Genomic DNA, 100,403 nt, shown 5'->3' with positions numbered 1-100,403 from the left:
TGATGTCGTCATGCCCACCGATGATGATACTGCCGTAATCGTGCTGCTGTTGTTTCACCATGACAACCTCTCCATGCTACAGGGTCTGTCCCCGGATGTTGCGTGCCGGGAACTCTTCAAGTCTATCTATACACGCGAAAACTCTGTTTAAATATTTACCGCGTCCCCGTCTTCAACATAAGACCCGGCCACTTCCAGCGAATCTTCTTCCTGAAAGATCACTCCATACCTGTCAAGAACCAGTTCCGGATCGATCACAGGATACTCTTTCTCGCCAATATGCAGCGACTGCCTTGTGATCGATGGCCAGGCTCCCTCTACGAGCTGTTCCACAATTCCTTCTGTTTTATGCCACGGCCCGGAGGTAATGATCCCTATTCTTTCTTCGGCCAGACCGATAATCACGATCTTGTCCCCTTCAGACGAATTTTTCATCTCTTCGACCGCCAGTTCATCAAGGCGGCATACAGGGACTGATTTTCCTGAGACGATCACATATCTTCTGTTACTTCCCTCATCATTTTTAATATCCTTTATATCTACGGCTCCCTCGATAGATCGGGATGGAACGGCAAAACTGTTCCCTGAACCGGAAAGGAGATGATAATCGGTCATAACGGTCGTCCGCGGGAAGGTGAACCTGAATCTCCCCGCCTGGCCGCTTTCCGGCTCTACCCACAAAAGACCATCCCATTTTCTGATGATGCTTCTTACTTCAAGAAGCCCCTTGTAATAAGCTACGGCGTCATCCCTGTCGACCTGCGAGTCGGAAAGAAAATCCGTTCCGTTATCAGACACCGTGGCAACGACATATGATCCTTCGCTTTTAATATCGACCTTGATCGAAAGATCCAGGTCTTCTCTGTCGTCATACATCCTGTTTATGTCGAAAATGCAGCTCTCAAGAATACTCGCCAATCCTGAAGCTGCTTTACGCTCAAGAGAAAAGGAATCTGTCGACAATTCGACATTCGAAGACCATCCGTGCATACGGTTGTTAAGATCAGTAAAATCCCTGACTCCATCGAGGACAGTCTGGCTTGATACCTTGGCTCGGAATTTTGTGTTTCTACCGCCCAGCTGCCTGAGGATATTCTCGATCAGCCCTAGAAAAAATTCGCTTTCTCCGAAAGCCAGCTCAAGATCTCTGATCCCCGCTTCGCCTCTCGGTTCGGCAAGGTACTGGTTGAGTTTATCATCGACTTTTTCAAGAGCCGAAATCAGTCTCGTCATCGTATTGAATTCGTCCCTTACGACCTTGTCAGAATCGTTTTTTGCCGGGGATCGCGGCAGGGTGACCCAAGATTCAGAAATACTTTCATCACCTTTGACCGGCTCCAGGCCGGGCATTACAGCGTCGTTCCGATCCGCGCCGAAGATCAACGTTTCAATCCGGACCGATTCTTCGACAACAGGAGCCCCTTCATCCTGATACGCCTCGTCGATCAATACCTCTATCTCCTGCCGGACTCCGGAAAATCCGCCGTCAGGATCCGGATCTTCCGATTCTCCCCCTGTCATTTCCTCGATGACCTGCTCCTCTGTCTCAAGGATCTCTGAAACGATCTGTGAAAGCGTTTCATCCCAACATCCGGTACTTGCCGCTGCCTTATCGAGGAGGTTGCCGAACGATGTGAGTGTCCGGCTCCATTCAGCCAGACCAAGCATCTTAAGACTTCCCGCCAGCAGGCTATTGGCAAATCTGTTCTTTCGCAGTACAGCCGTTTTTAACCCTTCACCTGAGCCATGAGTCATCAGATCGTTCAATTTGGCAATATGATCGAGGACCTGCTCGCAAAAGAGTCTTTTGTTTTCTTCATTCAGAATGATCAATGCTCACACCTCTTTTTAAGATCAGGTTTTCTCCACATATTCAACAGCGCCAAGTTCAAAAAGGTCGTAGACCTCTTCTTCTTTCAGACCAGCAACTTGTCCGGCGGGAACGTTTTCCACTTTGCCGGAAATATTCTGACCGGTTGCCAGGCGGATAGCATCGGTGACTCTTTCCAATGAATCAGCTGGTGAATCCTGGCCCTCGCCGATCATATTTTTTTGTTCTGGCTTAAAGTATTCCGCTGATCCCGTCGGGGATGATCCTTCGCTGCCGGCTTCCTCCGAACCTATCTTCACCCATTGATGCCCCGGCATCTCCATCCAGTCCCCACCCTCATGAGGACCTGATGATTCTTTTATCTCGGCACTTTCAGGGATCTCGTATATATCATCGTCCTCAACCGATCCGTCAGGAAGATCGACGGCGTTGCTGCTCTCAAGAGAAATCTCCTGCAGGCTCTCTTCAACTTCTTCAACCGCTGGTTCGTCGCCAATACCGGCCTGTTCTCCCACATGGGCGTAATTATCCATGATCGATATCTTCTCAAGCTCTTCCTGCTCGCCGATCCGCGCCGATTCGTGATCGAACATATCAGCCTCATACTGGCCGACTGGATCTATCGCCTCATCCTGTTCACCTTCCCATATCTTTCCATGATCAATGACCAGACCTGTATCTTCAGAGGAAGGTTTCTTATCCTCGCCGAATGTCACAAAATCCTTGTCCCCTGAAGCGAGATATTCTATTTCTTCCTCACAGGCTTCTTCATCTGCCTGCCGCGTCGTTTCAGTATTCTTATCCTCAATGATCGCGTGCAGGTTCCTGTCGAGCGCTTCGAGTTCATTTCCAAGATTGATGACCCTGTCCTGAAGAGAATGGCTTGCCTTCTCAATATTCGACGAAATATCCGAAATACAGGCACTGATGCCGCCCGTGTCTATCCCAACAACCGCTGAACTGTCTCGGTTCTTCGCGCTGGCATTGATATTTCTCTTCAGTATTCCCACGGCATCGGCGGATTCTCTCGACAACCTGTTGAATCTCTCCGCCGTGCCCCTCAGTTTTTCGGCAAACTGGGCGAGACTATGCTCGGAGATCTCACCTCTTGCCGCCATAAGGGCGATATTAAGCGCCAGCCCGTTATTCTCCTCCGCGAAGGAATCAAGGACCCTGCTGTATTCGCAAATCCTTTCAAGGGCCTCTTCGATCTCCCGCGTACCGGTAATAGCTCCGCCCGTGGCATTTTGCCCGCTTACCGCAAGGTTGCCCGTTGTATTATCAGCGAGCTGTTTCGCGGCGCTGTTCAGCCCACCCAGGGATCTTACGATCTCAAGAATATCCCCATTGGAGCCCTCGGCATATTCAAGTATCCTTCCAATAGACAGCGAGGTCTGTCCATTTATCTTCCGATTATTCTCAATCTGCCTTCTGATCGATTCAAGTTCCTCATTATGATCCGCGATATGCGAGCTTATCTTTCGCACAAGCGACGCCCACCATCGTCCCTCTATGATAGTCTCCTGGATATCGTTTCCGCTGAGGATCGAATCTATCTCCATCTCCAGATCTACCGATTTTTCTTCCTCTCCCATCCTGGTCATCTCTTCAGAGATATCCTTGATCTGGTCGCCATAATTTCTCAGGATGCTCTGCAACTCGGGAAAATCGGAGAGTTTTGCGATCTGAGCGGGATTTGTAAGATCGTCAATGCTGTCTGCAAGCGAGATCATTTTCCTGTAATCCTGACCTGACGCAAGATAATATTTGTACCTTCTTACCGATGAAGCGATTAAAAAATATGAGAAAAGTGAGATCAGGACTACTCCCGCGGCGAGTGGATAGAGTTCCTTGAAAAACTTGTATGAATCAATGATCCACTTCGAATCGCCGTTCTTCAGCCAGGTCAGGTCAATGTTGTAGACATGGGTAATGTAGTATCCTACGGCAAAACTGGTCACCATCAGCATCATGGCGACAAAGACACCGATCTTCCATGGCGACGTAAGTACAGGCTTTTTATTAGAGTCTCGCACGATGAACTCCTTAACGTATAAAGCATAAAAATCGACCTTCTGGCCCTTATTTTGATTTCATTTGACCAACTGCAATAATATTCTCGGGTGGGAAATCCGCAAAGATTATGCCAAGGCGACAATTAAGCCAAATCTACGTATTAACAGGAAGTTATAGGAAATTCCAAAGAACGGTGAGATAATTCAGGAACGAATATGCTAACTCTCAATGCTTTTTGCAAAGACCGGATTGAGGCATATTTAACGCTATTCCATCTGTTTCAGCTCTTGGCCGGGTACAGGGCCCATATTGCCATTGCGTCACTTTTTGCTTCTGGCGCTTTTGATGATCGGCGCGTACAGAGCGGGCTTCCTGTCCCTGAAGAGATGATTGCCTGACGTTATGTTCTTATCGTCAGCTTCGATGACTTCAATATCCTTGACCTTGAGCGATTCGCTCCGGTCGCCCGCGGAAACAAGGACTTCTCCGCGTGGTCCGAGAATCTGGCTTCCCCCCGTAAAGGTAAGGCTCATCGTGCCGCGTTTCTCTGTCCCGATCCTGTTGGCGGTAACGGAAAAGACACCGTTTTCAATCGACCTGATCTTCATTCCCTCCTGCCCCCACGGAAGGACCAGGTTGGCCGGATGAACAAGGATCTGGGCCCCTTTTAGGGCGAGGACCCTGCTGACTTCCGGGTATATCCAGTCGAAACAGATCATCATCCCGAGCTTCGCTTCGTCTGTATTGACTGTCTTGAAAGATGACCCCGAATCGAAAAACAGGTTTTCCCTGTCGAAAAGATGCACCTTCCGGTAAGTCTCCATCTTGCCTTTTGGAGAAATATAAACGGCTGAATTGAATAAATTTCTCCCCGATTTCTCTGCCATTCCGAAGACAAGATGAAGGTTCTTCTTTTTGGCGACCTTTTTCAGCTCCGTAGTGGTATATCCGCCTTTTACCTTCTCGGCGAGCTTCCCCAGTTCAGCTTTGTTCTTGAATAGATATCCCGTATTAAACAGTTCGGGCAGGACGATTGTGGCATCACTGACCTTGCTCAGCAAAGTCGAAGCCTTTTTTACATTGAATTTGACTTCCCCGAACTTGCAACGCATCTGGAGGAATCCTAATTTCATTATCCCCCTCATCTTTCTGTTAATAATAGGACGAGCGACCCGAATAATCGGGGCTGATTATACCAGAAAACAGGAAATTATAAACAATTAATTTAAATATTACGTTTTTTCAAGTACCAGTCGGTGGCACATTCTTTGCTATTTGTGGTTCTGACAGACAACAGGAAAAACATCTTTGCGATACAACGGAGATTCGATATGGATTCGATCACTACCTATACGCTTATCGGCGATAATGATCCAGAACCGGCATCGATATCTTTTTTCATGATGAATAATCTGCTCTATAGCCGTATAGACAGCGGATATCCATCGAACAGCGATCAGTTCGATGAGGATGTCAATGTCTACCTGGCATATCTGCTCGAATCGATGATGAGTCCTGAATACCACGAGGCCGTTAAACAGTTTGTCGTGCCGTACGATCTGCCCCTTTTCGAATCTATCAGGAACGAACCGGATCCAAGGGTCAAATACATGACTTATCGCATGAACGCGGACTTCCTGCTCATGTCGATCGGCATTTTTAACAATGCCAGAGGCAAAAGGCCTGACTCCACCTCGTTTATGAATCTCTCGATCAATACTTACATCGGAAGAGGAAAGGCATATTACGACCTGGCGCAGTCATATCTTCGAAAAACCACGCTCAGGAAAAGTACGATGACCGAGATCCTCGGCAAACTCTCGCTTAATTTCGAGAAATATATCAATGTAATATCGATGTTGAGAAGCGAGTACTTCAATATCTACGACAGGATATCCCAGGGGGAACTCTACCACCTCGGGAAAAGTATAGAACAGGAAAGCCTTAAAGCGCGGATCAGCAAAAAATACGATGAATTCCTCGATGCCTACTCAAGATTCCGCGATCAAAGAACAGATGAGGCGAAAAGCGCGCTTGTGCAAATGACCCTGGAATTGAAAAAACTCGATCAATCGTTTGATTTCGATCCTGATCTTCTTTCTGATTCAGAGATCCCTGATGAAATCGCAGCAGATATCTGATACTTCTCGCGCCTTTTCACCCTGTACAAGCTGATGCCCTCCATCTCTGAGCCAGATGAATTTAGAACGGGGATTTCTACTGTGCCGTTTTAGAAAATTCAACCCCCTGGAACTTACCACTTTGTCATCGACAGCCTGGATCACAAGAACAGGTCCTTCTATCGGTTTGAAATCGGATCGGGTCCTGTCGATCAACTCCATGACTGTTGATTTTACGGGAAAGACCTCTTTCGCGATCGTCGGGAACACTTTTTGAAAGAGCCTCATTGTCAGATAGCGTTTGCTTTTCACTGGAAAAAGGGCGGGTGCTATAAGGACCGTTCCTTTTACCGGGTATTTGTTCATCAGGTTCAGAGCGATCGTCCCTCCAAGGCTCAAACCGACGAGATAGGCACTGCGTGTGTAGCTCAGGACCGTCTCCAGGGCGACCCTCGATTCGGAAAGGCAGACAGACCACGAGGACCCCGTATTTCCATTCTTACCATCGCTGATCCGCGGTTTTCTACCACTGAACCTGTTTGTGAAAAATTCTCTTAATCCACTATCGACAGATTTTGGATCAAGCGAAAGGTGTATCGAATACACGCTGTATCCCCTGGAAAACAGGTCCCCCGCGATAACGCGCATCTCATCCGGAGAACCGCCGGCCCCATGGATCAGGACGCAACAGGAAGCTTCATTTTCCTGCAGCATGAGAAATGACCTGTCTTTTTCAGGAACACCGGCATTACGCTCTATAAACATTCTGCTTTCATGAAAGAACTTTAAAAGATTCTTCCGCAGATCGAAATTGTCAGGCGCATCCTGAAGTCTCTGCTGTAATTCCCATATAGATTGATTTATTCTTTCAAGTGTCCTTGGCAATTGCCACCTGCCTTTGATCGAATTAAATGATCGCCTTTACTTTTCCGTTCCGCCGCAGACCCTTAGACATAATCCGCAGATAAGGCTGTTTATCTTCTCGCTTTTTGAAAATCTTCTCAGCTGGGCGGCGCATTTGTCCAGATCAAAGTCATTCGGGTCCTCTTTGATAGCCCCGACCGGGCAGACATCGATGCACCTTTTGCAGGAACCGCAACTTCCAGCATCGATACCCGCTCCCTGATCGGGCAAAGGCATATCTGTCAATATCGTCGCGTATCTCACCTGCGAACCATATTCAGCGCTGACAAGAAGATTGTTTCTTCCCATCCATCCTATACCGGCGAACCCCCCCACCTCTCTATGCGAAAGATGACCGAGCAACCGGTCCCAATCGAGGATCTGTGAAGCTGGAACAGGAATAGCCCTGTATCCCATATTCTGGCATTGCCTCGAAATGGCGAGAGCCGCTTGATCGAGAGCGAAATTCACCGTCCTGTAATGATAATAATAAGTCCACGTGGGAGCTGTCAGGACTGTGTCAAGGACGGGCGCGGAAAGTCTTATCCCGATTGAAACGGCGTATTTAAGGGATGAGGCTGTCTCGCGGATCGATTCATCGATAAGCAGGCCCTTATCATCGATCCTCGCGCTTGCCAGAATGTCGACCGACCCTGCTCCAGACCCTTTTTTCAATGCTGCCAGATTATCTTCAGCTTTATGTGAATTCATTTCTTTATCAACGGCAGATCAAAATACTGCTAGCTCGTCCTGTAATTCGGCGCTTCCTTGGTAATCATTATATCATGAGGATGGCTTTCGCGCAGCCCTGCCTGCGTTATCCTCACAAAACGTCCTTTATCCTTCAATTCGGCGATCTTCGCCACGCCGCAGTACCCCATCCCAGCCCTAAGACCTCCCATCAGCTGAAATACGTTACTTGCCAGGTTGCCTTTGTAAGAGACCCGGCCCTCTATCCCTTCCGCCACAAACTTGTTTTCCTCTGCCACATTCTCCTGAAAATATCTGTCGCTGCTTCCCTTTTTCATCGCTCCGATCGATCCCATCCCCCGATATACTTTGAAGCTTTTACCCTGGTGATATATGATCTCTCCAGGCGATTCTTCAGTCCCGGCAAACATGCTGCCTATCATTACGCTGTCGGCTCCCGCTGCCAGAGCTTTCGTTATATCACCGGAATATTTTATTCCTCCATCAGCGATCAGGGGTATACCGGCGCTCTTCGCCACGGCGGCACAATCCATTATCGCGGTGATCTGCGGGACTCCAATACCCGCTACTACCCTTGTAGTACATATCGCCCCGGGGCCGATTCCGACTTTTATCGCGTCGACGCCAAGTCTGACAAGGTCCCTCGCGGCTGCGGCCGTCGCGATATTTCCGGCGACAAGCTGGATCGATTTGAATTTTTTCCTAATCTTCGATACCGTATCAAGGACAGTCTTGGAATGACCGTGTGCCGTATCGACTACGATGACGTCCACGCATACGTCAACAAGAGCCTTGACCCTGGACATCGTATCGGCGCCCGTTCCTACAGCGGCTCCGACTCTCAGTCTTCCCTCACGGTCCTTGCAGGCATTCGGATAATCGATCTTTTTCTGCATATCCTTGACCGTGATCAGCCCCTTAAGACAATTCTTCCTGTCAACGACGGGAAGCTTTTCGATCCTGTTTTCGTGGAGGATCTTCATCGCCTCGTCCATCGTGATCCCTTCCGAGGCGGTTATCAGTTTCTTCGTCATGACCTTGCTTATCTCGACATCCTGACGGCCTATGAACCTCAGATCCCTGTTTGTCAGGATACCAACGAGGACATTCCTGCTGTTGACGACAGGCAACCCCGATATTTTATATTTATCCATCAGTTCTATCGCCTCACTGACAAGATGTTCCGGCGATATCGTCACTGGATCGGTGATCATCCCGCTTTCGCTTCTCTTTACCCGTTCTACATGCTCCGCCTGCATCTCTATTGGGAAATTTTTATGGATGATACCTATCCCTCCCTCCCTCGCGAGCGCTATGGCGAGAGCTGATTCAGTCACGGTATCCATCGCCGCAGAGACCACGGGGATATTCATCTTTATCTTGCGCGTGAGATCAGTCTTCAGATCGACTTTCTGCGGATGGACCTTCGATTTCGCAGGGATCAGGAGGACGTCATCGAAGGTAAGGCCTTCCTTTATTATTTTTCCTTCTTTCACCTGTTGCGAAAGAGCTTCAGGCTCCTTCTCCCCCCTTTCATTATCGATAATCCAGATTTCAGTTACTGCAACATACCCTCTGTAAATAAAACTGTCAAGATTGAACGCCTCTTATCGACCCTGTTCTTTACGCCTGTTTTTCCGGCCAGCCTTTTCTATCTATCGGGCGCATCGTCATTCGGCGATTCTTCCATACGGCAAGGGAATTGACTCCCGCCTCGGCAAGAAGTTCAAAGGCAAGGTCGAAATCGCGACCGACATCCGAAGGTCTATGGGCGTCCGATCCAAGTGTCACCGGAACATCGGCTTCGACGCATTTCCTGAGAAATTCAAAATCCGGGTATATCTTTCCCGCTCCGCGCCGAAGCCCGGCTGTATTGACTTCTATCGACATTCCCGCCCGCGCGAGCATCTCAGCGATAGATGAATAAAAGGGGGTCATCTCTGCGACCGGTCTGAAATCCTCTTTGATGATCGCGTCAGGATGAGCGAGGATATCGAAAAGTCCGCTATTGATCAATCGTCCCACGAGACCAAAATAGGCCGGGATGACCGCTTCGGGATCCATTTCAGCATATTTTCCCCGCCCTGACATGCTTGTAAAATGCCAATCCCCGAGAAAATGCACCGATCCAAGAACATAGTCGAAAGGTGCGCTTTGAAGGAGTCTCCCTGTCTTATCCTCCAGACCGGGGAAGTAGTCGGCTTCGATCCCCAGCCGGATCGTCATAATTCCACTGTATTTGCGGGAAAGGTCTCTGACAATCCTGACGTAGTCGGGTAGTCTTTCTTCCACCATGGCATGGTATGGATCGGGAGCTGTAACGAGTGGAAGATGCGCGCTGAATCCTATCTCGAAGATATTCCTTTCTATGGCAGCAAGCACATAATCCTCAAGAGGCCCCTCGGCATGTCCACAGAATTCTCCATGCATATGATAATCGAACATACCGGCAGGATACACGATATCCCTGGCGCCGGCAAGAATATCGTGGACCGTAGAAATCCCCACCCGAAGATGAGATCTTTTGCTAAAGAAACCTCCACTCTGTCCGAATAAATGTCACAGGACAGGGAGTTGAGAATGCGTGATGAGAAAATTCTGATATACAGCCATAACAGAGCTATGGTCGACCTGATCGGGAAGCGGCTTGGAGCAGGCGAGAATCAGCCCTATACCGCCCAGACTCCCGGTGAAGCAGGACAGCTGCTCGAAAGCGAGATATTCGATGTCTTCATTCTCGCCGGGGAGCTCGACCTCGACAATGTCCTTGAACTCCTCGATCTTGCCAATAGGCTCGAACATGTGCCGTCTACGATCATCATCGAGATAGACGCCAGTCGATCGACGCTTCGCCAGGCTCTGAATTCGGGGTGTTCCTATTTCGTCGACAGCATAGATGAGATCGAGCGGATAGATGAGATAACTTCTTTTCTTCTAAGAGAGAACCGGGAATTGATAAAACGGAATTCGCCATTGAAAGTCAAACGGCTTTCTTCCCCTCGTGAAGGGATTCCCGCCGGGAAAGACCTTTCCAGAAGGGAAAACGAGATCCTTCATACGATGCTGCGGGGATTCAACAACAGGGAGATAGCGGAAGAACTGGAGATCAGCGAAAAGACGGTCAAAAATCACCTGTGGAAGATATACAGAAAATTCGGGGTCGATAACAGGACTCAACTTTTTCACAACCTGCTGAAATCCTGCCCGTGCATGAACCTCACCGCTGGTTCCGGGAAAGAAAAGACTCAGCCTGCCATTATGATCACTTCCGGGTGAATCACCGCGACCTTTCCGCTCCTTTCTTATATACAGGTCTTTCAGCAGATTCTCGGAAGCAGGTCACCGTAGGGAATATCGACGACCCTTTCTCCCCCCAGTAAAGTCTTCATGATGACATGCCCTCCGGGAGACATCCTGACAGATCCGATTACCGCCGCATCCTTCCCAAGCGGGTGCCTCCTCATCCTGTCGAGTACTTCACCGGCATGACCGGGATCGACGATTGTGACGAACTTGCCCTCGTTCGCGATGTGCAGAGGCTCGTATCCCATAAGTTCGCAGCCCTTTCGGACGGCATCCCTCAGAGGAATCGACGCTTCTTCGATCTCTATACATACATCTGAATCTTCGGCAATCTCGTTGAGCACTGCCGCAAGACCTCCCCTCGTCGCGTCGCGCATCACCCTTATCCCATCTGTCTCTTTCAGAAGAGGGACTATCAAAGTCGACAGTGGAGCAGTGTCACTTTCAAGGGCGCTACCGAAATCGAGGTTTTCGCGCATGCTCAGGATGGCAAGTCCGTGATCGCCGATAGTCCCGTTGATTATCACTACATCCCCCGGTCTGGCTGAAGCCGATGAGAGTCCGATCCCGTCCGGGATATTGCCGATGCCGGCAGTATTGATGAATATCCCGTCAACTTTGCCTTTTTCAACGACTTTTGTATCTCCAGTTATGACCGATATCCCGGCTTCTTCAGACGTCATTCTTATAGAATCGACTATTCTGCCGAGATCAGCCATCGCGAACCCCTCCTCTATTATGAAAGAGAGTGATATAGCCAGGGGAACGGCTCCACAGACAGCCAGGTCGTTCACCGTCCCGCAGACGGCGAGGTGACCGATATCTCCCCCGGGGAAAAATACCGGATCGATCACGAAAGAATCGGTGGTAAACGCTATCTTTCCTGGAAAAGACTCTATTATCGCGCTGTCTTGGAGAGGCAGATCGTTTTTCACCCCAAGCCTCTCGAGGATGAAACGTACCAGTTCCTTCATGAGGATCCCTCCGCCGCCATGAGCCAGAAGGATCTTTTCGCCATTACTGCCTGTCATTGCCTTGCCAACTCCCTTCATGATACCGGGAACGGACCGGTTCCGCCACATCCCGGGGTCAGATCATTCCCTTTATTATTTTTGCAACGCCGGCCTGTACCTGCCCTAGGGATATTCCCCCGTCGTTCGGAGGAACGATCCTGTGCTGATAGAAGACCGGGGGTATTCCGTCCGCCAGTCTTGATATTCTCTCGCACAGATATCTATTCTGGAATACTCCCCCCGACAGGACGACCTTTCCGCATTGAGTTTTCTTACAGAGATTGTATGAAAGATCGACCACGAGACGCGCCACAGAATTATGAAACACCGCGGCGATCTCCTGGCGGCTTTTTCCTCCCCTGAGATCCTCGATGATTCCTTTTATCACCGGGGATGGATCTATCCTGACCGGATCGCCCGATGTAGTATCGAAAGTATAATGCCGCTCGGTCGTACCAGCGTTGAGAGCAAGTTCCTCCAGTCTTACAGCCGCTTCAGCCTCATAGCTGACCCTGTGTCCACAATTGAGCAGCGACGCCACGGCGTCGAAAAGACGGCCGATGCTGGAAGTTTCGATCGAATTGATCCCGCGTTCGGCCATCTGAAGGATCTCCCGGGCCGGTAGCCTTTCAAGAGGCAGAAATTCACCGGCTCGATCGAGAAGATCACAACCATAAAGACATCGTAGATACATGAGGGCCATTCTCCATGGTTCTCGCACGGCCGCGGCCCCTCCGGGAAGGGGAATATATCCCAGGTGCGCGAGCCTGGTAAAATCGTGGTGCCGGGCGAGGATGAATTCTCCCCCCCAGAGCTTTCCATCAGTCCCATATCCGGTTCCGTCGAAAGAGACCCCGATAACCGGTTCGTCAATACCATGTTCGACCATCACGCTCACGGCGTGCGCGTGGTGATGTTGCACCTTTATCACAGTTGGATAACCCAGTTCCGAGGCAAATCTCGTCGTAAAATAATCGGGATGCATGTCGCAGACCGCGATCTCCGGTTTGATTCCGAGGATCCTGGTGAAAGATTCGAACTCTGCCCTGTAGTTAAGCTGCCCCCTGAGGTCGCCCAGGTCTCCGAGATGAGATGAAACGAAAGCCATTTCAGCCCGAGTCAGGGTAAATGTCCCCTTTTCCTGCCCCCCCGTACCGAGGATCGATCTCGATACCAGTTGCGGAAGTCTTATCGGCTCCGGAACATACCCCCGCGCTCTTCGTATCGGGACAGCGGCCCCCGAAGGAACGAAAAAGATCGAATCGTCGCATTTATGGGCTATCTTTCTGTCATTTATCAGCGCAGCGTCGGCGATCGACCCAAGTATATCTTCAAGTTCGTCTTCCGTCGAGATGAGCGGTTCATCTGAAAAGTTGGCAGAGGTCATTATCAGCAGGTCGAGACCATCGATCAGAAGATGATGGACCGGAGTGTAGGGCAGAAAAGCACCCAGATATCCGTTGCCGGGAGCTATATTTTCGGGAAGCCCTCCTCCGGATTTTCTCAGGATCACGATCGGAGCTTCTGATGAAACAAGAAGTCGAGCCTCCCGCTCCCCCACAACGCAGAATTCCCTTACTGTTTCCAGATCCCTGAACATAAGCGCGAATGGCTTTACCGGCCTTCTTTTTCGTTGCCGCAGCAGATCGACAGCTTTACCGTCGGTCGCGAGACAGGCAAGGTGATACCCCCCGAGCCCCTTTACCGCCAGAATGCCTCCCGCGGCAATTATCTTTCTCGCTCCGTCTATCGGATCGTCATCTATTGCTTCGCCCCTGTCATCTATCAACAAGAGCTTCGGTCCGCATCCGGGGCACGATACAGGCTCTGCATGGAATCTCCTGTCGGAAGGATCTGTATACTCCCCCCTGCAGTGGGCGTCCATCTCAAAATCGCTCATAGTTGTAAGAGGTCTGTCATAAGGCAATCCCTCGATGATCGTAAATCTCGGTCCGCAATTCGTGCAGTTGATGAATGGATACCTGTAACGCCTGTCCCTTGGATCTCTCATCTCGGCGAGGCAGTCTCCGCAGACCGCCGCGTCGACGGGAAAGATCGTATCGGAATCGCCCGATTCCTCGCTCTCAAGGATAACGAATTCCCTGTCCCCCACCGGTTCAACAATTTCGATATCGACAGAATCGAGCCTGGCCAGAGGCGGCGGATGTTCCGTGAGAGAAGTACCGAAATGGTCTATAGCTCCCGGTTCCCCCTCTATCTCTATGATGACTCCACTATTCGTATTCCTTACTGTTCCAGTCACCCCGGCCTCGGCGGCAAAACGGAAGACCGACGGACGGAATCCCACTCCCTGCACGCGCCCCCTTACAGTCAGTCTTAATCTTTCTATTGCGGTTCTCACCCTGATACTTTTATTGATTTCTTTCCATCTCATGTCAACAGGCTCCAAACCATTGTGTAATCAGGCCTTACATAACAGCAAATCTCAAGGTGAAAATCTGCTCCATCCAGCGGCCATCATCATAATAGCCGCCCGTAACCCGGACGGCTATTAATATTTGATCCTTCTTTCTTCAACCACGTCTGATCTGATATCTACCACTGACCGGTCTCAAGATATTCATTGATAGCCATAGCGGCGAGCCTGCCCTGGCCCATCGCGAGAATCACCGTCGCAGCCCCCAGCACAATATCTCCTCCGGCAAATACTCCTTTTTTACTCGTCTTCATCGTGACTTCATCCGCGATTATGTTCCCCCACCTGTTAGTCTCGATATCGGGAGTAGTATCCGGAATAAGAGGGTTTGAGGAATTCCCGATCGATACTATCACCGTATCGACATCGATCGTGAACTCGCTGTTCTCGATCGGTACCGGGCGGCGTCTTCCCGAATCATCCGGTTCGCCCAGTTCCATCTTGATGCATTCGACCTGCCTGATCCATCCCTTGTCATCTCCGATCAACCTGATCGGGTTCTGTAAAAGCAGGAATTGCACGCCTTCCTCTTCGGCATGGTGGACTTCCTCGACCCTGGCTGGCATCTCCGCTTTCGATCTGCGATATACCAGATAGACGTTCTCCGCCCCAAGCCTCAAAGCTGTCCTGGCCGAATCCATCGCCACATTGCCTCCTCCGAAGACAGCGACATTCTTCGACCTGGCAATAGGCGTATCCGTCTCGGGAAAGGAATATGCCTTCATCAGGTTCGCCCTGGTAAGAAATTCATTCGCTGAATAGACTCCGTTCAGATTCTCGCCGTCGAGACGCATGAACATCGGCAGTCCCGCGCCGGTAGCCACGAATACGGCGTCATAATCCCCTTCGAGAAGCTCATCGATTGAAAATATCTTTCCAATGACCATGTTGTATTTCATCTCGACGCCCATAGCCTTAAGGTTCTCGACTTCCCTTTCAACTATCGCCTTGGGCAGACGAAATTCCGGGATACCATAGATAAGGACTCCACCCGGTTTGTGGAGTGCTTCAAACACAGTCACATCATGCCCTTCCCTCCGGACATCGGCAGCCACAGTCAGTCCGGCGGGGCCGGCACCGACGATAGCCACTTTCTTTCCGGTTGAAGGTTTGATCTCCGGTGTCTCCGGCTCGCAGTTTGCCATCTGGTAATCAGCGACAAACCGCTCGAGTTTACCTATCTGAACCGCTTCATTGACCGACTTGCGGCTTTTACCGACCACGCACCCCTTCTGACACTGTTCCTCCTGCGGACAGACACGGCCGCAGATCGCCGGCAGTATATTGGTCTCCTTGATCTTGTTGGCGGCACCCTCGAAATCACCGTCGGAGATCAATTGAATAAAGGCGGGAATATCGATCTCGACGGGGCATCCCGCCACGCAGGGCGCCGTCTTGCACTGAAGACATCTGCTTGCTTCTATTTTTGCCTGTTCCTCGGTAAATCCAAACGGTACCTCCGCGACATTCCTGACCCGGTCCCCAGGAGCCTGCTCGCGCATCGGTTGAGGAGGGATCTGCAATCTTTCTTTCGGTGTCAGTTTTTTATCTTCCATATTTCACGCGGCCCCCGACAAGCCGTTTCCTCCTTTATTCAGACTTGCATCTCTCCATCGATTCTTTTTCCTGCTGGCAGTACATTCGCTGTCTCTGCATCATCTCTTCATAATCTACTTCATGCCCGTCAAATTCCGGGCCGTCGACGCAAACGAACTTCATCTTGCCAGCTACGCTTACGCGGCAAGCTCCGCACATCCCCGTTCCATCCACCATGATCGTATTAAGACTGACAAGTGTCGGTATCGCGTGTTTTTTCGTGAGCAGGGAGACGAATTTCATCATGATCGGAGGTCCAACGGCGACGACAAGGTCGACTTTCAGTCCCTCATCGATCAATTTCTGCAACGCGTCGGTGACAAGACCCTTCATTCCGTAAGATCCGTCGTCGGTCGTTATTATTATCCTGTCGCTGGCCGCGCGCATCTGTTTTTCCATGATGACGAGCTCTTTCGTCCTGCCTCCAAGTATCGCGATCAGCTGATTCCCCGCTTCTTTCATGCTCTGAGCTATCGGATGGGCGGGAGCGATCCCTACTCCGCCTCCTATGACGACGACCGTACCGACCTTTTCAATATGAGTCGGACGTCCCAGCGGGCCGACAAGATCGAGGAGTTCTTCTCCGGGTTCCAGCATTGAAAGTATTTTAGTGGTCTTTCCAACAATCTGGACAACCAGTTCGATCCAACCTTCGCGCGGATCCGCGTCTGCTATCGTCAGGGGGATCCTTTCCCCTTCCTCCGTTACGCGCAGAATAATGAACTGTCCCGCTGAACGTTTTTTCGCGATGTTGGCAGCTTCGACCTTCATGGAGAAGACCTCTGAAGTAATAAACTCTTTTTCAAGGATCCTGTTCATAGACAACCTTTCATGCTTTTTTCAGGTACCGGACAATTCCGGTCATTGGATTCAGACTCGATTATGAATTCGTCTACCAGGGTTGAAGACAACGGCGGTAGATCGGAAACCGGCAAAAAATCAGTTTATACTTCTATCAGATAGAGACCGATAAAACAAGAAGTTTTTACAGGTGTAAAACAACTTCAGTCTTCATATATGACACTGTGAAGCGACTCGCGGCGATTATCAACCACCTTCCGGATAATGGGAAAATCAGATCTCACCGCACTCCGCGGCGCATAAACCGCGCCCCGCTCACTACAAGGCTTTCGACCCCCAGCTCGGTTTCGACCCTCCCGCGGATATGAAACGGTCCCCGTCCCCGGACAAGCTCTTTAGCAGTCCTCCTGTAGACCTCCGGAAAAAAAACAGCCTCAAATCTTCCCCACCTGTCAGAAAATGTCACAAAGATCATCTCCGATCCTTCATCGGCGGTCCTTGTCGCCTTCGCGGTGACTTTCCATCCTACTATATCGACCTCGCGCCCTTCCATCCGCGCCAGGGAAGTCGACTTTACCAGGCGATGCCGCGCGGCAAGCGGCGATATCAAATCATCGAATATGTCCAGAGGATGGCCGCTGACGCACAGGTCAAGGATATCCCTTTCCGCCTCGAGACTCTTTTGAAGGTCATAATCGGGGATCTCGGGGATCCCTGATGCCAGTATCCGCATTACGACCGAGCGCGGGGCGGGGGCAGAGTCCCGCGGCGAAGGCTGCTCCTCGCAGGCATTCAGAAGACGCATCTGCCACATCAGTTCAGGACGCGAAGCCCCGAATGAAATCATCGCTCCGCACCGGATCAGCGATACTGTCTCCGCCCGTGAAGGCCCGACCCTGACGAGAAGATCCTCAAGTGAGACAAAAGAAGATATTTCAGCTTCCTCGACGATCTTCTCCGCCGTACTCCTCCTCAGGCCCTTGATCTGCATCAACCCTATCCTCAGGACACCATCTTTTCCATGATGCCTTATCCCGCTTTCGTTGACGCAGGGAGGAAGCACTTTCAATCCGAGCCTTTTCGCTTCCTCAAGATATTCTTCGTGCGAGTAGTACCCGCCGCCGTTCGATATCACCGCCGCCATGAACTCGGCCGGATAGTGCGCCTTCCACCAGGCGCTTTCAAACGATTCGAGGGCGAACGATGCCGAGTGCGCCTTGCAGAAAGCGTATCCGGCAAAGGCCGCTATCCGCCGGAATATATCATCGGCCACCCCGGGGGGAATGCCGCGCCCGAGCGCTCCCCCGATGAAGGAATCGCGGTACCCGGCAATCGTCTCCTCGTCGAGGTTCTTGAACGACATGCACCTGCGCAGACCGTCGGCCTCCGCGTAACTCATTCCGGCTACATTGACGGCGATCTTTATGACCTGTTCCTGGTAGATCAGGCACCCAAAGGTGTCGGCAAGGACTTCAGCGACCGCCGGATGCATCTCCGGAACCGGCTCGATCCCAAGTTGCCTGTGCAGATAGCTTTTCTTGCCTCCATGGCTCGATACGCCCGGGCGTATGATCGATGAAAGGGCTGTGAGGACCTCGAAATCGTCGCAGCGCGCCTGCCGCAGAAGCTGCATCATTATTGGAGATTCTATATAAAAACATCCCTGCGTCCTGCCCTCCCGAACGATCTTCCTGGCGGCAGGATCATCGAGGTAATCGATCCTTTCCCTGTGAAGAGGCCTCCCCTCGTTCACTGATGCCATCGCGGCCGTCTCGGCGATCACGGCAAGCCCCTTCTGCCCGATGATATCGATTTTGACAAGTCCGGCCGCCTCTATATCGTACATCGACCATTGAGTGATCTCATACCCCTTATCGCCTCTCTGAAGAGGGACGAGGGAGGTGATCGGCTCGGGTGAGATCACGAGACCGCACGGATGAGTCGCCATATGCCTGGGAAAACCTCCGATCCGCCTGGCAATCGGAAGAAGGGTCCGAAGAGGTTCCAACGCGGGGTCGAGACCGGCAGCGGCGGGCGAAGCCGCCGGTAGCAGGTCGAGTTTGTCTATCGCCGCGTAGAACGGGATCCGTCTTATGAAAGGAGCTACTTCCCCTTCCGGAATACCGAGGGCTTTGGCCGTCTCGCGCAGGGCTGCGCGGGCGCGCAGCGTGCTGAAAGTGCCGATCATCGCCACCCTTTCGCTTCCGTATCTGCGGAATATATATTCGAGCACCTTCTCACGGTCCCCAGTGGCAAAATCTATATCGAAATCGGGAAGCTGTTCCCTCTCGGGATTGAGGAATCTCTCGAAAAACATGTTGTGGCGCAACGGGTTGACATCTGTTATGCGAAGGCTGTACGAGACGAGGCTGTTCCCCGCCGACCCGCGGCCGACCGAAGATATCCCCCTGCCGCGGGCAAACCTTACGATATCCCAGCAGATAAGGAAATAGTCGGCAAGCCCCTTCCCTCCAATCACGGAGAGTTCGTGATCGAGAGTCTCTCTGGCCCTTTCTGTCTCCGCCGGCCCTGCCCGTCCGCCGAGCCGTTCGGCGAGCCCCCTCGATGCTATACGCCTGAGATATGAAGAGGCGCTTTCTCCGGGAGGTACCGAAAACCTCGGCAGCCGTCGGCGGCCGAGCCCTGGATCGGCCGTGCAGTCGCGGGCTATTCTCCCCGCTTCATCGAACGATTCCCTGTCATCGGCGAAAGTCCTTCGCACCCTTTCCGCCGCGCGGAAAAAAGCTCCCGGCGGCGCCACTTCGCCGGCATCGAGCCTGCCGACTGTCGTTCCGGTCCTTATCGCGGTAAGCACGCGGTGGATGGAATGATCCCGGGGGCCGACGAAATATATTCCTCCAGCAGCAACCGTTCTGACCCCGGACCTTTGCGCCATACCCCTTAGCCGCCACCTTATCCTGTCGTAATCGATCCCCTCGGCTACGGGAAGGGGCACACGCAGGTTTTCACGGTCTCGCATCGTCGAGACGGTCTTCCCGTCGCCGCAAAGAAGATAAAGATCGTCTGAAAGGGAGCTGATCCGGCCGGTGAAGGAAAAATCGTCATCGAGCCGTCGGGCTGTCACGAGCCTGCATATCTCCGAGTATCCATCGTTGTTGCGCGCCAGAGCAACCGCGTACCTTCCTCCGCTCCCGGTTATCATGGCACCGTATATCGGCCTTATCCCAACCTTCCGGCAGGCCTTTTCAAAGGGTACGACAGCGCACATATTGTCAGTATCGGTCAGAGCGAGCGCTCTCATCCCACAGGCGGCGGCTGCCCCGGCAAGTTCCTCCACGGTCGCTGTTCCCGATAGCAGCGAGAAATTGGAGTGCAGGTGCAGATGAGTAAATTCCTCCTTCATATCGGACGATCCTTTCATTCACGCGGTGAAATCCGCTGCCTTTCCTGTCAGGGATCGATCGCCTGCCTCGATCGCCCTCCCGAATACCGGCGCGACCCCTTCGGGAAAGCTGCCGCGAAGAGTGTCGAGGACGGAGAGTATCTTCCTTCGTTTTTCGGTAACCGTAGATCTTTCATAAAAAAGCCCGATCTGAAGAGGTTCGGGGCCGTACCCTGGAACAGCTATCGAGACCCACCGGAGGCGCACCCTCCTGACAAAAAGGCGGTCAAAGATCGCGCGGGCCGAATCGAAAACGCGAAGATCATCGGATGTCTCGCCCTCCAGCCGCCTGACTCCCGATGCCACGACGGAATCGGCATAGCGGATATCTACCCTGACCGACCGGGCGAGCGACCTTTCCGACCTGAGGCTCTCCCCGAGTCTTTCCGACAGCCGGTAAAGTGCCGCCATAATCGCTCCGGTATCTGTAAGATCGGGCTGCAACAGCTGCTCGGCCCTGAACCTTTCGTCCTCCCTCTTTCCCCTCCTGACCCTGCTGGGATCCTCGCCGGCCGCCCCGCGATAGAGCCTGACACCCCACCGGCCAAAACAGAGGGAAAAAAGCTCTTCGGGAAAACGCAGGATATCTCCCACCCTGAATATCCCGAGTTCGCGCAAAACCGGTATATCTTTCGCCGCGACGATCGGGAACCGTCCGATATCCACCGGCGCGAGGAACCTTCGTTCGCATCCGGGGTATACATCTATCATATTCGCCCGCTTAGCGCTTCGCGACGCTACATGGCTGACAAGCCTGCTCGACGCTATCCCGAGCGATATATCAAGCCCGGTATCGGCGAAGACCTCCCTCCTTATCCTGCTACCCATATCGAGCGCATCGCCGAATACGCGTGCGCACCCCGTATAATCGAGATATCCCTCGTCGAGGGATACGACTTCGACAACGGGGCTGTACCGTTCCAGAACGCCGAATATACCTTTCGACACTTTGCCGAAGAACCTCCAGTCGGGCGGAAGGAACCGCCCCGCAGAACAGAGCCTCTTCGCCTCCGCGACGCTCATCCCCCTTTCGACGCCTTCACCCCTCGCCTCGTACGAAGCAGAGAGGACGATACCGCGCGGCGCGGGACCTGATATGATCACGGGCCTTCCCTTCAGCTGCGGATCGCGCAGCCTCATAGCCGAAGCATAGAAATCATCCGTATTTATATGGAATATCTGCCGCGGCATCGATCAGCCCCCACAGCCGCCTGGCCGCTCCCCTGCCTGCTTCTTCTCCCGCGCTGGCCGCGATCGAGGAGGATCGGGACGCACATGAGGCGGCGATATCAAAGCCTTCGCCTTACGCCTATAACCAGTCCCAGCAGGTCTTCCTCCGCCTGGCCGTCCCACCGGCAGAGGGTCTCCACTCTTCCGCGACGGATCAGCGCCAGCTCTCCTTTTTTCGGCCTGCGTCCCGTTTCCAGAAGGAGACAATCACCCTCGCGCACCTCTTCGCGGCTGTTTGACGAAAGGATCATATCGACCCTCCGGTAGACAAGCGCCATATTCTCTCTTACCGTCTCCCGCGTCGAAAGGCCTTTCATATCAACCCTGCCTGTAATCGCGGATAAGCCCCGTCACCCGTCCCATTATCTCCACTCTCGAGGCGGAAAGGACGATATCATCCATATCAGGATTGGAAGGTCTCAGCGTTACCACGGCGCCGCGCTGATAGAATCTCTTCACGGTCGCCTCGCTTCCATCTATCAGAGCGACGGCAAGCGTTCCGTTGCTGACCCTCTCTACCTTTTCCACGATTATCATATCGCCGTCGAGTATCCCGTCGCCAGTCATCGAAAGCCCCCTGACCCTCAGCGCAAAGGTCTCCGCCCTGCCTGCAAGACCGGGAGGGAGGGCAACTGTCTCGGGAACCTCAAGCGCTTCTATCGGTGAACCGGCGGCGACAGTCCCGGCAAGCATCACTTCGGTCGAAGAACCCTGCCTTTTTTTGCTGACAACCGGCTCTATCGACCTCGCCCTGTTAGATCCGCGCATGAGCATCCCCTTGGCGGAAAGGTTGGAAAGGTGCTCGTGGACCGTACTGACCGCCGAGAGTCCGAAATGAGCCGCTATCTCTTCGAGCGACGGGGCGTAGCCATTTTCTCCCTGGAACGCCTCTATAAAATCGAGTATCTCCTTCTGACGTCTTGTAAGGTAGACCATATTCCCTCCTGTAAAACCCCGCCTGGACATCTTTCCCGGGGATGAAAGCGGCTATGCGCCGCCATCCCCCGGGGAGCTTATTCATATAATACCGAAAAAAAACCGAAAGTAAAGAAGAAAAAGAAAACTCCTGAAAAAACCCATCCCGGCCCACTACCATTTATGCCGGTCGTTACCTTTAATGAGGTTGAGGAATTCCATACGGGTCTTAGGATCGCTGCGAAAGGCGCCGAGCATCGAACTCGTTATTATAAGGGCATCGCGTTTTCTGACGCCTCTCATCGCCATGCAGAGATGCACCGCCTCGATCGTTACGGCGACTCCGTAAGGCTTCAGATGTTCCATCAGCGTCTTCGCGATCTGGTTGGTAAGCCGCTCCTGCACCTGCAGCCTCATCGAAAAGACCTCTACGATCCTCGGAATCTTTGAAAGGCCGATTATCCTGCCTTTCGGAATATAGGCCACGTGGCATTTGCCGAAGAAAGGAAGCATGTGATGTTCACAGAGACTGTACAGACTTATATCCCTGGCGATAATCATCTCGTCATGCTCTTCCTCGAAGACGGAGCTTCCCATGATCTTTCCGATATCCTCATGATAGCCACTCGTCAGAAATTTAAGCGATTCACTTACTCTCTCCGGCGTCCTCTTCAATCCCTCTCTTTCGGGGTCTTCACCTATGGATCTCAGTATTCCGCGAACGTATTCTTCCATCATATTACTCCCGCAAGGTTATTCGTTACTGCCGCGATCGTCCGCATAGTATCACGTTACCGCTGATTTTTCAAAGGTCGCGGGAACCTTTTTAGAATAAAATTCCCGGGAGCGCCCAATCGGCTGATGCTGCAGGAGATATGAAAAGTACCATAACGCTTGATCGGAGAGTCAGCGATCTGCCTGATAAATAAAGAGAGCGCCGCTTCCGGCGCTCTCCAGCATACGTTTTCTGACAAGGGCTTTTCGTTTATCGCCTAAGCGGCATGCCTCTTCGGAGCCTTGAGCAGAAGCCCGATGACGGCAGCCACCAGGCAGGAGATTCCCGCCACAAGGAATGGAGTCATCCACGCGCTTACATCTCCACCCTTCGCGGCATCCTTGAAATACCCGGCGATCTGCGGACCTGCTATTCCCGCCACACCGTACGCGAGGAATACCCATCCATAGTTCGTGCCCACATTCTTGTTTCCGAAGAAATCGGCAGTGGCGGCCGGGAAGAGCGCGAAATTCCCGCCGAAATTGAATCCTATGATACATGCTCCCAGTATCAGGCCGATCCGGGAGTGACCCATCTTGAAGAAAAGGAGCATAATGATCCCCTGGAAGAGGCACATCATGAAAAGAGCGATTTTGCGCCCGATCTTGTCCGATACCGTCCCCCAGACGATCCTTCCCAGGCCATTAAGGATCGCGTACCACGCCATCGCCGTACCGGCTATCATGCCGGCGACCTTGGCATCGGTCGCCGCTCCCGAAGCCTGAAGCGCGTCTACTCCAAAGAGCCTGATGCAGTAGATGACCATAAGTCCCGCGAGGCCCGATCCAACGAACATAAGCCAGATAAAATAGAATTGGGGAGTCTTCAGCATCTCACCGCTGGTTAGTTCGACGGCGCCTGTAGCTTTAGCGGTACTTCCCGCCGCCGGCGGTTCCCACCCCTGCGGCCTGTATCCTTCCGGGGGATTCTTCATGACGATACTCCCGAGAAGCACAAAGATTAAGAAGACTACTCCATATATGAAGAAAACGCTCTGCACGCCCGGAAGCCCGAAAAGACTTGTCGTATTGAGGAGCCCACCGAACCATGATCCGGCAAGCTTGACCCACAGAGTCGCGCCGAACCCGAATCCGGCGACAGCAAGACCCGCGATCATTCCCTTTTTGTCGGGAAACCACTTTACTCCGACAGCGATCGGTACGACATACGCGAGACCTATTCCCGCTCCGCCGATGATCCCGATACAGAGAAGCTGCATTATGAAGCTGCTTCCAAGAAATCCGCCAAGTATATACCCCAGCCCGAGAACGATCCCGCCCGCGACGGCTATCGGCCTTGGGCCAAGCTTCGCCTGGAGCCTGCCCGCTATGACCATGACTACCGCAAAGGTAGCAAGGCCGGCGGAAAATACCCAGGCTGCCTGCTGGGCGCTGAACCGGTAGATACCGTCAGCAGCGGTGATCTGCTTTGTAAAGACGCTCCACGCGTAGATCGCGCCGAGACAGAGCTGAATCAGTACGGCGCCGATGACTACCAGCCATCGGTTCATCACCTTCTCGTCACTCATTCATTCCCTCCTCAAAATAGGTTACGCTTCTCAATATCACCACTGTGGAAATAAGTCAATCTCAATTTACCCGCTCCCTCATACTCACTTACAGCTTTAATGAGACCGGCGAGCGATCGGGACATGATTCATTTTTCCGGCAGATATCGCATCGGGGAGCTTATGGAGAATCCCGGTATGAAAGGAGCTGGTCGATGATCCTTATCAGATCCGCGCTCTCAAAAGGTTTCTGAAGAAGGTTTACTCCCGGGACCAAAAGCGTATCACCTTCCTCCTCTTCCTGAAAATATCCAGAGATGAAAAGTTCCCTGACAGTCTGTCTTGTCTTTTTAAGTTTTTTAACAAGGTCTATTCCATTCATCCCTGGCAGTACGATATCCGTTATCACAATATCTATCGCTTTTTCGTACGACCTGGACCTTTCAAAAGCCGAATCGGCATCAATCGCGGTCAATACCTTGTATCCTTGCCTTGTCAGTATTCTCTGGAGAAACTGGAGAACCGCCGGATCATCCTCAACGACAAGGAGAGTCGCATTCTCTACCTTATCCCGTCTATGGCGGCCAGGCGCATCCTTTTTTTCCGGCATCCCATCGACGGCGGGCAGAAATACGCTGAAGACCGCGCCCTCACCTACCTTGCTGTCGACGGTAACGAACCCCTTCATCTGTTTGACCATTCCGTATACGCTTGAAAGCCCCAGACCGGATCCTTTCTCTTTGGTTTTAGTCGTGAAAAACGGTTCGAATATCTTCTCCCTGCAGTCATCGGTCATTCCCGTCCCGGTATCGCTGATCCTGAGCCGTATGTATTCCCCGGGGCTTATCAGGACCCCGCCGGAGACAAACTGTTCGTCAGCAACGATCCTGTCGAGCAGGAATGTAAGAGTACCGCCCTCAGGCATCGCGTCGCGCGAGTTGATCGCCATATTGAGGATTATCTGTTCAAGAAAGGACGAATCTGCCAGTACGTATCCGCCGGAGACCTTGACCTCCAATGATATGATTATATCCTCCCGCAGGACCCTTTCGAGCATGCTTCTCGACCCATCGAGTAACGTTGCAAAATCAAGGACCTTCATGTGAACTGGTTGTTTTCTGCTGAAGGCGAGAAGCTGCTTCGTCAACTTCGCAGCGCTGAGACTTGCCGAACGGATCTCGTTTATCTCATTGCGCAGGGGATCCCCTTTCCCTATATCCATCAGAAGCAGTTCGACATTTCCATTTATCACTGTAAGCAGGTTGTTGAAATCATGGGCGATCCCCCCGCGAGGAGCCCGACTGCTTCCATCTTCCGGGCCTGCAGAAGATCGGCTTGAAGTTCCTTTCTCTCTGTTATATCTATAACCCCCGCGATCGCTCCGAGATATTCTCCATTATCACCGAGCATCGGATTCGTATCGAGCAATACAAAAAGGGATCCTCCATCCTTCTTCCTGAACCTGAATTCGTGCTGCTCCGGAATACCTTCTTTTCTCCTGTTGAGATTCTCGCTGCATTTTTCGATCTCTGATTCATCCATGAAAGAGAAGAGATGCATCCCTGTCATTTCGGATCTTTCGTACCCGAGCATCGCCGCCATGGCTGGATTGGCGTATGTGGTACGGGCATCGGCGTCGATCACCCATATCCCCTCGTGCAGCCCTTCGATCATCCGCCGGTGCATCTCTTCGCTCGAACGCAGTTCACTGAGAGCCTCCATCTTCTCCTGTTCCGCTCTATTTTTATCGATCGCTGCCCTGATCGCCTGCGGGAGTTTCCTGATATGCCGCGGAGTCTTTATTACATAATCGGCCGCTCCGAGTTTCATCGCCTCCACTGCTATCTCTTCAGACCCGGTCCCGGTGACGATTATGACAGGGATCGATGGATCGGTCTTATGGACGAGGGAAAGCACCTGCAGGCCCTCCCAACCGCTGATATTAAAATCGGTGAGGACAAGGTCGCATCTTCCCCGCGCCCATAACTTCTCGAATTCTGCTTTCGAAGAGGCTTCAAGAAGGGAGAATGAGTCTCCTTCAGATCGGAGCGCGTCCCTTACCAGTTCCCTGTCAAGCTTGTAGTCGTCAACGTAGATTATTCTTAGCTTATCGCTCATTCTACCTGCCCTATCCCAGCTTGATCTCCCCGGCAGAACCCGGGGATCTGTTTATCGTAGGCCCGACATTTAGAGATACCCAGTAATCCCCGACCATCCTGGCGACCTTGATAAAACCCTCGAACGATACAGGTTTGACAAGGTAACTGTTAGCTCCATTATCGTAGCTCATCTCCCTGTCCCCCTCCTCTTTCGAGGACGTAAGGATTATAACGGGGATCTTTTTAAGTTCACGCGTATTCTTGATCGTCTTGAGTACTTCATGCCCGTCTATTCCCGGCATCTTGAGATCGAGCAGTATGATGTCGGGCGTAAAGATCTCCTTGCCGGCATATTGCCCCTCACCATTAAGAAGGTCAAGAGCCTCCCTGCCATTTCTCGCCACTTCTATCCTGTTGATAAGCTTCGCGTCCCTGAAAGCGTTGAGCGTCAGCTCGATGTCCATCTTGTTGTCCTCTACCAGCAGTATATTGGCAGACTTGTGTTCCATCCTCAACCCTCCTCCTGTCCAACAGATTCCGGCAGCAGCGGAAAACGGATGATCACTCTGCTGCCTTCGCCCGGGACAGATTCTATATGGACCTTTCCACCATGCATCTCCACTGTCTTTCTCACTATCGCAAGGCCTATCCCGGTGCCTGGATATTCTTCCTGGTTATGAAGCCTCTGGAATACTTCGAAGACCCTGGCAAGATATTCCTTCTCGATACCTATCCCGTTATCGGCGATTGTCACTACAAGATCTGTTCCTTCCGTCTGATGAGTTATGCCGATTACGGGATCTACTCCCTGCCTGGTATAGGTCAGTGCGTTGACGAGGAGATTGATCAGGACCTGGACGAGGAATGACCTGTCGCCGCTGATCTTCGGAAATCCCTCCATTACTTTCAGTTCGGCTTTTTTTCACTCAGAAGGCTGTCAAGGTTGCCCGCTGCCTCGGCGATTATCTCCCCGAGATCGATATCTCTCATGTTCAGGGAAGTCCTTCCAAGCCTGGAATATCTCAAAAGCTCATCTATCAGCTCTCCCATCTGGACGCTGGCGGTAATGATGTTTTCCAGGTAATGCCTTCCATTCTCTTCGAGCAGGTCGAAATGTTTCTGCCTGAGCAGTTCCGCGAATCCGTTTATCGCCCGCAGAGGCGCCCTGAGATCGTGCGAGACGGAATATGTGAAAGCCTCCAGATCCTCGGTCCTCTCCAGCACGCGCCTTTCAAGAAGCCTGTTGAATTCCCTCAGCTCGATCTCCGCCTTCTTCTTGTCGGTCACATCCTCGTAGACCGCTGCAAGACGGTTCTCCGGCAACAGAAAGAACTTTATACGATATGCCCCGGTCAGTTCCTCTCCCGTGTATCGGAGGTCTTCGGTCGAATATGGTTCTCCAGTCCTGATGACTTCGAGGCAGGAGCCGGTGATTCCGGCGGATCTCGCGCCGGGCCATATCTCGCGGAGTTCCCGGCCTTTCCAGTCCGCCAGGTCTATGCCGGCGATCTTCTCCGCCTCGGCATTAGCCTGCAGCAGAAAGAACCCGTCCGGTTCCCTGAAAAGATAAATAAACATGCCCGATGGTATGAACCGGACAAGATCGTGGGACATCTGCATCGACTGGTTGAGCTGTCGCTCGGTGTTCTTCTGTTTTGTAAGATCGTCGTAAACAGCTACGATACGGCCGTTAGGAAGCTTATATACGTAGTTGTCGACCCAGAGCGAGACATTATCATCATTGTACGCGGCAACAGGGTGATGTTCAGGTTCGCCAGTCCTCCAAACGCGCCGGAAGACATCAAAAAGTCCCAGGGCCTTTACACCCACGAAGGCCTCGCTCACCGGTCTTCCGATTACATCGCTCTTCTTTGTATTGGTGATCCTCAACCCGGAGTCGTTGATATCGCGAATGATGAAGTCCGCCCCATCATCGACAGCATCGTAAATGGCGATACCGCTGTTCATCTTGTCGAACATTTCCCTGAATATTGTCGCGCTGTCTGGCATAAGCAACCTCCACAGCCCGGGTGGCGAAAAACAGAACAGCAGACATCTGTTGGAAAATAATAGGACCGGCACTGCACACAGTATCTTCAGGCGGGAGTATATCAGTAATCGATAAGGGCGCGCAACTTTTATTTGCCGGACACAGACCCAGGTCACTGCCACGGACTGATATCGATTCCATGGCCACCGATGAATATAGTCCTTGAAAGAAGGGGTTCCATACAATTATATTGGAACCCCGTAATCGATTCAGCCCCATCATTATCAGGGTTGAAAAAAGAGGCGATTTGACAGGAGGTCGAACAATCTTTTCCTCAATAACAAAGCTCAAGGCGGAAATCAAAAAACAGGATATCCGGCTTATCGACCTTAAATTCACCGATTTTCTCGGTAAGTGGCATCACCTCACCGTCCCCGCGCGGAGCATGGATGAAAAGCTTTTCGCCGACGGACTGGGATTCGACGGATCGAACTTCGCCGGGTTGAAGACGATCGAGCTCGGAGACCTCTCTCTCGTTCCCGATATCTCCACCGGATTCCTGGATCCCTTCAGTGAAATACCTACTGTCTCATTCATCTGCAGCATCGTAGAAGCCGATTCGAAGAATCCCTTTCCAAGGGATCCCAGATATATAGCCCAGAAGTCGGCGGAATATATGAGGAAGACAGGTATCGCCGATCTTTCGATGTGGGGACCTGAATTTGAATATTATATCTTCGACGAGGTCCTTGTAAGCATGTCGCATATGAATTTTGGATATAAGATAATCCCTGGCGAGGGTGAAGATGCCGGCAAATTCGGATTGAAGACAAAAGGCGGCTATCACGCGATTCCACCCGAGGATGCCGTTGCGGGAATCAGAGACCGTACAATCACGCTGCTTGAAGATTCCGGTATCCCGGTGAATTATCATCACCATGAAGTCGGCGGACACGGCCAGGTCGAGATCGAGCTGAAATTCGCTCCACTGAAAAGGATGGGCGACATAGGGATGATGGTGAAATACTTCTCGAGGATGACTGCCCATTCTGAAGGAAAGATAGCTACTTATATGCCGAAACCACTTTTTAACGAAGCAGGCAATGGACTCCATTTTCATCAGCACCTTTTTAAAAAAGGAAAACCGCTTTTCTACAGCAAAAGCGGATACGCCGGTCTGAGCCAAACAGCGCTTCATTATATCGCCGGACTCCTCTATCACGCTCCCGCTCTCCTGGCCATAACCAATCCAAGCACAAACTCTTATAAACGCCTCGTGCCTGGATTCGAAGCGCCGGTAAACGCTTTCTTCTCCCTTGGAAACCGCAGCGCGGCGATAAGGATCCCGAAGTACGCCAGCACTCCCGAGTCGAAAAGGATCGAGTTCAGGCCGCCCGACGCCACATGCAATATCTACCTCGCAATGGCGGCGCAGCTTATGGCTGGACTCGACGGTATCAGGAAGAAAATGGATCCGGGCAGGCTCGGGTTCGGGCCGTTCGACATGAATGTCTTCGAACTCTCCGCGAAGGAAAGAAAAAAGATAAAACCGCTGCCCGGAAATCTGAGCGGCGCTCTTGACGCCCTCGCCAAGGACCACGATTTCCTTCTCGAGGGAGGAGTGTTCGATAAAACGATGATCGAGGACTGGATAGCGATGAAGATGGAGAAGGATGTCATGCCGGTGCGCAACCGCACGCACCCCCTCGAGGTCCAGCTTTATCTCGATTGTTAACAGGAAGCAAAGAAGGTATCGCATTGGGTGAACTCAGGAAAATGGAAGATCTCTCTCTGGAAGATTATCAGGCTATCGGCCTGAAAAGCGGACTCGAGATCCATCAGCAACTCGACACGGAGAAAAAGCTTTTCTGCCGCTGTCCGATCAAGCCGTACAGTGAAAAATTCGACGCCGAAATACTGCGCCATATGCGCCCCACCCTTTCCGAACTGGGTGAATATGACGGCACCGCCCTGATGGAGTTCAAAACCAAAAAAAACATCATCTACCAGATAAACAAAGAGACGGTATGCACGTACGAGATGGATGACACTCCTCCCTTCGAACTCAACAGGATGGCTCTCGATATCGCGATCGAAGTCACGATGCTTCTCGGCTGCAAGCTGGTGGGCGAGATCCATATAGCCCGCAAACAGTACCTTGACGGGTCAATACCGACAGGTTTTCAACGGACTACCATTCTCGGGATAGACGGATCGATACCATACGGAGACAGGCGGATAGGGATCATCCAGCTCGGGCTCGAGGAGGACGCCTGCAGGGAAGTCAGCGATATCGGCCATATGCGCACATACCGGACTGACAGGCTCGGGATCCCCCTGATCGAGACGGTGACTTATCCGGAGATGAGGACCCCTCGTGAAGTCGCGGACGTCGCCACGATACTGAGATATCTTGCGCGTTCGACGGGCAAGGTGAGGACTGGGATCGGCGCCGCGCGGCAGGATGTCAATGTCTCCGTAGACCGCGGACAGAGAGTCGAGATCAAGGGAGTCCCGAGGATCAAGGATATCCCGCTACTTGTACATAACGAGGCTTTCCGGCAAGTCGCGCTGATAGAGATTATGGATGAGCTCGCCGCCAGGGGAATAACACACTCGACCTTCAAAGCAAGTTCCACTGACGTCACAAAGATCCTCAAAAGTACGAAATATTATCCCGTCGCCGAGGCTGTCAAAAAAGGAATGGGAATACGGGCTGTGACTCTAAGGGGGTACCGGGGGATACTGTCGACCAGAACGCAGCCGGAAACTACCTTCTCGAAGGAGATCTCCGACAGGGTCCGTGTCATCGCCTGCCTCGATATCCTTCCCAATATCGCGCATTCAGACACCGAGGCCGAAACCTTCTCGAGTTCGGAGTGGATAAAGATCAAAAACAACGCGGCGGCAGGTGAAAAGGATGTTGTTATAGTCGTGTGGGGATCTGAGGATGATCTCGATACGGCAGTCAGGGAGATCATTATAAGAGCCCAGCAGGCTCTCGACGGCGTGCTCGATGAGACAAGGCAGGCATTGCCCAATGGGATCTCCGGGTTTGAAAGGGTCCTGCCGGGCCCCAACCGGATGTATCCCGACACTGATCTTCCTCCGATCGCCATAACGGAAGACCGGATCGAAAGGATCAAATCGATCCTCCCTCAGCTCCCATGGGAGCGCAGGGAAAAATATATCAAGTCGGGTTTGACAAAAGAAACAGCAGAAAGGATGAGTATTTCTCCGTTCAGGGATATATTCGACAATATTCAGAAAGGATCGGAATTCAGCGCGCAGGACCTCGCTTCATTCCTGCTCGACGGCATCAACCGGCTGAATAGAAAAAAGAGAATAGACAACCTGACTGATGGGCTTCTTAAGATGACGATATCTCTCGCCGGAAAAAAGGGACTTCGCCCGGAAGCGTTGCCGATCGTTCTTGAAAAGACCTGCGGAAGCGAAAAACTGCCCCCTGAAGAAGCTGTATCCGGATTCATACAGATGAGCGACAAGGTCCTGGCGCAAAAAGCCGGAGATTTTCTGCGTTCGTTTAAAATACCCGAAATAGACAGGACGAAGCTTGTCAATCATCTGATCGGAAGGCTCAAGGAAGAGTTCCCGGGACAGGCATCAGGGAAAAGATTCTTCGAGATTACAGACAGGTTCATCAAATAACGTCACTCCCCGCGGAGATTATCCGTTATCGAACCGGAAGAGAATGATCATTCCGTTTTGCTGACGTTGTTAAGATGCAGTTCCCCCGTGGCACTGAAGGTCAATCCCTTGATCTCTTTTCGAAACGCTCCAAGCTGATTCGTATGCGCTATCATAATCCAGGGATAGTTGGTGAAAAAGAGGTCGTCTGCCGCGTTGTAGAATTCCCATTGCTTTTTAAGGGATATTGTCGTTCGGGCCTGAAGTATGTTCGATTCGAACTCCTCGTCGACCCAGTGCACGTGGAACGGCGATCTCGTGTCGCCGAGCCCGAAAAGCATCGAATAGAAATCATCGGGATTTCTCGTATCGATATTCCACCCCGATATGATGAAATCGTAATCTTCGCTACCCATATATCGCTGGTATTCCTCCATCGATGAAGTAGGAACATAACTGATCTTCAGACCTGCTCCCTTCAAGTAGCCGGCGATCAACCTCGCCTGCGCGCTCGGCGTCGGGCAGTACGGTCTGGCGAAAGGCAGCCCTACCATCTTGAACGTCCTGCTGTCGTCGTCAAGGAATTTCTCTATTATTTCTTTCGCGATCCTGCTGTCATACGCGATCCTCGGAGGCCCCTCGCTTTTCCCTCCGATAACGGGAGGAAGCACCCCCCTGCAGGCGCTGGCCTCATTGAAATGGACATCCCTGATAATCTTGTCGGTGTGTATAAGCATGTTAAGAGCGCGCCTGAATTCTACGTTATCAAGTGGGGGATTATTAAGATTCATGTGAACAAAGCTTATATTGACACCTTCGAGAACGGAAAGTTCGATATCATCGACTCCCCTGAGCGAATCGGCGAGCGATGGCGGAATAATATCTATTACATCTATCTCGTCCTCCGCCATCATATCAAGAGCCTTCCAGGCCGGGGTCGAACAGTGGTATACGACCTCTTCGAGATCAGGCACCGATCCCCAGTACTGGTCGAACTTTTTCAATCTGATCATCGATTCGGGATCCCATGATTCTATCCTGAACGGCCCGGTACCCAACAGAATCCCATTCTCCTGCCTTTTCGTGATCGTATATGTTATCTGAGCGATAGTCTTGAGAAAACCGGCTCTTTTTTCCGTGAAGATGATCCTTACTTTGTACGGACCCGTTTTCTCTATCACTCCTTTGAACTGAGGCACTTCTCTGAAAGAAGCTACTACGTCCTCGGCGTCCATCAGCGAGCCATCGTGGAATTTTACTCCCTTGCGCAGCGTGAATTCCCATTCTTTTCCCCCGTTGTTCACCTGCCAGTCGGTGGCCAGGGCCGGTTCCAGCGTGAGATGATTTCCTCTTCCGCTGCTCACGAGGGCTTCATAGACATTGTCCATGAGGATCGATACAGATACGGATTCGGTTATATTCCGCGGGTCGCGCGATGTCGGGCTGCCCGATATCGCGACGTTGAGCGTCGAAGCTACCACTCCGGCTGTCATAAAGACACTGGAAAATACTGATAGAACAATAAGATAGAGAAATAGCATCAAAATATATCTCGTGTTGAATCTACTCAAAACATCCTCCAGTTAGTTTTAACGCTTCATTACCACTGTCTGCTGCTCCCTTTTCTTCGGGAAAAAGAGCCGTAACCTTTATTTATTTTTCCTTCCTATAACGATTTATTTCACTTATATTAGTCCCCGTAAAGCAGCGGCCCTGGATCAGAGATCCTGTTCTGTGATCTGCGGCGCAGGTTTTTAAGGACTACAATCCCCTAGCGAGGTGATCCTCTACTTGAGTTCGGATAAATACAAGGGGTACAGGGGCATAGCCCTCGAATGCCTCAAGGAACAAGGCGCGGGCGTATGGAGCGATGTCGAGATCGAATCTACCAGGGGCGATTTCAAGGGTATTATTCTCCCCAGGTCTGAGACTGCCGATGAAAATCATATCGTCCTTAAAATGAACACCGGTTATAATGTCGGCCTCGCCGTAGAGACTATCAGGTCGATCACCGAGCATGGCCGCAAGGAAGCTCATTACAAGATCCCCGAGAAGGAATTCCCCTATGATCCCGAGAAACCCAGCGTAAAGCTCCTTGGAACGGGAGGCACGATAGCATCGAGGCTCGACTACAGGACAGGAGCTGTCATCCCCGCTTTCTCTCCCGGAGAGCTGTACGGATCGGTCCCGGAACTGGCCGATATATGCAACCTCGAGACTGAAAAACTCTACGGGGTGTTCAGCGAGAACATGGGTCCTGAGCAATGGAAGGGAACTGCCGAAGCTATCGGAAAAGAGATCGCCAAGGGAACGAGTGGAGTCGTGATCGGGCATGGGACGGATACCATGCATCATACGGCGGCGATCCTCTCATTTATGGTCCAGGATTCCCCGGTACCGATAGTAATGGTCGGCTCCCAGCGCTCAAGCGATCGTCCGTCGAGCGATGCCGCGATAAACCTGATTAACGCCACACGAACGGCCGCTCACAGCGACTTCGCAGAGGTGATGGTCTGCATGTTCGGACCGACAAGCGATCAATACGGGCTTCTGCACCGTGGGACCCGCGTGAGGAAGATGCATTCCTCATACCGTTCCACATTCCGCACGATAGGCGACATCCCCCTCGCGATAGTGGAAAAAGACCGGTTTGTACCGCTCAGGGACGACTACAAGCGCCGCCGCGACGACAGAAACGTAAAGATCAATACGGCATTTGACGAGAGAGTCTCGATCCTCTACTACTATCCGAATATGAAACCCGATGTGCTCGAAGCGTTGATAGACAACGACTACAAGGGGATCATCATAGCGGGGACCGGCCTCGGTCACGTGAACAAACCTCTCTACCCCGCTCTTAAAAAAGCAGCCGACAGGGGAATCCATATCTACATGACGGTTCAGACACTATGGGGTTATGTTCAGATGTACGTCTACGACACCGGACGCGATATCATGGACCTCGGCGTCATCCCCGCCTCCAATATGCTTCCCGAAGTCGCCTACGTGAAACTTGGCTGGGCTCTCGGTCAGAGCCATGATCGTGAAGAGGTCAAAAAGATCATGCTCACGCCTGTCGCCGGTGAGATAACTGAGAGAGAACCCCACAACGGATACCTTATTTATCAGGGGGGTATCCCTGAAGTCGAGGAATTCATCAGCCAGTACAAGAAATAGTATGGTCAACTGATGGACAGCAAAGGCCCCGTAAATCTTTCGACTTCAAAAGTGATCTCCGAAACGTTGATCGTCTCATCGGCGAAGATCGGGATGAACCTTCTAAAACCGGTCCGCGGCATCCTTCTCGGAAGGCTCCTCGGTCCCGCGCTGTACGGGATACTTATTATACCCGTTCCCTACGTCCAGATCCTCACCATGCTTTCCAATATCGGATTCAACACAGCGATCGTCAGATTGATCCCCGGATACAGGCAACAGGGAAGGAGCGATCTTGCCCGAATGATCTATCGATCGAGCGCTTTATTGACCCTCGCGCTGAGTATTCTCTGGAGCGCGATGATGCTGATCTTCTCCAGATGGCTCGCTGTCGATGTGGCCCACCAGCCGGAAGCCCTAGGACCTGTCAGGATCTACTCGCTGATAATCCCCTTTTTTGCCATGAACGCTTTTTACGCCGTCGTTTATCTGGCCGCGCAGAGAGGCAGGCTCAGGGCCGGCATATCGATAATATACGGCATCCTCAATATCCTTATCCCCATCCTTGTCGTCCTGTGGAAGAAGAATGTCACTCTTATTCTCGGGGCCTTTCTCACCGCTGAGATCATCGGAACGATTTTGTTCGCCGTGATCTTCCACAGAAGAGTCCTCATCGAATTCGCCGGCAGGACAGGCGACATTCTGCGCGGAATGAAAGAGGTCTTCGGATTCGGATTCCTCTTTTTCTTCGCCAGCCTCGGCTGGAATATCATCAACTCTACCGACCGGATCATGGTAAAATTCTACCTTCCTTCCGAAGAACTGGCCTTTTACGCCATGGCAGCCCTCATCATCACGTCGCTAAGCGTCATCTCCGCGACGGCAGGGACAGCACTGATTCCCTCCCTCACTGCGGCTCTGACGGAAGGTGACAGATCCCTCTTTCGAAAACAGGTATGGAATACGAACAGATTGGGATTGATGGCTCTGGTACCGATGACGGCGATCATCTACACGCTGGCTGCCGACATCTACAGAATCGTCCTTCCGGGATACGCCCCATCAGCCCCGGTCCTGAGAATCCTCGTATTCATAGGTTTCATCGACATACTCTGCCGCACGGCGTGGGCTTCCCTCGTCGCTTATGGAAGCGGCGGAAGAGCAGCTTCAGCATATATCATCGCGGCGCTCCTTAATATCGTGATGAACCTTTTACTCATTCCACGGTACGGCATAGAGGGTGCCGCTATAGCGACTATTTCCAGTTTCCTGGTTCTGGGCATAATATTACAGAGCATGATGGCCACGGTCGCCGGAATCAGAATGCGTATAAGTGACATCATCCATCCCCTTGTCATAGCGCTTGTATTCCCTCTGATCGGATCGATTTTCACCGGTACAGCAAGTTACTTCAGGGTCCTGATCGTGCTGATACCGGGATCGGTCATATATACCCTCCTAGCCAGCCTGACAGGACTTATTCGGAGAGAAGACCTTGATAAATCGCTGAAATCGGTTTCGGCAAATGGCGATTCAGCCATAATGAGAATCATATCTGGAATTATTACAATACTTTACAAAATAAAAAGAAGACCCTGACAACAACAGGGCTGAACTGACGGAAAAGAGTAAACAGTAAATAATCATTTACGCTTTGGTAATATATTGTTTACATATCCTTTTGTTGTTATTATTGCAGTTACGCTATTATTTGAATAATGTAAATATTTGTTGACGTTCTTTGCTGGTGCAACCACCCTCCCCAGAGATAGATTCAAAATAATTTAAAACTTATCTTATTGTTATAATACAAGTTAGGCCGCTTGAGTAATAATCGGGAAGAACAGGTAATTATGGCACACCACCTGCTATAACAATAGACTGTAAGTAACGATGATAAATAAACGGAATCATCTGGGATCACAAAGAAAGGAGCTGACATGTTATTCTTCTCAAACATCGCGCTGATCGTTGCCCTGATGATCGCTGGCAAGAGTGTCTGGGGCAAGAGTGTTTGGTAGTGATCCGAACGCAGGGGGAAAGCGGGGAGCTGAAAAGTTCCCCGCTTTTTTCATGCCCGCTACCAGTTCTGGGAAAAATGCCTGAGAGTCTCGACCTATCCACTGTTACTGCCAGCATGTCAGGGTAACACTTACCTCACCCTTTGAAATAAAGATTACTCCTTTACAAGACCGTTGCCGGGGAATATATTCTGGAAAATCTTTTCGCGCCACTTGGCGGATGCTGCAATCTGGCCCTTTTACTTCAATAGAGAGACCTGCAATGGCCGCTGTATCTACGATCCTGAAGGAACTGAGGGCGGAATTTCTGACTGCCAGTGTACTCCCCGTAACGCTTGCCGTGGCTGTTTCGAGATACGACACGGGGTCATGGGATCCGGGGCTCTACCTGCTCACCCTTGCCGGAGTAATATTTCTCCACCTCGGGACAAATACCGCGAATGATTACTACGATCACCTTTCCGGGGCGGACGAAGCCAATGTCGAGTATGCCAGGCCCTTCACCGGCGGAAGCAGGCTTATCCAGGAGGAAGCGATCTCTCCCCGGACCGTCCTGACGATCGCGATAATATTTTTTTGCGCCGCATCGGTCGCCGGGATATTTCTGTTTCTGCGGACGGGTCCTGCTGTCATCTATCTCGGCATTACCGGGACAGTCCTTGGATTCTTCTATACAGCTCCACCGGTGAGGCTTGCCTCGCGCGGACTTGGAGAAGCGGCAGTCTTTGCCGGTTATTCCCTTGTCGGTATAGGCGCCTATATCGTTCAGACAGGAGAACTGACGTTTCATTCCGTGATAGCGGCACTTCCCCTCGGCCTCTTGACGACGGCGATAATCATCATCAATGAATTCCAGGATATGAATGCCGACCGCTCTGCCGGAAAAAATACTCTCGTAGTAAAGCTTGGAAGGAAAAAGGCGGTATGGCTCTTTGCCGCGGTCATTCTGACCGGTGTGGCGGGGCCGGTGATATTCGGAACGGCGATCGGCCTGACTCCCACGTTGACCCTGATCAGTCTTCTCGCTCTTCCTATCGCGATCAGGGCAGTGGTGACAGTGGCAGCGAACTACGACTCTCCGAAGGCTCTTACGCCGGCTAACGGATCGACGATAATCTGTCACCTCGCTACGGGAATCCTTCTTATAGCAGCATATATCTTCGCAAGTTAGCGGAATTCTGCCCGTTCGAGGCATCAGATCGCGGTTTCGGCAGCCCCCGGAAACCAGGAGTTCCTATGTCCTCATCTCGACATCACGGATCCTCTTGATCTCCTTGATCACCTCGTCCTTCGAATCGACGACATGGATAATATCAAGGTCCTCGGGGGAGATCATGCCGTCTTCGAGCATCCTGTTCTTGATCCAGTCCAACAGCCCCCCCCAGAAATCTCTGCCGATAAGGAAGAGAGGAAAAGGCGCTATCTTGTGAGTCTGGATGAGGGTCAGGGCCTCGAAAAGCTCATCCATCGTTCCGAAACCGCCTGGAAATATAACGAACGCCATTGCGTATTTTATGAACATCACCTTTCGGACGAAGAAATACCGGAAGGTGATCATCTTGTCAATATACGGGTTAGGTTCCTGCTCGAACGGCAGGTCGATGTTGAGGCCGACCGATTCACCGCTCCCCTCCTGCGCCCCCCTGTTAGCCGCTTCCATTATCCCCGGGCCACCCCCGGTAATGATCGCGAAATCCTCTCCGGCAAGATCCCGGGCAAGTTCGCGGGCCATTATATAATATCTGTCATCTTCCTTCAGCCTGGCCGAACCGAAAAAAGTGACTGCCGGTCCCAGCTCTACCATACTGTCGAAGCCCTCGACGAACTCTGCCAGTATCCTGAAAAGCCTCCACGATTCCTGGATATTGAAATCGTCGATCAGGTATCTTTTTTTCGGATCCATATTCTCCTCCGTTGCTGTCAAACGCGCGTACAGGGCGACCTTCTCACCACTATCCCGTCAAGCGGGTCCGGTTCCATTTACTTCAACTTTTCATTCAAAGACCATACGCTCTGCCGTTGTATTTGACAATTACTAAATATTTCATCGACGCGGGGAAAATATTTTCTTGAAATAAAGGCACGGGGATGTAGATTTACTTTATGTTTCTACCGCTCAAGGATATAAACCCAACTCGCAACAGACCGGTGATCACCGTATCGCTCATCGTCATCAACATCTTAGCCTATTTTTACCAGATATCCCTCGGACACCAGGGACAGGCGCTGATCTCTTCTCTCGGTGCGACTCCATTCGAGATAACGCGGCTGAAGGATCTGACAGGACCGATCGGGTACTATCTTCACGCCGAAGGCCCCAGGCCTATAATCCTGACCCTTTTTACATCGATGTTTCTGCATGGAAGCATAGTTCATCTTGGTGGTAACATGCTTTACCTGTGGATATTCGGGAATAATATCGAAGATATCCTCGGACCGTTGAAATTCCTCCTCTTTTATTTCCTTGGCGGATTGACTGCTCACGCGATGCATATAGCGTCAGATCCTTCCTCTCTAATCCCTACAATCGGCGCGAGCGGCGCGATAGCCGGGATCCTCGGAGCTTATCTGATCACTTATCCGCGTGCTCGCGTGCTTACTCTGATGTTCCTTTTTATCTTCATCAGGCTCATGGTCGTTCCCGCTTATGTAATCATTATATTCTGGTTCGTAATCCAGCTTTTGAGCGGATTCGCGTCGCTGGGCGGCCACAGCGGAGGCGTGGCCTGGTTCGCTCATATAGGCGGATTTCTCGGAGGGATCGCTTTGATATTCCTCATGGCTGGAGATAAGGTCCGGTGGCTCAGGCAGGGCGGATTCACAGATTACTGATCAGGCAGGTGAAGAGACAGGCTTGCGAAAGACGCGGTAGAGGGATGGATATCAATTTTAACCGGATCCTGTTAGACGGGAAATCACGGCAAGATGGCTTGGCCGCAAGGATCATCGGCAATCTTCCCGCCGCCGCGGTTGAAGTCATTGATGACATTCCTTCGCTGATTATTCAAAAACCGGGGAAAGACGATTCTCTGATCCTTACCCGACATGAGGGAGAATTCGTAAAGGATTTTCCTTCCACACCCGGTGCCCCTCCATGCGGCGAAAAATATATCATAACAACGCTCAATTGTCCCTTCGCCTGTACCTACTGCTACCTGCAATCGTATCTCGCTCACGGCAGGATCGTAGTCTTCACGAATATCGACAGGATGAAGAGAGAGATCCGGAAAGCCCTTTCGCCGAGGGCTGTCCAAAGATTCACCACCGGGGAGATGAGCGACAGTCTCGCCATCGATCATATAACCGGACATACTCTCGAGTTACTCCCTCTTTTCAGGGGGACCGGCACGCTCCTTGAAGTAAGGACAAAAAGCGCTAACGTCGGCCACATAATCGATCGAATGGCAAGTGATCCAGGCATCGCGGAAAATCTTCTTATTACCTGGACTATCGCTCCGTCCGGCGCGATCAGGGGAGAGGAATACCTCGCGTCTTCAGTAGAGGAAAGGATCGGAGCGATGTCCCGCGCCTCTGCCGCCGGGATCAGGGTCGCGATCAGGTTCGATCCTGTGATCCCATGGTATTATGATAAAGACGAATACGAAAAGCTTGCCCGGATCATCTTCGGATCCGTCGATCACGCGATGATCCACAGATTCGAGATCGGAGTGATGAGATTCCCACCGGGCCTGTGGGAAAAGGTAAGAAAGAGAGATTCGCGTTCAAACCTGTTCAAGGGAGAATATTTCAGGGACGGCGAAGGAAAAATGAGATTGTACAGACCGGAGAGGATAAGGATCTACCGGGAGATCGATGATATCATCAGGAAATACTTCTCCCCCGCGCGGGTCGATCTCAGCATGGAAGACCGGGAAGTCTGGGAGGATGCGGGGATAAGCGCGCCGCGTCCCGGTTCTGAAGCTGAGCTAGCCGACAGATGAAGGCATCCCGTCAAACCCGAGTGAACCGTCGGTGAGATGGTTAGCGTCGCCCAGGAGCCTCAGCCTCGGCCTGAACTCAAGCATCACTGTGCTGATAGACGCGTTTGGAAGAGAAAACGACCAGAGGCCATCCTGATCCATACCGAGAATATAGGTAAGCCACGTGCAGATCACTCCCCCGTGGGAGATTATAAGGAGATCTCCAGAGGTCGAACCGGTTATTCTTTCGACCTCATCGACGACTCTTCGATGAAAATCGAAAAACTTCTCCGCCCCGTCTATCTCCACCGTTGAAGGCGCCTTGAACCAACGCTCCATGATCCCGGGAGTCTCTGCTTCTATCTCACTGACAAGCCTTCCCTCCCAGGCTCCTAAAGCGATCTCCCTGAGCTCACTGGAAAATCCTATCGGATAGCTTTCTCCCAGGGCGATCCTCGCCGTCTCGGCAGCTCTCTGAACGTCACTGCAGAAAACGTGATCGAAGGGAACAGTCTCAAGCCTTGCCCCCAGAAGCTGCGCCTGACGCCTCCCCCTGTCGCTAAGCGGGACTCCGTCTGTATTCTTCTGGACCCTGCGCTCGCTGTTCCACTTCGATTCTCCATGCCTGACGAGGTGGACCTTTCTTGTCATATCTTTCATCACGACCTCCATCGAAGGTATTCAATCTAGCAGAATCGTTAATAATTCTCAAGATACCTTGCTATCGAGGGAACTTTTATTTAATCTGAATCTACAAATTGTAATGGCATACGGCCGATATCCCGAATGGAGAGAAAATGCGAAGGGCAGTGTCGACGATATTTCTTGTCATGTTTCTTTCAATCGCCAGCGGCGATCTGATCGCCGGAGGAAGATTCGAGCTTCTTTCACGCACTCTTCTCCAGGCTCACACTACCGATGTCATCTTCTTCGACAGGGGGATGATAGTGGCTTCAGGAGCTGCCCTTGCCATAGCATCACCACGCGATTCACTATCGAATCACAGGTTACTGCCTCTTGGGGGCGAGATCAGGGATCTCGATCTCCATGAAAGATACGCATACGCCTCCGTTTGGAATTCCGGGCTTGTCACGATAGATCTCACCGATCCGGCCAATCCCGTCCAGTCAGCCATAACGGCAATAGAGCAACCTTCGAGGATCACCGTAGATTCGGGCCGGTTGACAGTCTCCGTCTCGGGAGAAGAGTTATATCTTTTCAGTCTCTCAGATCCGTCAAAACCCAGGCTTACGGGCAGATTCGGGATCGATAAGGGAGCTCTCTCGCTCGATTCGGCCGGTGATATCATCGCCGTCTTTTACGAGGAAAAAACGATCCTCTTCGATATCGATCATAACCGTCCGATCGCCCTGGCTCCCGATCCGATAAGAATCGAATCTCCATGGAGTAGCGGCAGGGGATATATAAACGACTCGACTCTCTATATTCTGGGAAGTGATGGGGTGACAAGAAGGTACGATATTACCGATTGCCGGTTTCCGGAAAAGATCTCCGATATGCCGATAAAAAAGATCTTGTCGATCGGATTCGGCGATCGTGAAGGGATCGTACTGACCGGAGAGGGAAGGCTGGTTCCCTTTAGCATCTCTGGCGAAAAGATAAAGAAAGGAAAACCGCTCACCGCGGATATCTCCGATGGACCCGACCTGCCGGGAATGAAACCGGATCTTCTGCCCCGCCTTAAAGGGAAAAAAATATCGCATACCGTTCCGGGAAACGACCTGGCAGTCTCTGACGGCGATCTCGCCATTTTCGGGCTGAAAGATGGAGTATATCTGTTCCGCCTCGACGCGGAGGTAATGTATCCTGTGTCGAGGATCCCGAGCGGAGGGTTCGCTTTCGACCTTGTAGCGAGGGATGGATGGCTCTTTCTGGCAAACGGACAGGATGGCCTGCGAACTGGCAAGGTCGACGCGGAAGGACAGATCGAATGGAAAGGGCACCTTGAGAGTCCGCAGTCGAGGGATGTAGCTTTAGCAGGAGATCTGCTTATTCTTGCCAGCGGAAACGAAGGGATGAAAATCATAGACATCACCAATCCGGCTGCTCCTGCTCAGGTCGGGATCCATGCGTCGCCATATTTCCTCTCTGCAGTCGTAACGCAGGGATCTCTCGCAATACTTGCCGGAGGGCTTGGAGGAGCGGAGATCGTCGATTTCAGCGAACCTGAAAGCCCGAAACTTGTCTGGCGCGAAAAATTCTCCGAAGTCAGGGGCGTCTTCGCCGATACCGATTATATTTATATCTCCGACGGATTTGAAGGATTCCATACATACAGGATCGATGGCGGAACAGTCACCTATATCTCCGGGTTCAACACGCCGGGATGGAACGATGACCTTTTCGTGAACGGCGATATGGTCTATCTCGCCGAGGGGGGTAAGGGACTGTATATAGCAGATATATCTGACCGGAGAAAGCCGCGGATGCTCGGTTCGGTCGACATCGGATCGATCGCCAGAGAGATCCACGCCAGAGGCAGGACGGTATTCGTCGCTTCACAGAAAAAAGGGATCACCGCGATAGATATATCCGATCCAGGCAACCCATTCATAGTTGCCAGGCACAGATCGGCTGATGACGCGAGAGGTGTATTTGCCGACGAGAATTTTGTTTATCTGGCGAGCGGGGCCGGAGGCGTTTATATTTTCCGGTATATCGAGCGGTAAGACAGATCTTTTATAATCCCGCAAGCCGGGTGATAGAAGACGATTAATAAATCAGATCGAGCATGAATATTATATATGTTCTTTTCCGGCAATCAGGGCAAAGAAGGAGAAAATGGTGAAATTCATAGGTTTTAACAGGATTACACAGTTTGCTGTATTAATTCCAGCAGTGGCCGCTGCTTTCCTGCTGCCTTTCGGCCCCGCTTCCGCGCAGGGATTCTTCACTGAATCGGGCAATCTGGTCACCGCCGAACCACTGGCGTCGATCTCCCTCTTTCATCCAGGCTCGACGGCATACATCGCCGTCAGGGCTACGATCAGGGATCAATGGCATATAAATTCAGATTCGCCCCTGGACAGGTTTCTTATTCCGACTGTCCTCGAGATGAATCTCCCCGATGGAATCGAATCGGCAGGGATATTTTATCCGGAAGCTGATCTTCAGAAGCTTGAATTCAGCGATTCAAAGATGTCTCTTTTTCACGGGACGATAATCATCGGAACTGCCGTGAAAATCGGAAAGGATGTAGAGCCGGGAGAATATGATATATCGATCGTATTTAGATACCAGGGATGTAACAATATAACCTGTCTTGAACCGGCATCGATCATAGTACCCGCGAAGATCCGGGTCGGTAATATGAACGAGACTTCCGAAGCGCTTCATCCGGAGATCTTCTCCGCGCCTCCTTTCATCGACGACAAAGGGAATCCGGTCGCTGCCGGATCAGATCGAGGGGAAAACGGATCTTTCTCAAATACTTTCAGCGAAAAGGGGCTTTTCCTCGCCTTCATACTGATATTCCTCGGCGGCCTCGCTCTGAACCTGACCCCGTGCATCTATCCTCTAATTCCGATCACGATCAGTTACTTCGGCGGGCAGGCCGGTGGAAAAGCCTCAAGGGCATTTCTTCTGGCTCTGATATATGTGTTCGGGATGTCGATCACGTACAGTATCCTAGGAATGATAGCGGCGATGACGGGAAGCCTCTTCGGTTCTGCTCTTCAGAATCCGGTGATTGTGCTTTTTATCGCGGCAGTCCTTATAGGCCTTTCCACTTCTATGTTCGGACTCTGGGAGTTCAGGCTTCCGATGTTTCTCACGAGAAGGACGGGAACAGCCCGGCAGGGATACTGGGGAGCACTCTTCATGGGACTCACAGTCGGAATAGTAGCGGCACCCTGCATAGGTCCATTCGTCCTTGGACTGTTGACATATGTCGGTGAGATGGGGCGTCCCGTCCTCGGATTCTTCATGTTCTTCACCCTTGCGTGGGGCATGGGGATCCCTTTTATAGCTCTCGGCACCGCTTCGGGAAGCCTTCCCGCTTCGGGGAATTGGATGATCTGGATCAAAAAGGTCTTTGCCTTCATCCTGTTGATCATGGCGGTATATTTCGCAAGGACTCTGCTGGGGAACACTATGACCTACCTTCTGTACGCTATACTGGCAGCAATAGCTGGCTTATTCCTGGGATGGATAGCGCGCGTGCCCGGAATGGGAAAAAGTTTCCTCACTATCAGACGGATCCTGGGCAGTTTATGGCTTCTGGCGGCGATCATAGTGTTGGCCATCCCCGGAGGTCCTTTCAGGGAAGAAACGCTCAGACCGGGAATAGTCTGGCAACCTTTCACCATGGAACTTTTTGAAGATGCCCTGTCGAAAAGAATGCCGGTGATGATCGATTTTTCAGCCGACTGGTGCATTCCCTGCCACGAACTTGAACACAACACATTCAACGCCCCCGGTGTACTGGAAAAATCAAAGAGTTTCGTTCCGCTTAAAGTCGACCTTACAAAGTCGGGAGAGACAGAAGATTCCTTCAAGAAAAAATTCTCGATAAAAGGTGTCCCGACGATCATCTTCTACGACAAAACGGGGAAGGAACCTGAAGGATCGCGTATAACGGGATACGTGTCTCCGGGTATCATGCTTGAGAAGATGTCTGCCGCCCTCGGAGGGCAGGATAAGATGGAAGAGTGAAAAACCCGGACCCTTTTTCATATGCAGCGCGAAAAAGGCGATTTGAAAGGTCTCAAGCGGTTTGAAAAAAAAACTCGAAAAGATACTGGTCCTGTCGATATGGGACGAAATGTGGTCGCTTGGAGAAGGGTGCGGAGTCCCCGACGAACTTCATTTTATCGAGAAGCTTACAAGCCGGGGAATAGAGATCGAGTACCTCATTCCCGAACCTCGGGGGAAGACCGCTCAATATCAGAGGCCGGGCCTTCGGTATCATACCTATCCCAATGTCTTTCGCTCTCTCGACCCCCTGCCTGGACCTTTGAGGAGGATAGTTCTGCCAGGGCTTTTCATGAGCAGGCTGATGCCGGTGCTTCGCCGACTGGTCCGCGAGTACGATCCCGATCTGATCCTCGGTTATTCGTACTATTCCCTCGGTCCGCTGAAAAAAATCGGGATGAAAACGGGGATTCCCACTGCGGTGAAACTTTTCGGTGTCATGTACCTGCGCCATCATCATCTTCCATGGATACAGTACAGGAGATATAACCATGAACAGATTTCGGCTCTGAGACATAAAGTAGATCATTACATCGTCCTCAATGACGGCACCCAGGGCAGGGACGCGCTGGTTGAAAAAGGGATCGATCCGGAAAAAATAACATTCCTTCCAAACGGCATGGATCTTCGGTGGGCGGAACTTGAGATCGACCGGGTCAAAACGAGAAGAGCTCTCCACCTTCCGGAGGGCAAGCGGCTTGCTGTGACCTTTTCAAGGCTTGTAAGGTCGAAGCGCGTCGATCTTTTTCTTAAAGCGATGGCTGCCGTCGACAGCAGACTCCTCGATGAAGCGGCAGTCGTCATCGGTGGTGACGGCCCCGACCTGGAAAGTCTCAAAAAACTGAGCAGAGAACTCGGGATCTTCGAAAAAGTCTATTTTACCGGAGCTGTCAAGTATAATGAGATACCCCTGCTCCTGAAATCGTGCGATTTCTTTGTCGGAACGAATGAACTGACAAATATGTCGATGCCTCCGTGTGAAGCTCTTTTATGCGGCCTGCCCGTAGTAGCATTCGATATAGCCGGAACATCCGAGGTAGTCAGGGATGGCGAGACGGGACTCCTGGTAAGCGCCGGTGATTTAGATGGAATGACGGCGAAAATCGAGACACTGCTTGGCGATCCCGGGATGGTTTCAAAACTGGGCAGGCAGGCAAGTGATTTCGCGAAAAATCATTTCATGTCCTGGGACGAGAGGACGTCAAAAGAGCTCGAGGTCTTTGACCAACTCGTTTCTGAACGCTGAATTCGATCCATTCCAATGATATTTCGCGCTTCTTTAATTTTACGGGAACGGCCCTCACTTTACCCGGGTTATCCTGCTCAAAGATCTTCGGGGAAATAATAAAACCGCCACGGGTTCCCATCCGATATGAGAATCCGTGGCGTCTCAGAAATATGGAAGAATGATGATCGGGCAGCAAGGGCTTAATCTCTCCCGCTTCTGAATGTCGGGATTCAACAACAACTTGACTCCCCGCGTGCCCCTTCATCCTGTATATATCTTAGTCGGTTTTTCAACTCTGTCAAGCCCCCGGAAATGAAAATCTCCTTGCCGAAAAAGAGTCAAGTGTAATTTGAACTCTGTCGATAATATCCCCAGCGATCATTACACCATCGATTAAACCGGAAAAACCATATGTGTGGAATATGCGGCTTTGTTATAAATAATAATACCTTTGGTCGCGAGACACTCGAGAAGATGAACCAGGCGATAAAACACCGCGGTCCTGACGACGGTGGTTGCTATCTTACGATGAAAGACAGGCCGGCAAGTCTTGAAAGCCTCTCTCGCGGTAATGTCGGCCTTGGCCATAGAAGGTTGTCGATAATCGACCTCTCCAGCGCCGGTCATCAGCCGATGAGTAACGAGAATGGCAGGGTCTGGATCGCCTTCAATGGAGAGATCTATAACTTTGCCGCTCTGAGAAAGCAACTTGAACGCGAGCACAGTTTCAGATCGAGAACTGACACCGAGGTTCTTGTCCACGGCTACGAGCAGTGGGGGACCGGTCTTTTTGAGAGGCTTCAAGGGATGTTCGCGATCGCTATCTGGGACGCGGAAGTGCGGCAGATGCTCCTGGCAAGAGACAGGTTGGGGATCAAACCATTATACATGGGACTTCAGAAGGGAGACTTTCTCTTCGCCAGCGAGCTCGGAGCCATTCGGACCTGCCCCGCGTTCGTTCCCGAAATAGACGAGAGATCGATGGAGATGTACTTCACCCTCTCTTACGTCCCTTCCCCCCGATCGATCTTCAAGGGTATAGAGAAACTCCTTCCGGGACATTTCGCCACATTCAGTAATGGCATCCTTTCAAAATACCGGTATTGGGAAACACCGGCCCTTGAGGACGATAAAAATGAGACTCGCCGCCAATTCAGCGGATCTTACACCGACGCCCTGACGGAAGTCGATCGGCTGGTAAAAGACTCTGTCACCGGCAGGATGATGAGTGATGTGCCGATCGGCGCCTTCCTAAGTGGAGGGATCGACTCAAGTCTTGTTGTATCGCATATGAGCCGGGTCGCCGACAGGCCAGTGCGGACATTTTCGATCGGATTCGAGGACGATGATTTCGATGAAAGCCATTACGCCAGAAAAGTTGCGGAATATCTCGGTACAGATCACACCGGCCATATTCTCGATCCAGAAAAAACGAGAGAAATGATCCTCAACGTGGTCGACAACCTTGACGAACCATCAGGCGATCCATCAGTCGTTCCGACCTGGTTTGTATCAGATCTGGCGAAAAAGAACGGGATAACGGTCGCGCTCTCGGGGGACGGGGGAGACGAGATATTCTGTGGATATCAAAGATATGCTACAATGGCAAAACTGCTGAGATTTGATGGCATGCCCCGTCTTGTGAGGAAAGGGATCTTTTCAGCCGCCAGGACGTTGCTGCCTGACAGATTATCGCGAATCGCCGGAGATCTTACATACGATGAATACGCGCAGATCTATTTTTCGAGGATGAGTGGATGGAAACAGGGAGAAGTCGACATATTCAGACACGCCCCCGACAAGGCTCTCTATGACGCTTCATTCTTTCAGGAGATCGCCAGGCGCGCCGCCCATCTTCACCCTCTCGACAGGCTGATGCTCATAGATATGAAGACATATATGGTTGATGACGTACTCTCGAAGGTCGACAGGATGAGTATGGCCGTCTCCCTTGAAGTCCGCGTCCCGCTCCTCGATCACAGGCTCGTCGAGTTCGCTGGAACGCTACCTATTGACTTCAAGCGTCAACACGGAGTCCTTAAATCGATCCTTAAAGACGTCTCATACAGGCACCTCCCGAGAAATCTTCTTGAACGGCCAAAAACAGGTTTCGGAGTACCAGTCGGCAGATGGCTAAGGAAAGAACTTAACGATCTTCTCGGCAGCTGCCTCGGAAGAAGAAATATCGAAAAATTGGGCATCCTCGATCCTGCCAAGGTCGAAAAAGCGGTGCGGGGATTTGAATCGGGCCGATTGAATAATTCGAGGTTCATATGGGGATTATTGATCTTCGCCCTTTGGTGGGAAAAGAGCGGTCTGCCCGACATGGCAAAAAAAGGGAACGAATCAGGCTATTCGCTCCCTCTTTCCCCCTTCAAGGTCCCTGAGGACTTTAAATCGGAGTTGTTACCGCATCAGGCTCAGACCTCGCGATACCTGTAAATCTCGATGGCCATTATAACACAAGTAGAGGCGATTTTCAACAATTTGATCGGTGATGGAGTGTAACTCAATAGCCAACTTACAGATAGATCATACAAAAGGGTCATGTAAAAATGCCATCACCTGCGGATCTCCACCTGAGGCGTTATCGCTTCCTGCCAGCGATTACCATCGCGGATAAGCTTTTTACAAAGGCTCCAGCCAGAAAAGGGGTGATACCCAGGGATACTGCCATGGAAAGAGACAGGCCGGTCAAGATCGAGAGGTAAAGCGTCCCGGCAAGCAATATCAGCGATGTGCCGACAGCCGCAGAGGCTAGGACCGCCACTCTTCCACCTCCGAGCGAACGTGAAAGGGACCCTGCGACAAGAGCAGCAATCGGAAATGCCATAAGATATCCGCCCGTAGGACCGACTATTATAGCCGGACCAAAGCTGAAGCCGGCGAAGACCGGCGCCCCTGCCACTCCGAGGGCTACATACGAGATCATAGCGTAAAAACCATCACGGGGTCCAAGCACTATTCCGGCAAGGACGACAAAGAGCGTCTGCATCGTGACGGGAACCGGAGTATACGGTAATCTCACGGCAAGTTGAGCAGCGATAGCGCTAAATATCACAAAACCGGCAATTCTCGCGAGACGCCTCACCGTATCGACTGTCGACAACGATAGACCGTTTTCACCTGTTACCATCATTACGGAATTCATTCCGAACCCCTTTCAGTATTTCAACCATTTGCCTTTTCTCCGGCCACATCGATGCCGGTAAGCGGATATTGAGAATCTACTCTTTTCGGGTCATTATTTCAAGATGTTACTTCCAGTCTGTTCATCCCCGCCGGAGACCTCGGCTACATCGATATTACCCAGGTAATAATTCGCCGTCATTTCCAGATGGCTCAGGATATGGCGGGGAGCGGCTGAATCGACCCTGTCTATGAAATATTCCTTTCTCACAACCGAGAGAAGATTAAAGAACTCAAAAAGAAGCATCCTCAATGTCGTCAGGTAGATATAGTTGAATGACAGTTTCTCAAGATACTTTTCCTCATCTTCCTCTCTGGAGAGAAGAAGCTCTTCGAATTCCCCAGCCCCTGGACCTTTGAAAATATCCCTGTACCTGCCCGGAGTACTTGCCCTTACCTGTGATTCCATCTCTTCAAGATATTTTTCGATACTCACGTCGATGGGGGATTCATCATTTACCTGGGAGAGAAGCATCTCGAGAAAAGCCTCCCCTTCTACCGCCAGGTCGGTTAGAAAGACGATGTTCTTCTCCAGTGAGACGACATATTCTGAAGCTTCCATCCGTTTTTTCTTCGCTTCGAGAAGACTGTTGATATTACTCCTGAAAACTTCCGGATCAGGATAATTGCCAGCTATATGATCGGCATACGTAGCGAGAAGATCCTCGATATCAGCTTTCTTCTTTTTGATTTCCATCCCGTATCCTTACCCTTGCGGTGACCCCGGTAATTATCGCGTTGATCCCTTGACCGATCCGGGACCTTCCCCGGCGCATATCGTGCCGACCACCGTGGTAAATGTATCATTACCGGGAGATACCGGCCGTGGAAGCATTTGGTCGATCCTCCCTCTAAGCATCAAACCTTCCCCTGTAATCGCTTCAAAAGACCGGCCATCAAGCGTCATCGAAACGAACCGCGATTCCGACCATGCGCTTCGATTGATGATGAACTCAGGGTTGCTTTTCTTTTCAAGATCGATCACGGTTCCTTCCTCAAGCTGCATCAGAATATGATCACCTTCCATGCCAAAAGACTCCGCGCGGCTTCCCAGCGGCATCCTTCCCTTCTCCTCGAGGCGGGACGCGTCGAAAATGACGAGAGTATCGCCTGATTCTCCCTTCCCTCTCTGAATGAACACCACGTCTTCATCGATAATCCCACATATATTCCGGTCTGCATTAGCTAAAGAAACGCTTACCCGGGATCTCGATCTTCCCGTATCGTTTCCCGAAATAAGAACCGCTCCCTTTTTCCCGAGAAGAAGAAAAGTACCGTCGTCAAGAAGATACGCGTCCTGAAAATCATTGGCGAGTTTCCAGTACGAGCTCTTTTTCCCCGTATAATCCTCGAAATAACAGAAAGCATCTTCTGTGATAACGAAAAAACCCTCTTCATAAAGGAATATTCTCTTTGCTTTTCTCTCATAATCACGCACCGCGACGATCTCAGGATTATCACCTGCTTCGCCATTACGGAGGATAAATACCCTGGAGCGGCGTTTGAAATCAACTGCGCAACCGGCGTATTGACCGAAGACCTCGGCGTCGGCTATATCGGCGCTTGTACCGCCGAATTTTTTTATTTCAACAAAATCGCCATCATGGGGCGATTTGAAGTCTCCTTCTCCATAATCAAAATAAACAAGGGATGTTCCTCCCGAACCCGGCCTTATTCCAAAGACCCCGCGTCGGGATTTGCCTGGTAGCACACCGGATAATATCTCCCTGTCACGGCGGCAGAATATACCACTGGATAATTCAAGTGTATCTCGCGTGACGATCTGCTGATACCGTGGAATATCTTCGATTCGGGCTGCCGAAACTTTTACCTTAAGCCTGACATCATGAACTAGCGAGATGTCCAGGTCGCGGAGATACTCCGTTTTTTTTCTGCTCGATCTGACGATCTGGACTGTTTCGGAAGTATAAGGTACCTCAGATGGTAAGAGTGGAAAATAGAGATATCCATTGACCTCCTCACCCGGTTCGAGTCTCAACGGCCTGAATACCCCTCCACGTTCTGCCGGCAGAAGAGAAGCCTTGATAAGAGGACGATACTCCCTGTATTCCTTGAATCCTTTCCACGCGTAAAATGCTCCAAGCGGAAGAATCACGGCTCCGGTGGCTATCTCCTTCCCTCCATATTTACGGTAATCGGCAGGCCGCCGAAGCCCCTTTACCATCGCTATCACCTGTGCCGGATGGACAGGCGCGATCTCTTTTCCGCCTATGAGGAGAGAAAACCCTTCGAACTCGCTTCGCAGATCTAGCGAATTAGCACTGTGTATCCGCAGTGGAACGGTATCGTTGTTTCTTATGCCAACAAGGATCGGTACGATTCCCGAATCAGGAAGAAACGAATGGAAAAGATCTTCTATCTCTTCAGGATCGGAAAGAAACCTCGCGTCGATCTCCACCCCCGCCCCGGGGGCAGGCCCCGTGTCGGAAATATCGATAGAGGAATAGAGAGTCTTTCTGCACGAGTACATCGAAAAGACCAGTACGGCGATTAAAAAGGCTGTGGACAGTCTTCGCTGACTCATACGTTTTTCCTCCAGATCATCAGACGTTATTACCGGAAAGTCTCTCTTCCGATCTTAATCCCTCCAGAGGGACCATCCGTCCAAGCGGGATAACATTACAGTACGAGTCGAAAGTTTTCAAGAAACAGTTATTTTCGCAGAATCCTCCGGAAAGGTATATCACCGGGGGTCTTCCCGCGAAATCGTAAACATTCCGGACCATCCCATGCAGGAACATGGCGACAGCCTCCTCGGCGCCCGTGCCTGTCGAGACATGTTCGAGCACCTTCTCCATGCCGAAGACGCCGCAGGTCACATTTATCCATCGTTCCGATGGATCAAGATCGGTGAAATCGACTTCATAATAGCTGCCAAGAAGTTCTATCGTAGCCCCGGTTGAGGAGCCACAGGCAAGATTCCAGTCGAGTCTCTTTACTTTTCTTTTTTCAAATTCGACAAATTTGACATCCCGGCCACCGACATCGATAATGGAGAAATCATCAGTTTCAACGAGCGAGAGAGCGCCCTGGGCCAGGGATATCAGCTCGTTACGGAAAAGGTCGCATCTTTTTCTGGCGCTGTGTCCTGTCGCAATGTCGAAAAAGATATCCGTTCGCCTGACCATCTCCCTTGTCTGAATAATCTCGTACCTGCCCGTTCCCGTATCGAGCATCTTTGTCCAGGTTGATCCGCAATCTCCTAACAGCATATCAGCTCCATGTGGATATCCATGACCCGTTATCTCAGGAAAGCGCTATAAAGGCTTCTACCTTGGCCAGTATGGAATCGTTGATTTCCCTGTGGCAATCGACCGCTATACCCCCGTATTTCTCCGCGAGATAGTGGGCAAGATCCTGTTTCGCGCAAAAACTCTGCGTGAAAAAGACCGTCGGCACTTGCTTATCGACGAAAGATTCCAGTGCCATGTCTGAGGGTCTCCCTGCCTCGACGCATCTTATCCATCCATATAGATGAGTCGTCGGAGGAAAAAGATCGAGTATCCTGTAATCGTTCGGCGGGACACCCCAGAAACCATGGGTCGGAAGGCATTTCGGCGGCTGGTCTGAAGAAATGGACGGGTCTGTAACCGAAGCCATTATTCTGTCGATCCTGCCGGCCAGAGTTCCCATGCCTGTCGAGAAGACAAGTTCCCTGTCCTCCCACTCTTCCTCGCAGAATCTCGATTCGATCACGCTCAGGCCCATGCCTTTCAGCAGAAAGGAGATATTCCTGCCTCTGTCGCATTTACCTTCTCCAACGGCGGCGATTATGACTTCCAGCCTGTCTTTCAGAAGGATCGCGTTATTCATTATATTCGAAATGATCCTGCACGTGGTGACGGGAAGAAGCCCCGAATCCGGGGCGCCGTGATCGATATCAAGATCGACCAGTTCAAGGTCGGGACCAAGATCTTCCCTAACTCCCGCTATAAGGCATCGGCGGGGAAATCCATAATATCCTATAAGCCTCGAATCACCAATGGGGATCATAAGCAGAGTCCTGAAAAGATGGATTCTTCAAAGAAAGCGGATCGGCAGGGGTTCGCCTAATCATCCCCATCCTCGACCTTGCGAATGGCATCGATGACTTCTTCGCTTTTTGTCGCTTTGAGAAGGCGCTTCCTGAAACTGTCGATCTTTATCATCTTTACGATCTTGGCAATCGCCTGCACGTGAGGACCCGATTCGGAGGTCGGTGCTATCAGCATGAAAAAAAGATGGGCGGGATTGCCATCGAGAGACTGAAAATCGACGCCTTTCTTCGAAACGCCTATTACGATACTGAGTTCTCCAACGGCGTCACACTTCGCGTGTGGTATGGCTACACCCAGTTCCAGCCCAGTGCTTCCATCCCTCTCTCTCGCCATTACCGCCTCGTATATCCTGTCAGTATCGGCATCAGTGTACGATTCCCCCATTATCCCGACAAGTTCCTCGATGATCTCACTCTTGTCTTCTCCATCGAGATCGGTATTGATACATTCAGGTTTGATATAATCTGCAAATCTCATTTCTTACGCCTCCCACGGGGACTTTCCCGATACTTGGAATATCGACGAATAATAACCAACAAGGTGACCCGGCGCAAGGTCTCGTTGCCTCACCCCTTTACGCCTCGTCACAGACCCGCTATATCTGCTCGTAGATCCTGTCTATCTTATCGCTTCCCCTGACTATCATTACGCAGCACTTGGATTTTCTCAGTATCCGCTCACCTTCTTCATAAAATGAATCCCTGAGACTGAGGACTTCGCCAAGTTCGCCCTGAACCAGGAGATCCGCTCCATATTCTTCCACTTCCCTGGCCACTTCCTCATGTACCAGCCCCTTGCGCAGTACTGTTTCGATCTTCAATCCTTTCCTGTCGGCAAGTTTTACGATGTAATTAAGATACCGTTTGCCGTCTTCTTCGAGATCCCGCTCATAATCCATCTTTTCGACCTGGACAAATATCTTCGCTTTGAGCAGTTCGTTCAGAAGATTTTCATTGACCACATATATCACTTTCAGATACGCCTCATACGATTTAGCCATCGCGATAGCCATCTGCGCAGCAGTTATTGACGATTCGCTCCCGTCAATATACAAAAGCATCCTGTTTAACGGTCCGTTCATAGGGCTTCACCTTTTCTCCGGGAGAGCCTGTCCTTCACCAGTTTAAGGACAAAGAAGGCCTCTCTTTCAGATTCTTCGAGTGCCATTTCAATATATTTCAACGTCTCCTGATGATCCGGAATAAAGATCTTTTCCAGAGCGTTCACTCGCCTGATCGTCTTGGAGACTTCGCGCGACAGGCGCATCAGGGATATCCTCGCTTCGGCGAGGGTGCCGAGCAGTTTGAGGATCTCCCTGAATTTCAGGATCGCTTCATCTATCCATATACTGCTTTCAGCGGCGGCGAAATAAGGTGATTTATCATCGAATCTCACCTTGACCCTGGGCAGCGAGACACCCATGACCCTTCTCTGCGCTATCGAGATCTCGGATTCAATGTTCATGCCGAGCGCGATCAGGTTGACCTCTCTGCGCCCCATACGGAGGATCGCCTGGTCCAGAGCCTCGAATGCCTCTTCAATGCGCGATTCGACTTCTTTCTGCGCTTCTACCGCCCGGTCGATAAGCCCCATCAGCTCAACGACAAGGATCTTTCTCTTCTGATCGAGTAGTTCCCAGCCTTCAAGCGCGAATCCAAGATCCCTGCGGATCTTCATCATATTCGTTTTTGTCGGGGCTATCTCATACTGCGCCATTTTATCACCGTCATCCAAACACTATCGCAAGCGCTGATTCCGCCACGGTGGCCGATCAACCGGTTATTTGCCGTAATATTTATTCAGCTCTTCTTCGGATATCCTGTATAGCTCTTCCTTGGGCAGCGACGATATCACTTTCCACCCTGTATCGAGGGTCTCCTCTATGGTCCTGTCCTCATATTCTCCCTGGCTGAGGAACTCCCTCTCGAACCTGTCGCCGAAATCCATGTACACCTTGTCAAGTGGGGTAAGTTCTTCAGCGCCTATTACCGCGGCAAGAGCCCTTACATCCTTGACATGCGAATAGGCGGCAAAAAGCTGGCTTGCCACGTGCGCGTGATCCTCGCGGGTCATCCCCTCGCCGATACCATCCTTCATCAGTCGGGACAGAGACGGCAGCCCGGCGATAGGCGGATATATATTCCTGTGATCCAGTTCCCTTTCCAGGACTATCTGTCCTTCGGTGATATATCCGGAAAGATCCGGCACCGGGTGAGATATATCATCGTTCGGCATCGTAAGGATCGGCATCTGCGTGATCGAACCCTCTATTCCAGAGATCATCCCCGCCCGTTCGTATATTATCGACAGATCGCTGTATAGATAACCGGGATATCCTTTTCTGCTTGGTATTTCCTCGCGGATCGTCGATATCTCTCTCAATGATTCACAGTAATTCGTCATATCGGTAAGTATCACGAGAACATGCATATTCATCGTGAACGCGAGATATTCCGCCGCGGTAAGGGCGGTCCTCGGAGTAACAAGCCTTTCGACCGAAGGGTCGTCGGCCAGGTTGAGGAAAAGAACGACCTTCTCGAGAACTCCCGATTCCTCGAAGTTCCTGATAAAATACTGGGCGACGTCATGCTTGATACCCATCGCGGCGAATACTACCGCGAATGAAGTGTCCTCGCCGATGATCTTCGCCTGGCGGGTGATCTGGGCGACGATCCTGTTGTGGGGAAGTCCGGTCCCGGAAAATATAGGAAGCTTCTGTCCTCGGACCAGCGTGTTCATCCCGTCGATAGCCGATATACCGGTCTGAATGAATTTCCTGGGATATTCACGCGCGGTCGGATTTATCGGGAGTCCGTTGACATCCATCCTCATCTCAGCCCTGGGAGCCGGTCCTCCGTCGACCGGTTCGCCAAGTCCGTTAAAGACCCTCCCGAGGATCTCACTGCTTACTCCGAAACTCAGCGGCTCACCCCTGAACCTAACTTTAGTATCGGGGATCGAAAGGCCTGAAGTCCCCTCGAAGACCTGGATGACCGCGGCGCCTTCGCTGCTTTCCAGGATCATTCCGAGCCTTACTTTTCCGGTCGGATCAACGATCTCGGCAAGTTCGTTATATCCTACGTTATGGATCCCTTTGACAGCTACGAGCGGCCCCGAGACCTGGCTGATCCCGACATATTCCCTTCCCTGCGTCAGATTCTTCTCCATCATACCCTCACCGTTTTTCATTTAGACATTTCAGTTATACGCGTCAATCTATGGTTCCCTATTCAAACATCTCTCCTATACGCTGCATCGAACGGTTCAGCTTGTCCCTTATCCGGTCGATTTTTTCGATCTCGTCGTTAGAGACAGAAAACTTCATTCTCATGATATCAGAGGTGACTTCCATTTTCTTGAGTTGATGGATCGTCGCTCCCTTTTTGATATTATCGACTCCAAGGTCGTAGAATTCCAGGATCACCTGGAGCATCTTTACCTGCTTCTCCGGAACGCAGAACATATCTATCTTGTCAAAACTGTTCTGTTGCAGGAAAGCGTTCTTGAACATCGTACAGGTCTCAAGGACTATCCTCTGCGTATCCGGCAGGACATCGGGCCCGACAAGTTTCACCACCTGCTGCAGTTTCCCTTCCTGCTGAAGCAGATCCATTATCTTGCGGCGCAGTTCGGCCCACTCCCCCCCCGAGTTCTCATCCCACCAGCCGCTTATCTCTTCCACATACTCGCTGTAACTTTCCAGCCACGAGATAGCCGGATAATGCCTTGCGTTGGCCAGTTGCCGATCGAGTGCCCATGTACAACGTACGAAACGTTTCGAGTGCTGGGTCACCGGTTCTGAAAAATCTCCTCCCGGAGGTGAGACCGAACCGATGATACTGATCGATCCATGCGCTCCGCCAAGAGTCTCGACCATCCCCGCTCTTTCGTAGAATTCAGCGAGCCTTGTCGGGAGATAGGCGGGATACCCTTCGTCAGCGGGCATCTCCTCCATTCGCCCCGACAGCTCTCTAAGCGCCTCGGCCCACCGGGAAGTCGAATCGGCCATGATCGCCACGTGATATCCCTGGTCCCTGTAATATTCAGCCATCGTAATACCTGTGTATATCGAAGCTTCCCGCGCGGCGACCGGCATATTCGATGTATTGGCGATCAGTATCGTCCTCTCCATGATCGGCCTCTTCGTCCTAGGATCGATCAGCTTGGGGAATTCGATAAGGACATCGGTCATCTCATTGCCGCGCTCGCCACACCCTATATAGACTATGAGGTCGGCATCGCTCCACTTTGAAAGAGCATGCTGGATCATTGTCTTGCCCGTTCCGAATCCGCCAGGCACTACGACAGTTCCACCCTTGGCAACGGGGAAGAGAGTGTCTATCACACGCTGGCCGGTTATAAGCGGTATGGTAAGGGGCATTCTTCCCCTGACGGGGCGCCCTCTCCTGACAGGCCAGCGCTGGCTCAGCTTGATCTCCAGAGATTTTCCTTCTTTATCTTCGATACGCGCGACAGTCTCGTCTATTGTATATTCACCTTCCTCCGTCACCCACGTCACTTTTCCTGAAAGCCCCGGCGGAACAAGCACCCTGTGCTCGATAAGTACCGTTTCCTGGACTTTCCCGACGACTTCTCCTCCGGAGACATCGATCCCGGGTGTTATGGCGGGACTGAACAGCCACTTCTTCTCCCTGTCGAGAGATGATACGTGGATCCCCTTCTGGATATACTGGTCAGAAGAATCACGGATCACCTCGAGCGGCCTCTGTATCCCGTCATATATCGTCCCTATAAGGCCAGGTCCAAGATCGACTGAAAGGGGAACACCGGCGCTGTAAATATTGGTCCCCGGGGCGAGCCCCGTCGTATCCTCGTAGACCTGGATGACGGCCCTGTCCCTGTCAAGTTTGACTATTTCGCCTACCAGGTGGTCGTCCCCCACTTCGACGAGATCGAGCATCCTCGCCTTATCGATCTCTCTCGCGTGGACCACCGGTCCAATTACCTTATCGACTTTTCCAATGATCTCAAGCACTGTTCGAACCCTCGCTTCCTTCCGGTTCGAAGACTTCTTCGAATATTATGTTTCGTATCTCATCACGCATCCTGTACATGCGCGCTTCAAAAGTGTTGTCGTATATCACCCTTCCTCCCGGCACTCCTACCCTCGCCCCTCCTATCGATCTTTTATCCAGGACCATATCTTCAAGCAGTTCGATCTCTCTGCCTTCCTTTCGGATCTTTTCCTTCACGATATCAAAGACTTCTTTCCTCAGCAGGTCTATATCAGCGCGGTCGACGTAGACCTGGAATCTCCCCCCATCAAGGGCTGTGATCGCCTCGATTATCATAACGGCCAGAAGCCCCGGGTAATCGCTGCCGGATCTGACACCCTCAAGACCATCTCGCACCTTTTTGTTTACGGCAGCGACTATCTCCTCTCTGGCTTTAAGCTTTGTTCTTTTTACCTCGATATTGACGCTCGAGAGAAGCCTTCTGTGGATCGTGTCGCCTTTCTCCTTGGATTCCTTGAGGATCCTGGCGGCGATCTCCTCGCCGGCTTTCTCGGCTTTGGCGGTGATCTCGGATGCGGTTCGCTGAGCCTTATCGATGATCGAAGCGATCTCTTTCTCACCGTCCTCGAATATCTGGCTGACTATCCTTTCGACTGATTCGTTATCAACCAATGACTCCACTCCCTTTTTCTTTTATATCACCCTTCACTCCGGCTTTAACTTCCCCGCGAATCATAGCTCAGACCTTTACTCCTACTGCCGCGTTGACCATCTCCCGGATCGATATCCTTCCCTCAAGCGCCCCTTTCCGGTCAGGGATCTCGATGATAAGAGGGAAAGAGTGACCAAATATGAATTCTTCCATTTCATCGCGGATCGAGGCCGCGATCCTCTCGGTGATTATGATAATCCCTATATCCTCGGACGAAAATGCTTTGGCCAGGGCTTCCCTTGCCTCTTCAGCAGTCTCGACCACTTCCCCTTCAAGCCCTACGAGCCTGAATCCGGTCATGGTGTTCTCGTCTGCGATAACGTAGAAATTCATCAGTCTCTATCTCTCCCCGGTAACCGCTCCTGGTCCCCCAGTTCAGATCTTGGTAAGTATCATGATCGAAATGATCAGCCCGTAAATAGCGATTCCTTCAGCCAGGCCGACATAGATCAACGCTCTCGCGGCAAGCTCCGGTTTTTCACCGATCGCGCCGAGGGCTGCCGATCCCACATAAGCTACCGCTACACCAGCGCCTACGCTCCCTATTGCCGTGGAAAACGCCGCGGCGGCGAATCCCCACATCATGATCTTCGCTCTTTCGGGAGTAAAATCTTTCTGTACTGCCGCGGTCGCCGCGGGATCATGACCCTGGCTGTATACATTCGCTGCGGTGCTGATAAGAGTGATCAGCAGTACTATGATCACTGTCGAAAAAACCGCCGCAGTAGAGAGAGTAATCCATTTCCTCATCTTCTTCCTGCGTTCCTCTTGCTGTGACATTTACCCTGTCTCCTTTCGTTCTTTCCGGCCGGGACTGCCTCCCAGGCCTATCGGTTTATAAGCTACTCCTCCACCCATGAAGAACTTGCCGAAGAATTCGTAGTACTCCAGACGGATGGCCTGAATCGTTACCACCATGCCCTCCAGGGCTATAATGACAGCGTTGCCAAGAACGAGTATAAGGGTCGAATATATCGCGCCCGATACTCCACCCTTCACCATATCGACCAGGCTGAAGACAGCAATGAACAATCCGACATGGGCAAGGGCGAACGCTGCTACACGTATGAACGAGACAGTATTACCGAGATATCCGGTTATTATCTCCATGATCTCGATTACAGTCTCCATGATATAGGTCATAAGACCTTTTTCGAATCTGATCCTGCGCCTTCCTATCAGCGCCAGGAGAGGTTCCCTGAGAAAGATCAGGAGGATTGGGAGCCCGATACCGAACAATATCAGTTTCACGGGAATCGGCTTGTTTGAGAGAAATATCGAGACGGCGCCGATCCCGCACCAGTATATGACGGCGCTGACCAGCCCCGCCTGATCGAAGAATGTCGCCTTGAAATCCTTTGTGCGAATCGCGTTGATCACGTTGAGAAGAATTCCTGTCGATATCAGGGCTATTCCGAAATAGATCGCCACTTTGAAGAAATAAAGCACGTTATGCATCGGTTTCATCCACAGCCCGTGAAACAGGTCTTCAAGGCCGAAGATCGATCCGTAGAGAACCCCGAACACTATGGACGAAAGACCACAGTAAAAAGCCATTTTCCCTACGAGTACGGGTCCTTCCGTACTATTGCGCCTGCTTTTCCTGAATCCCAGCATCCATCCTACCCAGGCGAGGACCGCGCCGTGTCCCACGTCACCGAACATCATCCCGAACATCAGAAGAAAGCTTATCGCCACAAAGAATGTCGGATCAATGAAAGTGTACTCGGGCAGGCCGTAACTGGAAACCAGCATCTCAAAAGGACGGAAAAAACCCGGGTGCTTCAGCATCACCGGGACATTGACCTTGCCACTTTCGGTTCCCGTGATCTGTTCGGGAGGGATGATCTCGATAATAGCCCTGCCCCGAGCCGATCTCATTATCTCACGTTCGACGTCGCGCTTTCGATCGCTCGGGACCCAGCCCGAGAAGATATATGTCTTCTTGGTTTTCTTGAGATAATTCTTTACCGTGACAAGAAGTTCTGCGACCCGTATAGATCTGTGATAGTCCGTTACGGCCCCTGAGTGTTTTCCCCTGATCTCGAGCAACTCCGCGTCAAGTCGATTGATCTGTTCCTTTATTCCGGCTATTTTTTCTTCAAGCCCCTCTATTACAATCGCCCCTTCACCATCATCGCGGCCCTCATCCGGCATCTCGATCTCCTCGAAGGTCGCTTCCCGCAGTATCTTTTTGATTTTGAGTCTGTCCGTCTTCAAGCCTATCAGCAGGATGATCTCGTATCCTTCCCTGTGCGCCAGCGGAAGCACTACTGCCGCGAGGTGCTGGATCTTTTCGTTGATATATTCGAGGTTCTCGCTCTTGACCTGTCCATACCTGATCTCAAGAAAAGTATACGGAGTGCTCTGGTGTGGAAGCCCGACCTCGGCAAGTGGAGAAATCTCGTTGAAGATCCCCTGCATCCTTTCATAATGCACTTCCATCTCTTTCCTGCGCAGCACCAGTTCCTGGACTCTCGCCTCAAGAGAGGACATCTCACGTTCCATCTCGTCGAGATCATTGACAGATATTTCAAGAAGGTTGCTGTCGCGTTCTTCCAGAGGCAATTCCCGGATCCCAAGGTCTTTCATCAACGACGTGACTCTCTGATCGAGACGGCCCAGTTTTTCATTCATCTTGCCGGCGTTGAACGTTCCGAGCTGTTCCACCCATGGCTGAGCGTCATCAAGCTGAACCAGATGGAGGATCCCGAGGCGCACGATCGATTTCGCTACCTCATCGACTTCCGTCTCAAATACCATGACATTGATCTGGTGCATTTTTTCGGGAGTGAACATATGACCACCCTCAGAATGAGACTCTCAGATGACTTTCTATCTCTCCTCGATCCATTTTGTAGATCTTGCCGTTCATAATAGTGATAATATTGCGGATCTCCGTACGTTTCAGTATCAGGTAAGACAGAACAGTACCTATTGTAAAGGGAAATCCACCCAGCGTTTTCTTCGCCCGGGATATAAGGATATTCCAGAGTATGATCTCTAGAAGATAAAGCTTGCTCAGATTCTGTCCCTTGACGAGTATCTCCGACAGGTTGCTCAGCGATTTATCCAGAGCTGCCGCGAGGACCTCCTGAATCGATTCGGCCTTGAATGCCTGTTTCATCCGGTCCTTTGTCATCCTGAAACCGCCCGGGATATTGTAATCGAGCAATTCACCTACAGGCACATCGTAGTAGAATTTCAACCTGATCAGCCATCCGAGGTTCTTCTGGTCTATTTCCAGTCCAACGAGTTTTCGAGAGATCTCCCTGTCTTTTTTTGAGAGTTTTTCGATCTTTTCCTTAAGCCGCTGGTAATAGTCGATCTCAAGGTTTATTTCCACGGGGAAAAGAGTACCTCTTTCCCTGTAGTCATCGATCACCGAGTTGACAGCTTTGAAAAAGGGGGTCCTGGAAATATAGGAAAGGGCATCCTCGATCGTCGCAGCTTCGGAAATAGCCTGGTATGGAAGAGAATGGGGCAGGGTCTGGCGCACAAGGTATTTCATGTCTTCGCCCCCCCGTTTCCCTTCACGTATCCTCAACGCAATCTTGAGGTTCTCGATCTCATATTTTTCGAGAAAATGAGAGACGAGGTCTCTTTCCGGACCTCGAAGATCCTTGAGGAGTTCGGAGTGCCACTCGACTTCCCTTTCAAGAAGGAGTTTCTCTCCTACTCTCGGGTCAAAGGCGATCTCAGGCCTGGAAAATATCTCCTCGTAAATCGTTCCATTCAACGCTGTATAGAATTCCGCCAGATCGCGGGATTCAGCAAGCCGGTTTATCTGCTCGGGATCAAGAAGCGTGCTTAACCGCGCTCTGACCTTGGCGTTGACAAGAGAATATTTGCTGACCGGTCCGAATATCATCCCGGGGTCCTCTGTTATTTCACTGTACTGTCGGTTTATACCATCGTGCCACCATCAGGGCCCTATCGTCTTCTCCTCCTGTCGGCATCGATATCCGCGCGGAAGGAAAACAACTGTTTATTGACGGCACGGCGCGACCAGGCAGTATTTTTACTTTTGTTCTTTGCCGGCTACCATTTCAATTATCTGGCTGACAGCTTTTTCGATTTCCCCGCTGCGCTTTTTAAGCACCTCCGTGCTGCCGCCCTTCACCTTACTGATCTGCTGGCTGCGTTCCTGTTCCGCTTCGGCCGTCAATCTTTCTATCAGGGCCTGGCCTTCTCTTATCGCGTTCTGCCGTCTCGTCTCGATGATGTCCCGGCTGCCGCTCTCTGCCGTCCTGACGATCTTCTGAGCCTCTGAATGAGCCTCTTCGACCTTTCCGCGGACTTCATTCTCCGTCTCCATTATCTTCTTTACGATCTCTTTCAAAACCACTCCTGACGCGGAAACTGCCCCTTGAAAGCGGTAAGGAATAATAGCGCAGTATATCTTCTGACCCTCCGGTTGTCAACGGCGTAGAAGTCAAAATATTACCGGAACAGATTTCTTTCCGCATCTTCCTGCAGCACCATGGTTATTTTCTTGTCTCTCTCCCGCCGCTGACCATATAATCCGGAAGGGATTATTGTTATATATGCTTAAGGGCGCTGAATGTTCTTTTTCGCCGCGCCAGGGCGGAGAGCATATATCTTTGTCAGACCTGAAAAAGGGATATGGCCAGATCATGATTCTCTCATATTATCTTCTTCAATATCCCTTTACGTTCGTCTGGCAGGTGATCAGGTTTTTTCGCCAAAAAGACCGGATAGCGTTCTATTGCGATAATATTATCGATTACGAGATATTCAGAAACATAGATATCGGAGAAGCGACATTCATAGCTCGAGACAGAAAGGTCGCCGCCCAACTTGCCCGGGAAGGCATCAGAGCGAGGGTCTGGCCCTCTTTCCCCGACGCGGTCATTATGGCAAGACACGCTCTGCACAGGTTCCCCTGCAAAAAGATGGTCAGGATCGGGTTAAGACACGGACCGTATCATTTCAAAAAGATGATAGATTCTTCAAGGTACGACGCTTTCGATCTCTTTCTCATGACATCCGATCACGAGGTTGAAAAGGCCAGGGAATGTGGAATAACGAAAGCTGCGAACGGGGGATTCCCCAAACTCGACTCGCTCATCGATCTGTCCAGCCGCGACTCGCTCGGAAGTATCAGAAAGAAGCTTTCAATCGATCCGCGGAAGAAGACGGTCCTTTTCTCGGCGACCTGGAACGGGTCGGGTATGTCGGCAATCGATCTATGGTATGACCGGCTTGATGAACTTGCGGGAGAATTTAATATACTGGCAACGGTCCATCCCTTCACCGGCAGAAAGATCATCGAAAAGATCAGGGATACAAAGGGTGTCAGATTAATAGGAAGCGGATCCCTCTATCCCTGTATGCTAGCCTCGGATATCCTCGTTTCGGACACAAGTTCGATCATCGCTGAATATTGTCTCCTCGACCGCCCGATCATATCTTTCAGCAGACCGGTCCGCGAACGGACAGATCCTGAAGTGACAGATATGATAAACCGGATATCAGAGCAGGTTGACGATTTTGATCAACTCGCCGGAGAGCTGGAATCGGTTTTCGTCCGGGAAGATCAAAGAAAAGAGGCACGGCGCCGCGCGGTCAGTATATTTTTCGGGAATGACACGGGGAAACACGGGAAAAAAGCGACCGGATTGATAAGGAACCTGCTGAAAGACCGAGGTATTCGCGCCTGATAGATTTTCCCGCGAAATGACAATATGGTCCTGTTTCAGGGGGTACACCGGCACTCATGGTTATGTCACCTTCTTTTATCCAGATAGCCCGTATACGCTCCAGCGAGTACAACCTCGAAACTTTCCGTGGATCGATTGAATTTCCATCCACTCGATGCCCTTGAGTAGAATCCCTTCGACTTAATGACGACATTCATTCCGAAATGAAGAGCCTGGAATTCAAAAAAGTAATATTTGCCGTCCTTCTCACAGATATCCAGAGAGAGCAAGGGCGTATCGAACCTGTCGAATATAGACCGTGCGAATTCAAGCAGGTCGTCGGCCGGCGTGAAATCGAAATCATGCAGCTTTGTCCCGCTTGCTCTGAAATCGTTCTTTTTTATGTGCCTTTTCATCACATAGGACCTATCATCCATAACAAGCACCCGATAGTCATATTCGAGCCCGGGAATGAATTCCTGCAAAATAAAAGGCCTGTATTGAGTCATGTATTCCGTGTACTGAATCAGATCGGTCCTGTTTGAATAATCTGGATAATGAAGATAGGTTTTTTCCTTTCGCAGATACTTCCGCCTTAACAGATCTATCTTTACCGGAAGGCCGATATTAATAAAATGTTTTCTTATCAACCGCATCAGATGTTCGCTGTCTTGGGCAAGATAGACCTGGTTTCCGTTCGAGCCTGAAACGGCCTTGAGAACGACCGGGAATCCATAACTACAATTCTCTATCGAGGACGGATCACAGGCATAAAAAGTCCTGATCGTCTTGATACCCAGCTTTGATTTGAGAAGCTCCTGGTATCCCTTGTTCTCATGACATCGCAACAGATCGATCGAAGGAATGACCCGGTTATTTTCTGAAAGATGGGTCACAATGTCGCCAAGATACTGCCGGTAGTCTGATTTCTGGCTGAACGTATATATTATGACCCTGTTTTTTATATTCTCTCTTTTAAAACACGCTTCATCGAAGGTCATAACCTCGGTTTCGAATCCGGCCTCTGCAAGAGACCGGACAAAAAGTCCCGTATCTATGGATACCCACGGTTTCCTTGTCTGGCCGAAGAAGCCATTCTTTCCCGTTATTACAAGAATATTCCTGTTCCGATTCATCTCACTCATAATACTCCATGATCTCTCTGTATACAGCTTCAGGCCTGATCATCCTCATACAGTCATGATGATCCAGGGGACACGCTTTACCCCCATGAGTGCCGCAGGGGCGGCAATCCAGGGCTACCTCCATCATCCTGTCTTTATCCCTGTACGGATAACATCCATATTCCCTTACTGTAGGACCGAAGAAAGCCAGGACAGGAGTATCGACGGCATTCGACATGTGAAGCGGCGCGCTGTCGTTAGATATCATCAGGTCAAGACGATCGATCACCGCCGCCGAAAGGAGAAGCCCCAGTTCTCCCGCGAGATTCACGCAATTGCCGTTTGAGCTTTTCCCGATGATCCGCTCGCAGAGAGTGCGGTCATCGTCGCTTCCAATAAAGAAAACGAAGACATCATCTTCAGCGAGAAGATCCAGCAGGATGGAGAAATATTCCCCAGGCCACTTTTTCGTCTCGCGAACTGATCCGGGAGCAAAGCCGATATTGAACCTCGCCCTGCTCTTCGACAGCAATATTTTCGCTTTTTCAGTATCTTCTTCACCGGGAAAAAGCTCGGTCGCGGAATTATCCGAAAGATATTCGGAGCTCTCGGTCAACAGGTCGACAGCTCTTGTCCTGATATGAGATCCTTTTTTAAACCTGACCCTCCTGGTAAGAAATCTCATCCGCTGCGATCCGATCCTTTCAGGGATGCCTGCCAGCAGCATTATCATTGAAGATGTCATTGATGTGGTCATCGAATAAGCGGCATCATATCTTCGTTTTCTCAATGCGCTCACAATATGCCAGAAACTGAAGAATTTTCTGCTTACCTTTCGTTTATTAAAAAGATGGATCGTGTCGATATTGGGATTGTTCGCTATCATTCCGGCCGTCTCGGGTATTGTCACCAGATCGACCTCGACTCCGGGGAATGCCTTTTTCAATTCCCTGAAGAGAGGCGTAGTCATAACAAGATCCCCTAGAAACGCCGTCTGAATGACAACTACCCTTTTATAGCTCAATCTCTTTCACCGCCAGCATCCATACTGCCATAAACGACTTTCTTTACCATCTCCCAAGCTTATTCCCAATCATCCATCAGTTCCCTGTACAGACTGATATTCTTCTCTACCGTTTTTCCGATATCAAACTCCCTGACCGCCCTCCTGGCGTTCAAACCGAATCTTCTTCTCTTGCTCTCGTCGCCTAGCAGCACGAGTATCCCCCTGGCCAGCAGCCTGTGATCCCGGGGAGGCACAAGTAATCCGGTATTGTCATGCTCGACGATCTCCGGGATCCCTCCAGCCCTTGTGGCCACCACCGGGATGCCGAGGCTTTGCGCGTCGAGGATCGATGTTCCAAGCCCTTCTCTTCTCGAGGCAAGGACGAAGATGTCGAACAACTTCATGAATCTTCCGATCTCGTTCTGATATCCAGCGAATATGAACCTGTCTCCAAGCCCGAGTTCTTCATGCAGTCTTTTGATCTCTTTCCTGCGGGGGCCGTCTCCTACCGCGATAAAGGTGACGTTTCTACGTGAATCAAGCACAAGCTTTGCCGCTCTCAGCAGGTTCGGATAGTCCTTGTGTCCCGCAAGAGCGGCGACGGTTCCGACGATTATATGGTCTTCAGGAATATGATATTCCCTTAAAAGCTGTGTTTCCCTCTCAATGCTTTTAAATTTATCGATATCGATCCCGCTTCTTATCACGTGGAGTTTTTTTTCGTCTACTCCGCATTCTATAAGCACTCTCCTGATCTCGCTGGAAATACAGACGACCCTGTCCACCAGCCTGGTCTTGTATTTGAAACTGCTGAACGGATTTCCGCCTATTCTGAAATCGACCCGCCTCACAGCAACGACCTTCACCGGCGAGTAAAACAACCTGACGGAGATCCCGATCGAATGCGAGTGGGCTGAATGAAGATGGATGATATTTATCGGATGCCTCCTGCAGAATGAAGCTATCTTCCAGGCCGAAACCAGATCTGCTTCTCCGAGCATTCCAACGGTAAAATGGGGAAGACCTCTTTCTTTCAGATAATCATGGAGAGCAGAACCTGTTCTGCACGCGAATACCGTATCATAGCCGTCTTTCAGCATCGCCTCAAAAAGGTAGACCGCCTGCTGCTGGCCTCCCCGCCACGTTTTTTCTGTGTCGATATGCAAAACCCTGAGTTTACTGCCGTTCATTCCCCGATTCTTTCCTGATCACCCTTTACCAGGCCGACCGTTATTCTTATCAAGCTCGCGAAGCTTGAAATATTTCAAAAAGACTCCATACCCTGAATTTAGCGAAAGGATGAGACCGCTAAGACCGTCAAGGATTCCGAGCTGCGTAAAATACATCTTAATAAATTTGAGGAACCCCCTGACTATCGACCCGGTCAGGCTGGAACGCTTGCCTTTCCTGAAAGCGGCCTGTGCTCCCAGCGTAGAATACCTGTTTATCCTGTCTATGTGAGATGCGATGTCGGGATAGGTGTAATGCAGAAGTGGATCGTCGATTCTTCCCTTTTCTCCATCGATCACCACTTTTTCATGGACCTCGCTCTCATTGAAATTGCCGTACCTTCTGTCGAACAGCCTCACGGGATAATCTTTTCTCCAACCGCAGTACCTTATCATCCTGCCGAGATAGAACGAATTCCTTTTTATCCTGTAAGCGTGAAAGCGGCCCGACTCTACACTGGCAGTTATCCTTTCCATTAAGCCTTCGGTCACGACTTCATCGGCATCTATCGAAAGCACCCAGTCGTTGAGAGCTGACTCGACGGCGAATCTTTTTGTTCTTCCGAACCCGAGCCATTCGGTCCTGATGATCCTGCATCCATACCTCTCGCAGATCTCAACAGTCGCGTCAACCGATCCGGAATCGACGACGACGATCTCGTCCGCCCACGACAGCGACTGAAGACACCTTTCAATATTATCTTCCTCATCCTTGACAATCATGCATGCTGAGATCTTTGTCATCTTTTTCCCGCCCTTTTACGAGGCCTCCGGGCATCCTCTCAAAATATTTTTCCGTCTCTTATCCGGACCGACCACGTCTGTTCTGCTCAATGTCACTTTCTACCAGATCGGCGATCTGCTTTCCCCGGCGGCTCCAGAGATATTTTTCGCAGACTGTATATATATCACCGCGCATCCGTTCAAGCAGGCTGCTGTCCCCGATCATGCTGTCGATCGTAACGGCCAGGTCTCCCGGATCGCCGGCCCGGAAAAAACATCCTGTCCTGTCCTCCTCGATCAGTTCCCTCGTGGCGGGAAGATCGGAAGCAATGACCGGGATGCCATAACTGTAATAATCGAACAACTTCAACGGTGAAGACACGAATCGGTTAAAAAAAGTGTCCCTCAGCGGAAGCACGCCCACGGCTGTCTCGGCAAGATATCTACCGATTGATTCCTTGCTTACCCATCCGGTAATCTTTACGCTCCCCGAAGGATAAAACCTCTGCGAGGCTGCCTCAAGCCGGGTTATCTCTTTCTGGCTCTTCCCTCCAATGATCAAAGCATCAGGACGGCTTGATGTCCTGCCGAGAGCTTCCAGGAAAAGGTCAACACCCTTCAGCGGATCGAGCGACCCTATATATGTAATATACTTTCTCTTTCCCCCGGTCCTGACGGCCATGTGAATGCCTGTCCTTGCCACGATCATATTCACGCCAGGGTATATTCTGCGATAAAGCTCCTTCTGGGACTCCTGCAGACAGATCAGGCCGGTAATACGGGGTATGTACTCTCTTTCGATCCTCTGCTGCTTCGTTTTTTTCTTTTTGCCCAGATCATCCCGAATCTCCAGATTTGAAAAAAAATCATGCGTCTCGAAATATACCGGGATCCCAGACGACTCTGCCATCCTGACCATATACGGAAGAAAGGTCAGGCTTCTCGTGATGACGGCATCGAAGCGCTTTACGCCGCGACTTCCTGTAATTTCCCGGGCGACGCGCCGGTAATAGAGATGATTCGATCTGAAAAACGGCTTTCTCATCTGCCTGATAATGAGATTATCAGGCTTGTCCAGACCGAATTCATCGCGCAGGACATGATCAGACGACCGTGATGAATTTTTCTTTATGTAGAAGACGACTTCATCGATGTTTTCAGCCAAACCGATAGCATTATAAGTGGCAAATGTCATGCTGGGTGTCTTTGAGGGCCAGAGCCCGGTATGCACGTATGCTATCCTCATCCTATTTCCTCTTGATCAAACGTTCAGCCCGGCTTTTATCTCCTGTAATAAATCGTTTCATCCTTTTCCTGTACTCCACGGCTTCGGGATGGATATTTTTAATAAATTCATTCATCAGGCTGTGCCTTCCGCTCTTGCTGCTGAGCTTTGAATCAGAATCGGCATAGTCATGGTATATGACCGTCTTCGGCCAGTATATGAAAGAGTTCTCACCCCTGTCGCGCGATACCCTGTAGGAGAACTCCCATCCCTCATGCCCGAAAAGGAGCGGTTCCATGCCGCCGTATTCTTCGTAGATCTCCTTTATAAACGCCGAGTTCCCCTCGGCATTTATGATCGACGGAATCGGAGTCTCACCAAGATCGTAGTGCCTCAGAGCTATATTACTCATCTTACCTTTCTTCTCAAGCACCCTTCCCCTGAAACCGCAGATATCATACGACTCAAACGCTTTCTTTACAGATCCGATATAATCCTCAGCGACGAGAGCGTCATCATCAAGGAAGGTTATTATCTTTCCCCTGGCAAACTTTGCCCCGATATTTCTCCCCTCGGACAGGTAGAGATTCTGCGGAGTCTCGATATAGAGGATATCCATCTCGCGAAGCCTGTCCCTGACTGTCTCATTGAATCCGTTATCCACGACTATCACTTCATAATCATCTGAATCCTGCTTCGAGAGAGAATCAAGGCATTCGATCAGCAGCCTGTTCGTATCATAGGCGACTACAATGACAGAGATTGAGGGCACGATCCTGGATCTATCGTTTCTCTTTCTGTTGTCCTCGATATTGAACAGGTTATAATCGATGCTTCCCCTGTAGGATGTCATCGTTTTGACCGCTTCAGAGAATCTCCCCTTATGGAAAAGACGCCTGGCCCGGTTGAAAGCTTCACATGCCACCCTGTTTAGATCTCTGCCATCTCGATATCCCTCAAAGTCGGCTATGACCTCACGGTAGTATTCGACAAGCCCCGTGACTGTCCTGTCGGGATGAAGGCGCTCCACTGAGATACGGGCCGCTTTTCCTATCGTTATTTTCTTTTCTTCGGGGAGCCGGAGTACCTCATCGATCGTGTCAAAAAGGTCGCTGCTGTCTCCGCGCCGGCAGAGATAACCGTTCACACCGTCTTCGATCAACTGCTCGAAGCCAGACTCCCGCGTCCCTATGACGATCTTTCCGTGAGCCATCGCTTCAAGACACGAGTTGGGGAAATTGTCTATCAGGGAAGGAAGCACCACGGCTGCCGCGCCACTTATCACCGGGTAAAGCTGTGGATGTTTCAGGATCCCTGTAAATACGATCCTGTCGCTGTACCTCCCCCCCATCTTTCGGAGATGCTCCTCTGCGGACCGGCCGTCTATCCCCATATCCTTTCCTGCGAAGACGAAACGCAGATGAGGATAATTTCCGAGCAGCTGTTCCAATATAACCGCAATCACCGCGGCACCCTTGAGAACTCCGATCGATCCGAAGAAAAGAAGATACTCTCCACTGATCGCGTCAGCAACGCTCGCGTCATATTCGTGGCATTCGAGGATAAATGGAGTCTCGATGACCCTTACTCTTGTCCCGATATCCTTCTCGATCTCTCTTGCGAGAAATCTTCCCGGACCGAAGATATGGAAAGCGCTTTCAAGCGTCTTCTCCTCGAGCCTCTGCGCCGAAAGATGCTTCGCCCTTATATTTTCACCGTGATAAGCTCTATCCCACAACTTCTGATAACTGGAGATCCTTATCACGCCAGGCACCGCGGCGACCCTGTGATATCCGACCGACCTGTAGCTCGCGTACTGGACGATATCGATCTTTTTTTCGCCGTTGGCGCGGGATACTTCATCGTTCAGAAGCCTGCTCTGGTGCATCAGCTTTAGCGCCTGCCTCTCTCTTCCGAGCGACATCAGCCCTCTGATCCGGCAAGCGGCGCTGATCTTTCCAGCTTCGACACGGTGAACCTCTATATCGTCAGATATAATAACGCCACTTTGATCCGACAGGGTGAATACGACCGGCTGATGACCGAGCTTTACGAGAGAAAGTGAAAGACGGTAGAGGTAGTTGGCCAGTCCTCCATCGAACGATCTCTTTTCGGTGACATATTCCGGCGTAACTAATCCGATTCTCAAGGTACTATTCCCCGTCGAAAGGCCATCCCCAACCTGTCAACAGGGCGTCGATCGTGCTGCGATGCCTGGATCTAGGTTCGGTTCTTTCCCAGCTTCCGTCTTTCTTCGAATACCAGTCGGCCTGTTCATAGAATTTGTTCTTCAGAATGCCATAGATGATACTCATCTCCGTTACGACGAAAGCCTCACCATCTTCGAGAAGGTCGTACGACATTATCGTATTTCCCATTCTCGCGTGTATCAGGTCGACGAATTCAACCATTTCCCGGGTCACTTTCGATCCTTCATATATTCCGCTTCCTGAAGCGAACGAGTTTTTCTCACTGTTTTTTCGAAAAAACCCCACAGCGAGCCGTGGCCCATACATGACGAGCCTGTAATCGCCCGTATTGCCGGGGATGAATTTCTGAAGATATATATAATCCTTCTGCATATCCTCCTTGAACCGCGTCTTCACTCCCTCCCTGAATACCTTTCTGACATGCCGGGCCAGGTCTTTCTTTTTGGCGATCAGCCGGACGTTTGATGAACCCGCTCCTGAAGCTGCTTTGCAGATAACGGGCAATTCCGCCACTTCCGCGTACCTCATCGCGTCCTCTTCCCTGTTGAAAACAACCGTCTCAGGAACAGGAACTTCAAATTTCCTGAACAGAATATGTTGAGCGACCTTATCATCGTAGTGCCAGTAATCACGGAAGGATGGATAGGTCTTTATCTTCTCCACATGTTCGAAATAGTAGAGCAGCTTCCTGGCAAGATTCCTTATTCTCGGAGTATGTTTTGCCCACCATATGAATCCGTCCCATTTTTCGCCGAGCAGATAATCCATCCCGTCGGCGCGCCAGATATCGACGACTTCGACCAGATATCCGTACTCTTCGAGGATCGGCTTATACTTCTCATGATAGCCGTTCTCGTCCCTGACAAGTGCGATCCGTTTCATTCTGAATTCACTCCCCAGGCGTCAATGCCGCCTTCTCAGTATCCTCGTGTTCGCTGTTTTCTTATGATCCTGTAGTTTCTGAATTCTCCAATATGCCTGCCCCCGGCAAGATATTTTTCGATAAAAGACAACAGGCGATATTTGAATCTCTCGTGTTTGTGCAATTCCCTGGAGGGGTCGGGATTCCCTGAATATTGCAGTTTGTCCTTCCAATCCATTTTTTCGATCATATCTTTGAGCACTGCCGGGTGAGTCCCTTCGAATCTGGCGAGCCTGTCCAGCGGCCCGAAATCAAAATCGTCCGGCATATTCTGGTACATCTCGTCGACTCTGCTCCCTCCCTTATGAACGGTATCAAGAGCCTTCTTTTTCGTAAGCATCAGGTGAGGCGGCCTGACCCAGCCATAGTGATATACCCAGGCATCTATAAGGGCGACTTTCAGCTTCATCGTCCCTTCCTTCTGCCTGTAATTCAATCCGTCAAATCCCGGGATCCTCCTGAAAGACTGGGCAGATTCCCATGAGTGGATATCGGGATCGTTTCTTATTATGCGGATCTCGCGCGGATACCACCCGTGACCGGCATGGTAATGATCGTAATCCCCCCAGAAATGCAGATAATTAAAGAGCAGTCCCTCGACATCTCTGTCGTCGAGATATCTTTCGCACGCGTCTCTGATCGATCGCAGGTATTTCTCGTGTATCACTTCATCGGCCTGAAGATAAAAAAGCCAGTCGCCCGTGCAGGCTTCTTTAGCGATATCAGTCTGGTGGGCGTTCTCCATCCCCCTTGGATATTTTTCCAGGTCCCATTGCGTGTCGATTATCCTGATCTTCGGGTCGCCGATCGATTCGACCGACTCTCGCGTATTATCATCCGGGTCCCCCTCGCCGATCGCGATGACGAATTCATCGACGATCGGCAGGATCGAACGCACCATCCCGGCGACGGGGTAATATAGCTTTTCCCCGTTTCTGACCATTGAAAATCCGCTGATCCTCATCCGGGCTCTCCATCAGGCCCGCGGCTGATCGATCGTCTCGGATACGATTCAGTAATCAACGATCCTGATCGCCTGCCCTGATCTGATCGACGCCGGCCGGGTCTTTGAAGTCACATTCATAAAGGGTCCTGTATTTATCATTGTTCGACATGAGTTCGTCGTGAGTTCCGGACCCGACGATCTTTCCTTCATCCATTACTATAATCCTGTCTGAATTCATGATCGTGGACAACCTGTGAGCGATCACGATGACAGTCCTGTCTTTTGTCGCCATCTCGATCGCTTTCTGCACCTTATGTTCAGATTCCGTGTCTAGTGAACTTGTCGCCTCGTCAAAGATCAGGATCGGCGGATCGCCTACGATCGCCCGCGATATGCATAGCCTTTGTCTCTGACCTCCTGAAAGATTCGACGCTTTGGGATTGATCATCGTATTATAACCGATCGGCATATCCTTAATGAAGTCATCGGCGTATCCTATTTCAGCGGCCTTTTTTATATCCTCGATCGTAATATCGCGATTTGTGCCATAAGCGATATTGTTCGCCACGGTATCATTGAAAAGGATCGACTCCTGGGTGACTGTGCCAAACAGATCATGCAGGTCGTTGGATCTTATATTTTTCAGATCGACTCCGTCGATCGTGATCCTTCCCTCCTGGGGATCGAAAAACCGTTCGATAAGGTTTATCAGAGTCGTCTTGCCCGCCCCACTGCTTCCGACCAGAGCTACCGTCTGGCCCTTTTTGATCTCAAGATTGATATCATCCAGGATCTTGCGTCCCTTATCATAAGAAAAACCGAGGTGCTCTATTCTGATCGAATCTTCGAATGATTTCTTTTCCACGGAATCCGAATCATCTTTCAACTCGGGAGGAAGATTGAGGATTTCGAATATCCGGGTTAGAGATACCATCGCTTTTCTTACTTCGGTATAAGCCGTTGTAAGACTCTTTAACGGCTGGAGCAGCGAAAAGATCGCGAAGAGAAAAGCGGTGAATGAACCGAGCGTGAAATTGCCAGGATCACTGAGGACCATGTTTCCACCGATTATCAGCACTATGATCCCGACAATCGTACCATTGATCTCGGACAGCGGAATATTGAAAGCGCTGTACATCTGCGCCTTGAACCATGCTCTGTAAAATTTGTCGTTTTCTTTCCTGAATTTCTCGTTCTCGTATTCTTCCCTCGCGTAAGATTTTACGATCTTGATTCCACTTATCACCTCCGCGATCCTCGAGAAAAGGATCGCGTAGGTATTCTGGATCCGTTTCGAATATTTTCTTATCTTGTTTCCAACATATGAGATCATAAGGCTGAAGACCGGAACGATCACGACAGTATAAAGAAACAGCTTCGCGTTGATGAAAAGAGCTATCAGAACGTAGATGATGACCAGCGCGAAATCCCTCAGCGATCCGAATACCGAACGGATGAACAGGTCGCTTACGATATTTACATCTGCCGTGATACGGACCTGGATATCACCGAGAGGTTTGTCCATGAAAAAAACCATCGGAAGTTCGAGAAACTTCCTGAAAATGATATTCCTGAGGCGCCTTATCACTTTCCCACGAAGAGTCACAAAGATTACCCTGTTAAGGAAATATATCGAATTCTTCAGGATCATCAGAGTGATCATCGCCACGCCGATCATCAGCAGAAGAAGACTGGGATCGGTCATGGAAAGAACACTGTCGATATCACCGAGAAGCCCCTTGTAGCTCTCGCTGGAGAACAATCCTGATAACGAGAATGTGGCAAAGAACCTGCCGAACACTGAGAACATTTTATCGAGAAACTCGCCGGAACTTGTAATAAGAGATTCCTTGTGCTTCGGCCCGAAGACAAAATCGAAGAGAGGAACGAACATCGTTATCGTAAGTCCGCTGAGAAGAGCGAAGATCGACATAGTCAGAAAGCCGCCCGTCATCAGCTTCCAGTATCTCGTCATTATTCGCAAAAGTTTCCTTACGTCGCCCATCAGTAATTGACACCTTTGATAAAGCTCAACATCCCACTATCTGATTTCTCATCCTACTTTATTGAATTATCAATGAAAAGTTCATAATTGACAGGAGAATCAGACGTTACGACAAAATAACACTGTTTCGGTATCTTTGCTACTGTTATTCAGTGATTTTCGTTATCGCCGAACGACTACCTGATCTTCTCGTACTCGAAGGTATAACTCTGGTTCTTTCCACTGGAAAGAAGCCAGTCGATCTGTTCGAGATTTCCATTTTCATCCCAGGAAAAAGATATATCGGCGCCCATCCCGTCCTTTCCCTTGAAAAGGCCGGTCTCAAGCCTCCCGTCTTCTCGATGGGAGAATTCTATTTCCCCGGTAAGCCAGAGATCGAAATTGATATACTCAGCCGAAACGAGGACACCTTCCTTGTCGTAATGGTATGATTCGCTTCCCGATCTGCCATCAGATCTATGAAAACTTCTTTTCAGAAGCTTCCTGTCACCATCATACTCATAGGCGAAATTCGCCGACAGACCATTGGAATATTTCCTGAAAGATCTCGTCAGCCGCCCCTCGCTGTCATGGATATAGAAGGTCTCGGTCGAAAAACCATCGGAACGTTTGAATATCTTTCTCACCAGTTTCCCTTTATCGTCATATTCGAAAAATGAAGGTCCTCCGATCTCGCCGGAGTAATCATACTTCTCTCCAGAAAGACGATGCCCGCCCGACCGGGATAAAAATGGATTGGCACTAGTATACCGCGTCGAGTCATCGTTTCGATACGTACCATATTCATAGATAAATGTCTGCTTCCATGTCCCGTCAAAATCCCACTCTTCCATGGCGAGATCGCCATGTTCGTCATATTCATATATTATCGAACCGATCTTTTTTCCTTCCCGGAGTATATCAGCCCCGGTCGTCTGCCCTGACTCATCGATCGTATAATATAATAATCCGTGGAACCATCCGTTCAGGCCCCTGCAGTCGGCTTTTACGCGCCTGCCTGCTTTATCATATTCATAATAAGTCACGCCCGAGACACTGTCGGACCTTTCGAAGACTTCGCTCACGAGATTACCCGCGCCGTCATAATTGTATTCTGTCAGCGATGTCCGGCCTTCCGAAAACTCGCGGTATTTCTTCTCCACGTCTCCATTACTGTTGCATGTATAGTAATTAATGGAAAACCTGCTTCCATCGAGGAGTTCCCAGACTCCATAGTCAATATTCCCGGCAGCGTCATATCCATACGTCGAAACACCGTTTTCACCGCTTGTATTCTCGTAATGAAGTCTGAACAACCTGCGCTCCGCTTTTCCGCCTTGTCCCAGGCCAGCCGCGCCAAGCTCAAGAGAGGCAAACAGCAGCAGGACAACACATGTCAGGATAAGGAATGATTCTGTCTTTCTTTCGTAGATATTCATCGCCCCGTCGTTTCCCTTCTTGAAAAACTTTTTCCACGGTACCTCGGAATCAGGTGGATATGCGCGTGCATTACCAACTGCCCCGCCGGCTGGCCTATGCAGAATGGACGTCCGATATCAGTCACCTCTTCAGCTCGCTGACCTTTATCACCGCCCCCGCGCCGGTCGGAATAAACCTGTCGCCATATCCCTTTTTTAAACCGGCGATCGCTTCATCGCCCGTACAGTGGCTGGCCCCGATATTTGCCACGCCGATCTCCCTGAACCTGCCCGTTATATCATTGAGGTCTTTGTCGCTGATTCCTCTCAGGTGAAATCCCCCCATCACCAGGAGCGGCGCTTCCCCGGAGATTCCCACCGCCATCTCGGCAAACATGACTATACCAGGGTGAGCACAGCCGGTTATCACGACAATCCCGCCAGCCGTCTTCAGAAAGAGAGCCTGTTCTACTATCTCATCCCCCTGTTCCCCGCTCGTATAAACGTTACGGCATATTTCCATCGGCCCCTTTACCGCGATGTTCCTGACATGCTTTTTCTTGATCAACTTCGTGTAATTTTCGGAAAAAGAGGACGGCGCAAATACGAGGACCTGATCGTTCTCGGCAATAAATTTCTCGAGGCCACCAATATGATCCCAGTGTTCGTGCGAGATGACTACGATATCGATCGCTTCCGGATCTATCCCCATCTTCTTCATATTCTTCAGAAGAACCTCTCCATCTCCTCCCGTATCGAACAATATCGTCTTCTCCATACCCTCTATCACGCAACCGAATCCCCATTCGCCTTCCAGGCCGGGATCTTCAACGATATTGTTGTATATGACCCTGATAGTTATATCTTCCCCTTTATTCACGGCGCCATCCTCCTCTCCGCTCACGATTACCTGTCCGCCACCACTCAAAGGGCTCGATATCAGGTCCGGGGGAAACATAAGACACGCGATCGCGAAAAAGACCCATTTAACTCCGAGCTTCACCTTGAGACCTCCCGATCAAAGATCTGTCATTCAAACGCAGCTCGCATGGGATCCCACGCCGGTATCATCTCGGGTTCGGTATCGAGGAGCTTGAGAACGCTTTTCGGCAGATGTTTCTTGTGTACGATCACGTTGAAGACGTATTTACCGAACCAGTCGTCATACATCGTCCAGTATCCTCCGTCCCCCCTGTCGGTCCCCCATGAATTCTCAACGCGCCATTTGACCGGCCTGTTGTCTTCAAGGTCGACTCCGACAAATACCATCGCGTGGTTCGGCGCTCCTCCCCTGTACTGCACCAGTTCCGCCTTGGTCAGGTCATGGTCGATCCCGAGCAACGTATTGTAATCATAGACATCGACGGCAAGCACTCCTTCATCGACATCGTTCTCCTTGCCGATATCCGCCGCGAACCAGACCGGTTCCCCTTCCTGAATCCCACGGATCGAGTATTTTTTAAGTTCTTCAATATCGAGGTTTATAAACCTCATATTCGGCCTGTCGTAGATGCCTCTGCAATAATCGATCTCGTAATACCTGTCGTATCCATACGCCGGGTAATCTATGATCGTAACATAATCACCGAGATCGATTCCGACCGCTTCCTTGTAAAAAGAGACCGGAGTGAATTTTTTATCTATTATCTCATCATCCTTGTTTTTGACCTTCCATACGAATTCCTCTGGCGGTTCACCCATGTGAAGGACGAGGACGCGATAAAAATCTTTCATCATCTCCATCTTGCGCGACCCGATCTGGTCGCTCCCTACTCCACTGGAGACCATCTTTCTCAGTTCGGCCGCGTCAGCCCTCGCCATCCTGTTAAGCACCCTGTTCATTCTTCCCGTATCGCTGGTATGACTCGTTTCCCTGCTTACGCACTGGGGGACGACCCCGTATTTTTCGATCAGGTCGACATGGTAACTCCACCATCCCCCGTCAGGGACAGGGTTGTTCAAAAGAGCCTGCAGGGTCCTGTCGTCGATATCCCTGTCAGCCGTTTCGATGACGGATTCCAGAAACATATTGGCTTTTTCAAGCTTGTCCCAGAAGAAGAGATAGTTTTCGGAGAATTCAAAACTGTCCAGTTTGAATCTTTCCATTACCGCCGGGCGCATCACGTTGAATCCGGCGAACATCCAGCAACGGCCGCTGCTCTTCTGATTGGTTATCCCTTTCGCTTCGACCTTGTCACTGAAAATGTCATCCTGCCTGTTGTAAAATTCCCTGTTGAGTGTCAGTTTCTTGAGATCGTTATTCGAGATGGCATTCATCAACGCCCTCGCCTGTGAATCGACCCTGAAGGAAGACCGGATCTCCCTGATATCTCCCTTTCCAAGTCCCTTCCCTTCCCCGGCCATGGCCGGGCCACAGAGAAAAGTTGCCATAGCGATCATAATCACTGCAAAGGCAAGTCCTCTATAACTCTTCATCAGCACAGGTCCTTTCCTTTTTTAAACCCCACTCGCTCAAGCTCGATCAAAAAGGCGCGAGATCCCGGATCACCAGTATATCACCATCTCGCCGGCGCCTGAAGGGATCCAGCATCTTACGCCATCCTCAAGTTCTATATACCACCAGTCGGTCCTTTTTTCCAGCAACCTGAATTCCGTTCCTGAATACAGAGGCTCCGTGAAACTCTTCTGATACGTCTCCGCGTCACCCTTCCGGGCTGTCACTTCAGATGAGATTATCACCCCCGCGGGCCTTCTGCTCCGGCCTATCTTCTCCACGCCGAGGGAGACAAGAAAAACGATGCTTATGATAGAGAAGGCGACGATCATTGTCCTGACCCAGCTTCTCCTGAGAAAAAGTCTTAATGTCGCTGACAACCATATCAGGGCGAACGATACCAGAAATATCGTAAGTCTCGCTCTTGACGAGATGTCGTAATGAAGGAAAAAAAGAGTCTTGAAGACCTTCTCTCTTTCCGTTGCCTCGACCCTGTTGACGCGCCTGCTTCTCGCGTACTCGAGATTCTGGCGCAGGTTCTCATCGTTGGGGCGGTATAACCCCGCCCTCTTGTAATAGAGTATCGCTTTTCCCAGGTCGCCAAGCCTGAACCAGGCGTTGCCGGTATTGTAAAAAAGTCTTCCGTTCCGTACTTCACCCTCTCTCATTATGAGTTCGAAGTTGAGAATCGCCTTGTGATAGTAATCTTTCGCCCCATCCGGATCGCTCAGATCGAGTTCCATCCCCTTTCTGAAAGACATTTCGCCATCGGCAAGGTAAGTTTCGATCTTTTCCGCCGTCAGCCTTTCAGAGGCTGAATATGCTGATCCGCTTGCCGACAGAACTATTATAAATACCAGCAATAAATAACCGATCAGGCCTGTTCCCGGGATAAAAGCGATCGCCGGTCTCGGGCGTGATTTCAAAGATATTCCAGTCATAATAAGATGCTCCCGCTCACTCACCGCTTTCCATCATTTCCATCATCCATCCAGGGACTTTCCCGCGCCGATGCCACGTGATCTCAGCATAATTAAAAATATATATCACAGGACCCTGTCCAACTCCGCGGCCGATCGCGCGACCATCCCTGCAAGCTCCTGACCGCTGATCGCGTCCGATCCGCCCCCCCCGTACGCCCCGTGCTCGCACTTCTCCATCGCTTCTCTCACCGATCTTCTTATATCGGGATCAATACCGCGCTTACCAAGTATCCTGTCTACTTCTCCGGCTGTAAGAGCCGCTCCGCTTATACGAAGTTTATCACCGAGAAAAGCTTTATAGCTCTCCATCACCCTGGCATTGAACGACTCCACGGAAAGCTCCTTTTCCCGTCTTATCTGGGAAAGTGATCTGTTAAACATCTTTAAAGCGCCTTTTGCCTTCAATCCTTTCGGATCGGAGGCGCGCCGTCTGAGCATTGACCGCGTCAACCAGACTGCGATAAAGAATACCGGAGGAATAAGGATGATCGTTATCATACGCGCGTCGCCTGTCACTGTCTCGATCCCCGCTTCTTCCGAAAGGATCAGGTCCGGGCCTTCATAATTGTACGCTATCCCTTCCTTCCACTGTTCGAGCGGCGAACCCGAGACCCCCGCTTCGATCCCCTCCGCGTCGCTCGCCGTCACGACTCTTGTCTCTCTGACCACAAGCGGTATCGGATCGGAAGCAGCGATCAGATACTTTTCCTTTTTTGTGTCGAAATAGGCGATCCTCACAGGCGGTATCTGCGTCACATTGTCGTACCTTGCCCTGAGAGTCTGGGTAAAGATCTTCTTTTTTCCCTCGATCTTTCCATCGGCCCTTTCATCAGGTATCTTGAAATCATCACTCATCCCCTTCTGGGAAGAGAGGGAGGGAAGCTGGAGTCTGCCTAGATAATCAGGTCCCTGAAGGATGATCTTAAGGGTTATAGGGTCTCCCACGTTCACCTCGGTCGGATCGGCGATCGCCTCTATCTTTATCTCCCCGACATGCCCGGCAAACCCTTCCGGTCTTCCTTCTTCCGGAAGCGCCTTGACGTCGAGACTGAGTGTGTTTGAAGGGACGACATATTTTTTAAGGCTTCCCCTCCAGCTTCCGCTATAGCTGTCGGAGAAGAAATCATCAAAGAAATCGCGCCTGCTGCGTATCCCAGTGCCTGATTCGCAGGCAACAATAAATTCCGGTATGACGAACATGCCCGGCTGGTTCGGTATCAGCGCGATATTGAAGGTGAGCGTGACATACTGCGCGCCATCGATCGTCCCCCTGCCTTTTTCGGCAATCACCTCGCCGTTTCCAAGAGGCACCCTGAAATATTTTTTCGAAGGATCTATCTTCACTTCGGGAGTCTCGAAATCGAAAGACTCGTTCTCCAGGACCGGAGCGGTAAAACTGAAACTTTCCACGTCCCTGTTCAGATACCAGGAGACGGTAAGGACTACCGGTTCGCCTGTATAGCATGTGTCTCTGGAAAGTTTAATATGAAGCTTGAAATCTTCGCTTTCCTCCGGCCGTTTCACCGAGATCGTGACCGGGTTCGTTTTGAAGACGGTTCCCGCGACATGGACATCAAGGGAAGGTATGACCAGCCTGCCGGCAACTTTCGGAGTCAACCGGTAGGTGAATACGAATCCCTTCTTGACAGTTCTCTGAACCTTGCCATTGATTATCGATATAGACTGGCTCGAGTTGTTCGACCCGCCGACATATTCGACGGTGAATCCCTTTAGTGAAGAATAATCCGGAAGTACCGCTTCATCCGTCCCATCGACCGATACCTGCATGAGGAAAGACTCGCCGACATAGACGTCCCTCGATTCAACATTCGTCACGACGCGTATATCTTCGGCGTGGCAGATCCCCGACAGGAATATTAATGCCGAGAGGGATGCAAGCACCGCAGTATTCACTCTTACCGTCGAATCTTTCAAAAAAGCCTCCCGGACTACCAGTCCTTATCTACCTTCTTATAACCGCCAGCCGCCTGTTGCTTCCTTTTCTTTCTGTTTTCTTTCTCTTCATCAAGAATACCCCTCGCCGTCTCGCTTCGCGCCTGCTGCTGCTTCTGGTCCTCCTGCTGGTTTTGCTGATCCTGCTGGTCTTGCTGGTCCTGCTGAGCCTGATCGTTATTCTGCTCCTGCTGTCCCTGCTGTTTATCTTTATTATCACCCTGAGTGAGAAGTTCAAGGGCTTTATTCATCTGATCGAGCGCAAGTTCCTGCTCCGCTGCCGAAGCACCGGCGTCCCGCGCCTCAAGCTTCGAGGCGGAACCTTTCTGATCGACCACCGCTGAATCGAGGTGAGAAGACGCCTGCTGAACAGGTTCGGGAACCTCGGAAGGGAAAAGTCCATCGAGCATATCACCGACATTCGATGTCGAACTCTCTATACTTTTTTGTTTACCGCCAGCCTGTTCTATCCGGCTCTTCCAGTCCGCCATGGCCCTGCGGGAGTCATCGTCGAGATCGAGTGTGCTGTCCCGAAGTCCCTCCTGCCTTTCGATAGAAGCAAGAAGCGAATCGACGACCTCTTTCATCTTCTCCTGCATCTGCTCCATCTCTTCCTTCTGCTTCTGTATCCTGTCGAGCAGGTCCTTGATGTACAACCTCACTATCTCCATATTATGAGCGGCGTCTTTCAGATCAGGGTCTTTTTCGAGAGCAGTCGCGTAGAATCCGACGCTTTCCCTGTAGAATTCGAGGGCTTTCTCCATGTCACTGTCCGATTGCCTCAACCCCTCGCTGAAGGCGCAGTTGCCCGTGTTGTACCAGGCTTTCGCTTCGAGAGGAAGGTCTTTCGTCTTCATCGCCGCGTCCTCGAAATGCTTTCTTGCCCCGGCGTAATCCTCCTGACGATAGAAGACATCCCCGAGGTTGAAGGCGACAATGGCCGACTCGGGCAGTTTGACGGAGGCTTTCTCGTAGAACTCCGCCGCTTTCTCGTACCTGTTACCGGCAAATTCCCTGTTTCCCCTGGCCACCAGTCTTCCTCCTGATTCGGCCCAGGCTGAGCCGGAAAAGACAAGGGACGCGATAATCACCGGAATAGTGGCGGTTTTGCAATATCTCATATTCATGCCTTCCTCCTTCTCTCGGAGACAAGCATCTCAAAGATCAGCAGGATAAAAGCGATCGACAGGAATATCTGGAACTTCTCCTCGTAAAGCTTGATCGTCAGTGATTCTATCTCTCTTTTCTCTTCCCCTGCGATGAGTTTGGTGTAGACATCGCCAAGATCGATCGTGCCGGTAGCGACGTTCAGATACTTGCCACCGGGGGTCGTGCTGGCCATCTTGCGAAGTGTGGCCGCATCGAGTCTGCTCCAGACCTCCTGCCCGTTATATGTCATGAAAGACTTGTTTCCATGTTCGTCGGTGACCGGGATCCTCCGCCCCTGGGTCTCGTCGCCGAGACCTATGGCGATCATCCTGATTCCGCGCCGCCCTGCCTCTTCGGCAGCTTCGACTGGAAAGGAGTCGTGATCCTCACCATCCGTTATCAGGATCATATCCTTGTATTTTTTCTCCTGGTCATCGAAACCCTCGTCAAGGACCTTCCGGATCGCGTCTCCGATCATCGTTCCACCGCGCGCGATACTGTTTATATCTACATCATCGAGCATCAGGTTGAAAAATCCGTAATCGAGGGTAAGGGGACATTTAAGAGCCGCCGTACCGGCAAAGACAACGAGCCCGACGCGGTCACCTTCCAGTTTCGATATCATATCGGCGATGGCGTATTTGGCGCGTTCCAGCCTGTTCGGCGCGAGGTCTTCAGCGATCATGCTTTTCGACACATCGAGAACGAATATTATATCGCGCCCCCGTCTCTCGACGGTCCTTGGCTTAGGATTCCAGGCCGGCCTGGCCAGAGCGACTACGACAAAAGCCGCCGCGGCAAGAATAAGAGCTGCTTTCAGCCTTCTTCCAGCCGGATTTACCGACATCGATACGCGCTCAAGAAGTCCCGCCTCTATAAAGATCCGCAGAGCCCTGCTCCTGCGGTACGCCGCCCAGGCATATAGCGCTCCGAGTGCCGGGACCAGCCAGAGAAGAAGAAGTATCTTTATATTACCGAAATGCATCGCCAGAAATCCTGCCCTTTCGACCTGATCGATCAACGCGAGGCCTGATCGTATTATATCGCCCTACGGAATCCTCCTGAATATCATGGTGGAGATGACGACTTCGAACACGAGAAGGATCAGGGCAGCGACCGTGAAGGAGACGAAAAGTTCCCGGTAGTCGACATACCTCACTGATTCTATCTCGCTTTTTTCAAGCCTGTCGATCTCCTCGTATATCTCCCTCAATGACTTGTCGCTCTCGGCAAGCCTGAAGACACCGCCGGTCATTTCCGCGATAGCTTCAAGCGGCCTTGTATCGACCCTGTTCGCCGTCGGCACCTTGAAATTTCCGAATAGAGTGTTGATCGTATTGACTCCCTGGTCACCTCCAACACCTATCGTATATATCTTGATCCCCCAGTCAGCAGCGAGTCTGGCCGCCTCCACGGGAGTCCTGAGTCCCGAGTTGTTCTGTCCGTCTGTCAGGAGTATGATGATCTTGCTTTTTATCTCATATTCCCTCTCCCCCGTCTCGGAGGCGAACCTGGCGATATCCTCCTCCGCGGTCTTCAACCTTGCCGCGGCAAGGGCCACCGCGTCGCCTATCGCCGTGCCGTCCTCGCTCCTGCGTTTGACTATCTGAACCGTCTCGAGAAACCTGAGGAGAGCTCCATGCCCGAGAGTCAGCGGAGCCATAGTGTCAGCATACCTGGCGAAAGCTATCATTCCCACCAGGTCGTTCGGCCGCCCCCCGAGCGTTTCCCCGTTTCCTGTTATAAACTCCTCGAAGACCTTCTTTACGACATCAAGACGGTTGAGCTTCCTGCTCCTGTATTCCATTTCCGCTGCCATACTGCCAGATTTGTCTATTACCATCTCGATCGCGATCCCTTTCGTGACGTCTCGAACCTTTTCTCTTCCGAGCTGTGGGCGGGCCAGCGCCATTACTACCAGGATCGAAAGGGCGATCCTGACCGCCAGGGGAAGCCAGGCAAGCCTGTGCCTGACAGATCTTCCAGCGCGCCGGACATTCGTCAAAGAAGAGAACTTTATGCTTCCTCCACGATCCCTCCTCTGAAGGATAAAGAGGACAGCCGGTATCAGAAGCAGAAGGAAGAAAGCGTATGGGGAGGCGAATCTTATCATACTGGCGGAAGTCTATTTCACAGCTTCCTCTTTCACCTCCTCTTCCTTTTTCGTCGAATCGATGAAATCCCTGCAGGTATCGAAACTTTTTTTGACTTCGTCAGCAGTCGGTTCGTGAGCTGCGAATTTCACCAGGTCGCAGTGCATCATGAACTCTTTAAGTATAGTTTTCTGCTCCGGTTCGACGGGAAGCCACTGCCTCGCTTCGTCAATGAATTCTTCCGTCGTCCTTTCGGGAGCCCTGAGTCCGAACCTGTCTTCTATGTAGTGCCTGAGGATGTCCGACACCCTCTCTGTAAATTCAGCGTACCGTTTCTGATCAATCAATCCCTCTGCAAGAAGCCTCTCGAGCCTGTCAAAAGCTCTCTCGTGAGCGGGGATCGTCCTTGCCTCCTCTATTCTGTTCCTGCGCCTGCGAATGGCAAGAAGGACGGCGGCGACAGCTGCGACAAGTGCGGCGCCGGTGTAATACAGCCAGCGGCGATCATGCGGTATCGAAACGGGAGGAGCGATGTCCTTCAGCTCAAGTCCCGCCTGGTCTTCGGGAAGAAGAGAGAGTACTTCGACCGTAATCGTGTCCGACTCGAGAGTATGGAAGAGCGAATCTTGCTCCTGCCTGAAAGTCACCGCCATCGGCGGGATCCTGTAACTACCCGAGAGAAAAGGTTCGAGTTCGTATATCCTGCTCGTTACGACCGTCCCGTCCTCCTGAAGCTTCGCCGAAGGCGAGGAATAGTCGACTATGCCGAACTGGTCGAGTTTATCTCCGAATTTCGGCAGTTCGACGATATACCCTTCACGCGCGCTCGTCTCGATCATCAGGGAAAGATGCTCGGCGATCGTCAGCTCTTTTTTATCAATGGCGATCCTCATATCAACCGGGCCGCGCGTATACTTCTCATCGATCTCCCAGCCGCCGCCGGTCTTTTCCTCTCCACCACCGCCGCATGAGGCAAAAAAGGCCGCCGGAGAAGCGAATACCACAGCCGACAGGAGCAAAAAAAGAAATTTACCGGATCTTGCGTTCATAGTCTTTTCTCTGCGATCGGATCAGATTCCAATATCAGGGTTTCCCCGTATCGGGACCAGGCCGGTATCTCAACGGACCTCCAGCCAGCCTGCTATTTCCCCTTCTCAAATCGTGAATAGTGAAACACGACATCGTACTTGTCGATCAACCTGTTTATCAGCTCCGACTGCGCCTGCATTTCTTTTTCCTGGCGCACCGCCGCGTGGACCTGATCTGCCACTTCGTCGAACGGTTTTACCTTGCCATCCTCTGAATATTTATCCTTGTTCTTCCCGTACCAGTCCCCGAGTTCTTCCTCGGTGACCGTCACTTTACCTGCATATTCCTGTTCGAGGCGTTTCTGGACTATCAGTTTTTTCTCCAGGTCCCGCATCATCCTGCGATACTGGTCGCTCTCGTAAAGTTTTTCTTCCATGGCGAGCCTGTAGACGAGTTCTTCGGCGACGATCCTGTCGAGCCACTTGCGCGTCTCTCCCTCCCTGAGAACGCTTTCGAGGAGCTTTTCTTTCTGCTCTCTCAACTGCTCGGGGCCAAGCCTGCCTGCTACCTGCTCAAGCTGGGCGTCGATCTCGGCCTCGATCATCTTCTCCAGCTCCGGCCTTGTGATCTTCCAGCTCCCGATCTCGGCGAGCACTTCGGCGCCGTCGCCGGCGGCAGGGTCTATGGAAGTCCTGCTCCTTAACTCTTCCCTCAGGGCGGCGAACCGGCCGAGCTTTTCGAGAGATTCGGATACCTTCAGAGAGATGGACGGTTCTATCTCTTTCACCTTCGCTATCGCCTCGCTCCTGTAATAGGCGTCAAGGGCGCTTTCGAACTCTCCTGCTTCCTGATAGAGAGTGCCGACCCTGTACCAGATCCTTGCTTCCTCTTCTCTGCCCTCTCCCGTGGTGACAAGATATTCCTTCCACGCCTCCGCCGCTGCCCGATAGAGCTGCTGCCGCTCAAGCTTGATGGCGTGTTCTTCCAGCTGCGCCGCTGTCAGGCCCGACTGCCGATTTTCCCGCCTGCCCCATCCGCCGATATTGGTCACAAGATCGATCGCGACAAGGAGAACAACGATGATAAGCAGCATGTTCACAAGTCTTGAAGGGGAAGACTGTCCTGGGCCTTCCCTGTTGAGGCTCAGTTTAAGATCATCAGGCATTTCGTTCAGTACCTTCTTTCTCTTGATCTGAAAAACTTGACAAGATTGGGGATATAATCCCTGTCGGTATGTATCTCTATCTGGTCGACTCCCATCGAGGCGAAGAGATCCCTGAACTGCTCCGATTGCTCCCGCCCGAGCCTTTCGTATTTCTTCCTGACGGCAAGACTGGAAGTATCGACAAGGACTATCTCCCCCGTCTCGGCGTCCTCCAGCTCGACCAGCCCGACATCGGGCAGTTTTATCTCTCTCGGATCGATGACTGTCACGGCGACGAGGTCATGCCTTTTGCCGATCACCCTCATCGACCGCTCGAACCCTTCCGCCTGGAAATCGGAGACGAGAAAGACCACGGCGCGTTTGGTCGTCACTTTCCCTAGATAATCGAGGGCTCCCACGATATCGGTCTTCGCCTGGCGCGGAGTGAAATCGAGCAGTTCCCTGATCACTCTGAGTACGTGCCGGGTCCCTTTTTTCGGCGGTATGAACATCTCGACCTGGTCGGTGAATACTATCAGGCCGACCTTGTCGTTGTTCTTCACGGCGGAGAAGGCGAGAAGCGAACAGAACTCGGCCGCGACCTCGTTCTTCAGCTTGTCGACGCTTCCGAAGGTGCCGGAGGCTGACAGATCGACGAGGAAGATGACTGTGAGTTCCCTTTCCTCAACGTACCTTTTGACGAACGGAGTCCCGGTGCGGGCGGTCACGTTCCAGTCGATGGTCCGTATCTCGTCACCGGGCATGTACTCCCTCACTTCGTCGAACTCCATCCCCCGCCCGCGAAATACGCTCCCGTATTCGCCGGCCAGCACGTCGTTGATCACTTTCCTCGTGGTGATCTGCAGGATCTTGATCTTTTTTGTAAGCTCCGCCGGGATCATTTTTCAACTGCTCCGATCAACGCCCGATCAGGGTACCGCGACATTGTTGAAAATCGAGGTGACTACATCTTCCGAACTTTTCTCTTCCGCCTCAGCCTCGTAGGTGATTATGACCCTGTGCCTGAGGACATCCATCCCGATCGATTTCACATCCTGCGGTGTAACGTACCCTCGGCCCTGAAGAAGGGCATGAGCCCTCGACGCCATGGCGAGGAATATCGTCGCCCTCGGCGAAGCGCCGTACTGGATGAGGTCGGCCACGTCGAGCCCGTACGCTTTCGGTTCTCTCGTCGCCTGGACGATATCTATGATGTAATCCTCGACCTTCTCATCCATGTAGATCTCGTCGGTGAGGCTTCTTAGCCGGAAAATGTCGGACGCCTCGATAACCGGATTGACATCGAGATCGGGGTGGCTCGAAGCCATCTTCTGAAGGATCTTCTTCTCCTCCTCCTTCGATGGATAGGTGACGACAAGCTTGAGCATGAAACGATCGATCTGCGCCTCTGGAAGCGGATATGTCCCCTCCTGCTCGATCGGGTTCTGCGTGGCTAGGACCATGAAGGGATCACCGAGGGCATGGCTTTCCTCGCCTATCGTCACCTGCCGTTCCTGCATCGCTTCGAGCAGGGCGCTCTGGACCTTCGCCGGCGCCCTGTTGACCTCGTCGGCAAGGATGATATTGGAAAAAAGCGGCCCCTTTTTCGTGGTGAAATCACCCGAACGGGGATTATATATGAGAGTTCCTATCAAATCGGCGGGAAGCAGGTCGGGAGTGAACTGTATCCGCTGGAAAGAAGCGTTTATCGTCCTCGACAGGGTCGTCACGGCCAGGGTCTTGGCCAGACCCGGGACGCCTTCTATAAGGACGTGGTTGTTGCACAGGAGCCCCACCAGAAGCCTTTCGATCATGTACTCCTGCCCGATGATCACCTTGCGGACTTCAGCCCTCACCTGTTCGAGGACGGCGCTCTCTTTCTCCACCTTGTCGCCTATCTTCTTGACATCAATAGACATTTTCATCAGCTCCTCATCTGATAACAAACCATGCTCTAAACTGATCAATTATTATCTGCTAAAATCGCTTCTGCCCCGGCCATTCCATTCCACTCAGCGCCGGACTGTGCCAAATCTACCGGAAGATGCTGTCATTTTCAAGGTCAAACATCCGTAAACCTCTGGCTGTTAAAGCCGATAGGCCTTTTCGCCTGATGGTCCTGCGGGCGTATTCAGACGTTTTATAAACGTCCGCACGAAAAAAGTTCCCGGAAAGGGTTCTTTTCAGAAATACGGAAAAAGGGCGGGAGATGTTCCCCCGGGCGCGGCGGCAGACCGGGCGGTACTGAAACAGCTTAGAATAAAAAGAGTCTCAACTGACTTTATCAGACCTTGATAAGGTAATCTGTAGCCCGCTTGATATCCTGGCTCTTGGCGCTGAGGAATATGCTGTCATTCTCATGGAGCCTCTGGTTTCCCCTGGGAATGAAAAACTCTTCGGATTCTTCGCGGAATATTCCCACAAAGACGCACTCGTCGGGGAAGTTCCGATCCTCGGTGACTTCCCTTATCGTCATTGAAACGCACCTGGCATGCGACGGAACCCTCACCTGGTAGATGTCGGCCTTTCCCCCCCCGAGCGTGATGATCTTGCGCACTTTCGGACGCTCGACCTCCATCATGATCATATTGACGAGCAGGTCGGCCATCCTGACGATAGTCGTGACCCCGGCGAGCTTGTACGCCGGTTCATACTGGGGATCGCGAAGCCTGGCTATTATATGCGGTATCCCGAGGCTCTTTGCCAGAAGGGAGCAGGATATGTTGTCAGCTGAATAGTGCATCAGGCATATGATCGCGTCAGCCTTGCCGGCTCCAGCCTGCTTCAGGACGTTCAGGTTCGTGGCGTCGCCATGGATTGTCACCGCGCCGGTCTCCTCAAAGACCCCCTGGCAGACGGCGGCATCCTTATCGATGACGATGACATCATGCTTGTTCTCCACCAGTGGGATCGTAAGCTGGCGCCCTATGATCCCCGCGCCGGCAATAATGATATACATCTTACCTTCCTTTTGTTAAATCAGCCCATCCTCCAGGCCTTACCGCTGAAAAGAAGCAGGACCGGCAGAATCTCCAACCGGCCGGCCAGCATTCCGATTATATATACTATCTTTATCAAAGGGTTCAGCTGCCCCATCTCCTGGTAGGGGATATAGCAGGGGCCAATATTACCCAGGGCGCTGAACATCCCGGAACAGGACTGGATCGCGTCGTAACGTGAAAGCAGCGCCGTGCAGAGCCCTCCGATAACAAGAAAGACGATCCATGTAAAAAAGAGTCCGCTTACGCGGGAGATCTCGTCCGTCTCGACCCGCTTGCCGTCAACGACAACGGCGGATACGGCAAGGTGCGGCGTGCGCAACCGGAACACTTCCCTGCGGATGATCTGGACGAGGATCCCGATCCTCAGGACCTTGATCCCCCCACCTGTCGATCCGACGCATCCGCCTATGACCATCATGACGAGAAAGAGCTGCCTCGCGACAGATCCGAACACCGAGGATCCTATGTCGCGCGTCCCGAAACCGGTCGTCGTGATCACCGAGACGACCTGGAAAGCTGTCGCCCTGAAAGATTCCTCCAACGCCGTCAATCCAGCGCGCGCCTGCGCACCGGCATCGATATACTTCTCCATAAATATGATAATGATGAATATCCCGATGAAACCCCACCAGTACCTCATCTCCATATTGTCATAAAGCGCCTTCGGACGGCCCTTGAGAACGCGGTAATGGATGAGAAAATTGGTACCGCCGAGGATCATTCCAATGATCAGTATATATTCGATCAGTATATAATGCCTGAACCCGGCCAGCTGATAGTATTCGATGCTGGCATCGTGGGGAGAGAATCCACCGGTAGAAAGGGCTGTGAAGCTGTGGCAGACGCTGTCGAAAAAAGACATCCCCGTGGCCCACAACCCCAGAAGGGTCGCCGCGGTGAATCCTGAATATATGAACCAGAGGATGGCCAGCGTGTTCGCGAGACCCGGCACGGGGCGGCCCAGATCGATCTTGTGGCTCTCAGCGCCGAACAGCCAGTGAGATCCCGCTCCTCTAGACCGTATCGCCAGAAAGAAGGTCAGTATCCCCAGCCCCCCGATCCACTGCGTCAACGCCCTCCAGAAGATGACGCATCGCGGCATCTCGTCGAGACCGGTGTACATCGTGATCCCTGTCGTGGTAAATCCGCTCATAGCCTCGAAGAATCCGTCGATGAAACTGCTTCCGATGGCGATGACATAGGGAATAGCTCCGACGGCGGAGAAGACCAGCCACCCGACCGAACAGATCAGCATCGCGTGAGTGTTGTTTATCGTATCGGTCCTGAATGACCAGTGGAGCAGGACCCCGGCGCCGGCCGACAATATGATCGGCAAGGCGAAAGCATAAATCAGCTTCAGATCGCTGGCATGCCCAGCACCGAAAACGACCATCAGCAGGGGGAGGACAAGAAACCCGGCAAGGACGATCAGAAGCGATCCAAGGCTCCCCAGTACTACTCTAAGGCCATAGAATCTTCTGCGCAATCAGGTCTCCAGCGATGATAAGAGGTGTCAATCCTGTCCGTAAAAGAGTCTACAAAACGGGGCGGGATCAGTCACTAGAATTCATACATGGGAAAGGATAAAACCGAACTTAGCGGAAAATGCATGCAGGGTACATCTTGAGCCCATAACTTTCGCTCCGTCAGCCTTCTTCCTGATCGTCATTTCGCGACCACCCTCCAACCACTTTACCGGTTGACTAAATCACGCTCTTCCAGTACCTTTTTGCGCATGGAAATACGGGGATACCCCGGATATCGACGCAAACACGAAAAGGACGCGCGGCAGGGCGTTCTCAACAGGTTTTCGCGTATGGCTTAACCGGCGGTGATTTCAGACGATGCAGGACAAACAGTTCGGCGACTACAAAGTACTCGATTTCATCGGCGCGGGGGCAATGGCGAAGGTATATCTCGCCGTGCACAAGGACGTCCCGAACCTCAAGGTCGTCCTGAAGGTCCTCTCGGACTCCCGGCTTGCCGAGCGGTTCAAGCAGGAAGCTGACAAGCTCGCCCTCCTCGACAAGAATCCCAACGTCTGCAAGATAAGGCACTTCTTCAATCATGGCGATGAGTTCGTCATCGCGATGGAGTATATCGAAGGCCCCTCACTCGACCAGATACTCAAGGAGAAGACGAGCCTGCCCACGGGCGAAGCGCTGAAAATAATCATAGATATAATGTCGGCGCTAGAGCCGGCCCACGTCCAGGGGATATATCACCGCGACATAAAACCGAGCAATATCATGTTCGCCAAGAACGGCCAGGTCAAGATCATCGACTTCGGGATCGCCAAGGGAAAGACCGACCCGAACCTTACCATAATCGGAACGGCTGCCGGTACGCCGGAATATATGGCTCCCGAGCAGTTCGAAGGGGGCGAGGACCTCGACTACTCGAAGTGCGACATCTACGCGGTCGGAACGATGCTCTACCGGATGCTCACCGGAGACCTCCCCCACAAGGGAGACAACGAATTTGTGCTCAGGGACTCGAAGCTTTTCACTACTCCCGAAGCTCCATCAAAACTCAACAGCGAGATCAACAGGGAACTCGACAACATCATCGTAAAATCGATCCAGTGCGATATAGATAAAAGGTACGACTCGATAGCGGAGATGAAGGCTCAGCTCGAGATGGTATACGAACGATACGCCGACAGTCCGTCATCGCAGAAAGCTGGGAAAAAGGGAGGCAAGGCCGGCCCCTCTGGAACCAAAAAAGCCCCGAAAAGAAAAGCCCGGACGGGCGGAACGGGGGGAAGATCAAAACTGCTCCCCGCCATGGCCGGTATCGTCGCCGTCATAGCTGTCGCTTTCCTCGTCCTTAAATTCACTCCCGCCGGAAATATCACCGGGATTCCCTTCTTTGCTTCCGGCCAGGGTGCCCAGGACAGCGTGGAAGTCGCCGCGGATATCGATGATGACCTGGACGGAGCAGCCGGCGACGGCGGTTCGACCGGGAAAGACAACCCTGCGGGCAAGTCAAACTCTGCCTCTGACGGGAGCAGTGGGATCAAAGATGATCAAAAAGACGAATCTTCCGGCACCGGCAGCGACCCCTCAACAACCTCGCCGCCACCTGTCAGCAGGCCGGCGGCAGATCCCGCGACGGGATTTCTCAAGGTCCTTTCAAGACCGGGGTATGCCGACATATACATAGACGGAATCAAACAGAAAGAACAGACACCCTTTACCTTCTCACTCTCACCAGGCCGCCATATCATCAAGATGGTAAAGGTGATAGACGGCGTCGAACAGCAGCACACCGAGACCGTCATCATCACCCGCGACCAGACGAAAAAGATAAATAAAAGATGGTCTGGACAATAAAAATGGTTTAAAATCGAGGTGTAACACCAAAACCTGAAACCAGGGGGTAACCAGATGAGCCGCAGGCATCTTATCTCTGTATCAATTGTGGTTGTATCTGTCCTTTCGCTCTTTTTCTCGCATTCGTATTCCGCTACGCCGGCGACCGGGATCGAGCTTTCAGGAGAGCTCGCCAAGGCGGTAGACCTCTACCTCGACGGCGAGTTCGACGCGGGGCTCAAGATCACCGACGAGCTCCTGACTCAGACGGGACTTACTGCTAACGACTCGATAGCGATCTACGAGGTAAAAAGCATCATCACCTACGCGAAGGGGTACAAATACAAGTTAAAGTCATACGAATACCTCAAGACGATCTCCGGGATCGGCCACTGCCTGATAAACCTGCCCCGCGAACTCTGGCCGACAGAGCTCAGGGACCAGTGGTACAAGCTCTGCAGCGAAAAAGACCTTCTCACCTGCCCGGACGATTCGGGACCGAAGGTAAAGACGATAGCGGTGATGGAATTCGATAATTTCTCGATAGGGAAATACAAGGAAGAACTTGGCGAGCTGAGCAGGGGCCTAGCTGATTTCTTCGAATACGACTTTTCGAAACTGACCGATATCAAAGTCGTCGAAAGAGACAAGCTCGAATACCTCCTCCAGGAGCTCAAGCTCGTCGAGGAAGGTAAGATAGACCAGGCATCAGCGGTGAAGATAGGAAAGATGCTCGGCGCCCGGATGATGATCTTCGGCTCGATCTCCCAGATCGACAAGAAGAGCGCGCGGATGGTAGTACGCGTCGTCGATGTGGAGACGTCGGAAATAATCTGCACGGCCGACAGCGAGGGTGAACCGAATTTCGTCAAGATGGAGAAGGAACTGGTGCAGAAGATCGCCGGACAGCTCGATATCATGCTGACCGAGGAGACAGCCGCCGCGATAAGCGAATCGGCGACCGAAGACATGAGCGCGGCGCGGCTCTACTCGCTCGGCCTTAAATACATGGATGAATATGATTATAAAAAGGCTTATGAACATTTCAAGATGGCTTACGAAAAGGATAACAGTTTCACCGAGGCAAAGAAAAAGATGGAGATCTACAAACCTTTGATCGGCTGATCCGCCCCGGATGACAAGGAGAGTGTAATGAGCAGATATATTCCGATAATACTGCTGATCGCGGCCCTTCTCTCGGCTGGGTGCGCCCAGAGCCTCTACACTCAGGGGAAGAGAGCGTCAGACGGTGGCGATTATGACACAGCTCTCTCGATCCTGTACGAGGCAGTCGGTGAGGCACCTGATGATTTCATGGCCTGGAGAGAGATCGGCATAGCGTACTACAACCAGGGTGTCCTGTCCAAAGCGGAAGAGGCTTTCGCCTCGTCGAACAGGATCAGGCCCAACGCCCTTTCGAATTTCTATCTCGGCCTCATCTTCGAACAGACCGGCGAGATCGACAAGGCGATCCGGGTCTACGGCGCCGCAATCAACCTTTACGGAGACGGAGAGACGAAAGATATGATCGAAGGACGGCTCGGCGTCCTTATAGACAAAAAACTTATCAATGAAGCCCGGATGGCGGTAAGGGACGAAGATTCCCTCTCTGTCGTCGCCACTCCTCGAAACACGATCGCCGTAATAAATTTCGACGGTTCGAACCTTCCCCGCGAAATCGAGCCGCTTGCGCTGGGACTGGCCGAATTCACCGCCATGGACCTGGCGAAAGTCGGGGACCTCAAGGTCCTTGAGAGGCTGAAGATAAACGTCATCCTCGACGAGCTGGAACTCGGTGAATCAGGGTTCGCCGATCCCGTCAACGCCCCGAGGATCGGAAAACTCCTCGGAAGCCGTAACGTAGTGGTGGGAAGCGTAACTAGTACCGGAAAAGAGGGGTTCAGGATCGACAGCAGGATAGTCGATACCGAAGAGAGTTCCCTGAGCGGCACGAAACCGATGCAGGGAGAACTCGGCCGGTTTTTCGACGTGCAGAAAGAATTCGTTTTTTCTCTTCTCGACACTCTCGGAGTGCAGATAAGCAAAAAAGAACGCGACGCGATCGAGGAAGTGCCTACCGAATCGTTCCTCGCCTTCATGTCGTACAGCAAGGGATTGTTCTACGAACGGCGCGGGATGTACGGCGACGCGGCCAGATCGTTCAGAGAAGCCAGCACCCAGGATCCGGGGTTTTCAGCGGCCTCCGGCATGGCGGCTAAGATGACGAGCACGTCAGATTATAATGACAAGGGTAAGCCTGGCAGAGGAGGCTCCGATTTCGAGAGAAAAGTGACTTCCTCGATGCAAAAAGGTTCTGAAGAAGGCGGACTGGGCAGCGTCCAGGCGGCGAATCTCGCCAATAACCAATTTATCATGAATACCGATCTGTACTGGCTGTACGGTTCATACGCCATCGAACCACCTGGAGGAGGTCCGGTCGGAAAAGGATTCGGTACAATAATGATCTGGGGGAATCTGGATGCAGACTAAAAATATATTTATAACGGCAGCTGTCATAGTGGCTCTCCTTGCTACCGGCGCCGAGAGCCAGATAGTATACCAGCAACCAGCATCGTCTATCCTTAAATTCCACTACAACAACTGGTCGCTGGATGTTCCCGGTGGCGAGAAGACAGTCATTTCGCAATATACATTCGCCTTCTCGGGCTTCCTGCCCCTCAGGGACAACTTCGAAGCGAGGTATTATCTGGCTTCCGGGTCGAATAACCTCGACATGGGAAGCGAAGAAGCAGATATCTCAGGTCTCGGGGACCTGAGGATCCAGCTCTCCCACTCGTTCGTAAAAGACCAGGTCCTTCTTTCAGCGGGAGTGAACCTTCCCACGGGAAAACGCAAGCTCGACCCGGTCGATGAGAGGGCGATCATAGAGTTCCTGTCGTATGATTTCCTCTCCCTCCCGATGAGAAGGTACGGAGAAGGGCTCGGCTTCAACCTTCAGGCCGGCGGAGCGAAGGAGATCGGTAGCTTCAAATACGGAGTATCAGCGATATACGACTATTGCGGGACTTACCAGCCTTACTCGGGGAGCGGCGATTATGATCCGGGAGACGCCTTCACCTTAGCCGGCACGGCGAATACAAGGATAGGAAAGATCACATACTCGGCGGACGCTGGATTTTCTCTTTTCACGACGGACCAGCTCGACGATGAGGATATCTACAAACAGGCTCCCCAGTTCAACGCAAGGTTGATGGCTGTCCGTCCGTTCGAAAAATACACAGGCACGATCGGCGTCAGAATGATAATCCGCGGAAGAAACAAACGCTACAGCCTCAGCGATGGAGTCATAGAGAGCCAGCTGAAGAAATACGGCGATGAATTCGATTCGTTCCTGCGCCTCGCCTACAACCTCGGCAAAGGAACCAGCTTGGCGGGGATCGCCGGTATGAGACAGATCATGACGAGCGAGGAATACCTGGGAAAATCGTCGATCTATCATTTCGGAGTCGATTTCAACAGGAACCTTTCAGAAAGATTCAATCTCGACTTGGGCCTGATATACCATATGGGATCTACCGAACTCGATGATATCGATATAAGGGGCCTGCAGATCGCCGGCGGGATCAGATTCGCGTATTAAAAGGAGTTGTTGATGAAGACAAGAGTTTATAAACCCCGTTATATTCCGGTGCTCCTGCTCCTTGTCGCCGCCCTGGCCTTTTCGTCCTGTTCTGAAAAGATCACCAGTAGCGCGCCCGCGCAGGAGATCGCCCTCAGGATCGATCTCGCGGGAAGCAATCTCGACGGGACTGTCGCCGCGACCTTCCTTGTGACAGTGACCGGTCCGGGAATCGCCGAACCGATCGAGCAGCAGCTCTATTACCTGAACGGGTATCTTGGCGGCGAGGTCGTTGTCCCGGCCGGACCTGAGCGGAGGTTCAGGCTCGAAGCATTGGGCTATGGAGGAGAAGTGATCTATTCAGGCGAAACGGTCGCCGACGTCGAACCGGATGGGGAACTCAGCCTGACGATCGAGCTTCATCCGAGAGTGCAGATGGTCAAGGTCTCGCCGATGTACGACGTGAAACCGATGGGCACGACTCTTAAGATGAAGATCAGGGTCTTCAATCTGAACGACCTGCATACCTTCGAAGGGGTCCTTTATAATAACGGGATGACCTCTGAATATACCTACCGCGTAGAGAATGTCGTCATTAACCCGATGCTGTCCGATATCGCTGCGCTTACATGGTCGACGAGAGAAGATAACTCGGTTCGCTTCAATGTGACCTGCAGGACCGAAGGAGGCACAATAGTCGATTCCAACGGAGACGCTTTTCTCGCGACTGTATATATCTGGACCTTTTTCAACGACTGGCCTGCAGAATCGATCCATTTCTATCCAAGCGTCACGTTGATGAAGGACAACACCGGAAGCGACATGTCCGTCAAGGATGTCTACAGGGAAGATGCCAATGTCAGTCTCTTTCCCTACTCGGCAGCGATACTGGCAGAATACAAGCTCGGATGGGGCACCGGCAGCGAGGACCCCTCGTGGATAGAGGATACATCTCCCAACGCCCTCCATGGGACAGCGAC

The 100,403-nt window shown here is 51.4% G+C and carries 83 protein-coding genes; 19 read left to right on the top strand and 64 right to left on the bottom strand.

The window, feature by feature from the left end; genetic code table 11:
• Positions 1-147: 147 nt before the first annotated feature.
• The 3 genes from JW814_06320 to JW814_06310 all read right to left on the bottom strand — a co-directional run bounded on the left by JW814_06320 (position 148) and on the right by JW814_06310 (position 4,980).
• On the bottom strand, positions 148-1,833 hold the full coding sequence (locus JW814_06320; GenBank protein ID MBN2071057.1) for a hypothetical protein: 1,686 nt from the start codon (positions 1,831-1,833) through the stop codon (positions 148-150).
• Between the two features lie 21 nt (positions 1,834-1,854).
• Positions 1,855-3,867 (bottom strand): methyl-accepting chemotaxis protein, encoded by a 2,013-nt coding sequence (locus JW814_06315; protein MBN2071056.1) that lies wholly within the window; start codon positions 3,865-3,867, stop codon positions 1,855-1,857.
• A gap of 300 nt (positions 3,868-4,167) precedes the next feature.
• A complete protein-coding gene (locus JW814_06310) occupies positions 4,168-4,980 on the bottom strand; it encodes a hypothetical protein (GenBank protein ID MBN2071055.1) in 813 nt (270 codons plus the stop codon).
• 198 nt (positions 4,981-5,178) lie between these two features.
• Here JW814_06310 and JW814_06305 point away from each other — a divergent pair, with 198 nt between their 5' ends.
• Complete coding sequence (locus JW814_06305; protein MBN2071054.1) at positions 5,179-5,988, top strand: hypothetical protein; 810 nt, start codon at positions 5,179-5,181, stop codon at positions 5,986-5,988.
• On the opposite strand, the gene JW814_06300 is transcribed toward JW814_06305, so the two are convergent.
• The 4 genes from JW814_06300 to JW814_06285 all read right to left on the bottom strand — a co-directional run bounded on the left by JW814_06300 (position 5,953) and on the right by JW814_06285 (position 10,089).
• Positions 5,953-6,852 (bottom strand): hypothetical protein, encoded by a 900-nt coding sequence (locus JW814_06300; GenBank protein MBN2071053.1) that lies wholly within the window; start codon positions 6,850-6,852, stop codon positions 5,953-5,955. The genes JW814_06305 and JW814_06300 overlap by 36 nt on opposite strands.
• A gap of 36 nt (positions 6,853-6,888) precedes the next feature.
• Positions 6,889-7,581 (bottom strand): epoxyqueuosine reductase, encoded by a 693-nt coding sequence (locus JW814_06295; GenBank protein ID MBN2071052.1) that lies wholly within the window; start codon positions 7,579-7,581, stop codon positions 6,889-6,891.
• A gap of 29 nt (positions 7,582-7,610) precedes the next feature.
• Entirely contained in the window at positions 7,611-9,077 is a 1,467-nt protein-coding gene (gene guaB, locus JW814_06290; GenBank protein MBN2071051.1) for an IMP dehydrogenase, read from the bottom strand.
• Positions 9,078-9,204: 127 nt separating this feature from the next.
• Positions 9,205-10,089: a histidinol-phosphatase HisJ family protein gene (locus JW814_06285; protein ID MBN2071050.1), complete on the bottom strand. Its 885-nt coding sequence runs from the start codon at positions 10,087-10,089 to the stop codon at positions 9,205-9,207.
• A gap of 114 nt (positions 10,090-10,203) precedes the next feature.
• On the opposite strand from JW814_06285, the gene JW814_06280 reads away from it, so the two are divergent.
• Positions 10,204-10,857 carry a response regulator transcription factor gene (locus JW814_06280; GenBank protein MBN2071049.1) on the top strand — a complete coding sequence of 218 codons (654 nt, stop codon included), beginning with the start codon at positions 10,204-10,206 and terminating at the stop codon, positions 10,855-10,857.
• Between the two features lie 41 nt (positions 10,858-10,898).
• Here the strand turns inward: JW814_06280 and hypE are convergent, their stop codons facing one another.
• The 15 genes from hypE to JW814_06205 form a co-directional block, all read right to left on the bottom strand.
• The gene (gene hypE / locus JW814_06275; protein MBN2071048.1) at positions 10,899-11,915 is read right to left on the bottom strand and encodes a hydrogenase expression/formation protein HypE; all 1,017 of its coding nucleotides are present in this window, start codon (positions 11,913-11,915) and stop codon (positions 10,899-10,901) included.
• Positions 11,916-11,973: 58 nt separating this feature from the next.
• On the bottom strand, positions 11,974-14,292 hold the full coding sequence (hypF, locus tag JW814_06270; protein MBN2071047.1) for a carbamoyltransferase HypF: 2,319 nt from the start codon (positions 14,290-14,292) through the stop codon (positions 11,974-11,976).
• Positions 14,293-14,453: 161 nt separating this feature from the next.
• On the bottom strand, positions 14,454-15,890 hold the full coding sequence (gene gltA, locus JW814_06265; protein MBN2071046.1) for an NADPH-dependent glutamate synthase: 1,437 nt from the start codon (positions 15,888-15,890) through the stop codon (positions 14,454-14,456).
• Positions 15,891-15,924: 34 nt separating this feature from the next.
• Entirely contained in the window at positions 15,925-16,749 is an 825-nt protein-coding gene (locus JW814_06260; protein ID MBN2071045.1) for a sulfide/dihydroorotate dehydrogenase-like FAD/NAD-binding protein, read from the bottom strand.
• Between the two features lie 262 nt (positions 16,750-17,011).
• The gene (locus tag JW814_06255) at positions 17,012-20,095 is read right to left on the bottom strand and encodes a DNA polymerase III subunit alpha (protein MBN2071044.1); all 3,084 of its coding nucleotides are present in this window, start codon (positions 20,093-20,095) and stop codon (positions 17,012-17,014) included.
• 18 nt (positions 20,096-20,113) lie between these two features.
• On the bottom strand, positions 20,114-21,325 hold the full coding sequence (locus JW814_06250) for a DNA polymerase IV (protein MBN2071043.1): 1,212 nt from the start codon (positions 21,323-21,325) through the stop codon (positions 20,114-20,116).
• 98 nt (positions 21,326-21,423) lie between these two features.
• On the bottom strand, positions 21,424-21,681 hold the full coding sequence (locus tag JW814_06245) for a hypothetical protein (protein ID MBN2071042.1): 258 nt from the start codon (positions 21,679-21,681) through the stop codon (positions 21,424-21,426).
• A 1-nt stretch (position 21,682) separates the two neighbouring features.
• A complete protein-coding gene (lexA, locus tag JW814_06240; GenBank protein ID MBN2071041.1) occupies positions 21,683-22,300 on the bottom strand; it encodes a transcriptional repressor LexA in 618 nt (205 codons plus the stop codon).
• Positions 22,301-22,453: 153 nt separating this feature from the next.
• Positions 22,454-23,014, bottom strand: a complete 561-nt coding sequence (gene folE, locus JW814_06235) for a GTP cyclohydrolase I FolE (protein ID MBN2071040.1) — start codon at positions 23,012-23,014, stop codon at positions 22,454-22,456.
• 257 nt (positions 23,015-23,271) lie between these two features.
• Positions 23,272-24,582 (bottom strand): OFA family MFS transporter, encoded by a 1,311-nt coding sequence (locus JW814_06230; protein MBN2071039.1) that lies wholly within the window; start codon positions 24,580-24,582, stop codon positions 23,272-23,274.
• A 160-nt stretch (positions 24,583-24,742) separates the two neighbouring features.
• Positions 24,743-25,813, bottom strand: a complete 1,071-nt coding sequence (locus tag JW814_06225) for a response regulator (protein MBN2071038.1) — start codon at positions 25,811-25,813, stop codon at positions 24,743-24,745.
• Positions 25,810-26,679 (bottom strand): PAS domain S-box protein, encoded by an 870-nt coding sequence (locus JW814_06220; GenBank protein ID MBN2071037.1) that lies wholly within the window; start codon positions 26,677-26,679, stop codon positions 25,810-25,812. The genes JW814_06225 and JW814_06220 overlap by 4 nt, the downstream gene beginning before the upstream one ends.
• A gap of 10 nt (positions 26,680-26,689) precedes the next feature.
• Positions 26,690-27,169: a response regulator gene (locus tag JW814_06215; GenBank protein ID MBN2071036.1), complete on the bottom strand. Its 480-nt coding sequence runs from the start codon at positions 27,167-27,169 to the stop codon at positions 26,690-26,692.
• Positions 27,170-27,171: 2 nt separating this feature from the next.
• On the bottom strand, positions 27,172-27,561 hold the full coding sequence (locus JW814_06210; protein MBN2071035.1) for a GHKL domain-containing protein: 390 nt from the start codon (positions 27,559-27,561) through the stop codon (positions 27,172-27,174).
• 5 nt (positions 27,562-27,566) lie between these two features.
• The gene (locus JW814_06205; GenBank protein ID MBN2071034.1) at positions 27,567-28,670 is read right to left on the bottom strand and encodes a PAS domain-containing protein; all 1,104 of its coding nucleotides are present in this window, start codon (positions 28,668-28,670) and stop codon (positions 27,567-27,569) included.
• Between the two features lie 305 nt (positions 28,671-28,975).
• Between JW814_06205 and glnA the strand changes: the two genes are divergently transcribed.
• Both glnA and gatE read left to right on the top strand, forming a co-directional pair.
• On the top strand, positions 28,976-30,385 hold the full coding sequence (glnA, locus tag JW814_06200; protein MBN2071033.1) for a type I glutamate--ammonia ligase: 1,410 nt from the start codon (positions 28,976-28,978) through the stop codon (positions 30,383-30,385).
• Between the two features lie 23 nt (positions 30,386-30,408).
• Positions 30,409-32,319 (top strand): Glu-tRNA(Gln) amidotransferase subunit GatE, encoded by a 1,911-nt coding sequence (gatE, locus tag JW814_06195; GenBank protein MBN2071032.1) that lies wholly within the window; start codon positions 30,409-30,411, stop codon positions 32,317-32,319.
• 47 nt (positions 32,320-32,366) lie between these two features.
• Here the strand turns inward: gatE and JW814_06190 are convergent, their stop codons facing one another.
• On the bottom strand, positions 32,367-33,869 hold the full coding sequence (locus tag JW814_06190) for a hypothetical protein (protein ID MBN2071031.1): 1,503 nt from the start codon (positions 33,867-33,869) through the stop codon (positions 32,367-32,369).
• Positions 33,870-34,089: 220 nt separating this feature from the next.
• On the opposite strand from JW814_06190, the gene gatD reads away from it, so the two are divergent.
• The 3 genes from gatD (at position 34,090) to menA (ending at position 38,646) form a co-directional block, all read left to right on the top strand.
• Entirely contained in the window at positions 34,090-35,475 is a 1,386-nt protein-coding gene (gatD, locus tag JW814_06185) for a Glu-tRNA(Gln) amidotransferase subunit GatD (protein ID MBN2071030.1), read from the top strand.
• A gap of 12 nt (positions 35,476-35,487) precedes the next feature.
• Positions 35,488-37,053 carry a flippase gene (locus JW814_06180; protein ID MBN2071029.1) on the top strand — a complete coding sequence of 522 codons (1,566 nt, stop codon included), beginning with the start codon at positions 35,488-35,490 and terminating at the stop codon, positions 37,051-37,053.
• 684 nt (positions 37,054-37,737) lie between these two features.
• Positions 37,738-38,646, top strand: coding sequence for a 1,4-dihydroxy-2-naphthoate octaprenyltransferase (menA, locus tag JW814_06175; protein MBN2071028.1), 909 nt, complete (start codon positions 37,738-37,740; stop codon positions 38,644-38,646).
• Positions 38,647-38,709: 63 nt separating this feature from the next.
• On the opposite strand, the gene JW814_06170 is transcribed toward menA, so the two are convergent.
• Positions 38,710-39,378: a TIGR00730 family Rossman fold protein gene (locus JW814_06170; GenBank protein ID MBN2071027.1), complete on the bottom strand. Its 669-nt coding sequence runs from the start codon at positions 39,376-39,378 to the stop codon at positions 38,710-38,712.
• 200 nt (positions 39,379-39,578) lie between these two features.
• Here JW814_06170 and JW814_06165 point away from each other — a divergent pair, with 200 nt between their 5' ends.
• Positions 39,579-40,307 (top strand): rhomboid family intramembrane serine protease, encoded by a 729-nt coding sequence (locus JW814_06165; GenBank protein MBN2071026.1) that lies wholly within the window; start codon positions 39,579-39,581, stop codon positions 40,305-40,307.
• A gap of 98 nt (positions 40,308-40,405) precedes the next feature.
• Positions 40,406-41,416 carry a hypothetical protein gene (locus JW814_06160; protein MBN2071025.1) on the top strand — a complete coding sequence of 337 codons (1,011 nt, stop codon included), beginning with the start codon at positions 40,406-40,408 and terminating at the stop codon, positions 41,414-41,416.
• Here the strand turns inward: JW814_06160 and JW814_06155 are convergent.
• Entirely contained in the window at positions 41,402-42,055 is a 654-nt protein-coding gene (locus tag JW814_06155; GenBank protein MBN2071024.1) for a histidine phosphatase family protein, read from the bottom strand. The genes JW814_06160 and JW814_06155 overlap by 15 nt on opposite strands.
• Before the next feature lie 137 nt (positions 42,056-42,192).
• On the opposite strand from JW814_06155, the gene JW814_06150 reads away from it, so the two are divergent.
• The 4 genes from JW814_06150 (at position 42,193) to asnB (ending at position 49,778) form a co-directional block, all read left to right on the top strand.
• The gene (locus JW814_06150) at positions 42,193-44,085 is read left to right on the top strand and encodes a hypothetical protein (GenBank protein ID MBN2071023.1); all 1,893 of its coding nucleotides are present in this window, start codon (positions 42,193-42,195) and stop codon (positions 44,083-44,085) included.
• Between the two features lie 112 nt (positions 44,086-44,197).
• Positions 44,198-46,069, top strand: a complete 1,872-nt coding sequence (locus JW814_06145; protein MBN2071022.1) for a thioredoxin fold domain-containing protein — start codon at positions 44,198-44,200, stop codon at positions 46,067-46,069.
• A 61-nt stretch (positions 46,070-46,130) separates the two neighbouring features.
• Positions 46,131-47,354: a glycosyltransferase family 4 protein gene (locus JW814_06140; GenBank protein MBN2071021.1), complete on the top strand. Its 1,224-nt coding sequence runs from the start codon at positions 46,131-46,133 to the stop codon at positions 47,352-47,354.
• 393 nt (positions 47,355-47,747) lie between these two features.
• Entirely contained in the window at positions 47,748-49,778 is a 2,031-nt protein-coding gene (gene asnB, locus JW814_06135; protein MBN2071020.1) for an asparagine synthase (glutamine-hydrolyzing), read from the top strand.
• A gap of 145 nt (positions 49,779-49,923) precedes the next feature.
• On the opposite strand, the gene JW814_06130 is transcribed toward asnB, so the two are convergent.
• The 16 genes from JW814_06130 to JW814_06055 form a co-directional block, all read right to left on the bottom strand.
• Positions 49,924-50,487: a biotin transporter BioY gene (locus JW814_06130; GenBank protein MBN2071019.1), complete on the bottom strand. Its 564-nt coding sequence runs from the start codon at positions 50,485-50,487 to the stop codon at positions 49,924-49,926.
• Positions 50,488-50,580: 93 nt separating this feature from the next.
• Positions 50,581-51,222 carry a hypothetical protein gene (locus JW814_06125; GenBank protein MBN2071018.1) on the bottom strand — a complete coding sequence of 214 codons (642 nt, stop codon included), beginning with the start codon at positions 51,220-51,222 and terminating at the stop codon, positions 50,581-50,583.
• A 33-nt stretch (positions 51,223-51,255) separates the two neighbouring features.
• Positions 51,256-53,070, bottom strand: coding sequence for a hypothetical protein (locus JW814_06120; GenBank protein MBN2071017.1), 1,815 nt, complete (start codon positions 53,068-53,070; stop codon positions 51,256-51,258).
• Between the two features lie 19 nt (positions 53,071-53,089).
• Positions 53,090-53,758, bottom strand: a complete 669-nt coding sequence (locus tag JW814_06115) for an ATPase (protein ID MBN2071016.1) — start codon at positions 53,756-53,758, stop codon at positions 53,090-53,092.
• A 34-nt stretch (positions 53,759-53,792) separates the two neighbouring features.
• Positions 53,793-54,539 carry a hypothetical protein gene (locus JW814_06110; protein MBN2071015.1) on the bottom strand — a complete coding sequence of 249 codons (747 nt, stop codon included), beginning with the start codon at positions 54,537-54,539 and terminating at the stop codon, positions 53,793-53,795.
• A 56-nt stretch (positions 54,540-54,595) separates the two neighbouring features.
• Complete coding sequence (locus JW814_06105) at positions 54,596-55,060, bottom strand: PTS sugar transporter subunit IIA (GenBank protein ID MBN2071014.1); 465 nt, start codon at positions 55,058-55,060, stop codon at positions 54,596-54,598.
• Between the two features lie 118 nt (positions 55,061-55,178).
• On the bottom strand, positions 55,179-55,664 hold the full coding sequence (locus JW814_06100) for a universal stress protein (GenBank protein MBN2071013.1): 486 nt from the start codon (positions 55,662-55,664) through the stop codon (positions 55,179-55,181).
• Positions 55,661-56,299: a V-type ATP synthase subunit D gene (locus JW814_06095; protein MBN2071012.1), complete on the bottom strand. Its 639-nt coding sequence runs from the start codon at positions 56,297-56,299 to the stop codon at positions 55,661-55,663. Before JW814_06095 ends, JW814_06100 begins: the two co-directional genes overlap by 4 nt.
• A gap of 63 nt (positions 56,300-56,362) precedes the next feature.
• A complete protein-coding gene (locus tag JW814_06090) occupies positions 56,363-57,754 on the bottom strand; it encodes a V-type ATP synthase subunit B (protein ID MBN2071011.1) in 1,392 nt (463 codons plus the stop codon).
• 55 nt (positions 57,755-57,809) lie between these two features.
• The gene (locus JW814_06085) at positions 57,810-59,579 is read right to left on the bottom strand and encodes a V-type ATP synthase subunit A (GenBank protein MBN2071010.1); all 1,770 of its coding nucleotides are present in this window, start codon (positions 59,577-59,579) and stop codon (positions 57,810-57,812) included.
• Positions 59,572-60,231 (bottom strand): V-type ATP synthase subunit E, encoded by a 660-nt coding sequence (locus tag JW814_06080; GenBank protein MBN2071009.1) that lies wholly within the window; start codon positions 60,229-60,231, stop codon positions 59,572-59,574. The genes JW814_06085 and JW814_06080 overlap by 8 nt, the downstream gene beginning before the upstream one ends.
• Before the next feature lie 67 nt (positions 60,232-60,298).
• Entirely contained in the window at positions 60,299-60,604 is a 306-nt protein-coding gene (locus JW814_06075; protein MBN2071008.1) for a V-type ATP synthase subunit F, read from the bottom strand.
• Positions 60,605-60,646: 42 nt separating this feature from the next.
• Positions 60,647-61,051, bottom strand: coding sequence for a hypothetical protein (locus JW814_06070; GenBank protein ID MBN2071007.1), 405 nt, complete (start codon positions 61,049-61,051; stop codon positions 60,647-60,649).
• Positions 61,052-63,070 (bottom strand): hypothetical protein, encoded by a 2,019-nt coding sequence (locus JW814_06065; protein MBN2071006.1) that lies wholly within the window; start codon positions 63,068-63,070, stop codon positions 61,052-61,054.
• A 10-nt stretch (positions 63,071-63,080) separates the two neighbouring features.
• Entirely contained in the window at positions 63,081-64,142 is a 1,062-nt protein-coding gene (locus tag JW814_06060; GenBank protein ID MBN2071005.1) for a V-type ATPase subunit, read from the bottom strand.
• A 150-nt stretch (positions 64,143-64,292) separates the two neighbouring features.
• Positions 64,293-64,613, bottom strand: a complete 321-nt coding sequence (locus JW814_06055) for a hypothetical protein (GenBank protein MBN2071004.1) — start codon at positions 64,611-64,613, stop codon at positions 64,293-64,295.
• A 262-nt stretch (positions 64,614-64,875) separates the two neighbouring features.
• On the opposite strand from JW814_06055, the gene JW814_06050 reads away from it, so the two are divergent.
• Entirely contained in the window at positions 64,876-65,955 is a 1,080-nt protein-coding gene (locus JW814_06050; protein ID MBN2071003.1) for a CDP-glycerol glycerophosphotransferase family protein, read from the top strand.
• Between the two features lie 65 nt (positions 65,956-66,020).
• Here the strand turns inward: JW814_06050 and JW814_06045 are convergent, their stop codons facing one another.
• From JW814_06045 to JW814_05935, 23 genes are all read right to left on the bottom strand, one after another.
• Entirely contained in the window at positions 66,021-67,079 is a 1,059-nt protein-coding gene (locus JW814_06045; protein MBN2071002.1) for a hypothetical protein, read from the bottom strand.
• Positions 67,072-68,082 carry a lipopolysaccharide heptosyltransferase II gene (gene waaF / locus JW814_06040; protein MBN2071001.1) on the bottom strand — a complete coding sequence of 337 codons (1,011 nt, stop codon included), beginning with the start codon at positions 68,080-68,082 and terminating at the stop codon, positions 67,072-67,074. The genes JW814_06045 and waaF overlap by 8 nt, the downstream gene beginning before the upstream one ends.
• Positions 68,083-68,141: 59 nt before the next feature.
• Entirely contained in the window at positions 68,142-69,254 is a 1,113-nt protein-coding gene (locus JW814_06035; protein ID MBN2071000.1) for a glycosyltransferase, read from the bottom strand.
• 18 nt (positions 69,255-69,272) lie between these two features.
• Positions 69,273-70,037: a glycosyltransferase family 2 protein gene (locus tag JW814_06030; protein MBN2070999.1), complete on the bottom strand. Its 765-nt coding sequence runs from the start codon at positions 70,035-70,037 to the stop codon at positions 69,273-69,275.
• Positions 70,038-70,095: 58 nt separating this feature from the next.
• Positions 70,096-71,262, bottom strand: a complete 1,167-nt coding sequence (locus JW814_06025) for a glycosyltransferase family 4 protein (protein MBN2070998.1) — start codon at positions 71,260-71,262, stop codon at positions 70,096-70,098.
• A gap of 1 nt (position 71,263) precedes the next feature.
• Positions 71,264-73,390 carry a glycosyltransferase gene (locus JW814_06020; protein ID MBN2070997.1) on the bottom strand — a complete coding sequence of 709 codons (2,127 nt, stop codon included), beginning with the start codon at positions 73,388-73,390 and terminating at the stop codon, positions 71,264-71,266.
• Positions 73,391-73,394: 4 nt separating this feature from the next.
• The gene (locus tag JW814_06015; GenBank protein ID MBN2070996.1) at positions 73,395-74,333 is read right to left on the bottom strand and encodes a hypothetical protein; all 939 of its coding nucleotides are present in this window, start codon (positions 74,331-74,333) and stop codon (positions 73,395-73,397) included.
• Between the two features lie 35 nt (positions 74,334-74,368).
• Positions 74,369-75,337: a glycosyltransferase family 2 protein gene (locus JW814_06010; protein MBN2070995.1), complete on the bottom strand. Its 969-nt coding sequence runs from the start codon at positions 75,335-75,337 to the stop codon at positions 74,369-74,371.
• 55 nt (positions 75,338-75,392) lie between these two features.
• Entirely contained in the window at positions 75,393-77,324 is a 1,932-nt protein-coding gene (locus tag JW814_06005) for an ABC transporter ATP-binding protein (GenBank protein MBN2070994.1), read from the bottom strand.
• 176 nt (positions 77,325-77,500) lie between these two features.
• Positions 77,501-78,742 carry a hypothetical protein gene (locus JW814_06000; GenBank protein MBN2070993.1) on the bottom strand — a complete coding sequence of 414 codons (1,242 nt, stop codon included), beginning with the start codon at positions 78,740-78,742 and terminating at the stop codon, positions 77,501-77,503.
• Positions 78,743-78,863: 121 nt separating this feature from the next.
• Positions 78,864-79,724, bottom strand: a complete 861-nt coding sequence (locus JW814_05995) for an MBL fold metallo-hydrolase (protein ID MBN2070992.1) — start codon at positions 79,722-79,724, stop codon at positions 78,864-78,866.
• 26 nt (positions 79,725-79,750) lie between these two features.
• Positions 79,751-81,157 (bottom strand): C1 family peptidase, encoded by a 1,407-nt coding sequence (locus JW814_05990; GenBank protein MBN2070991.1) that lies wholly within the window; start codon positions 81,155-81,157, stop codon positions 79,751-79,753.
• Positions 81,158-81,226: 69 nt separating this feature from the next.
• On the bottom strand, positions 81,227-82,117 hold the full coding sequence (locus tag JW814_05985) for a hypothetical protein (GenBank protein ID MBN2070990.1): 891 nt from the start codon (positions 82,115-82,117) through the stop codon (positions 81,227-81,229).
• Positions 82,118-82,222: 105 nt separating this feature from the next.
• Entirely contained in the window at positions 82,223-84,094 is a 1,872-nt protein-coding gene (locus JW814_05980; GenBank protein MBN2070989.1) for a BatD family protein, read from the bottom strand.
• 14 nt (positions 84,095-84,108) lie between these two features.
• Positions 84,109-85,233, bottom strand: a complete 1,125-nt coding sequence (locus tag JW814_05975) for a tetratricopeptide repeat protein (GenBank protein ID MBN2070988.1) — start codon at positions 85,231-85,233, stop codon at positions 84,109-84,111.
• Between the two features lie 2 nt (positions 85,234-85,235).
• The gene (locus JW814_05970) at positions 85,236-86,282 is read right to left on the bottom strand and encodes a VWA domain-containing protein (GenBank protein ID MBN2070987.1); all 1,047 of its coding nucleotides are present in this window, start codon (positions 86,280-86,282) and stop codon (positions 85,236-85,238) included.
• Between the two features lie 27 nt (positions 86,283-86,309).
• Positions 86,310-87,374: a VWA domain-containing protein gene (locus tag JW814_05965; GenBank protein MBN2070986.1), complete on the bottom strand. Its 1,065-nt coding sequence runs from the start codon at positions 87,372-87,374 to the stop codon at positions 86,310-86,312.
• A 12-nt stretch (positions 87,375-87,386) separates the two neighbouring features.
• Complete coding sequence (locus JW814_05960; protein MBN2070985.1) at positions 87,387-88,403, bottom strand: hypothetical protein; 1,017 nt, start codon at positions 88,401-88,403, stop codon at positions 87,387-87,389.
• A 92-nt stretch (positions 88,404-88,495) separates the two neighbouring features.
• Positions 88,496-89,548: a hypothetical protein gene (locus JW814_05955; protein ID MBN2070984.1), complete on the bottom strand. Its 1,053-nt coding sequence runs from the start codon at positions 89,546-89,548 to the stop codon at positions 88,496-88,498.
• A gap of 5 nt (positions 89,549-89,553) precedes the next feature.
• A complete protein-coding gene (locus tag JW814_05950; protein MBN2070983.1) occupies positions 89,554-90,429 on the bottom strand; it encodes a DUF58 domain-containing protein in 876 nt (291 codons plus the stop codon).
• A 27-nt stretch (positions 90,430-90,456) separates the two neighbouring features.
• Complete coding sequence (locus JW814_05945) at positions 90,457-91,446, bottom strand: AAA family ATPase (protein ID MBN2070982.1); 990 nt, start codon at positions 91,444-91,446, stop codon at positions 90,457-90,459.
• Positions 91,447-91,811: 365 nt separating this feature from the next.
• Complete coding sequence (locus JW814_05940; GenBank protein ID MBN2070981.1) at positions 91,812-92,486, bottom strand: TrkA family potassium uptake protein; 675 nt, start codon at positions 92,484-92,486, stop codon at positions 91,812-91,814.
• 20 nt (positions 92,487-92,506) lie between these two features.
• Entirely contained in the window at positions 92,507-93,922 is a 1,416-nt protein-coding gene (locus JW814_05935) for a TrkH family potassium uptake protein (GenBank protein MBN2070980.1), read from the bottom strand.
• A gap of 451 nt (positions 93,923-94,373) precedes the next feature.
• Between JW814_05935 and JW814_05930 the strand changes: the two genes are divergently transcribed.
• The 5 genes from JW814_05930 to JW814_05910 form a co-directional block, all read left to right on the top strand.
• The gene (locus JW814_05930) at positions 94,374-95,864 is read left to right on the top strand and encodes a serine/threonine protein kinase (protein ID MBN2070979.1); all 1,491 of its coding nucleotides are present in this window, start codon (positions 94,374-94,376) and stop codon (positions 95,862-95,864) included.
• 54 nt (positions 95,865-95,918) lie between these two features.
• Entirely contained in the window at positions 95,919-96,968 is a 1,050-nt protein-coding gene (locus JW814_05925) for a hypothetical protein (protein ID MBN2070978.1), read from the top strand.
• A gap of 27 nt (positions 96,969-96,995) precedes the next feature.
• On the top strand, positions 96,996-98,333 hold the full coding sequence (locus JW814_05920; GenBank protein ID MBN2070977.1) for a tetratricopeptide repeat protein: 1,338 nt from the start codon (positions 96,996-96,998) through the stop codon (positions 98,331-98,333).
• Positions 98,323-99,444 (top strand): hypothetical protein, encoded by a 1,122-nt coding sequence (locus tag JW814_05915; protein MBN2070976.1) that lies wholly within the window; start codon positions 98,323-98,325, stop codon positions 99,442-99,444. The genes JW814_05920 and JW814_05915 overlap by 11 nt, the downstream gene beginning before the upstream one ends.
• 12 nt (positions 99,445-99,456) lie before the next feature.
• The coding region (locus tag JW814_05910) for a hypothetical protein (GenBank protein MBN2070975.1) at positions 99,457-100,403 on the top strand (947 nt) is incomplete at its 3' end.

It is taken from the genome of Candidatus Krumholzibacteriota bacterium (genome assembly GCA_016932415.1).
Lineage (GTDB): Bacteria > Krumholzibacteriota > Krumholzibacteriia > Krumholzibacteriales > Krumholzibacteriaceae > Krumholzibacterium.
Note: the sequence above shows the minus strand (reverse complement) of the source record. Positions and strands in the feature narration are given on the sequence as shown.

Excerpts from the sequence above, each read along its gene's own strand:
- JW814_06310 (MBN2071055.1), bottom strand. The coding sequence starts at position 4,980 with ATGAAATTAGGATTCCTCCAGATGCGTTGCAAGTTCGGGGAAGTCAAA.
- JW814_06305 (MBN2071054.1), top strand. The coding sequence starts at position 5,179 with ATGGATTCGATCACTACCTATACGCTTATCGGCGATAATGATCCAGAA.
- JW814_06295 (MBN2071052.1), bottom strand. The coding sequence starts at position 7,581 with ATGAATTCACATAAAGCTGAAGATAATCTGGCAGCATTGAAAAAAGGG.
- JW814_06280 (MBN2071049.1), top strand. The coding sequence starts at position 10,204 with ATGGTCGACCTGATCGGGAAGCGGCTTGGAGCAGGCGAGAATCAGCCC.
- hypE (MBN2071048.1), bottom strand. The coding sequence starts at position 11,915 with ATGACAGGCAGTAATGGCGAAAAGATCCTTCTGGCTCATGGCGGCGGA.
- hypF (MBN2071047.1), bottom strand. The coding sequence starts at position 14,292 with ATGAGATGGAAAGAAATCAATAAAAGTATCAGGGTGAGAACCGCAATA.
- gltA (MBN2071046.1), bottom strand. The coding sequence starts at position 15,890 with ATGGAAGATAAAAAACTGACACCGAAAGAAAGATTGCAGATCCCTCCT.
- JW814_06260 (MBN2071045.1), bottom strand. The coding sequence starts at position 16,749 with ATGAACAGGATCCTTGAAAAAGAGTTTATTACTTCAGAGGTCTTCTCC.
- JW814_06255 (MBN2071044.1), bottom strand. The coding sequence starts at position 20,095 with ATGAAGGAGGAATTTACTCATCTGCACCTGCACTCCAATTTCTCGCTG.
- JW814_06250 (MBN2071043.1), bottom strand. The coding sequence starts at position 21,325 with ATGCCGCGGCAGATATTCCATATAAATACGGATGATTTCTATGCTTCG.
- JW814_06245 (MBN2071042.1), bottom strand. The coding sequence starts at position 21,681 with ATGAAAGGCCTTTCGACGCGGGAGACGGTAAGAGAGAATATGGCGCTT.
- lexA (MBN2071041.1), bottom strand. The coding sequence starts at position 22,300 with ATGGTCTACCTTACAAGACGTCAGAAGGAGATACTCGATTTTATAGAG.
- folE (MBN2071040.1), bottom strand. The coding sequence starts at position 23,014 with ATGGAAGAATACGTTCGCGGAATACTGAGATCCATAGGTGAAGACCCC.
- JW814_06230 (MBN2071039.1), bottom strand. The coding sequence starts at position 24,582 with ATGAGTGACGAGAAGGTGATGAACCGATGGCTGGTAGTCATCGGCGCC.
- JW814_06220 (MBN2071037.1), bottom strand. The coding sequence starts at position 26,679 with ATGAGCGATAAGCTAAGAATAATCTACGTTGACGACTACAAGCTTGAC.
- JW814_06215 (MBN2071036.1), bottom strand. The coding sequence starts at position 27,169 with ATGGAACACAAGTCTGCCAATATACTGCTGGTAGAGGACAACAAGATG.
- JW814_06210 (MBN2071035.1), bottom strand. The coding sequence starts at position 27,561 with ATGGAGGGATTTCCGAAGATCAGCGGCGACAGGTCATTCCTCGTCCAG.
- JW814_06205 (MBN2071034.1), bottom strand. The coding sequence starts at position 28,670 with ATGCCAGACAGCGCGACAATATTCAGGGAAATGTTCGACAAGATGAAC.
- JW814_06180 (MBN2071029.1), top strand. The coding sequence starts at position 35,488 with ATGGACAGCAAAGGCCCCGTAAATCTTTCGACTTCAAAAGTGATCTCC.
- menA (MBN2071028.1), top strand. The coding sequence starts at position 37,738 with ATGGCCGCTGTATCTACGATCCTGAAGGAACTGAGGGCGGAATTTCTG.
- JW814_06170 (MBN2071027.1), bottom strand. The coding sequence starts at position 39,378 with ATGGATCCGAAAAAAAGATACCTGATCGACGATTTCAATATCCAGGAA.
- JW814_06165 (MBN2071026.1), top strand. The coding sequence starts at position 39,579 with ATGTTTCTACCGCTCAAGGATATAAACCCAACTCGCAACAGACCGGTG.
- JW814_06155 (MBN2071024.1), bottom strand. The coding sequence starts at position 42,055 with ATGAAAGATATGACAAGAAAGGTCCACCTCGTCAGGCATGGAGAATCG.
- JW814_06150 (MBN2071023.1), top strand. The coding sequence starts at position 42,193 with ATGCGAAGGGCAGTGTCGACGATATTTCTTGTCATGTTTCTTTCAATC.
- JW814_06145 (MBN2071022.1), top strand. The coding sequence starts at position 44,198 with ATGGTGAAATTCATAGGTTTTAACAGGATTACACAGTTTGCTGTATTA.
- asnB (MBN2071020.1), top strand. The coding sequence starts at position 47,748 with ATGTGTGGAATATGCGGCTTTGTTATAAATAATAATACCTTTGGTCGC.
- JW814_06130 (MBN2071019.1), bottom strand. The coding sequence starts at position 50,487 with ATGAATTCCGTAATGATGGTAACAGGTGAAAACGGTCTATCGTTGTCG.
- JW814_06125 (MBN2071018.1), bottom strand. The coding sequence starts at position 51,222 with ATGGAAATCAAAAAGAAGAAAGCTGATATCGAGGATCTTCTCGCTACG.
- JW814_06120 (MBN2071017.1), bottom strand. The coding sequence starts at position 53,070 with ATGAGTCAGCGAAGACTGTCCACAGCCTTTTTAATCGCCGTACTGGTC.
- JW814_06115 (MBN2071016.1), bottom strand. The coding sequence starts at position 53,758 with ATGCTGTTAGGAGATTGCGGATCAACCTGGACAAAGATGCTCGATACG.
- JW814_06110 (MBN2071015.1), bottom strand. The coding sequence starts at position 54,539 with ATGATCCCCATTGGTGATTCGAGGCTTATAGGATATTATGGATTTCCC.
- JW814_06105 (MBN2071014.1), bottom strand. The coding sequence starts at position 55,060 with ATGAGATTTGCAGATTATATCAAACCTGAATGTATCAATACCGATCTC.
- JW814_06100 (MBN2071013.1), bottom strand. The coding sequence starts at position 55,664 with ATGAACGGACCGTTAAACAGGATGCTTTTGTATATTGACGGGAGCGAA.
- JW814_06095 (MBN2071012.1), bottom strand. The coding sequence starts at position 56,299 with ATGGCGCAGTATGAGATAGCCCCGACAAAAACGAATATGATGAAGATC.
- JW814_06090 (MBN2071011.1), bottom strand. The coding sequence starts at position 57,754 with ATGATGGAGAAGAATCTGACGCAGGGAAGGGAATATGTCGGGATCAGC.
- JW814_06075 (MBN2071008.1), bottom strand. The coding sequence starts at position 60,604 with ATGAATTTCTACGTTATCGCAGACGAGAACACCATGACCGGATTCAGG.
- JW814_06070 (MBN2071007.1), bottom strand. The coding sequence starts at position 61,051 with ATGTCACAGCAAGAGGAACGCAGGAAGAAGATGAGGAAATGGATTACT.
- JW814_06065 (MBN2071006.1), bottom strand. The coding sequence starts at position 63,070 with ATGTTCACTCCCGAAAAAATGCACCAGATCAATGTCATGGTATTTGAG.
- JW814_06060 (MBN2071005.1), bottom strand. The coding sequence starts at position 64,142 with ATGATATTCGGACCGGTCAGCAAATATTCTCTTGTCAACGCCAAGGTC.
- JW814_06045 (MBN2071002.1), bottom strand. The coding sequence starts at position 67,079 with ATGAGTGAGATGAATCGGAACAGGAATATTCTTGTAATAACGGGAAAG.
- JW814_06035 (MBN2071000.1), bottom strand. The coding sequence starts at position 69,254 with ATGAACGGCAGTAAACTCAGGGTTTTGCATATCGACACAGAAAAAACG.
- JW814_06030 (MBN2070999.1), bottom strand. The coding sequence starts at position 70,037 with ATGACAAAGATCTCAGCATGCATGATTGTCAAGGATGAGGAAGATAAT.
- JW814_06025 (MBN2070998.1), bottom strand. The coding sequence starts at position 71,262 with ATGAGGATAGCATACGTGCATACCGGGCTCTGGCCCTCAAAGACACCC.
- JW814_06015 (MBN2070996.1), bottom strand. The coding sequence starts at position 74,333 with ATGAAACGGATCGCACTTGTCAGGGACGAGAACGGCTATCATGAGAAG.
- JW814_06010 (MBN2070995.1), bottom strand. The coding sequence starts at position 75,337 with ATGAGGATCAGCGGATTTTCAATGGTCAGAAACGGGGAAAAGCTATAT.
- JW814_06005 (MBN2070994.1), bottom strand. The coding sequence starts at position 77,324 with ATGGGCGACGTAAGGAAACTTTTGCGAATAATGACGAGATACTGGAAG.
- JW814_06000 (MBN2070993.1), bottom strand. The coding sequence starts at position 78,742 with ATGAATATCTACGAAAGAAAGACAGAATCATTCCTTATCCTGACATGT.
- JW814_05990 (MBN2070991.1), bottom strand. The coding sequence starts at position 81,157 with ATGAAGAGTTATAGAGGACTTGCCTTTGCAGTGATTATGATCGCTATG.
- JW814_05985 (MBN2070990.1), bottom strand. The coding sequence starts at position 82,117 with ATGACTGGAATATCTTTGAAATCACGCCCGAGACCGGCGATCGCTTTT.
- JW814_05975 (MBN2070988.1), bottom strand. The coding sequence starts at position 85,233 with ATGAGATATTGCAAAACCGCCACTATTCCGGTGATTATCGCGTCCCTT.
- JW814_05965 (MBN2070986.1), bottom strand. The coding sequence starts at position 87,374 with ATGATAAGATTCGCCTCCCCATACGCTTTCTTCCTTCTGCTTCTGATA.
- JW814_05960 (MBN2070985.1), bottom strand. The coding sequence starts at position 88,403 with ATGAACGCAAGATCCGGTAAATTTCTTTTTTTGCTCCTGTCGGCTGTG.
- JW814_05955 (MBN2070984.1), bottom strand. The coding sequence starts at position 89,548 with ATGCCTGATGATCTTAAACTGAGCCTCAACAGGGAAGGCCCAGGACAG.
- JW814_05950 (MBN2070983.1), bottom strand. The coding sequence starts at position 90,429 with ATGATCCCGGCGGAGCTTACAAAAAAGATCAAGATCCTGCAGATCACC.
- JW814_05945 (MBN2070982.1), bottom strand. The coding sequence starts at position 91,446 with ATGTCTATTGATGTCAAGAAGATAGGCGACAAGGTGGAGAAAGAGAGC.
- JW814_05940 (MBN2070981.1), bottom strand. The coding sequence starts at position 92,486 with ATGTATATCATTATTGCCGGCGCGGGGATCATAGGGCGCCAGCTTACG.
- JW814_05935 (MBN2070980.1), bottom strand. The coding sequence starts at position 93,922 with ATGGTCGTTTTCGGTGCTGGGCATGCCAGCGATCTGAAGCTGATTTAT.
- JW814_05930 (MBN2070979.1), top strand. The coding sequence starts at position 94,374 with ATGCAGGACAAACAGTTCGGCGACTACAAAGTACTCGATTTCATCGGC.
- JW814_05925 (MBN2070978.1), top strand. The coding sequence starts at position 95,919 with ATGAGCCGCAGGCATCTTATCTCTGTATCAATTGTGGTTGTATCTGTC.
- JW814_05920 (MBN2070977.1), top strand. The coding sequence starts at position 96,996 with ATGAGCAGATATATTCCGATAATACTGCTGATCGCGGCCCTTCTCTCG.
- JW814_05915 (MBN2070976.1), top strand. The coding sequence starts at position 98,323 with ATGCAGACTAAAAATATATTTATAACGGCAGCTGTCATAGTGGCTCTC.